The organism is Methanocaldococcus sp. FS406-22 (genome assembly GCF_000025525.1).
GTDB lineage: Archaea > AGJL01 > Methanococci > Methanococcales > Methanocaldococcaceae > Methanocaldococcus.
The window spans coordinates 1,665,496-1,760,939 of record NC_013887.1; the positions used below are offsets into that span (position 1 = coordinate 1,665,496).

The window sequence follows — 95,444 nt, forward strand, 5'->3', positions numbered from 1 at the left end:
ATTAAATAGCCAAGTTTTAATTGCAGATGCTTACCATCATAGGAGTGATGCCCTAAGTAGTGTTGTAGTTTTAGTTGGGTTGTTGTTGCAAAAATTCGGCATTTATTATGGGGATGCCATAGCTGGGATAATAGTGGCTTTGATGATAGCAAAAGTAGCTTTTGATATATGTTTAACAAACATTGATTATTTAACAGGAAGGTCCCCACCAAAAAAATTCTTTGAACTCGTTAAAAAAGAGGCATTGACTGTGGATAAAGTTATTGGAGTGCATGACATAAAAGCTCACTATGTAGGGCCAAGAATCCATGTTGAACTACATGTGGAGGTTCCATCAAATATTTCAGCAAAAGAGATGCACGATATTGAAGTTGCAGTTAAAAATAGATTAGAAAGTTTGGATAACGTTGAGAGAGCTTATGTTCATGTAGATATCGTGGATTAGTTATAATTTTATACTTTTTTAAAATATTTTAAATTATATTAAAGTTGAATATTCAAAATAATAGATTAATCTTTCCAAAAATAAAATATATGGTGGGCTCAGGAGATACAAACGAAACTTTTAGAAAAAGTTTCATCAACATAATTAGAATTAGGATAGTCTAGAATATATGGTGGGCTCGGGGAGATTCGAACTCCCGACCACCGCCGTGTCAGGGCGGCATCATAGCCATCTAGACCACGAGCCCTCAACCACAAGCGAAATTAAAGTATGCGTAACTTATATATAAAGTTTTCGGTTATAACTAACTAGTAATGTCAAATATATAAAAATATTTAAAGAAGTATGTAATAAAAATTTACTGAAATGTTGATTTTCAGTAACTCTATTATATACTAAGGTATAAATACATCAAGAGATTAAAATGATTAAAGAGTTAGAATCTAAGAAAGTGTTTTAAAATTTTTAAAAATCTAACATAAATTGGGGAATTACAATGGTGGGGGAGATTCCAGTCTTACTTATAATGAAAAAACCAATAGTGGTTAGTGGAGATGTTTCAGTATATGATGTTGCAAAACTGATGGTTGAACAAGATGTTCCTTGCGTTCTTGTAGTATGTGAAAGACCAAATCATGAGAGTATTGGAGTGGCTACAGATAAAGACATAATAAAAAGAGTACTGATTAAAAAGCTGTCTCCAGACAAAGTTAAGGTGGAGGATATCTCTTCAGGTAAGTTAGTTACTATTCCACCAAATACAACAATTGACGAAGCTTTGAAAATCATGAATAAATATAAAACCAACGAATTGTTTATTGTAGATGAAGGAAAAATTATTGGGGTAATAACACAGGAAGATTTAATAAAAATTGCTCCAGAGATTATTTCCACTTTAAAAGAGCTTGTAAATTATCTACTTCAGATTATTGACGAGGTTACTAGTGAAGAAAGTAGCGACAAATCTAAAGAAACACGAAAAATAGACCAAAGTAAGGGTGATAAAAAAGATAGCAAACCTAATGTGAAAAAAAAGAAGATAATGTTAATAAAATAGCGTAGGTGAAAAAATTGGTTAAGATAAAAATCTGTGGAATAACTAACGAGGAAGATATGGCATATATATCAAAAAGAGTCCATGCAGTTGGAGTTATAGTAGACGTTCCCGTAAAAACTCCAAGAAAAATTTCTTTGGATAAAGCCACTGAATTAAAAAGCCACGTTGCTCCTTTCACATCATTAGTTGCTGTATTGATGCCAAACAGTATAAAGGAGGTTTTAGAAGTTTATAATGCCTTAAAACCAAATGCTATACAACTACATGGATTTGAGAGCTTAGAATTTGTTAAAGAATTAAGAGATTTAAAAAATAATGGAAATCTAAACGCTGATATAATTAAAGTCATCCATATACCTAAAGATGAGGAAATTGATTTTAAAACTTTATTGAATACTGCAAAAGAGTATGAAAAGTATGCAGATGCAATCTTAGTTGATACAAAGATAGAGAACATAAAATTTGAAGGAAAAACTCATGATTGGGCGGTATCTAAGAAGTTGAGAGAATCTCTAAAAAAGCCATTAATCTTAGCTGGTGGCTTGAATAGAGATAATGTCTTAGAGGCAATAAAAACGGTTAAACCTTATGCTATTGACGTGTCATCTTCATTAGAGGCTTATGGTGGAAAGAAAGACTTTAAAAAAGTAGATGAGTTTTTGGAAGTTGTTAAAAGGGCTTAAAATATTTAAAGGTATAGGAAGATATTTAAAATTTGGGGGAATTATGGCTATTGCCTATGCTAAGTTGTATGAGTTAGTTTATAAGTATGTGCAAGATAAGGAAAAGGCAGAGATTATATCTAAAGCAATTGAAGAGTTTATAAAAGAGAATGAACAAAGAATTGATAAAAGATTCGAAGAGAGTAAAATTATTATAAAAAATGAGCTAAAAGATGAATTAAAAAATGAATTAGCTACAAAAGAGGATATCTTATTAACCAAAACAGAACTTAAAAATGAAATTGAGTTAGTTAGAGAAGAAATGAAGGCAATGAAAGAGGAAATATTAAGATACATTGATAATAAAATTAACCAAATAAAAATATTGATAATTATTGTCATATTTGCTATAATTTTAACAATCAAAATGCTATTGAGGTAATAAAACTTATATTCGGATTGAAATAAAAAAGAGTTTAAATAATATTTAAAATCTGTTTTATCCTATTTACAATAGGTATTGGGTTGTGAAATGCTCTTGCAGTATAAACCTCTATGCCACTATTTTTCAATGTCTCAACGTAATCATTATTTATCTGCCTTCCAAAGACAATTGCATAAGTGTCTTTACCATACTTAGCCTTATAGGTTGCAGTATAGCTAACTCCTCCGTCGTTATGGACAAAGGCAATTATTTTATCAATGCCTTCAATGCCTCTAAGCCCCTCATCTATATCAACAGCCCCAACACCTTTTAAATAATATTTGTCATCATCAGCAACCTCTAACAGCTTTAATGCGGCTGGATTTGCGGCTATAACTACACCAAATCCTCTTTTCTTTAGCTGATTTATTAGATATAAGACAGAGGGAATTAAGGCAGGAGGTTCTGGACATCCAACTATAACTAAGACATTCATCATTTCACCAGAATTTTAATCTTGATAATAGGCCTTTTTTACTTTTGTCTTTATCTTTCTTCTCCTCTTTCTTCTCTTTATTTATCTCGTCAAGATTTACTCTCAGAACAAACGTTCCATAGCATGGTTTTGTGTATGGGAAGATTACATAGTTGTCCTCATAGGCAACTGGTATTGGAGGGATTCCAATCAAAAAGATTCCCTCAAATATCTCATATCCAGCCTCCATTTCTTTGATATTTTTAAAATTTTTCCTTATATACTCTGCACACTCTTTATAACCTCCTTTATATAAAATCTCATAGTTTAGCTTATCAATGCATCCCATAATCTCTACCTAAAAAGCTTTAATATATCATCTTTATTTGGCTTTACAATGCCCTTTTCAGTTATAATGGCAGTTATCAAATCTGGAGGAGTTTTGTCAAAGGCATAGTTATAACAGCCAACTCCTTCAGGCACTATCCTAACTCCATTTATATAAGCTACCTCATCCTCACTCCTCTCCTCTATAATAACATCCTCCTCCCTACTTTTTAAATCAAACGTTGATAGAGGAGCTGCAACATAAAATGGAATTCCATGATATTTAGCTAAAACTGCCAAGCTGTAAGTTCCAATCTTGTTATAGACTGTCCCATCTGCTAATATTCTATCTGCTCCAACTATAATCTTATCTATCTCTCCCTTCTGCATTAAAAATCCAGCAGTGTTGTCTGTTATAACCTTAACTGGAATACCTTCATAGCTAAGCTCAAAGGCTGTTAATTTAGCCCCTTGCAACCTTGGTCTTGTCTCATCTGCTATAACTTTAATCTTTTTGCCGTTGTAGAAGGCAAATCTAATAACACTCAAAGCAGTTCCATAGGCAGAGGTTGCCAAAGCCCCAGCATTGCAGTGAGTTAATATTGTATCTCCATCATCTATAAGCTTCTCTCCAATCATCCCAATCTTTCTGCATGTCTCTATATCTTCCTCATGGATTTTTTTGGCCTCATCCAAGATTGATTTCCCTCCTTTATAAGCAGTTAAACATCTATCTAAAGCCCAGAATAGATTGACTGCAGTAGGTCTTGTATTTTTTAAAACTTCATAAGCTTTATAGATGTCATCTCCTCTAATTTCAGCTAAGGCTAAGCCGTAAGCTGCAGAGACACCAATAGCTGGAGCCCCTCTAACAACCATGTCTTTTATTGCATAGGCAACATCTTCATAGGTTTTGCAGATAAAATACTCTAATTTATTTGGAAGCTTTCTTTGGTCTATTAAAATTAACTCTTTCTTATCATCATCCCATATTATTGGTCTTAAGTCGTTTGTCATTATTCCCCCTCTAACAGTTTTTTAAGATAGTATTTAGTATAAATAGCCCCAGCTGTGTTGTGGGATAAAACCCTATCCTTAACAATAAACGTAGTTGTTGGAGCTTTTGAATACTTTTGAAATAAAATGTCATGCCCAATACACAATCCAACAATAATATTTAAATCAGTTCCAATCTCATTTAAAATTTCCGCTTGCCCTATTGGATTACACATAGCCTCTTTTTCGTTATTATTAATTTTATTTAGCTCAAAAACATCCTTATCAATTCCGCAAACCTTGCAGCACACAGAATAAACATCAAAATGCTTAGATAAGATTTTATCCAATATCTTAGCTTCATTCTCTAATCCTATGCAAAAGGCTATGCCAATTTTTTTATAATCCATGAGTTTGCAGAACTCTATTATCTCCTCCAATCTCGTTTTTTTCATATAGTAGGTTGCTTCAATATAGGCAGAGACCTTAGCAATCTTTAAGTTGTCTTCTTTCTTATATTCTTCTATTATTTTTTCTGTTATGTCCTTTCTGCAGTTTTTTCCAGCATAGCAAAGCTTTTTATTGCATTGGGAGCATTTCATAATTAATCACCATAGAGGGAAAGTATGAGAATTGATACATTTATATTCTTAATGTTTATTTGTATTGGGATGTTGCTTTTGCTATTTGGCATTATAAAGCCAATAGAGTTACTTCATATTGTCGAATGGAAAACAATTTTCTCCCTATTCTATTTAATGGTTATTGTAAATGTTATGAAAGATACGAAGTTTTTAGATTACATCTCATTAAAAATCTTAAAGAAATCAAAGAGGATTTTTATTGCTTTAATATTTTTAACTCTGTTTTTATCTCCTCTAATAACAAATGATGTCTCTCTATTTGTTATCATTCCGCTAACACTGATAATTAACCAATACACAAACATGCCTTTAGAAGATTTGGAAAAGCTTATTATTTTTGAGGGTATATCTGCAAATATTGGAAGTGCTTTAACACCAATAGGTAATCCTCAAAACCTCTTTTTGTATCATTTCTACAATATTGGAGCTTTGGAATTTATAATCAACATGCTTCCATTTGAAGTTTTTGGGATATTAGTTATTTTGCCATTTTTAGAATTTAAAAGGTATGATGCTAAGGTAGATATTGATATCGAGTTTAAAAAAGAGTGGATTATCTATACTGCCATTTTTATCTTGGTTTTGTTGTGTGTTTTTGGATTTTTGGAGTTTTTTTTATACATATTGCCTTTAATATTAGCAGTTATGATTTATAAAAGAGCTAAAGTGGATTACTTATTTTTATTAACTTTTATCTTCCTCTTTGTTGATATTGAGGGATTAAAGAGGATTGGAATTATTAATATGTTTTCAATAAAATGTAATGAAATTATGTTGATGATTTATTCATCTTTGCTATCTCAAATAATCTCAAATGTGCCAGCTACTGTATTGCTCTCAAATATATACAATGAATGGCTTCCTATTGCCTATGGAGTTAATGTTGGTGGAAATGGAACTTTAATTGCTTCATTCGCAAATTTAATAACGTTAAGGTTGTCTGATAAAAAAGTGGGTATCATAAGATTTTTATTAGTTGGGGGAGTAATATATCTAATGCACTTAACTGCTTTAGCTGTATATCTCACAATATTTTAAAGGTAAAAAAGGGAAGAAATAATTGAAATAATTTGAAGGAAGAAAAAAGGTTTAAAGGGCTAAATTAGTTCTTTGGGTTTTTTGGTTTTCTTGGAGCTACCATGGGCTTCACCCCCAGCAAATTTTACAATTAGTATACAATCACTTTGGGTTATATATAGGAATATTCAACAAAAATCTCAAGTGTTTTTGAATAATGCTTTTAATATTATCTATTATATGCACACCTAAAATTTTGGATGAAATTATGCCAAAAAAGTTGCATAATAAATTAGAATTAATGGAAGAGGTTATAAATCTTGGAATTAAGGGGGAAGAAATTACTATCTATAATATAACCAGAAAAATTAATCAAAAAATGAAATATAGTGAGTTATCTGAAAAACATTACGTTGGAGAACAGACGATAAGTGATATAATTAAAGAACTTGAAAAAATTGGATGTCTAAGATTAAAATCTAAAGAAAAAACAAAAATTGGAAAAGAAAAAAAGGTATATGAGTTAACTAAAGATTCATTAAAAATTTTTAAAATTTATAGGGGGTACTATCAAATAATACATAAGATAATTAGGATGTTGAATGAGCTAAACCTCTGTGATGAAGATAAAGAAGCATTTTTACAAATTCTATCAAACTGCATAAAATATAAGAGATGATAATCATGTTAAGAGAAGAAGCTATAAATTTAGAAAGTGATTTAATAAAAATCAATTCAGTCAATCCTTCTTTTGGAGGAAAAGGGGAGAAAGAAAAGGCAGAGTATGTTAAAAGCAAATTAATGGAATACGTTGAAAAGTATAAAATAAAGAACTATAGCTTAAAAGAATACAACGTTATAGATAAATGTGGTATTGAGAGACCAAATATTGTATTTAGAATAGATTTTGGTAAAGATAAAACGTTACATATCATCTCCCACTTAGACACAGTTCCAGAAGGGGATATTAGTTTATGGGAAACCAACCCCTATGAGCCAGTAGTTAAAGATGGAAAAATCTATGGAAGAGGGGCAGAAGACAATCATAAAGGGATTGTTTCTTCTTTACTGTTGTTAAAGATGATTTTTGAAAATAATATTGAGCCAAAATACAACTTATCATTAATTTTTGTCTCTGATGAAGAAGATGGAAGTGAATATGGCTTAAAATATCTATTGGATAACTTTGAAGATGAGATATTTAAAAAGGATGATTTAATCATAGTACCTGACTTTGGCACACCAACTGGAGAGTTTATAGAGATTGGAGAGAAGGGAATTTTGTGGATAAAATTTAACATTAAAGGAAAACAATGTCATGGTAGCACACCAGAGAATGGGCTAAATGCCGATATAGTTGCATTTAACTTTGCCTATGAGCTATATAACAGCTTATATGAAAAATTTGATGAGGTTAACCCAATATTCCTGCCAGAATACTCAACCTTTGAGCCAACAATATTGAAAAATAAAGTTGAGAATCCAAATACAATCCCTGGACATGTTGAGGTTGTCTTTGACTGCAGAATTTTGCCAACTTACAAAATAAAAGATGTTTTAAAGTTTATAGATGAGTTTATCAGAAACTTTGACTTTAAAAAGTATATTAAGCACTATGATAGTTTAATTGAAGCAGAGATAACTTATGAGATATTGAAGGCAGAGAATCCAAATTACACAGATGAAGATGCAGAAATTATTAAAGAGCTAAAAAAAGCTATAAAAAAGGTTTTAAATAGGGATGCTAAGCTTTGTGGAATGGGAGGAGGAACTGTTGCAGCATTTTTGAGATATAAAGGTTATAGTGTAGCAGTTTGGGGGATTGGTGAGGAAACTGCTCACCAACCAAATGAGCATATTGAGATAGAGGATTTGGTTAAGATGGCTGAAGTGTTTTATGAAATTTTGAGATAGTGAGAACATGCATCTAATAAAAATCGGTGGCTCACTAACTTATGATGCAAAACCATTATTAAAAGCTTTGAAAAACTATGCAAAAGAGAATAATAAAAAGATAGTTATTATTCCAGGTGGAGGAGAGTTTGCAAATGTCGTTAGAAAGATAGATAAAACTCTAAACATTTCAAACTCACTATCTCACAAACTTGCTATAAAATGTATGGATTTGATTGGAGAGGTTTATGCTGAAATTGGAAATATAAAAGCTTATGATACATTATTTGATTTAAAAAGAGAAATAGAAAAAGAAAAGATAGCTATATTATTACCTTCAAAAATTTTACTATCAACAGATATTGCCGAGCATTCTTGGGCTATAACATCAGATTCATTAAGTTTATATATAGGAAAGTTATTAGATGTTAGGGAAGTTATAATAGCAACTGATGTTGATGGCATATATGACAAATTCCCAGGAGGGAAACTATTAAATATCATTAATGCAAATGACATTAAAGGTTTAACCTCTGTAGATGAGACCTTTCCAATTCTTTTAAAACAATTTAAAATGAACGCTTACATTGTTAATGGCAAATATCCAGAGCGAGTTATAGATATTTTAGAGGGAAAACACAACATATATACGAGAGTTATTGGAGTAGAATAGTAAAATACACAAACTTTCTTAAAAGTTCCATAAAAATAAAAAAATAAAAAATTATAAAAATTTGTCAGGTGGGAGAGATGAAATACGTTTGCATAAGCTGTAATGCTGAGATAGCTCCAAGGGAAAAATCAACAAAATTCCCATGTCCAAACTGTGGAGAAGTAGAGATTGTAAGATGTGAAAGATGCAGAAAGTTGAATAACCCATACAAATGTCCAAAATGTGGGTTTGAAGGGCCATAAAGTAGTTGGCGTAATCAATAATTTAGGAGAGGCATTGATTAGCTTTAGCTAATCAATGCATCCTGGGTATACCCACAGGACTTTCACAGGAATAATTTTTTTAATTGAATATTGATGCCTTTGGCATCTAAATTCCTTAAATAATCCAAAACCGTGAAAGTCCTGTGCCAATAGGGTGTTAACCCTATGGATGTAGATTTGAAGGGCCATAACCTATTATACTAAAAACTTTGGAGGGAAAAAATGGCAGCTGTATTAGCAAAAATAAAAATTATGCCTACAAGCCCAGAAGTTGATAAGGAGAAATTAAAAGAGAAGATTAAAGAAGTATTAGAAAAGCAAGATGTTGCTATAAGAGGATTATTTGATGAGCCATTAGCTTTTGGTTTATACGCTATATATACAGTTATTGAAATGGAAGAAAGAGAGGGAGGAACAGAGCCAATAGAAAATGCTTTGGCTGAAATTGACGAGGTTGAGAGCGTTGAGACAGTAGAAGTTTCATTGGCATAAATTTTAATACTTTTTTTGAATATTGGGCTGAAAATTATTTTTGTTTTGTTGCTACCTATTTATTCGTAAATTATATATAACACTTTAAAAATTTTATATTCTTACATTCTAAAATCTCAACCGTCGCTGATGATAAATTCATAGTTTAAATTGCATAAACAGACTGCAAATAAATATGATAACATTTAAATAAAAAATAGAAACTCCCAGAATGCTCTACAATTTGATGTTGAAAAGCTGGCTATATCTATGAAACAATATATGTGGCATTCTGGGTTGTTATGAGTTGAACAATAATAAAAGTATATAAACTTCTACAGTTAAACCATTTTAAGCTTAAGGGTGATAATGATGGCTAAATTAAAATATAAGATACAAGTCAATCCTGAAAAAACAGCAAGGGCTATGGGAAGAAACATTCCAATATCAAGAAAACATGCGAGAGAAATCTGCAAATCAATAAATGGAATGAAGTTGGATGAAGCAATAAAGTTCTTAGAGGATGTTATTGCAATGAGAAGACCAGTTCTATTTAGAAGACACTGCAAGAAAGTAGGGCACAGAAAAGGTAAGCTTGGCTGGCATGCTGGTAGATACCCAGTTAAAGCAGCTAAAGCAATCTTAAAAATATTACAGCATGCAAAAGCAAATGCTGAATACAAAGGTTTAAACACTGAAAAGTTAAGAATAAAACATATCTCAACAAACAAAGGAATAACAATCAAAAGATACATGCCAAGAGCATTTGGTAGAGCTACACCTAAGTTCCAAGAAACAGTTCATATACAAGTTATCTTAGAAGAATACCACTAAAAAATGAGATATAAAGGTGGAAGTCCATGATAGAAAGAACATTTGTTAAAGAAAATGTTAAGAGATTGTTAATTGATGAGTACTTCAAGAAGGAGTTAAGCAGAGCAGGATACAGCCACTGCGATATAAGAAAAACCCCTATAGGAACAAAAATCATTATATATGCTGAAAAACCAGGTTTTGTTATTGGTAGGAGAGGAAGTAGAATTAGAGAATTAACAGAGAAATTAGCTAAAGAGTTTGGTGTTGAAAAACCACAAATCGATGTTAAACCAGTAGAAAACCCAGACTTAGATGCTCAAGTTGTTGCTCAAAAAGTAGCTCAGTCATTAGAGAGAGGATTGCACTTCAGAAGAGTTGGGCACACTGCAGTAAGAAGAGTTATGAATGCCGGAGCTAAGGGAGTTATAGTTATTATTTCAGGTAAATTAACTGGAGAGAGAGCAAGAACAGAGAAGTTCATGGCTGGATACATGAAACATTGTGGAGAGCCAGCTGAAGAGCTTGTTGATAAGGGAAGAGCAATAGCAAAAACAAAGCCAGGAATTATTGGAGTTACAGTAAAAATCATGAGACCAGATGTCTTATTACCAGATGAAATTATAATTAAAGATACAGAAGTTAAACACGTGGTTGAAGAAGAGCAGTAAGGTGAGAAAACATGGCTATATTAAGAGCAGATGAGTTAAGAGGCATGACAATGGAAGAATTAAAAGAAAAACTCGTAGAATTAAAAAGAGAATTGTTAAAAGAAAGAGCAAGCAAAGCTGTTGCTGGAGCTCCTTCAAATCCAGGTAGAATGAGAGAAATCAGAAGGACAATAGCGAGAATATTAACAATAATGAATGAAAAGAGGAGAATGGCATCACAATAATAACAAAAATCAAATTAAAATCTAAGGCAAAAATTTAAATACCTTATCCTAATATTATTTACTTATACTTAGTTACTTACTCAGATGGCATATAAAATACAGAGGTGCAGTGATGCCAGAAATTTGTCCAAGATGTGGATTACCAAAAGAACTATGTGTTTGTGAAGAAATAGCTAAAGAAGAACAAAAAATAAAAATATACGTTACAAAAAGAAGATTTGGTAAATTAATGACTATAATTGAAGGTTTTGATACAAGCGTTATTGACTTAAAAGAGCTTGCTAAAAAATTAAAAGATATTTGTGCCTGTGGAGGGACCGTTAAAGGAGATACTATTGAACTCCAGGGAGACCATAGAAAAAAGGTTGCTGAAGAACTCGTTAAAATGGGTTTCTCAAGAGATTCAATTGAAATTAGGTAAATTTGATATCTATTAAATTATTTTAAAAACTAATAAAAGGGGACGCGGATGCCCGAAAAGGGCACACCCCGTCCCCGTAAAACGGTTGGGGCATCATGATAACTCCTCACAACATATTGAGGCATGAACTTATAGGGCTTAGAGTAGAGATTGTCGAAGCAAAGAACAAAGCGATGGTAGGGATTAAAGGGAGAGTAGTGGATGAAACAAGAAATACATTAGTGATAGAAAAAGAGGATGGGAAAGAAGTGAGAATCCCAAAGGATGTTGCAGTGTTTGTTTTTCAATTAAAGGGATGTAAAGTAAAGGTTGATGGGAGATTGTTAATAGGAAGGCCAGAAGAGAGATTAAAGAGAAAAATAAAGACACTCTATCCATATTAGCTGTAAGTGTATTAAGTTTTGAAAAGCACTTATTTTTGCCCCAACCGTTAAAGTAATATATGGGTTTTTATTCATTTAGTAGCCACCTTCTCTATAAACAATATTTTAGCCTTAACTATCTATAACCCTATGTGTTATTGATAACAAAAACTAAAAACCTAAATTAGGAGGTAAAAACATGGCAGCAAGAAATATTGGAATTCCAGTTAAAGCTCCAGAAGTAGAATGTGACGATAAAAACTGTCCATTCCACGGAACTCTTCCAGTAAGAGGGCAGAGCTTTGTTGGAGTTGTAGTTAGTGATAAGCCACATAAAACAGTCATAATTAAGAGAGAGATTATAAAATACATCAAGAAGTATGAGAGATATGAAAGAAGAACATCAAAATTAGCAGCTCACAACCCACCATGCATAAACGCAAAGGTTGGAGATATTGTAAGAGTTATGGAGTGCAGACCAATAAGTAAAACAAAGGCATTCGTTGTAGTTGAGAAATTAGGAAGAGTTGATGAAATTAAAGGAGAAGAATAAAATCTAAAAAAAAGGTGAAAAACTATGAAAGCAATTGGCTCAAAACCTGTTAGGGCTTTACCTGTTGGAGCAAGATGCATTTGTGCTGACAACACCGGAGCTAAGGAAGTTGAAATTATAGCTGTGAAAAACTACAAAGGGGTTGCAAGAAGGTTACCAACAGCAAGAGTAGGAGATATGGTAATAGTTACAGTTAAAAAAGGAACTCCTGAAATGAGAAAACAGGTTTTGCCAGCAGTTGTTATTAGACAGAGAAAAGAAATTAGAAGACCAGATGGGACAAGAGTTAAGTTTGCAGACAATGCAGTTGTTATCGTAACACCAGATGGAAACCCAAAGGGTTCAGATATTAAGGGGCCGGTAGCTAAAGAAGCAGCTGAAAGATGGCCAGGTATTGCAAGAATTGCCAAGATAATTATCTAAATTTAAAAAATAATAAATAATTAAGGTGAAAATTATGGCTTTTACAAAGTCAAAACAACCAAGAAAACAAAGAAAAGCATTATTTAATGCTCCTCTCCACTTGAGAAGAAAAGTTATGAGTGCAATGTTATCAAAGGAGTTGAAGGAAAAGTTGGGTAAAAACGCCATCCCAGTTAGAAAGGGAGATGTTGTTAGAATAATGAGAGGAGACTTCAAAGGCTTAGAAGGAGAGGTTATCAAAGTTGATTTGAAAAGATACAGAATCTATGTTGAAGGAGCAAACAATAAAAAGCAGGATGGAAGGGAAGTTCCATACCCAATCCATCCATCAAATGTTATGATTATCAAGTTGTATGACAAAGATGAAAAAAGATTCAAACACATTAAAAATGAATAAGGTGAAAGGATGGCAAAAAAAGGACCAAAAAGACATTTAAAAAGATTGGCAGCTCCAGTTAGATGGGAGTTACCAAGAAAGATTCACAAATTTACAGTTAGACCATTACCAGGAGCACACCCAATGAGTGAGTCATTACCATTATTGCTGATTATTAGAGATGTTTTGAAGTATGCAGATAACGCAAGAGAAGCAAAGAAAATTATTAAGATGGGTAAAGTTTTAGTTGATGGAAGAGTCAGGAAGGAAGAAAAATTACCAGTTGGATTAATGGATGTTGTCTCATTACCAGAGGCAGACGAAAATTACAGAGTCCTCTTTGATAGAAAAGGAAGGATTAAATTAAAACCAACAGAAAACCCAGATGTAAAATTATGTAAAATTAAGAACAAGACTGTTATTAAAGGTGGGCATATACAGCTCAATTTACACGATGGAAGAAACATTGTTATCAAAGTTTCAGACCCTACAAAGGCAGAGGAAGATGTTTACAAAACAGGAGACACCTTATTAATCTCAATTCCAGAACAAGAAATTAAAGCACACATTCCATTTGAAGTTGGTAAATTAGCATACATTACAGGAGGAAAACACGTCGGTGATTTCGCTAAGATTGTTGAGATTGAGAGAAGAGGAATATATCCAGACATTGTCACATTAGAAAACATGGATGGAGAGAAGTTTAAGACAGTTAAAGACTATGTCTTCGTTGTTGGAGACGAAGAACCAATAATTAAATTATAAATTGAATAGATGAGGGAGAAACATGAGCTTTGAAGAGTTATGGCAAAAGAATCCGATGTTAAAACCAAGAATTGAAAAAGTTGTTGTTAATTTTGGAGTAGGAGAGAGTGGAGATAGATTAACAAAAGGAGCTCAAGTTATTGAGGAACTAACAGGACAAAAACCAATAAGAACAAGAGCTAAGCAAACAAACCCATCATTTGGAATTAGAAAGAAGTTACCAATTGGATTAAAAGTTACATTAAGAGGGAAAAAGGCAGAGGAATTTTTAAAGAATGCATTTGAAGCATTCCAAAAAGAAGGTAAAAAATTGTATGATTATTCATTTGATGATTATGGAAACTTCTCATTTGGTATTCATGAACACATTGACTTCCCTGGGCAAAAATACGACCCAATGATTGGTATCTTTGGAATGGACGTTTGTGTTACATTAGAGAGACCTGGATTTAGAGTTAAGAGAAGAAAGAGATGCAGAGCTAAGATTCCAAGAAGACACAGATTAACAAGAGAAGAAGCTATTGAATTTATAGAAAAAACATTTGGAGTTAAAGTTGAGAGAGTATTGTTAGAAGAGGAAGAAGAAACACAATAAAAAGGTGATGTAGATGGCAAAAAAACCATGGAAAAAGAAGTATGGTTATGGAATTAGACCATGTCAAAGATGTGGGCATGTAGGTCCAGGTTTAATTAGAAAGTATGGATTAAACCTTTGCAGACAGTGTTTTAGAGAAATTGCTCACAAATTAGGATTTAAAAAATTAGATTAAACCAAAACACTCTTTACTAAAAATTCTTAATGGAGGGAAAACATGAGTTTAATGGACCCACTAGCAAACGCATTAAACCATATCTCTAACTGTGAGAGAGTGGGTAAAAAGGTAGTGTATATAAAACCAGCGTCTAAATTAATTGGAAGGGTTTTAAAGGTTATGCAGGATAACGGCTACATAGGAGAGTTTGAATTTATAGAAGATGGTAGAGCTGGGATATTTAAGGTTGAGTTAATAGGGAAAATAAACAAGTGTGGAGCTATAAAACCAAGATTCCCAGTTAAAAAATTTGGATACGAGAAGTTTGAAAAGAGATACTTGCCAGCAAGAGACTTTGGTATATTAATTGTTTCAACAACACAGGGAGTTATGAGCCACGAAGAAGCTAAGAAAAGAGGATTAGGAGGAAGGTTGTTAGCTTATGTCTATTAAACACGTTCTAAATTAAATTTAAATTTTGAGGTGAGTTTATGCCAGTTGCCGCCTATATTGAGGAAAGGGTAAAAATCCCTGAAAATGTTCAAGTTGAGATAAACAACAATGAAGTTGTTGTAAAAAGTGAAGGAAAAGAGTTAAGAAGAAAATTTGAGCATCCAAAAATTGTAATTAAAAAAGAGGGAGATGAAGTAGTTATCTTCTGCGAATATCCAAGAAGAAAAGACAAAGCTATGGTTGGAACTATAAGAGCTCATATAAACAACATGATTAAAGGAGTTACCGAAGGATTTACATACAAATTAAAGATTAGATATGCACACTTCCCAATGAAGGTTAGCGTTAAAGGTAATGAGGTTATCATTGAAAACTTCTTAGGAGAGAAACACCCAAGAAGAGCAAGAATTATGGAAGGAGTTACCGTTAAGATTAGTGGAGAGGATGTTATAGTCACAGGAATTGACAAGGAAAAAGTTGGGCAGACAGCTGCTAACATAGAGCAGGCAACAAGAATTAAAGGAAGAGACCCAAGAGTCTTCCAGGATGGAATCTACATTGTAGAGAAAGCTGGAAAAGCTATCTAAAAAACAATAGCTGAGGGGAAATTATGAACAGGCTATTAAGATTAAGATTTAAATTAAAAATGAAAAAGCCTGACTTTATAAGACAGGAGGCTCATAGACATAAAAGACTAGGAGAGAAATGGAGAAGACCAAAAGGAAGACACAGTAAGATGAGATTAAAGTGGAAAGAGAAACCTCCAGTTGTTGAGATTGGTTACAGAAGTCCTAAGGCAGTTAGGGGCTTACACCCAAGCGGATTAGAGGATGTTTTAGTTTACAATGTAAAAGATTTAGAAAAGTTAAATCCAGAAACACAGGGAGCAAGAATAGCTTCAACAGTTGGTAAAAGAAAGAAAATTGAAATTATTAAAAGAGCAAGAGAGTTGGGAATAAGAATATTAAACATATCAGAAGAGAAACAGGAAGAGTTATTAAAATTAGCTGAAAAACAAAATGAAACTAACGAATAAATTATAATTCTCAATTACCTGTTCTTTGATATAAATTTGATTTTGTCATAGGTGATAGTTATGGATGTATCCGTTCAAAGGAGAATGGCAGCTGAGATATTGAAATGTGGTATAGACAGGGTTTGGATTGACCCAACTCAATTGGATAGAGTTAAAATGGCTATGTCAAAAGATGATATAAGAGTTTTAATTAAAGAGGGAGTTATTAAGAAGAAACAGAAAAAAGGAATCAGCAGTGCAAGAGTTAAAAAGTTGAAGGAGCAGAGAAAAAAAGGTAGAAGAAGAGGACCAGGTTCAAGAAGAGGAGCTGCTGGAGCAAGAACACCACCAAAAGAAAAGTGGATGGCTACAATTAGAGCTTTAAGAAAAACACTCAAACAATTAAGAGATACTGGAAAAATTGATAGAAAAGTCTATAGAAAACTTTACAGAATGGCTAAAGGAGGAGCATTTAGAAGTAGAAGCCACTTATTCCTTTACATGAGAGAACACGACCTCTTAAAACAATAAAACAATTTTTAGCAGGAAGGTGAGAAATTATGGCAACAGGTCCAACTTATAGAGTTAAATTTAGAAGAAGAAGAGAGGCAAAAACTGATTACAGAAAAAGATTAAGATTATTATTATCAAGAAAACCAAGATTGGTTGCGAGAAAAACTTTGAATCACTGCATTGCTCAAATTGTATTGTATGATGAAAAGGGAGATAAAACAGTTGTTTCAGCTCACTCAAGAGAGTTGATTAAGTTAGGTTATAAAGGACACACTGGAAACTTGCCATCAGCATACTTAACAGGTTACTTGTTAGGTAAGAAAGCTTTAGCTAAAGGCTACACTGAGGCAGTTTTAGATATTGGATTGCACAGAGCTACAAAAGGAGCTGCTGTATTTGCAATATTAAAAGGAGCTTTAGATGCTGGAATGGAAATTCCACATGGGGAAGATATATTGCCATCAGAGGAGAGAATAAGAGGAGAACACATAAAAGCCTACGCTGAAATGTTAAAAGAACAGGATGAAGAAAGATACAAGAAGCAGTTCTCAAAATATTTAGAGAAAGGATTAGAACCAGAAAAACTGCCAGAACACTTTGAAGAAATAAAGGCAAAAATAGACAGTATGTTTTAAGGTGAGATGATGAGATTCAACATAGACGAGTGGGAACCAAAAACCACTATTGGAAGAATGGTTAAAGAAGGGCAGATAACTGATATTGATTACATCTTAGATAACAACTTACCAATTTTAGAGCCAGAGATTGTCGACGCCTTATTACCAGATTTAGAAGAGAAGGTTTTAGATGTTAAGTTAGTTCAAAGAATGCACAAGTCAGGAAGAAGAGCAAGATTTAGAGCTACAGTTGTTGTAGGAAACAGAAATGGTTATGTAGGTGTTGGAAAAGGTAAAGCTAAGGAAGTAGGGCCTGCAATTAGAAAGGCAATAGCTCAAGCAAAGAAAAACATTATTAGAGTTAAGAGAGGTTGCGGTTCTTGGGAGTGTGGTTGTGGAACACCGCACTCAATTCCATACAAAGGATATGGAAAGTGTGGAAGTACTGCAATAGAGATATTGCCAGCTCCAAAGGGAGTTGGTTTAGTTGCTGGAGATGTTGCTAAGGCAGTTTTGGGCTTAGCAGGAATTAAAGATGTTTGGACAAAGACATTTGGAGAGACAAGAACAACATACAACTTTGCAATGGCTACATTTGAAGCATTAAAGAGCTTGAACTTTACAAGAGTTATGGAAAAACACAAAGAGAAATTGGGGATTGTTGAAGGAAGAGTTTTATAAGTTAATTTTCTCATTTTAAACTTTAAGCTATTTTAAAACTTTTATTTTGATAAGGTGATAGATATGGCTTATGCTGTCATTAGAATAAGAGGGAGAATCGGTGTAAGGAGAGATATAGCAGACACACTGAAAATGTTGAGATTGCACAAAGTAAATCACTGTGTAATAGTTCCAGAAACAGAAACATTTAAAGGGATGTTGCAGAAAGTTAAGGATTACGTAACATGGGGAGAAATTGATAAAGATACATTAGTTAAGTTAATTTTAAAGAGAGGAAGATTACCAGGAAACAAGAAAGTTAATCCAGAAATCATAAAGGAATTAACAGGAATGGATGTTGAAGAATTAGCAGAAAAGATTATAAAAGGAGAAATTAAATTAAAAGAGACTCCATTAAAACCTGTCTTTAGATTACACCCACCAAGAAAAGGATTTGAAAGAGGAGGAATCAAAAAACCATTCAGTGTTGGTGGAGCTTTAGGTTACAGAGGAGAGAAAATTAACGAGTTATTAGAAAAAATGATGTAAGGTGATGATTTATGATTAGAAAAAAGAAAAAAGTTAAAAAAATTAGAGGTTCAAGAACCTGTGGAGGAGGAAGCCATAAAAAGAGGAGAGGAGCTGGAAACAAGGGAGGAAGAGGAATGGCTGGTGGACATAAACACAAATGGACATGGATTATAAAATACATGCCTGACTACTTCGGAAAGTATGGATTCAAGAGACACCCAAGCTTAGTTAAACAGTTAGAAACAATAAATGTTGGAGAGCTTGAAGAGATTGTGTTGAAAAACCCAGACAAATTTGAAAAAGAAGAAGATAAATTTGTTGTTGATGTAATTGAGTTAGGTTATGAAAAGGTTTTAGGTAAAGGAAAAGTTACAATTCCAATGATTGTTAAAGCAGTAGAAGTTTCAGAGAAAGCAAGAGAGAAGATTGAGGCAGTAGGTGGAGAGGTTGTTGAACTATAAATTATTAATAATTTTCTTTTTATTTTTAATTTTTGATTTTGAAGTTAGGAGATTTTTAGATGAGAGGATAGTATCTCTTTTTTTACTAAAAAACAGAGATATTAAAAATTTAAAACTTGATTTAAAAAGAATTTACAAATTGTATTGGTGGGGTTTTTATATTCGTTTTTCTATGTTTTTCTATTTTCTCAACTTAATAAATTATAGGATTAAACTTCACTAAAAATTTATACTCCCACTTACAAAAATTTATTGATAAAAAGAAAATTATTAATACTTAAAAAAGGTGGTAGCTTGGAAAACATTATGAAAAAGTTAGTTCCGATATTGGAAAAGATTCCAGAGGTTGAATTGCCAGTTAGGGAGGTAACATTTAAAGAGAAACTTAAATGGACTGGAATAGTTCTGGTTCTTTATTTCATTATGGGGTGTATCGATATTTACACAGCAGGAGCTCAAATTCCAGCGATATTTGAGTTCTGGCAAACAATTACAGCATCAAAGATGGGGACTTTAATTACCTTAGGGATTGGGCCTATAGTTACAGCTGGAATTATCATGCAGTTATTGGTTGGTTCAGGAATCATTCAGATGGACTTATCAATTCCAGAAAACAGGGCTTTGTTCCAAGGATGTCAGAAGCTTTTATCTATAATAATGTGTTTTGTTGAAGCAGTTCTATTCGTTGGAGCAGGAGCATTTGGAGCTTTAACTCCAATGTTGGCATTTTTGATAGTTATTCAGATTGCCTTAGGTTCAATAATCTTAATTTATTTGGATGAAATTGTTTCAAAGTATGGTATTGGTTCAGGTATTGGGCTGTTTATTGCTGCTGGTGTTTCACAAACAATATTTGTTGGAACTTTTGGACCAGAAGGGTATTTATGGAAGTTTTTAAACTCATTGATTCAGGGAGTTCCAAATATAGAATACATTGCCCCAATACTTGGAACAATAATTGTCTTTCTTATAGTGGTGTATGCTGAATCAATGAGGGTTGAAATTCCATTAGCCCATGGAAGAATTAAAGGAGCTGTTGGGAAATATCCAATAAAATTCATCTATGTCTCAAACATACCCGTTATATTGGCAGCAGCATTACTTGCAAATGTTCAGCTTTGGGGTTTGGTATTGTATAGGATGGGGGTTCCAATACTTGGACATTATGAGGGAGGAAGACCAATAGATGGCATTGCCTATTATCTTTCAACTCCATATGGGTTATTGAATGTTATTTCAGACCCTCTCCATGCAATAGTTTATCTAATAACAATGATAATCTTAAGTGTAATCTTTGGTATATTTTGGGTTGAAACTACTGGCTTAGACCCAAAAAGTATGGCTAAGAGAATTGGCTCATTAAACATGGCAATTAAAGGATTTAGGAAGAGTGAGAAGGCAATTGAGCAGAGATTGAGAAGGTATATTCCACCATTAACAGTTATGAGTTCTGCATTTGTTGGATTCTTAGCGGCAGTTGCAAACTTCACTGGAGCTTTAGGAGGAGGAACCGGGGTTTTATTAACAGTCTCTATCGTATATAGAATGTATGAGCAACTCCTAAGAGAGAAGGTAAGTGAGTTACACCCAGTAATAGCAAAATTATTAAATAAGTAAAAGATTGACATTTATAGAGAGAGTCTTTCAAAACTTCTTATAATAACTAAGGCATAAATGAATGCCTTCCAAAGAAGGCGTTCAAACCTTCTTTAATAAATTTATTAATTTTATAAAGACCACTATAATCTCTTAAAATTTTGTGAGGTGAGGAGGATGAAAAACAAGGTTGTAGTGATTGTAGGAGTCCCAGGGGTTGGTTCAACAACAGTTACAAATAAGGCAATTGAAGAGTTAAAAAAAGAAGGAATTGAATACAAGATAGTTAATTTTGGGACTGTAATGTTTGAAATTGCTAAGGAGGAAGGATTAGTAGAGCATAGAGACCAGTTAAGAAAATTACCTCCAGAAGAGCAAAAAAGAATACAAAAATTGGCAGGAAAGAAGATTGCTGAAATGGCTAAGGAATCTAACATAGTTGTTGATACACACAGCACAATAAAGACACCTAAGGGTTATTTGCCAGGACTTCCAGCGTGGGTTTTAGAAGAATTAAATCCAGATATCATTGTTTTAGTTGAAGCAGAGAACGATGAAATATTGATGAGAAGATTAAAGGATGAAACAAGACAGAGAGATTTTGAATCAACAGAGGATATTGGAGAACACATCTTCATGAATAGATGTGCGGCTATGACCTATGCAGTTTTAACAGGAGCAACAGTTAAGATTATTAAAAATAGGGATTTCTTATTAGATAAGGCAGTTAAAGAACTTATCGAGGTTCTTAAATAATCCTTTATAGTTAATATTAAATTTTTAAATAACCAAATAAGGTGAGTTGATGTTTGAATCTATAACAAATATTTACTACACTACCTTGGATACAATTTTTATGCCCATAATAAAAGTTTTACATCCTGCCTTAGCAATTTTAATCATTGCAATAATTGTCTCTTCAATTATAAATATAGCTACAAAACTTTTAGTTGACCAGAAGAGAGTTGCTGAATTAAAAAAAGAGATTCAAGAGTTTCAGGTTAAATTTAAAAAAATGTCTAAAAATCCTGAAATGATGGAAAAACTCCAAGAAGAGCAGCAGAGAATTATGCAACTCAATGCCGAGCTAATGAAGATGAGTTTTAAGCCGATGATATACACATGGGTTCCAATAATTTTAATATTTATTTATTTAAGGCACGTTTATGGATTTGGTGGAGTTTATCAGGAACTAAATCCAGGTTGGAATGGAGTTGTTGTGTATCTGCCTATAATATTATCTAAGGTTTTATTTATTGATTTCTGGCACTGGCTTGGTTCAATACTTTATAAAGGAGGATTTAAAATAGTTTCTAATACGGCTTTAGGTTGGCTGGGTTGGTATATTCTCTGTTCATTTGCAACATCAACCGTTCTGAGAAAAATACTTGGAATAAAGTAACTATTTAAATTTATGATTTTATTAATTTTGAAAGACATTAATTTTTTCCTTTTCGTTACCTTTTTCTTTATCTTCTTCTTTATCTTTCTGCTTTTCTTCAACCTTTAAAAATTTGTTTTTCTTCTTTTTCTCTAGTTTTTCTCTATCTAATTGAAATTCCTCTCCAATTTTAATTACATAATCGGCAATATTCTGTAAAGCTGTAGAAAAACCTGGTTCAGCTCCTATGACTATAACTTTTTTTCCTCTCTCTTTTGCCTTTCTAATTGCTGGAAGAAAGTCGGCATCCCTCGTTACATAGGCAATAGTGTCAATGTTTGGATTAAAAACGAGCTCAGTGGCATCTACAGCCATTTCAACATCTACATCTCCAGCAGATATCTTTGGTTCAAAACCTTGATTTATAACTGCCTCTATTAATTTATCTGATGCATACTGGTTTAGATAGACCCTACCAATAACAATGTCACCAAATTCACTTAGAACCTCCCTAATTTTATCTAAATCAATGTTAAATTCTTTTCTAAGCATGTTTGGGCCGTCAATTAACAATGCAATTCTATGCTCTCCTTTCCTTTTCCATGCTTTTTCATAAATTTTGCTGGTTAAGCTTTCTAATTTCTTCCACATAATTTCACCAACATTGATATAATAAAAAATGATTAACTAACACTGTTAAACGAAATGGGAATATATTTATAAGATGGTAATTATACTATTTAGTGTTTAATCTTAATTTAATAGTTATATCTTATAGTATAAATTACATGGGTTATAATTAAAATAATCAATAATCAGGGTGATTCTATGTATATTTGCCCATACTGTGGAGGAGATTGTGTAAATGAAGATGCTGCAAATATGTATCTAAAAATGGTTGAAAAGTTCTTTAAATATCAAAATAAAGAGAGTGATATAACCTTTGAAAAATATCCTACTGTTGGAGAGGTTGGAGAGTGTAAAGAAACAGGAGAGAGAATATATCTCTGTCCTTACTGCAAAAAACCGTTTAAAGCATATTACGAGAAAGATAAGGTCGTTATAACATGTCCAAATTGTAATAAAACTTTATGCTTGCCAGCGACAAATAGGACATTTTGTTAAAAATCCTCTTCTTTAATTTCATCAAACTTATATTTAAAACTATTTTTCAAGAAAAGTTTAAATTCTTCTGGAGTGTAAATCGGTTTTTTATATAGTATATAGTCATCCAATACAATCCTTGGGCATGCAACTATGATATAGCAATCAACATCATAAAATAAGATATCTGGGGATATAGTATCGGCTAATATTGGGAGATAGTAGATATTATTTTTTTCTAATAATTTTGTAATTTCATCAAAAACCTTTTTTCTATACTGTCCCTTTTTTGTTGATAAAACAACTCCAACCTTTTTTGGTCTGTTTAGCATTAATTTAGATATAGCTAAAATTCTCTTCTTTATAAACTTATTAATTTCTTCTTTGGATATCTTATCAAAGCATTTAGAGATTGGGTTGTATATAAAAACCTCTCTTTGATATTTGTAGGTAAGCATTAAAGGATGGAATCTCCCAGTTCCAACAAATAAAATTATATCTCCCTCTTTAATCTCTCCTCTACAACCTAAAATTATACTTGGATTGAAATCCTTTAAAAGTTTTTTATATTGGATGGTTGTTGCTATAGCAACTTTTTTTCCTTCATTTTCATGTTTTTCTATAAAGTTTTTTATATTATCTAAAATTTTCTCCTCTTCATCTTTATCAAATACGTGATATGCTGGAATAAAGAGAGTTTTAATCTCTGGATTTGCATAACTAAGTTTTTCATGTCCATAGTGGATGATTAAATCAACATTTAAGTTTTTAACATGACTGTCTATTAAATCACAAGCCCCAAAACAGGTATTTCCCCATAAGTATATCTCAACATCTATATTTTTTTGTTTAAAGTATTGCTTAATTTTTTCAATTTCCTTCTCAACAGATAATTTTAAACCTTCTGGAGCTTGAAAAACTACTTTTGGATTGTTTTTGTTTAGATTTTCAATCTCTTTTATAACCCTTTCAGTTTCTAAGTCAAACAAATCATCACCTTTTTTGAAATTTTCAATAAAAATAGTTTTGTGAAATGATATAAATATGCAATATAATTTGATAATCTAAATGTATAAATATAGAATTTATAAGAAAAAAGCAAATTTTAATTTTTAACATTTTTATCCTTATTTTAATGGACTGGAGATTCAAACTGGCAGTAGAAATAATATTAACAGGAAAAGATGCTGAGTTTCCATCCTTGTTTTAATGGACTACCGACTCAAACAAAACAATTATGTGGGGTGATATTACATGTTTAAAAAATGTTTCCATCCTTATTTTAATGGACTACTAATTCAAACCCTTACCCTCTGCCTTTATAATATGCTTAAACTCTTATATATATCTTTCTATTTTTACCCCAATGTTCTTACTACTTAATTATTAAATCGTTTATAAGATTAAGAAAGGTTGTGCATATAGGTATATAAATTATAAGCACAACCATAAACAAAAATTTCGATAATTAACTAATTTTTACTATGAAATAAGTATTATCTAATACTAAAACCTATAAAACAAACTTAAACTACCAAAATCTAACAAAAACAAAACCTTAAAATTGAAAAAATCAGTATTACTCTCTATAAATTTTCTAATACAAAATTCCAACAGAGAGTATATAAAACCAAGAACATAAAATTAAAAACTCTAATATAGACATTAAAAATTTTAATAAGCTAAATTAAATATAACTAAGTTTCAAATAAACTATAAAAAATGCCGAGTTGATGGAAATGGCAGAGTTTATAATGGTTGTTGGAACATCATCAAACAGTGGGAAAACAACAATAACTGCTGGATTATGTAGAATTTTAGCAAATAAGGGCTATAAAGTAGCCCCATTCAAATCTCAAAATATGAGTTTGAATTCAAGGGTTGCAAAGGAAGATGGAGAGATAGCTATAGCCCAATACACTCAAAGCTTAGCTTGCAGGGTAGAGCCATCAGTGCATTTTAACCCAATTTTATTGAAGCCAAAAGGTAATTTCATCTCTCAAGTTATAGTCCATGGAAGGCCATACAAGGATATGAACTACAATGAATATAGAAAGAATAAAGATTTCTTTTTACAAAAAATTAAAGAGAGTTTGGAGATTTTGGATAAAGAGTATGATTATGTTGTTATGGAAGGAGCTGGGAGTTGTTGTGAGATAAATTTATTGAAGGATGATATAGCAAATTTAAGGATAGCTGAAATGGTTAATGCAAAAGCCATCTTAGTTGCAGATATTGATAGAGGGGGAGTTTTTGCCTCAATATATGGAACTATAAAGCTTCTTCCTGAAAATTGGAGGAAGCTTATTAAAGGAATTGTGATAAATAAATTTAGAGGAAATGCAGATGTTTTAAAAGAAGGGATTGAAAAAATTGAAGAGCTAACGGGAATTCCAGTTTTGGGCATAGTTCCTTATGATGAAAATCTTGTTCTACCAGAAGAGGATAGTCAAGTTTTGCAGAGCATGAGAAGTTTTGGAAATGCAAAAAGTGGAGTTGAGGTTAATGTAGTTAGGTTTTCAAAGATATCAAATTTTACTGACTTAGACCCATTAAGATACGATGCATTTATAAAGTTTATTGACTTTGATGATGACATAACAGGAGATATCTTAGTGCTTCCAGGGACAAGGAGTTCAACAAAAGAGGCATATTATTTAAAACAACATAACTTTGATGAAAAAGTTTTGGAGTTTTTGAAAGATGGGGGAATTGTTATTGGTATCTGTGGAGGTTATCAAGTTTTGGGGAAAGAGTTGATTGATAAAGAGAAGAAAGAATCAGATGTTGGAGATATTGAGGGCTTAAAAATCTTTGATGCAAAAACATACTTTGGAAATGATAAGGTAGTTAAAAACTCTTATGGATGCTTAGAAATAAATAACAAGATATTTAATGTTAAGGGCTATGAGATACACGAGGGAATAACGTATTCAAAAGAAAAACCACTTATAAAAATTGAGAGGGGCTTTGGAAACTGCGGAAATGGATTTGATGGCTCTATTAAGAAATTTAGTGATGGATTAGCTATAGGAACTTATTTCCATGGAATATTTGAAAATTATGAGTTTAGAAATTACATTATTAATTTAATTAGAAAAAGGAAAGGTTTAAATGAGATTGAGGGAGATTCATATAAAGATAGTATAGAAAAAAGTTTAAACTACTTTGCTGAAGTTGTAGAGAGAAATGTTAATTTAGAGCCGTTTGGTATTTAAATGAAATCAAAAGTTATATGAAAGTCACTACCTAAAAAGTTAAAAGTAACACAAAAAACAAGCTGGGATATTAATGGTAGAGATTAATTTAAGAGAATTGAAGAAATATGCAAATCCATTCTTTTTAACAATAAGAAAGGATAAGATTTTAGTTAATAACAAGAGAATGGCAAGATTATCAAGAACAAAGATGGATAAAATTGAAGAAGAGTTTGGAATTCCAGTAGTGTATTCAAAAACTTATGAATATGTATCAACAAAGGTTGGGAGGTTTATTAATAAGCATAAAATCATAGCTCCGAGGGATGTTGTTATAGTTGGATTGAGTGGAGGAAAGGATAGCTTGTTGTTGTTGCATTTATTAGAGGTTTATAGAAGAAAATATGGGATAAAATTGATAGCTGTCACTGTAGATGTGAATATTGGAGGAATTAGACCTTGGAGTGAGGATAAAGAGGGAGTTAAATTAATAAAACACCACTGTGAGATGTTGGATGTTCCTCACTTAATATTAAAAAATGATTTGGATGTTGTTGAATTATCTGAAATATTAACAAAAAATTCCAAAGGAATGGAGTTTTCTCCATGTTTCTCTTGCTCTGTAATTAAAAGGCATTTATTGGGGAAATTAGCTAAGGAAATTGCTGAGGAGGAAAATATTCCTTATGAAAAGGTTAAATTAGCTTATGGACATAATTTAGATGATAATTCAGACACAATCTTAGCAAACATCTTTAAAGGAGAGAGATTAAAGTTTATGAGGCCATTAACGAGGTTTAAATACAACGAGGTTGATTATCAGAGCTTTAAAATTCCGTTGGAGGAGTGTATAATCATTAGACCTATGCTTCCAGTATTGGAGAGGGATATAATAAAAGCCCTTGAGGAGTGTGGAATAGAATATTATAAAGATAAGGATATGTGTCCATACAGTAGAGATAGAGGAGATAGTGTAAGGAGGAGATGCCACGAAATTTTAGAGAAGTTGGAGGAGGAGATTCCAAATATTAGGGAGATGGTAGTTAGTTCTGCTTTAAAAACAGTTGAGTATTATAGCAAAAATCCTTATGATTTAGAAGAATGAGTTAAAAAGAGCACAAAATATTTATATGGGTTTTTTGATATTTTTATTTGTTTGATTTAGTTGTTTATTGTAGTGTTGTGGTTGTCTCGTTGGATGTGTTTGAAATTTAATAAGGTTGTTAATTAGATAGTATTTATCAATTTAGAGAATTTAAGTTCAATTTCTAAGGGTCTGTAAGTTTGATTATTTGGAATATTTATGTTTATTGAATTATTTAGATTTTTAAAAGTTAAGAGTGAATAGTAAGTAAAATGAGATTTCTCTAACTAATAAGTTAAATCTTCAAATTTAAAAGAATAAAAATCCTCTATTTTGTATATGAGAAAAAAACTTATATAGTGTTGGATTTATAAATGAAAGGGGTTATTTATACTTAGAAAAATATGGTTCCGAAAAGCTTAAATATTAGAAGAACTATTAAAATTATATTATCGATGATTGCCTTGTTAAAATAAGACCTCTTGGAGGATGGAAACCACTGCCCCCGAAGGGTTTATATTAGCATAGGTATGGCTGTAGTTAAAATAAGACCTCTTGGAGGATGGAAACTCAATTGCATCAAGGCATACAAATATGTCTAGTTTTTTCATAAGTTAAAATAAGACCTCTTGGAGGATGGAAACTCTGCATCTTTTACTTGTATTGCAGTAATTTTTGAAGTTAAAATAAGACCTCTTGGAGGATGGAAACATATTAACTAAACAACTGTATAAACATGCACGAAGTTGGTTAAAATAAGACCTCTTGGAGGATGGAAACTATTTTGGTTCAAACAATTCTGAGAGTCTGAGAATCACATTGTTAAAATAAGACCTCTTGGAGGATGGAAACCAACAGTTGGTTTTGGCAAGGCATTTTTCATGTGTAATATTGTTAAAATAAGACCTCTTGGAGGATGGAAACATTGGATGGATAGAGTGGGGAGGCAGAAGGATAATTGTGTTAAAATAAGACCTCTTGGAGGATGGAAACTCATCTGTATGTTGCATTTCTAAAATAGCAAAAGAGACTAGTTAAAATAAGACCTCTTGGAGGATGGAAACAGCCCAGTTTGCTCCATACTTGAGTATGTTTCCATGTTAAAATAAGACCTCTTGGAGGATGGAAACATAAGTTTTCTCCTAAATTCAAAAAATAATTTTTTCTTTTTGTTAAAATAAGACCTCTTGGAGGATGGAAACATGTGACGTTCATCAGGATTATTTCACATTACAGGCAACAAGTTAAAATAAGACCTCTTGGAGGATGGAAACACATAAAACCAAATCCACCACCACCAGCACTAAAACCTTTTGTTAAAATAAGACCTCTTGGAGGATGGAAATTATGTTATTTTTTCGGGAGTCAATAACGGAACTACTGTTAAAATCAGACCTCTTAGAGGTTTTATTCTCTTTTAAGGATTAAACCAAAAGTAAAAAAGCTATTTTTATCTCTTACTTAGTAATACTTATACATCTAAATATACAACAAACTATTTAAGTTAGTAATACTAAAAGAGAAAAAATCCCGAAAAAATTTTCCAACCAGTATTAAAAATTATTACAAATTTAGACTAAAAAATCCTGAACTCTTAGAGGATAAGGTTATTTAAAAAACCTTGCTCCCTGTTTAGTTCCTCTTTTTTTCAATATCTCACTCACTCTGTTCATAATCTTCAACCTACCAAGATACCATTCTGGAGATACCTTAATGTTTTCTGGAACTTTGTCTTTAGATACTCTTTGAATTAGCACATAGGGAGATAGATGCTCTAAAAAATCACAAACTAAGTTTATATATTGTTTTTCATCTAACGTTCTGTATTCTCCCTTCCAATACATCTCCTCTAATTTTGTATCTTTAACAACAACTAAGGGGTAGATTTTAACTGCTTCAATATCCAATAAAGATAAAATCTTTGCAGTTTCTATCATCTCTTTCCATGTTTCTCCGGGTAATCCTAAGATTATATGCCCACAAACTTTTATTCCCCTTTTATGACAGTCCTTTATTGCTTTTATAGTATCTGAAACATTATGCCCTCTATTTAAAATTTCAAGTGTTTTTTGATGCATACTTTGAATTCCTAAATCAATCCAAATATCATAGCCCCTCTCAACATATTCAGCCAATATATCAAGTTTTTCTTTTTCTAAGCAATCTGGTCTTGTTCCTATCGATAAACCAATGACATCTTCATAAGATAGAGAAAAATCCCAAATTTCTTTTAATTTCTCTGCTGGAGCATAGGTATTGGTTCCAGGATAAAAATAGATGTAAAATTTTTTAAATCCTTTTTTTCTTTGATTTTCCATCTGTTTTTCAATCTGTTCTTTTAGTGGAATGTTAGCTCTGCAGTATTTAACAGATATCGGTCTTCCCATTTCTGGGCAAAAGATACAACCACCATTTTTTTTATGAGGACAGCCAAAACCAGCATCAACAGGGATTTTAAAAACTTTCTGTTTAAATTTTTTCTTTACGTATATTCCATATTGAGCAAATAAATAACCTTCCTTATAAATTTCATCAATTATTTTAATGTCTTCATCATTAAGCATAATAACCCCCGAATTAGATATTAGCCTAACAACTAATACTAATGGAGTATATTAATATAGGACTTGGTCTTAAATAATTTCTTAGATTTTTAATAGGAGTTTCTCGTCTGTATATTTAATGAGTATTTAATGAGAGATTTTAATGCTAAGGGGAATATTTTACATCTATTAAAAGTTTTATCCCTACGAGGTTTTATTAAAGGTTGTCATTAGAATTTCCAATACCAAAAGTTTCTGTAAATAGATAAAAATGAGGTAGAATTCTTAAAATAGAAAATTAGTGTTTTTCAAAATATGCTACAATACTTAAGGCACTGATGAACACCTTCTTTAAGAAGGTGTCCAAATATTCCTTTATTAATTTAATAAGTTTTGAAAAACACTATAGATGAAATTAATGAATTAGTTAAAAACATAGATTTAAAACATAGTTATCTATTTATTAAGGAAATGCTATTATAAAGATAATTTAGCAGTTTTATGTGGTGAGGATTATGGAACTGCACATAGATGAGAAAAGACTGTTGAAGATTTTTCAAGATAATAATAGAGAGGAATTTGATTTAAATGAATTAGAGAAATTTATGCCAAAAGAAAAAATTTTGAGAGTTTCTTTATGGTTAAAAGGGAAAGGATTGGTAGAAACAGAGGAGAACGTAAAAAAGGTGGTAAAACTCATTAAAGAAGAAGAGTTTCCAGAGAGAAGGATAGCAAACTATTTAAAACAACACAATATAAAAGAAATTGAGATTAAAAACTTAAAGGATATCTTACCAAAAGAGGAGATTAATGCTGCCTTAGGTGCTATAAAAAGAAAAGGAATAGCTAAAATAGAAAAAGGAAAAATTATTTTCGATAATTTGGATTACAAGGATGTTGAAGAAGAATTATTGCAAAAACTCAAAGAAAATAAATACCTTAGTAACTTTAGTGAAGAAGAAAAAAAGGTTATTGAAATTTTAAAAAAGAGAGGGTATGTGGATTTTGATGAGGAGAAAGAGATAAAGATAAAACTAACAGATAAAGGGAAAGAATTATTAAAAGAACCAATTGAAATAGAGGAGGAAATAACTCAATTAACAAGAGACATCATAATAACCGGAAAGTGGAAAAAAGCTTATATAAGACCTTACGATGTAAGAGTTCCTACAAAGCCAATATATCCAGCTAAAATCCACCCATTAACAAGAATTATTAGAGAGGTTAAAGAGATTTTATTAGCTATGGGATTTAAAGAGGTTAAAAGCCCAATTGTAGAGACAGAGTTTTGGAACTTTGATATGCTCTTTGAGCCACAAGACCATCCAGCAAGGGAGATGCAAGATACCTTCTTTTTAAAGTATCCAACTGAAGGAGACATTCCAGAAGATTTGGTAGATAAGGTTAGAGAAGTCCATGAAAGATGCTGGAAATACAAATTTGATGAAAATATCTCAAGAAGATTAATTTTAAGAACCCATACAACTGCATCGTCTATAAGATATTTAGCCTCACTATCAGAGGAAGAAAAAAACAAGCCGCATAAAGTATTTTGCATTGATAGGGTTTTTAGGAATGAAGCAATTGATTATAAGCATCTGCCAGAGTTTTATCAGTGTGAAGGAATTATAATGGATGATAATGTTAATTTCAACAACTTAATTGGAGTATTAAAAGAATTCTTAAATAGGTTAGGATTTGAAAAGGTTAGATTTAGACCAGCTTATTTCCCATTCACTGAACCATCCTTAGAGGCAGAGGTTTATTTAGAAGGTAAGGGATGGTTAGAAATCTTAGGGGCTGGAATATTTAGACCTGAAGTTTTAGAGCCAATAGGTATTGAAAAGCCTGTCTTAGCATGGGGTATTGGATTTAGTAGATTAGCAATGCTTAGATATGGATTGACAGACATTAGAGATTTACATAAAAATGATTTAGATTGGCTTAAGAGGGTTTAAAATGGAAGAAATTATTAAAAATGCCTTTATTGAATCAATTAACAATGTTAGAAGAGGAGATAAAGAAGAGGAATTGAAAAAAATTCAAGAAAAAATAATCAATGCAAAAAAAATTGTTGTTGCCACAAACAATCAAAAGAAATTTAAAGTAATAAGAGATATTATTTTAAGGGTTTGTAATGCAGAAATAAAAATGCTCGATATAGATACGAGGTTTGCTGATTTGACAAGAATGCCAGCTATAACCAAAGGATTATTAGCTCTGGATATTGAAAAAGCCGACTTATATATTGCGAGGGGAAGATTGGGAGTTCCAGGCTCTGGTTCAATGCTCGTGATATTGGATGAGAAGGGGAGGATTTTAACTGCCTCTCTGTCGCCTTCATCAGTTGTTCATAAAGAAGATATAGAAAAAAGAATAGAAAAGGAAATGATTGAGGCATTAGGTAGAGTAGGGATAAAACTATAAGTGTCTTTCAAAATTAATAAATAAAAGAGCTTCGCTCCTTTGCGGATATTAGTATGTGTTTTCCATTTAGAAAAGGAAATTGCAAATATTTGCTTAGATATCCCATGGGATGCGAAGCCCCTATGAGGTGTGGAATTATGAAGTATGGCATAACTGAGATGGTAAAAACTATTGACACAAAAACAAGAGTTATTGATGTAACAAATGAGATAGCAAAGAAAAAATATCAAGCAATTAGAGATTTCTTAGAAGGAGAAGAGTTTAAAGAAGTTGTAATATTTGGTGTTTATTTATGGGGGAATTACACTGCTCAAATGCTTTCAAAATATGCTGAAAAGGTTTATTTAGTTGATATACATGAATTTATGAAGGGATTTGTCCCAAACAACAATAACATAAAATTCTTAAATTTAAATGAATTTAAACTAAAATTTATGAGGAATGAGGTAAATCCAGATTTAATTGTTGATTTAACTGGGTTGGGAGGAGTTGAGCCTGAATTTTTAGCTAAATTTAATCCAAAGGTTTTTATTGTTGAAGACCCTAAGGGAGTGTTTGATGTTGATATTTATGAAGCAGATAACACTTACAAAAGAATAGCTCCATTTATCGAAAAGGCAAAAGTAGGGGTTTTAAAAACTTATAGAAAGGCAAGGGTTTCAAAGACCTCTGGAACTATGACATTAACAATCGATACAATAGTTGATGCATCAAGAGAAATTGCATCCTTAGATGGGGTTTTATATGCTATTCCAAATCTAAGGTATTATGAAGGAATTATATTCCATGAAAATGATATTCACAAATTTTTATCAGAGATTTCACAGCCAGCAATTACTATAAGCACATTAAATGATGTATTAGAGGAAGCTGAGGAAATACTTTCAAATAATATCAACCTAATCTATTCTTTTGTTGAGAAGCTTTAAATTTTGTTCTATTAAACTCCTATTAAAATCTTTTTTGAGGGGAAATTATGAAAGTTACAATTATAGGAGCTTCTGGTAGAGTGGGGAGTGCAACAGCTTTATTATTAGCTAAAGAACCTTTTATGAAGGATTTAGTGTTAATTGGAAGAGAACACTCAATAAATAAATTAGAGGGGTTGAAGGAAGATATTTATGACGCCTTAGCTGGAACAAGGAGTGATGCAAACATATATGTTGGAAATGATGAAAATTTAAAGATTATTGATGAAAGTGATGTTGTCATAATAACAAGCGGAGTTCCAAGAAAAGAAGGAATGAGTAGGATGGATTTAGCAAAAACAAATGCAAAAATTGTTGGGAAGTATGCTAAAAAAATAGCTGAGATATGTGATACAAAGATATTTGTTATAACAAATCCAGTAGATGTAATGACCTATAAAGCTTTAGTGGATTCAAAATTTGAAAGAAATCAGGTTTTTGGATTAGGAACACACTTAGATTCTTTGAGGTTTAAGGTTGCTATTGCCAAGTTCTTTGGAGTTCATATTGATGAGGTTAGGACGAGGATTATTGGAGAACATGGAGACAGCATGGTTCCATTGTTAAGTGCTACTTCCATTGGAGGAATTCCAATTCAAAAATTTGAAAAATTTAAGGAATTGCCAATAGATGAAATTATAGAAGATGTTAAAACTAAAGGAGAGCAGATTATTAGATTAAAAGGTGGTTCTGAATTTGGCCCTGCAGCGGCTATTTTAAATGTCGTTAGATGCATTGTAAATAATGAGAAGAGACTGCTAACTCTATCTGCTTATGTGGATGGAGAGTTTGATGGAATTAGAGATGTTTGTATAGGAGTTCCAGTAAAGATTGGGAGAGATGGGATAGAGGAAGTTGTATCAATTGAGTTAGATAAGGATGAGATAATTGCCTTTAAAAAATCAGCTGAAATCATTAAAAAATACTGTGAGGAAGTTAAAAATCTATAAAATTGGTGTTATTATGTGGAAGGTTAATATAGGAAAATTGATGCACGCTTTAAATGCTTTTAAGGGTTCTAAGCCATTGTTTGAAACTGATGAAATGTTGATGGTTAAAGGAGTTTGTAGGGATGAAGAATTTGAGAAATATGATGATATTAAAAATTATTTAACTGAAAAATTGAAAAAAGAAGGTTTTGAGATTATAGAGGATGTCGAGGAAATAGATAAATTTGTCAGTAGAATAAACGAGATTTTAAATGAAAATCCTCTCTACCCTGACACTTTTGGTTTTGAAAGGATGAAAGAGAGTTTTGAAATGATTGGATGTGAGTGCGACTATATTATAGCCAAAAAAAGAAACATAATGGTAGGAGTTTGTATGTATTTTGATAAAAAAATGAAAAATCCAAAATTTATTGAAGTTGTTGGTGTTTTATTTAATAATCTTTCCTAAATTTGCTACAAATATCTGCTTCTGTAAAGTCATCTTTAAGGGCATTTTCTAAAAGTGTATTTCTACTATTCATTATATTTTTAATGATATCATCAGATGTTTTTGGGGATATGTCACCCTTTAAGCTTTTTAGCATTTTAATTTCATCATCTACTTTTTCCTTCTGAAGTTTTTTGTATTTCTTTATTGCCTGAGTTTTATCTCTGTTTAATATACAACATACTCCAACCAATCCAGCAGATGTTAATAACAGTATGATAATAATAATTTCGTTCATAATATGACCCAAATTTATGTTATTTATAATTTTTTATGATATAAATAATAATTATCATTATTTTTTATTTTTTATTATTTTTATCTACTTAGCTGAAAATGTTATGTCCAAACTCATATCGACACTTTTCACTGAATGTGTTAAAGCACCCATAGATATAACATCAACATTATATTTTGCGTATTCTAAAATATTATCCTCTTTTATTCCACCACTAACTTCAATTATTGGCCTAAAATTGGTTTTTCTTTCAAATTCATCAATTATCTTTAAAGCTTTCTCTATATCTTCTAGTTTGAAGTTGTCCAGCATTATTATATCAGCTCTCTCTTCTAAAGCTTCTTTCAACTCCTCTAAATTGCTAACCTCAATCTCAATCTTTTTTGTAAAGCTAACACTCTCCTTAGCTTTTTTTATAGCTTCCCTTACACCAACTATCGCTATGTGGTTGTCTTTGATTAAAACGCTATCGTCTAACCTAAATCTATGTGTATCTCCTCCACCAACATATACGGCATATTTTTGTAACGGAGATAATAGGGGAAGAGTTTTTCTTGTGCAGGCAATTCTAACATTTTTATTTACTGATTTAGCTTTTTTAACAACTCTATTTGTCATAGTGGCTATCCCAGAGAGGTGCATAAGTAGGTTTAAAGCAGTTCTTTCGACCATTAAGATAGTTCTCGCCTCTCCTTCAAACTCCAATATGTTTCCATAAGCTTCTTCCCCATCATTAAATAACTTTTTACATTTTATACCATATTCTTCAAAAAATGCAACAATAAAATCAATACCGCAAACTATACATGGCTCTTTAGCTTTAATAACTCCTTTAGCTTTTACTCCTTTAGGGATTATAGAGTTTGTTGTAATATCTCCAAATCCTACATCATACTCTAATGATTTTTTTAATATTTTGAGAGCATAATCTTTGAGCATAAAACATCCTCCTCATTAAAGTGTTTATAACTATCTAATTTAATAAACCTTAAATAATAAAAACTTTTGTTAAAAAATATGAGTATGATAAAAAATTTTGAAAAGTTTCTAAATACAATTTACTATTTGCTGAGTGATAGAAATGCTCAAAACACTGCCTCCAACTCTAAGAGAGAAAAAGAGATATATTGCCTTTAAAATATTATATGATGAAGAGTTAAAAGAGGGAGAGATTGTTAATTTAATTAGAAAAGCTGTTTTAGAATATTATGGCTTTTGGGGGACATCCAAGGCAAATCCATGGCTTGTATATTATGACTTCCCTTACGGAATTTTGAGATGTCAGAGAGAAAATGTTGATTATGTAAAAGCCTCTTTAATATTGGTTAAGGAATTTAAAGAAAAGCCAATAAATATTATCTGTTTAGGGGTTTCTGGAACAATAAGAAAGGCAAAAATCAAATTTTTAGGAATAAAGAAACCAAAAAGATGGTTTGTAGTTAGGAGAGAAAAGTTGAAGGCTAAAAAAACAAAATAGATAAATAATTAATAAATAATTGGTGGTCTTATGGAGATGAAAAATGTAAATGTTGGATTGTTTGGACATATCGACCATGGAAAAACACAATTAGCAAAACAGCTAACAGAAATAGCTTCAACTTCAGCCTTAGATAAACCAAAAGAATCCCAAAAGAGGGGAATAACTATTGATTTAGGATTTTCCTCTTTTATTTTAGGGGAGTATAGAATTACTTTAGTTGATGCCCCTGGGCATTCTGAGTTGATAAGAACAGCTATCGGAGCTGGAAATATTATAGATGCTGCCTTATTAGTTGTGGATGCTAAAGAAGGGCCAAAAACACAGACGGGAGAGCATCTATTAGTTTTAGATTTATTAAATATTCCCACAATTGTTGTTATAAATAAGATAGATATTGCAAGTGATGAGGAGATTAAAAGAACTGAGGGATTTATGAAGCAAATATTGAACTCAACAATGAATTTAAAGAACTCTAAGATTATTAAAATCTCAGCAAAAACTGGGGAAGGGATAGAGGAATTAAAAAAGGAGCTTAAAAATTTATTGGACAGCTTAGACATTAAAAGAGGGATAAATAGCTATCTAAAAATGCCTATTGACCATGCATTTAAAATAAAAGGGGTTGGGACTGTTGTAACGGGAACAATCCATAAAGGGAAGGTAGAGGTTGGAGATACTTTGAGAATTTTGCCTATAAATCATGAAGTTAAGGTTAAAAGCATACAGTGCTTTAAACAGGATGTTAATATTGCCTATGCAGGAGATAGAGTGGGAATATCTTTAATTGGAGTAGAGCCAGAGAGTTTGTTTAGAGGTTGTATATTAACTTCAGAAGATACAAAATTAAAGGTTGTAGATAAGTTTATAGCAAAGGTAAAGATTCTTGAGTTGTTTAAATACAACTTAGCTCCAAAGATGAAGGTTCATATAAATATAGGGCTTTTAACAGTTCCAGCCACGATAATTCCATATAAAATAGAGAGGATTAATGATAGAGAAGAACCAATAGTATTGGAAGAAATTAAAGGAGGAGATTCTTGTTACTGTATCTTTAAGTTAGAGGAGAAGGTTGTTGTTGATGAAAAAGATAAAGTTTTGATAATGAGGTTGGATTTGCCACCAACAACTTTGAGGATTTGTGGCTTTGGAGAAGTTGTTGATTTTGGAGATGTAGAGATTAAAAAGATTGTCGTAAAAGAGGGGAAGGTTGTTAAAAAGAAAGACAAAATCTATATTGAAGGGTTGGCATCTTCTAAAACAGCTGGAGAAAAACTTATTGGAGAAAAAGTTTATGTCCCTGATAAGAACATATGGGGCATTATAAAGGGAACATTTGGGACTAAAGGGGCTTTAATTGCTGAGTTTGATGGAGAGGTTAGTGGAGGAGAAAAAGTTGTATTAAAAAGAGTAAGGAAATGGGGATAAATCATCTGAATTTAAAACCGCATCTTTTATATACCCAAACACAACAAAAATAAATTTTACTGTTAAATTTATTTTAACTGTCTTGGTGAGAGTTGTGTATGTTGTGAATCTGCCATATAAAAAGTTGGGTGTAGAATGTGATGGAAAACAGTTAATTTTAAAGATGAAATCAAAGGATGTTGAGGATAGCATAAAAATGAATTTTGAATCAGCTGCTTTATTAAAAATCTTGATGGAACAGAGTGCAGTAATAGCTGAAAAAATAAATAAAGACTTTAAAAAAGATAAAATTAAAGTGCATAATATACATGATGTTGGGACAGTTTTTGGTGTTGATGGGAGGGTTTCAGTAGGAGTTCTGCCAGCTGATGAAAATAGAGTAGCTTCAATTCTCGTTGGATTTCATAAGGATGATAGGCATATATCAGTTGTAGTAAAACCAAAAAAGATTGCATTGTTAAGTGTTATGATAACAAAAATTATAAGTGAAAATCTAAAATTGGATTAAGTTGTCTATCTTTAACTGTCTTCCTCTACCAATAACTTCATAAAAATCAACAGCTACAGCTTTTATCTTTTCATCGATAACATAGTTTTTGCCATTGGTTGATAAGAGATAGGGGTTTATAAACAACATTTCTCCATTAAACTTTACTGCCAAATAAGGTTTTCCTCCAAATGTTTCAGAAAAGCTTATAAGTTTTTCAATATCTTCCTTATTTATATAAAATTTAGTTTTTGAGGAAGTTTTACACTCAAATATTAAAATTTCTCCTTTTTTCCCAGCTATTAAATCAACTCCTTTACTTCCAGCACTTCTGATTACAGCAAATCCCTCTTTCTCCAAAAGTTTTTTTAATTCTCTTTCAAAAGAGCTCCCTTTTCTATATTTATGCCTCATTTCTGCCCCCTAACACCCTCTCAATAATATTTTTAAACTCCTCTACAGGTATTTTGGTTTCTTTCTTTATTAACTCATTTTCTTTTGCTAAGATTTCCTCCATTGGTTTTACTCCCTCTCTGTCAATTTTATCCAAAGCTAAACCAATTTTATCCAACACTGACTGCTCAGCCTCTAACTGATGAAAACCTTCCCTCGGCCCTCCTCCTCTAAATGCCCTACACCTCCTTTTGTCCCATATTGGATAACCCCTATCCTTACAAAATATTCTATTTCTTTCATAGTTTCTAATCTCTTGGGCTAATTCATCTACTAGATCTTCCTCTCCTTCAATGTATGCACCAAAACATGTCTCCTTTACAATAATTGGCTGATTTAATGTATTTAAATATCTTACCAATTTACCTGGAGTTGTTAGGGCATTTTCAGCTAAGACAATAACCTTCGTCTTTTTCATCATTTCCACCAGAATTTTTTTGTAATATGTATTGTTTATTTGGATTTCATTTTTATTATTTTTTGTTAAACATTTGAATATATAAAATTAATAAATTACGGATTATACTTGGGTTTAAAGTAATTTAGTTTTGTAAATTATATTGCTACATCAAATTTAAAATAAAGAAAAAATGAAAATTAAATAGAAATATATATATATGTTCAAAAAACAATAAAATTATGGCAATTTTGAAAGTGATACTATGGATGCAGCAATAGGTGCATCATTATTTTTTATAATTCCTACAGTTGCAATTATTATATGTAAAGTATATTATTGTAATAAAAAATGTAAAAAATTAAATTGTAGAACTGATGTATTCGAATGTATAAAACAGTGTGCTAACTCTTCAATGTCTGATGAAATTATTAAAAAAATAATGGAAAGTGAAAATGATATGATTAAAAGTATATTAAATGAAGAGAAAATTAGAAGATGAAAGACATATTTTTTATTTTTATAAGTCCCTTGGGTCTACAAGCTCTCCCTTAACAGCACATGCAGCAGCAGTTATTGGTGAAGCAAGATAAATCTCTGCCTCCAATGAACCCTGCCTTCCTCTGAAGTTTCTGTTTGATGTTGAAACACAAACCTCTCCAGGGCCGAGAACTCCATATAATGAACCCATACAGGCAGAGCATGAAGGATTTGTAACTACACATCCATACTTCAAGAATTTCTCAATTATTCCTTCTTTTAGGGCTTTCAAATACTCTTCCCTTGAAGCTGGAGTTACAACAACCCTAACATTATCTGCTATTCCTCCATGTTTCTCAATAATCTCAATGGCCATTCTTAAATCTTCTACTCTCCCGTTTGTACAACTGCCTATAAATACTTGATCTATTGGTTTTCCAGCCACTTCTCTCGCCTGTTTAACATTATCTACATTGTGTGGGCATGCAAATACAGGCTCTATCTTATCTGCTTCAATCTCATAAACCTCTGCAAATTCAGCATCTTCATCTCCTTTTATAACTTCAAATGGCCTCTCAGTTCCATGTTTCTTCATGGCCTCTTTTACATATTGGATAGTTTTTTCATCTGGCTCGATAATTCCAGTTTTTCCACCCATCTCAATAGCCATGTTTGTCATGGTCATTCTTGAAGCTATAGACATCTTTTTAACTGTTTCTCCACCAAACTGGCAGGCTTTGTAAGTAGCTCCATCAACACCAACTTCTCCTATAATTGTTAAGATAACATCCTTTGAGGTAACGTAAGGTTGTAAATCTCCAGTGATGTTGAAATAAATTGTTTCTGGAACTTTAAACCATAGTTTTCCAGTTGCAAATACGTGAGCCATGTCTGTTGAGCCTATACCGGTAGCAAAAGCTCCAAAAGCTCCATGTGTGCATGTATGGCTGTCAGCACCAACAACAACCTCTCCAGGAGCTATATGTCCCTTCTCTGGCAATACTTGATGACAAACTCCCTCTCTAATATCGTAGAAATACTTTATACCTTGCTCTTTTACAAACTTCCTCATTAATATGTGGTTTTCAGCTGCTTTTATGCTGTCAGCTGGAACTTGGTGGTCGAATAGGATAACAATTTTCTCTGGATCCCAAACTTTCTCAATTCCATACTCTTTTAATGTATTGACAGTTAGAGGTCCGGTAATATCATGAACCATTGCTACATCTATGTTTGCCATCACTATATCGCCAGGGCTAACCTCCTTTTTTCCAGATGCCTTAGCTAATATCTTTTCTACAATTGTCATTCCCATAGTTTCACCATCACATTAAATTTTAAAAATGAGGTGGATTATATTTTACAGTATGGTTATATAAAAAAGTTAATCAAACAGTCCCTCGATGATGAGTAATAAAAGCTGATTATGTGATGAGCCCTTTCGGGGTAGCTGAGGGGAATTAATTTTTATTCTATCTCTATTGTGTATTTTCTTGAAGCTCCTTTAAATAACATTGATGAGGATGCAAATTTTAAATACAAAAGGGCTTTATCAACATCTACAATCTTTGTTGATGCAATATGAGTTATTCCAAATCCTTTGAATAAATCTGGCAGAGATTGAGCTGTAGGGCCGACTAAAATTTTTAGTTTGGCATTTTTAGCTCTCTCTAAAACAAAATCTAAGGTATCATTTAATAGGGTAGTTCCACTGATAAAGACGGCATCCATCTCTGGTAATAGCCTATATTCAAAACTATCACTTAAGACTCCATCCATCAATAGTGAGGGGCTTCTCTCAAACACATAGATATCAAAGCTACCAGATTTTTTAAGCATATTCACAACTGGCACCATATTTCCAACAAAGGCTATTTTTTTAATATCTTCTTTATTTAACACCAACTCAGCTGCATCTCTACCATTTGCCTCAAAATTAAAATAGTATTGAGATACTGCATTTATTGCCGCTAATCCAAGAGTTCTTTCAACAATATCAAAGCTGTCTACCATATTAATAAAGTCCTCAACATCTCTACCTATTTTTAAATCCTTTTTATTCCCATGCCCCCTATACTCCTCCAATAATGTCATTGCTACTCCTAGGGCTTTTTTGCCGTTGCTTTCAACTACCACATAGCTGTAAGGCAAAGCAAATGAGAAATCAACAACTTTAAAATCGTCTTCTTTTTCATTTAATAGATTTAAAGCTCTCTCTTTTATCTCCTCTATTATCATAATATCACCCAATCTAGAATTCATCTTTGTGTTATTTCTTTCTCATCAAAATTTTGGTGATAATTAATTTTAATTACTATTTAAGCGTTATGTTCATAAAAAACAATTATCACATCAAAAAATTTCAAAAAAGTGTTAGGTTGTATTTCTTTGAAAGAAACTCAGCTCTCTTTATATGTTCTGGATAAAACTCTTTTAATTTTTTAATGATTTCATTTCTTGTTGAATACTTTGCCCCAATTTTTAAGATTTTTAGAATCTCATCTTTAACATCATAAACCTTCCAACTTGGAATCTCGATAGTCATGCAAAAATCTTCTCTGCCAAATTTATTCCTTAAAATTGGAGATATTGATGCTATCAAAACATTATTCCCAATATCTATGAGTGGAGGGACTTTCTGCCTATTGTTGCTTGTTAATTTTTTATAATTCTCTTTTTTGTAGGCATGGAGTTCAAAATAGATGTTTGGATTGTAATTTTCAATGATATTAATTAGAGCTTTTCCTTCATCAGTTTCATAATACTTTTCTGACAGTGTAGAGATGTATCTGCTATTCTCAACCAACTTTGGTATAACTAATATATTTCCAGTGTAATTATCTTCCTTTAATAGATTTACAAAATCTTTAAGCACTATTTCTGTAAATTTTCCCTCATTTCCATGCAATCCTCCAATAAATAGCTTTTTTATTCCATTACCTTTAAATTCAAAGATTTCCATAATTTTCACACTTTTTGATTAAAATCCACAACCCAGAATCATCATCTATTATCTTATAATTCGGAATGCCAGCTCTGTTTAATATGTCTTCTAATAGTTCCTTATTATGATTTTTCATCCTTGATTTTACTTCATTATCCCAATTTGGATTTCTCCTTCTCATCTCTGCAAATATCTTCTCTCTCAACTCTTTATTTCCAAAACCTCCTCCAATATAAGCCATCCCATCTGGCTTTAGAACTCTGTAAATCTCTTTAAAAGCTTTTATTTTATCCTTCCAAAAGAACATTGAACCTCTGCTTATAATCAATTCAGCAAAGTTATCTTTAAATGGTAAGTTATGCACGTCTCCAAGAATTGGAATGATTTTACCTTCTAAGCCCTCTTCCTTAATATATTTCTCAGTAAGTTTGAGCATATCTTTAGATATATCTAAAGCATAAACCTTTAAATTGTTATCTTTGCAATAGCTCTCGCCAAAGCTCCAGTTCCAGTCCCTAAGTCAATGCAAATACCTTCTTTTATACCTGTCCTATCTACAATCTGTTTAGCAATAACCGGATAAACTGGAGCAAAGACATTTCTAACGATTTCATCAAAATCTTTATAATTATTCAACCTCCCACCATAAAATAACAGCCTTATTTTTTGTTATAAACTTTTCATTGTCTGATAGTTCTTTTAAATAGCTTTCTATCTTCTTTATAACCTCTTCATCTACCTCTTTAAACCTTCCAATAAAGCTTGCTACATATCTTATCTCTTCCTCTAAGTTCCTTTCAATTGTGTAATCGAAATATCTAACATTCACTATCCTTCCCCATTCTCTTAAGATAACATAGGCAAAGTAATCTGCATCTGGCTCAAACTCTCCCATATATGGTTTATTTAGGATTTTTTCATAGATTTTCTTTACAATGCTGTCTCTTCCACATGGTTGAATTATTGAGCAGTATCTTTTTGATAAGCTTTCCATCTTCTCTAAATGCTTTTCTAAGTCATCAACCATCCAAAGAAAGTGAGAGCAAACAACCAAATCAAATTTATCATCAATATCTATGCTATTCCAATCTGCATTAATGATTTCTACATTCTCTATGCCATTTTCTCTTAAATTCTCTTTTAAAAGCCTTATATTCATCTCTGATTTTTCAATAGCAATAACTTTTTTAACCTCCTTTGCTAATGGAATCGTTAATGTTCCAGCTCCAGTTCCAATCTCTAAAACAGTAAAATTGCTAAATCCTTCTAAATTTTCTTTTAAAATCTCAACAGCCTTTTTTCCATACCCATAGTTATTTCTTTTTATAATATTTGAGGAATCTATTGACAACTTCTTAAAAAACTCTTTGTCATAGGTTATTTTTGGCTTTCCTTTTCTTTCAGCTTTTATCTTATCCCAGGTGTCTTTTATATCTATCTTATATTTTAGTAGTCTCTTCATACTACTCACCAAATCAAAATAAAAAGAGGTATTTTTGCAATTTTCACATTACATCAAAATAAAAACTATATTTGGCTTATACTTATTTTGTAAGCATTATATGCCCAACAATCTAAAATTTCTCTTATATTACTTTCATTTTTGCATCCTTTCATTCTTGCCATTCTTTTCAAGAGTTTGACAGTATTTCTCATCTCTTCCTCGCTCATGAATGGAGCATTTAAAAGTATTTCTATGGCTTTTTTGTCGATTTCGTCCATAATATCCCCATAACTAAATATAGTTACTATTAATGTAATCTAATTACAGATATTATTAGAGCTTACTATTTAAGCATTATGTTAACCAAAAATATTATGCATTATTTGCTAAAATTCTAATAATAATGAGGATATTGACTTTATTAATGTATTTTTATACTTAACTGCTAAGAAACTCATTATCATTAATCCAATAAAGATTGGTAATAAGTAGATATCAAAGCTTGGAGTTGGTGATGGCATCAATATAGCTGTTTCTACGACTCCAAAGTTACACATCTTACTCACCTCCATCCGTATTTTTCAAATTCTCCTTTATGAGACAATAGATAATCAACATACTTCCTCACAGCATCGTTATCGTTTATTACAGCGATGTATAGCTGTAACTCATATCCTTTGATTGGAATTATTTTTATAGCATCATCTTTCTTAATAGTATCAAGCCAAACAATTGTAGCATCTGCCTTTCCTTCTTTAACCACCTTTATCAAATTCTTTGAAGATGTGAAGATTAGAGTTGCATTTATTTTCTCCCTTTTGATAATTTCTATACCTAAACATCCTCCTGGATGATGATATTTACTTTGATTTACTACAGCTATTCTTTTACCGTTTAAATCACTCAATGAGCTAATGTCACTACCTTTTCTGACAACAATCACTGGAATCCTTTTAATAAATGGCTTGCAGTCCTTTATTAGTCCTTTTTTCTCAAGAATCTCTATTGTGCTGACATTGAATAGCTCATACTCTTTTGGAGCTATAACAACGTCTGCATTGGTTTTATTCACAAGCTTTGCCATCTGATAATAGCCTACAAAGGAGAAGTTAATTTCGACATTCTCTTTCTCAGAGAAGTCTTTGGATACAGCAATTAAAGGTTCTTTAATACCTTTTCCAGTCCATACATGGATAGATTTACCTTCTTCAACACAACCACAGATTGCTATTATAGATGAAATTAATCCAAGTATAAGAATTTTTAATTTGTTCATATTTTTCCCTTCTGCGGGTTTCAGATATCTCTAAAGTATATTATGATATAAATATTTTTCGGAAGCCGGAAACTTATTTCTTTGTTATATATTTAAATAAAAAATAATGTTAATCAAATAACCAAACATCAATTATTTCACCTTCATGCTTCTCTAACTCATGCTCTTTTATTATAGCCAAACCATCAGCATCCAAAATTGAAGTTAGTATGTTAGAGCCTTTAAATATTGGATATGCAATACCATTTTTCAGCTTAACTGGCCTTAGATATAAAAACTCAGGCTCTGAAATGATTTTTTCTGATAATTCTGCTTTAATAATCCTCCTTTTATAAACTCTATGTGTCATTTTCATTAAAAAAGGTAGTAGAAATACATAACTGCAGATTAAGCATGAAACAACATTCCCCGGCATGCAAAATATGGGCTTATCATTCACCTTACCAAATAACATTGGCATTCCTGGTCTCATCTTAACCTTATGGAATAAAATCTCTCCCAAATCATCAACAACCCTTGGTAAAAAATCCCTTTTTCCAACGGAAACTCCTCCTGAAGTAACAATAATGTCACACTTCTCTGAGGCTTCAATAATTTTATTTTTTATATCATTAAACTCATCCTTTGCAATCCCTAAGAATTTTGGCACACATCCAGCTTTTTTAACAATTGATGAGATTGTCTTTGAGTTAATATCTTTAGTCATCTTAAATAACTCATTGCCAGTTGATACAATCCCGACCTTTGGGGTTTTATAGACTTTTATTTCCTCAATACCTAAACCAGCTAAAACTCCGATTGTTCTCTCATTTATTATACTTCCTTTCTTTAAAACTACCTCTCCCTTTTTTATATCACTGCCCTTTTTTGAGATTCCCTCAATCCTATCAAAGCTTATAACAACTATCTTATTCTTAACTCTTACAGTATTTTCGATAGGGATTACATACTTCGCATTTTTTGGAACTTTTCCACCAGTAGCAACTAAGACACATTCATTTTTGTTTATCTCCAAATCTCTATCATCTCCAGCAAAAATCTCATCAATTAAGATGTATTCCTCAAAAATCTCTGCAACTGCATAGCCGTCAATATCACTTCTATCAAACCTTGGTATATCTACGTCACTTATAACATCTTCAGCTAAGACCCTTCCATAAGCATCCTCTATTTTTATATATTCAGTTTTGTTGAAGCTAAATCTGTCTAAAATCTTTTCTGCCTCTCTAACTGAAATCATAATTTCACCGTAATTATAAATAGTTGATTTTCAACCAAAAATTAATTAAAATTAGTTACTAAGCTTTGTAAAAAAATAATATAATTGGATACGCCTCCCTTAACGGGTTCGGCGTATCTTTCTCCAACGTTTATGTGAGGCTGGACTTCCTGGCTTAAAGATTTAGTTTTTCTTTCCTTCTTTAATTTCTTTAACTTTTTTGAATATCTGTCTTAAAGTATCTTCATTACTCTTTGTGAATGGAAATGGAGATTTTGTGAATGGCTTTGCATACAAGGTTAAGCCGTCAAATCTATAGAACGTTGCTCCGCACTCCATCCCATCAATAACTCCTGGCAACACAACATCTGAAGCATAAGGTGTAGGGCCGGGAGCTATATCGATACAAACCATTGGAATCTCATTTAGATACTTTGCACAATCTTTTGGCGTATGCTCCACAATACCAGCTGCAACTACTAAGACGGCATCAATCTCCCTTTCTCTCAAGAGGTCGGCAAAGGTAAACTCTCCAGGATTGTATCTTGGATAGCCCCTTGCAAAGTCTATTCCATACGGATAACCATACATGTATGATGCCACTTGGTTAAAGCCGTTAACGTTACAGTGTCCTCTTAAAGCTCCAATGGCACATTTTGTGTATTTGTTTAACTCTCTAACTAAAGTTAAAACGCATTCGATATTTCTATGCCCTCCTCTTGATGCTGGCAACCCTAAACCTCCATAAATCTTTACAAACTTGGCATTCTTCATCCACTCAACCATCTCTTCCATTACTTCGATTGGAACGCCAGTTATCTTCTCAACACTGTGATGTGGCTTTTTGCCTCTTAGTATTGTGAGGAGGGCAGAGAACAACTCATAGTCTGTGTTTGGCTTTAACTGAACATGCAAATCAGCTAACTTTGCCGTGTCTGTCTTTCTTGGGTCAACAACTACAATTTTTCTATCCTTTCTTCCTCTTTCAGTCCAGTAACCTCTTGCAAAGACTGAGTATCTACTCATGTGTCTTGGGTGGGAGTGCATTGGGTTACAGCCCCAGAAGATGATTAAATCAGCTCTATTCTTTACCTCTCCAGCGGTGCAGCCAGGAAGTCCAGCCTCTTGAACCCCCATCAATGTAGGCCCGTGTCATATTGTCGAGTTTGAATCAACAACTCCCCCTAAGTATTCAGCCATATGCAATCCTACAATGTGGGCTTCGGCAGAAGTCTCAGCCCCCATAAAGAGGAGAGGTCTTTTGGCATTTGCTAAAATCTCTGCAGCCTTTTCTATAGCTTCTTCCCAGCTAACCTTAACAAATTCTCCATTCTTCTTAATCATTGGTTCTCTTATTCTGTGAGGGCTGACAATCTCCTTAAACTTTGGAGCTCCCTCTCTGCATGCGTTTTTTACAATTATCTCTTGCTTCTCCTCATCATACCAAACCTCTATGTCATCACACGCCATCCCACAGACAGGGCACGTAATGCCCCTAAAAACCTTCATAGCCATAAATCTCACCCATATATCTTTTTCATAATCTCTTCAGCAGTTAATATCTCAGCCTTTCCTTTAACTGGCTCAACATAAACATAGTTTCCTTTATAGAGTGGAGAACCCATGGACTCTGTGTATGAACCAATAACAACATTAGCCCAGATGGATCTTGGGATAAATACAGTTCCCTCTTGCAAAGCATCATCAGGAATCGCCCTTAAAGTTATGCATGATTTTTTATCTTCACTCATTACAGTGACATACTCTGGCTTTCCAAGATAGGCATAATCCTTTGGATGAATGTAACAGACGGCACACTCTTTAACATATTTTTCAGTAAATTTCTTACCTCCTTTGATAATCTCTCCTTGGATAACAGTACTTCCAGTGTTTAGGAGAGCTTTAATACCTCCATCGTATCTATAATCGTCATAGCATTCATACAACTCTGGCTCTATCAATCCAAGGTTTTTCTCTTTTAAAGCATACAAAACTCCTTTAGGTTTTCTGCTTATTGCATAATCTCCAGTGAATTTGAGGAATTCTCCATAAATTGGCATATCGTTGATGTTTAAATCCTTCTCCTCTCCAACAAACTCAAATCCAGGAGCAAAGAATCTTATCCTTCCACATACTGCTATTGTCCCTTTTGTCATCTCAACTCCAACTGCTCTTTCAGCGTTTCCTTCAATATATATAAATCCACCATTCTGCCTTATTCCGCAAAACTGCCTAACATTTCCTTTTATAATAATCTCTCCACCAGATATTGCAGCTCCAACGTTGTTTCCAGCATCTCCTTCAACTATAATCTTTCCTCCTTTCATTCCATGCCAGCTCCCTCTATAGGCAGAACCAACGTAATCTCCAGCGTTTCCATTGATTTTTATTAGTCCTCCAGTCATCTCTCTACCAACCCAGTGCTTGGCATTTCCATTAACAACTATCTCTCCTCCTTTCATTTCAGAGCCAAGCTGAATTCCAACGTTTCCATTGATTATGATTTTACCAGAACTCATCTGATAGCCAATATACTTAACTCTCTCAACATTCCCTTCAATGACGATTGTTACATCCTTTGAGTCATCATTGCTAACTTCTACATCAAAGAACTCTGAGAGAGGGAGTTTATTAGGTCCTTGCCAAACTAAGAGGGATTCAATTTCTTCCTTGCTCTTATTTGCAAATATATCTGGATTTATAACTTCTGCCTCTATTGGAATGTCTGGCTCTCCCTTTGGGGTTAAAATCACTTGCATACTTATTCACCCACATTTATTGGCGTTGGTTTTGTTAGATAATGCTCTGTTGTAGGGTAGTTGGTGAAGTCAAAGGTGTAGTATTTAAACCACTCTTTCACATCCTTAATCATCTCATTGTAGATTTCTTCATCTGGGAATTTAGCATTGCAATAGTATGTTTTTCCGTCAGGAGTTGATACAATCTCTCCTTTATGGGCAACAATTACTCCGCCGTTTATTGTGTATTCTGCGTAGGTAAAGGCTTTTTCTATAGCTTTGTAGTCGTTTGTGTTGAGGGTTTCTGGGTTTATGTCATAGATTGCTATGTCTGCATCAGCCCCAACACCCAAATGCCCCTTCATTGGTGCTAATCCAACGGCTTTAGCTGGTGTAGCCCTTGTAACTGTTGCTATCTCATATAGGGTGTATTCTCTATCCATATTTGGTAAATCTGTTCTCTCAGAAGCCCATTTGTGGCATTCTTTTAGCATATCCTCTCTTGCCTTTTTGCTCATCAACCATGAGATAACCTTTGGATAGTTTGTAAATGAACCTCCGTTAGGGCTGTCTGTTGTCATTATCACTTTCCAAGGGTCTTTAACTCCCAATAAAAGCTCTAACCCCATTGCCCATTGGACACTATGCACACCATTCTTCTTTTTGTATGCAAATGGCACGATACCAGAACCGCATTCTAATTCAACATCTGCGTTAGACCATTTTCCTCCAGTTAAAACAGCTAAATCGTATAAATTAGGACCATCTCCAGTCATACAGATTGCTGGGCCAAATATAACGCACCCGCTGTCTATAACAACGTGTTTTGATTTGTTTACATAATCTATAATCTCCTTTGTTCCAGATTCAAAATCCTTCCAAGAGGTTCCTCCAAAGGCATTAAACTGGACGTGAGTTAGATAGATGCTCTGCTCTCTCTCATAAGGGACTTTTGTTTTTATTTCTTCATCAACTTTAACTTTTGGATTTGCCTTTATATCTTCTGGAATTTTTAGAGTCTCTTTTGTTATCTCCCAATTTCCAGGATGTCCTAAGCCGTTGGCATGAACATGGATTGACATTGGGTAACCTAAAATCTCATTAACTTCAGCTAAACCTCTGATAATCTCTCTTGGTGTAACCTCAAAATGAATGCACGGCTCATCTAAAGAATAGATATTCAATCCCCAACCCCAATTTTCTACACCAGCTGGATTAACAATCTTAATCCCATAAGTTTTGTGAATTCTATTCATCCACGCCACATAAGCGGCGGCTTTTTCAATATCTCCTTCTTTTAGGTATTTTAAAATAAACCAGTTGTTTCCAAACATCAAATAAGCACATTTATTTACAACAGGAACATGTTTTAACTCCTCATGAGTGTGTTTTGCAAGCATTGGTGGTGTTGCTGCTTCGCAAATTGTTGTATAACCCATTAAAGCATATTTATAACCCATAACATAGCTTGAAGGCAAAACCTTTCCACTACCACTGTGAGTTATATCTGTCTTTTTTATCGGATGTTTGTATTGATACTCTGGACATAATAGCCTTCCATGTGTAACCTTAGGCCCAGCTACGTGGGTGTGGGAATCAACACCTCCAGGCATTACAGTTTTGTTAGATGCATCAATAACTTTAGCATCTTTCATCTCATTTGAGGACAGTTCTTCAACAATCTTTCCATCTTTAACAAAGATATCCATCTTTTCTCCATCTATCCCATTCATTGGGTCAAAGACATAGCCATTTTTTATTATAAGGTTCATAGTATCACCAAATCAGTTTTGGCATGAGAGGCAGATGGTTTCATTATCTTTTTGAATGAATGGCTCTTTGCAAATCTTGCAAAGCTTTATTGTCTTTTTTTGCTTAGTTGGAACAAGAATATCAACGAATTCGTAAGAATAGACGGCATCTCCAGCATTAATGATGTCTAAGATAACCTCATCGTGAGGAACTTTCTCAATATTCAGATACCAGGCATGAAGCTTTGGATATTTGGCAGTTTTTATATAATCAAGGATGATCCTAACTCCTTTGATGATTTCTCCTTCTCTACCCCATTTATTTACAGTAACTGCCATCTTTCCAGTGTCAATAACCTTTAGCCTCTTATTTCCAGTTGTGCATCTTCCAAGGATTTGAAATGCATCAGGAATGCAGTTATAGGTTTCACAAGTAACGTAGATTCTATCATTTTCATCAATGTTGAGGATTCTTTTAGCCAAATCAAACATAAAAATTCCAATTAAAACTCCAGGGCTTAAACAGCCATGAAATTCTATAACTCTCTCTACATCTTCTTTTTTGATGCTGTTGAGTTTGCTAACTATGGAGTCTATGATGTCCATGCAAAAACCACCATGTTCATTAAAATCAGTTACGTAATTATTTGTGATTACATAATTTACATACTTTAGTAACGTTCAAAGATTATATGATTGGATATTTTATATATATAAGTTACGACTTATGATTAAGACAAAAAATATTTATTTGTGATAGTATTTACAATCAAATAATTAGTAACTGAAACAAAAAACATATAAAGATATAAATGTTTTAATTATTAGTGTTTCCTTGAGGGGTGGTATCTTGCAGCAGATAAAAGAGGCTTATAATGGTGTTATCACAATTTTAAGGGATGGTGTTGAAAAAAGAGAATTAATGTGGAATGATTACCTATGTGTTGGTTGCGGTATCTGCTATGACATCTGCCCAACAAAAGCTATTACTATGGGGCCTTTAGGGGCAATAGCCAAGGGGATTGTTGATGCTCCAAAATTGGATATTGATGAAAATAAGTGCGTTTTATGTGGATTGTGTGCTGCATCTTGCCCATTTGATGCTATGGATTTAAAAATTAACGGAAAGTCAATAAAAGAGGATGAAAGATATCCAAAGATTAAGAGAAAGAGTATCAAAATCTATCAAGACAAATGCGTTTTATGTGAGCAGTGTGAAATGGTTTGTCCTCAAGGGGCTATAGAAGTTGAGAGGGACTTACCAGAAAGAAAGAAGTTTGTTATTGGAGAGATAAACATAAACAAAGAAAAATGTGTTCTCTGTGGAATCTGTGCTGAATACTGTCCAGCAGATGCTATAAACTTAAAATACAACTATCCAACACCAACAAATCCAAAACCAATAACCGATATTGAAGTTGATAAAGATGCATGTGTATTCTGTAAAGTTTGTGAATTCGTCTGTCCACACGATGCAATTGAAGTTATCTGTTACAAATGCCCATTCATAAAGAAGATTCCAACAGCTAAGTTGTATGATGACATTAAAGGGAAAGTTACCGTTAATGAAGAGCTATGCGTTGCTTGTGGATGGTGTGCTTATATCTGTCCGGCTGGAGCTATTGAAGTTGAGAAGCCATTCAAAGGAGAGGTTATTATTGATTTAGACGCATGCAACGGATGTGAGGCTTGCGTTGCTATCTGTCCGTGTAATGCCTTAGAATTCCCAAAATCAGAGAAAAAGGGAGAGAAAGTCCCAAGAATTATTGTTAATCAGAATTTGTGTGTGTTATGCGGAGCTTGTGCTAAAGCATGTCCAGTTAATGCCATAAAAGTTGTTAGAAGAGAGGTTAGCATAACAAAAACAAAACCAATAGCTTGGAAAAAGGCATTTGAAAACTTAGCAGCTGAGTAATGAGGTGGTTAGATGTATAAGTTGGTTGTTTATCCAGAGAGATGTCATGGTTGTGGGAATTGCGTTGTTTCTTGCCCAGTAAATGCAAAAGACCCAAGTGTTTGGGGAGGTAAGGGCCCAGAAACAGATAAAGTTGTTATGATTGTTGAGGAAGGTCTTGTTAAGGTAGTTAATCAAGAATTATGTGGTGGATGTGGAGCTTGCATAGAGGTGTGTCCAGTAAATGCTATAGAATTAACTATAGTGAAAAATTAAAATAAATAAATCTTTTTTAAATTTTACAGTTCTTTTTTTAGTCTTTTAGTAGGTGATATTTAGGATATAATTGAAAGAGCCTATGATTTTATTGACATCAAAATTATTGATTTCTCTTTTATTTAATTTAAAACACTGTCTTTTTTGGATTGTTTAAAAATGCTCAAAAAGCATGTTATTGGAGTTTAATTAAAAACTATTAACTCCAACAACATATTTGCAACTTTGTTCATCTATCTTAATTAACATAAAGGATAAATATAACTATTTTTAATTAATGCTATGGTTGGAGGTGATAATGTGAAAAATAGAATTTTAGGAAAATCTAAAATTATTTTAATTTCCTTTATTTCCATAATACTTATTTTTGGAGCTTTGTGTGGATGTTTAAATGAAAATAAAAATGTAAGCACTAAAAAACCCTATGAAGGAAAGACAATAACTGTTTTATGTGGAGCTGGGCTAATGAAGCCTATGAATGAGCTTATACAAAACTTTGAAAACAAAACTGGGGCAAAGGTAGAGGTTCATTATGGAGGAAGTGCTGAATTGTTTGGTATTTTAACAACAACTGGAGGAGATGTCTTTATTCCTGGAGCTTATAAATATACTGCCGATGCAATGAAGAAGGGACTTATATTAAACGATACAGTCAAAAACATAACCTACCACATCCCAGTTATTGCAGTTCCAAAAGGAAATCCTAAGAACATTAAAGGCTTAGAGGATTTGGCAAAGCCGGGAGTTAGAGTTGTTATAGGAGACCCAAAGGCATGTGCAATTGGAAAAGTGGCAAAGAAGATTTTAGAGAAAAATCATCTATGGGAAAATGTTAGCAAGAATATTGTTGTTGAGACTCCAACAGTCAACCAACTCCTCATCTACATAGCAACAAATCAAGCAGATGCGGCAATTATCTGGGGAGATATGGTTACTTGGGCAGAGAGTAAAGGAAAGATTGAGGTTGTTGAGATTCCAAAAGATAAAAACATTATAAAGACAATCCCAACTGCAGTAACTATCTACGCTAAAAAAGACAACAACTTAGAGGTTGCCAAGGCATTTAACGACTATATCTCAAGTGATGAGGCAAAGGAGATTTGGAAGAAGTGGGGCTTTATACCATGTAAATAGGTGAGATGATGAGAGTTAGTTTTAAATCTTTTTGCATCTTTTTATCATTTTTATTTACGTTTTTGTTGTTTTTAGCAATAGCATCGTTGTTTTTAGTCCCAAATCCTTCAGAGATTTTGAGTGCATTAAAAACAGAGGAGATGATATATTCTTTAAAGTTGTCTATCTTAACGTCATCAATCTCCACATTCCTTGTTATGCTGTTATCAATACCTATTGGCTATGCGTTATCAAGGCATTCATTTCCGGGGAAGAGTATTGTAAAATCAATCCTTGATTTACCAATGGCATTTCCAGAGTTGGTTTTGGGTTTAGCCCTACTTTTGTTGTTTGGACAGTCATTTATAGGTAAATCATTGGAGAGCTTTGGAATAAAAATTGTTTTTACAAAACTTGGGATTGTTGTTGCCCAGTTCTTCACAGCTCTACCTTATGCTGTTAGGGTTATATACTCAACATTTGAGGAGATAAATCCAAGATATGAGCTTGTTTCAAGGTCTTTGGGTTATGGAGAGTTAGAGACATTCTTTAATGTATCCCTACCATTGGCAAAGAATGGGTTGTTTGCCTCTACAATTATCACATTTGCAAGATGTATGGGAGCATTTGGAGCTGTGTTAATCCTTGCTGGAGGTTCTTATATGAATACAGAGATTTTGCCAATTACCTTGTATCTTAATATATCCTACGGAAATCTTGGAATGGCTATAACAAGTGGAATACTGCTTATAGTGATTTCATTTATAGCTATATTGGTATTTGAGAAGTTCGAGGGTAATAAAAGGTGAAAATAATGGATTTCTTAGAGATAGAGGATTTAAGCATAGATTTAGGAGAGTTTAAACTTGTTGATGTTAATTTAAAGGTAAAAAAAGGAGATTATTTGACCATTATAGGCCCTACTGGGAGTGGGAAGTCCATATTATTAGAGACAATTGCTGGTTTCTATAAACCAGAGAAGGGGAGAATTTATCTTGAGGGAGAGGATATAACTGACTTACCACCAGAAAAGAGAAACATGAGTATAGTTTATCAGGATTATGTCCTCTTCCCTCACAAAACAGTTTTTGATAACATTGCCTACGGCTTAAAGAAGAAGATTAAAGATAAGGATAAGATTAGGGAGGAGATAACTCAAATTACTGAGGTTTTAAATATATCCCATTTATTGCATAGAAAGCCAGACACTTTAAGTGGAGGAGAACAGCAAAGAGTGGCTTTAGCAAGAGCTTTAGTAGTTAAGCCAAAACTTTTATTGATGGATGAGCCATTCAGTGCCTTAGATGTAAAAACAAAAGAAAACTTAAGAAAGTTAGTTAAAAAGGCAATAAAGGAGTATGAAACAACTGTCTTGCATGTAACTCATGATTTTGATGATGTTTGGAGTTTGGCAAATAGAGTAGCTGTTATGAAAAATGGTAGGATTTTACAAGAGGGAGAGGTTAATGAGATATTTTACAAGCCTTCTATAAACTTTGTTGCTGAGTTTGTCGGAACTAATGTGTTAGAGGGAGAGGTTATTGATAAAGAGGATGGCTTAACAAAAATAAAGGTTGGAAGTTTGGAGTTGTTGAGTGTTGATGATGGAGATGGAGTAGTTAGATTATCTATAAGACCAGAGGATATAGTTATTTCAAAGCATCCAATAGAAACATCTGCAAGGAATGAATTCAGATGCAAAGTTGATAGGATTAAAAGAATGGGGAACTTGGTTTATTTAGCTCTAAGTGTTGATGATATAAGGTTGAGGTGTATTTTAACACCAAATGCATTGTATAGCTTAAATATAAAAGAGGGAGATGTTGTTTATGCAGTAATAAAAGCTACAAATGTGAGGATTATTAGCTGATTATTTCCTGCTCAATTTTCTTCTAACAGCTATATAGAGGTTACCTAATAAGATTAGAGATGTAACCCTTACAATTGGCTCTAATATCCATAGTGATTTATCATCAGTGCCTATTTGTAAAAATAATCTTATTACCTCTAAAAATGAGACAAACCAAAATTTTATTATCTCTATAATATCCCATTCCATTTCTTTAAATCTTAACATTGATGCTAAAATGGTAAATACTATTATGCTATAAAATATCCATTTTCCAGTCTTTTCTATTGATTCTCCATAGTCAGATATTTCTTTGTAGGCTCTTATAATAAATCTTTCAAATCTGCTATCTGAAAACTCTTTTATTAGCTCCATTTCCATTGTGTATAGGTTAGATGCTTCAATGTAGGTTCTGTTATTTTCAATGGATATTCTTAGGTTTCTGTATTCTGCGAGAATTGATTTATAATCTAAATGATTTTTTAGGATTTCATAAGCTTCTTTATATATTCCTTCAGCATTTTCTTTTAGTTTTAAAAGTTTGTGACTTAAAATTTCTTCTTTTTTGATGTCGCATAGTATCATCACTTCTCTAACATCTGTTTTTAAAAATGATGTTTTTGATAATGGAAAGTTTTCTATCTTTGTGTGTTTATTTAGAAATTGAGTGTTAAGGAATATTGCTAAGCATTTATCTTTAATCATATTAATTATTGTGTGTGTCCATTGTTTGTTTGGTTTCTTTAGGTTAATCCCATACTTTTCATACTTTTCAAACTTAATGCCTTTTCTAAATAATGCTAAATCTTCAAATGTGCTGTCAACAAATGATATTAGATTAAACCGGATATCTCTAAAATCTGCACGAAATTTAAAAGTTGAATTATGGAAATATATCTTATTGGCAGTTATATTTGAAAAATTGACCTCTCCATTAAATTCTGAATCAGTAAAATCTGCAAATTCTCTAAATTTTGAATATATAAATTTAATTTCTCCTACAAATATTGAACAAAATGTAACTCTATTGAATTCTGATTGTAAAAAATAAATTGCTCCATTAAATTCTGAAAATATAAAACCAACGAATTCATTAAATTTTGTGGCATGAAAATTAACATATCCAAAAAATTTTGTTTGCATAAAATTAACATCTCTATGAAATTCTGAGTTATAAAAACTAACATATCCGTTAAACAAAACATTACTAAAATCTGCACGTTTGAAAGTGCATTCAAAATAGCTTACCTTTTTATTAAATATTGAGTTTTTAAAATTAGTTTCTCTATTAAACTCCGACTTAATAAAATCGACATTTCCATTAAATACCATTTGTAATCTTTCTGCTTTACCTGTTTCGAAAATAAATCTCTCGTCATATATCTTAAAGTCATTATTAAATTCAACATTATAAATATATATGTTTATATTTACAGTTATGCTTTTTATTATCCATTTTAGTATGTTTTCGTCTTTCTCATCTTCACTAATTAACTTTTTTAACTTCTTATTGTCTTTAATCCTCTCATAAATATCTTTAATGCTAATTATCCCCTTAATAATACAATCTGTTAATTCAAAATCCTTCCCCTTCTCTAAACACTCAACAAACCTATCAATAAACTCCTCACTACTTATAACTCTCTTTCCCATAAAGCCCACCAATTATAACAACATTAATATATCACAAATTAAATTATACTTTGCTAATTAAAAGATTTATTAGTGGTGATATACCTTGCTAATTGTTAAAAAAACAGATAGATTGGAAGGGATTGTTAAAGCTCCTCCTTCAAAGTCTTATACGCATAGAGCAGTTATTGGAGCATCATTAGCAGAGGGAATAAGCAGAATCATAAATCCACTCTGGGGAGCTGACTGTTTATCATCAGTTCATGGATGTAAAATGCTTGGAGCTGATATAACTTTAGATAAAGAAAAAGATGAGTGGGTTGTTAAAGGAGGAGAGCTAAAAACACCAGATAACATTATAGATATTGGAAATAGTGGAACAACTCTAAGGATTCTAACATCTATTGCCTCACAGATACCAAAGGGCTATGCAATCTTAACTGGGGATGAGTCAATAAGGAAGAGACCAATGCAACCTTTATTAGATGCTCTAAAACAGCTAAATATAGAGGCATTTTCATCAAAATTAGATGGAACAGCTCCAATAATAGTTAAAAGTGGAAAAATTGATGGGAATGTTGTAAAGATTAGAGGAGATATTAGCTCTCAATTTATAACCTCTTTGATGATGCTTCTCCCATTTAATAAGGAAGATACTGAAATCATCTTAACCTCTCCACTAAAGTCAAAGCCATATATTGATATAACATTAGATATTTTAAACAACTTTGGCATAAAAATTGATAAAACAGACAATGGATTTTTAGTTTATGGAAATCAGAAGTATAAACCAATAGATTATATTGTTGAAGGAGATTATTCTTCAGCATCCTACTTAATAGCTGCTGGAGTTTTAATAAATTCAAATATAACCATTGAAAACCTATTTGCCAATTCAAAGCAAGGAGATAAGGCTATAATTAACATCGTCAAAGAAATGGGAGCAGATGTTAAAGTTAAAAAAGATAGAGTTATTATTGAAGGAGAATACAGCTTAGAGGGCATAGATGTTGATGTTAAAGACATTCCAGATTTAGTTCCAACAATTGCAGTTTTAGGATGCTTTGCAGAGGGAAAAACAGAGATTTACAATGGAGAGCATGTTAGATTAAAGGAGTGCGACAGATTAAGAGCCTGTGCTGTAGAACTAAAAAAGATGGGAGCAGATATTGAAGAGAAACCAGATGGTTTAATTATAAGAGGAGTTAAAAAGCTAAAAGGGGCTAAGCTAAATACCTATCACGACCATAGATTGGTTATGGCATTTACCATAGCTGGTTTAAAGGCAGAGGGAGAGACAATTATTGAAGGAGAGGAGGCAGTTAAAATATCCTTCCCAAACTTTGTTGATGTTATGAAGAGCTTAGGGGCTAATATAGTGGTTGGATAAAAATAATAAAATTTTTATAAAGATGGCATAAAATTCTACTCATGTAAATTTATAGTTTTTTGAAAAAGTTATTAAAATTAAAAAGGAAAGTTTGAACGCCTTCCAAAGAAAGGCGTTCATTATGTGCCTTATTCATCCAAGACATTTTTGCAAAAAACTATATGCTGGTGATGTTTATGGATTTCTTATTTGAGAATAGTTGGAAGGCAGTTTGTCCTTATAATCCAAAATTGGACTTAAAAGACATTTATATATATGACACAACCTTAAGAGACGGAGAACAAACTCCCGGAGTTTGCTTCACTAAAGAACAAAAATTAGAGATAGCAAGGAAGTTGGATGAACTCGGCTTAAAGCAGATTGAAGCTGGATTTCCTATAGTCTCTGAAAGAGAGGCAGATATTGTTAAAACTATAGCCAACGAAGGACTTAATGCCGATATATTAGCTTTGTGCAGAGCTTTAAAGAAAGACATTGATAAGGCAATAGAGTGCGATGTAGATGGGATTATTACCTTTATAGCAACCTCTCCTCTCCACTTAAAATATAAATTCAACAACAAAAGCTTAGATGAAATCTTAGAGATGGGAGTTGAGGCAGTTGAGTATGCAAAAGAACATGGGCTGTTTGTAGCTTTCTCTGCAGAGGATGCGACAAGAACACCAATAGAGGATTTGATTAAAGTGCATAAAGCCGCTGAAGAGGCTGGAGCAGATAGGGTTCATATAGCAGACACAACTGGATGTGCAACACCACAGAGCATGGAGTTTATATGCAGAACATTAAAAGAGAACTTAAAAAAAGCTCACATAGGAGTTCATTGCCACAACGACTTTGGATTTGCAGTTATAAACTCAATATATGGTTTAATTGGTGGAGCTAAGGCAGTTTCAACAACAGTTAATGGTATTGGAGAGAGGGCTGGAAATGCCGCATTAGAGGAGCTAATTATGGCTTTAACTGTATTGTATGATGTTGATTTAGGCTTAAATTTGGAGGTTCTGCCAGAGTTGTGTAGAATGGTTGAGGAGTTTTCTGGAATAAAAATGCCAAGAAATAAGCCGATAGTTGGAGAGCTTGTCTTTGCTCATGAGAGTGGAATTCATGTTGATGCTGTCATAGAAAACCCATTAACCTATGAACCATTCCTTCCAGAGAAGATAGGGCTTAGGAGGAACATTATATTAGGAAAGCATTCCGGATGTAGGGCTGTTGCCTATAAGCTAAAGCTCATGGGCATTGATTACGATAGAGATATGTTATGTGAGATAGTTAAAAAGGTTAAAGAGATTAGGGAGGAAGGAAAGTTCATAACTGATGAGGTATTTAAGGAGATTGTTGAAGAGGTTTTAAGAAAGAGAAAATAATAGTTTTTTGCAAAAAACTATAAACTCCATTTCCAGAATGGAATTACCTCTATTAAATACTCTTTATTATCAATGTTTAGCTTTTCTAATCCTTCATCGTTATAGGTAATGATTTTTAGTTTGACATCTTTAAGATTTAAATCCTTAATGGCTTTTTCAAAGGCTTTAATCTCCCTATCTTTATTAATCTCATTTAACTCATAACACACTTGGATTAACTCCTTATTTTTATCAAATATTAAAAAATCAACCTCATAGTTTTTTCCTTTGACATAAAATAGATTCTCATTCTCAACAAAGCCCTTTTTCCTTAACTCTAAAAATACAATATTCTCTAAGATTCTTCCTTTGTTTTTGCTAAAACTTAAGGAAAAATTCCACATTCCGTCAATAACATAGAGTTTTGAGTTAGAGACAGTTTTTGTTTTATATGAGAAGTTGTTTAATAAAAATATCAGATAGGCATCACCAAAATATTCTAAGTAATTATAAATGCATTCTCTACTTATTTTTGTGTTGAATTCTTTTAGTAAATTGGTAATCTTTTTTATAGAAACCTCATTAGCAAACAAATTTATTAAAACATTTCTTAAAACCTTAATTTCCTTTATATTTCTAATATTATGCCTTTCAACAACATCTCTATAGAATATGCTATCTAAATACTCTTTAAGAATGTCTTTTTTAATTTCTTCATCATCTACCAAAGCTATTTCTGGAAAACCACCAAATTTGATAAATTCATTTAGATATTTCAACAACTCTGCCTTTTCTATAGTTGAATATCCTTTTTTAATCTCAAAATTCTTAAATTTTAAAAATTCCTTAAAGTTTAATGGTAATACTTCTGTTTTTAAACTTCTCCCTCTTAGAGATGTGGCAATTTCCTTTGATAATAATTTAGAGGATGAACCAGTTATAAAGATGTTGAAACCACTATCATTTAACCTTCTAACAAACTTATCCCAGTTATCAACACCTTGAATCTCATCAAAAAATAGGTTTTTGGAATTTTTTATAGATAATGCAATCTTTAGGAGTTCATTTAATTCGTTGGCATTTATGTTTATTAATCTCTCATCCTCAAAATTTATATAGATGAAGTCATCCTTAAAATGCTTATTTATAATTTGAAATAAAAAATATGTCTTTCCTCCCCTCCTTACACCATAAATTACCTTTATTTTATTAGGGAGGAGTTTTATCTCTTTATCCCTATCAATAACCTTGGCTTTTTTTACTCTGTCTAAGTTGTCTAATACAACCTCCTCAAATAATATCTTTTTGTCTATCATACTTGACACTCTTAATAATTTTTTGTCTAATATATTAGACAAAGTATTTAAACCTTTGCAAAGAAAGAAATATATAAAGCAGTTTCATAAATATACCTAAAATTGCATAATTTAGAGGGATACGATGAAACTCTTTGAATATCCGGGAATCCAAAATACAGATGAAACATTAAAAATAGCTGTGGAGAGAGCTAAAAAGGGAGATATAAAAAGTATAGTTGTTGCCTCATCTACTGGGTACACTGCTAAGAAACTGCTTGATTTGTTAGAGGAAGAGGGATTAAAGCTAAATGTTGTTGTCGTTACCTATCACCAAGGCTTTCATGGAGAGGATATAATATCAATGGATAAAGAGGTTGAGGAAGAGTTAAAGAGAAGAGGGGCTAAGGTATTTAGGGGTAGTCATGCCTTAAGTGGAGTTGAGAGAGGGATATCCAATAAATTGGGCGGATATGGGCCGGTTCAAGTTATAGCCGAGACGTTGAGAACATTTGGGCAAGGAGTTAAAGTTTGTTATGAGATAACAATTATGGCATGTGATGCTGGTTTGATAAAAGCAAAAGAGGAGGTTATAGCTATTGGTGGGACCTCAAGAGGGGCAGATACTGCAATGGTCATAAAGCCAGCTAATATGAACACCTTCTTCAACATAGAGGCAAGAGAAATTTTATGCATGCCAAGAATTAAAAAGAAGAAAGATGAAGAGGATGAATAAAAAATATTATTTATTATTTTCATTTTTTGTATTTGCTGTATTTTCTTTCACACTTTTTATTAACAGTAATAGTAATCATGATGAGCAAAATAAACCAATAATATTGGTTCATGACGTCTCTCCAATATATTTCAAGGAGTTAAAAGAGATTGTAAAGGTTATAAATAAACATCACTACCAAAATAGAACTTACCTTTTTTTAATTGTTAATCATGCAAATAAGTATAATTTAAAGAATTATCCTGAATTTGTAAAATATCTTCATAAATTGGAGAAAGAAGGATATCACATAGAGTTTCATGCCTATAACCATATAGGGGATGAGTTCTACTGTAATAAAACTGTTGCAGAGGAAAAGTTAAATAAATCATTTAAAATTTTGGAAGAATGTGGATTTAATCCTAAAAATATCAGATATTTTATCCCACCAAGATACAAAATATCTAAAGATGCTGAAAAACTGTTTTTAGAAAGAAATATTACAATAATCCTTGAGAATAAAATGATAACAAACAAAAATGGAAAGATAGTTAAAATTGACATCACAAACAGGGAATATACATGGTATCTTCCAAAATCATTATTAAAAATAGCTGAAAATATAGCAATAGCTGATTATAAAATAAGCATAAAAGAAAATAGGCAATTTTTTCTTTCAATTCACCCTAAGGCAGTTAATTATGGTGGTGGGTTAGAGTTCTTAGATTATTTCTTAAACGAAACATTGAAAAATTAATTACAACAACTCAACAAAGTTCTCTATAAGCTTTAATCCAATTTTTCCACTCTTTTCTGGATGAAATTGAGTTGCAAAGACATTATCTTTATTTATAACACTTGGAAACTCTTTGCCATATTCAGTTTTTCCAACTATGCAATCCTCAGTTGGATTTACGTGGTATGAATGAACAAAATAAAAGTAACTATTATCTTTTATCCCTTCAAATAATGGGCAGTCTTTAACTATCTTCACGCTATTCCAGCCCATGTGTGGAAGTTTCTCAACATCTCTAAACTTAACTACATTGCCTTTTATTATCCCTAAACCTTTAACTCCTATCTTTTCCTCACTCTCTTCAAACAAAATCTGCATCCCTAAGCAGATTCCTAAGAAAGGAACCCCATCAGAAACAATTTTATATATGGTCTCTTTCAATGGGGCTAAATGCTCCATTGCACTACCAAAATTTCCCACTCCTGGTAGAATTACCTTATCACAAGCTAATAACTCCTCACTATCACTGGTTATTATTGCTTTATCATAAAGCTCTACTGCCTTTTGAATGCTCCTCAAATTCCCTGCATTGTAATCAATGATGCCAATCATTTTCATCCCTAAAATTTAGAGTTCTTGAACCTCTTTTATTGTATCTAAAATCTTTTTTAAAGCTCTTTTAGCATCTTCCTCACTCTTTAAACCAGTGATAACAACTTTACCACTACCAAAGATTAACACAACAACCTTTGGGTCATCTAACCTATAAACAAGCCCTGGGAATTGTTCTGGCTCATATTCAGTGCCTTCAACCATCAATGCAATGTCATCTAAGTTTGGCTCAATGCCTAAATCAGCTGTTGCAACCATGTTTTGTATCTTAATATCTGGATTTTCAATGACATCCATTCCTGCTTCTTTCAATTCTTTTATAACTTTTTTAATGGCTATCTCTGCCTCTTCTTTGCTCTTAGCTCCAGTACAATTTACTTTTCCACTTCTAAATATTAATAAGGCTACTTTAGGAACTGATAATCTGCAAACTAATCCTGGGAATTGTTCTGGCTCATATTCAGCATTTTCTAAAATCATAGCAACCTCTTCTAAATCAATGTTGTCTCCAATCTTTGTTGAAACTACTACATTAACAATCTTAATTTCTGGTTCCATAGTTTCACCATATTTTAGTAGGTAACTTATGTATTATATAAAAACCCCATATATAAATACTTTATATAATATACAAATATTTTTAAATGCTCTATAAAATTTATATATTTAATTTAATAAATATAATGTCCAAAAATAAAAAAAGAAAGTAGAGAATTTATCCGAATAAAGCTGCCAATCCTGCAACTGCAGCTGTGTCTTCTTCTTTCTTCTCTTCTTTTTTCTCTTCTTCTTTCTTCTCCTCAGCAGCAGCTGCTGGAGCTGCAGCAGCAGGAGCAGCTGCAACAGGCATTGCAGCGTTTGCGATAGCTTCTTCGATATCTACTCCCTCCAATCCAGCAACTAATGCTTTAACTCTTGCCTCATCAACTTCTACACCTGCAGCTGATAAAACTGCTTTAATTGCGTCTTCTGTAATCTCTTTACCTGCACTGTGCAATAATAAAGCTGCGTATATGTATTCCATAATCTACACCTCCAATTTTCTATTTTAGTTTTTGTGGGTTATATTGTGTTTGTTTTATTTATTTTTTGCTTATTTATTCATTGATGTCTAATCATTGCCAATATCCAAACAACAACAATTGAAATAGAGTTTGCAATTCACTATTTATAATTAGTTATTTATATTTTTCGGTTAGAACAATAGGGCTAATCCAGCTGCTCCTGTGTCTTCTTCTTTCTTCTCTTCCTCTTTTTTCTCTTCTTCTTTCTTCTCCTCAGCTACTGGAGCAGCTGAAACTTCTACTGAGGATAACTTAGCTTTAATGTCTTCATCTAATGCTTCGTCAGGTAATTTGGATGCAACAGCTAATGCCTGAGCTTGAGCTTTTGCTAATATATCTCCAGCTGTTTCTTTTGTTACGAATGCTGTCTCTACTGATAAAGCTCTTGCGTTTATGAATGCCTTCTGTATTAAGAATGGCAATACTTCCTTTGCTGGGTATGCTGTGTTGAATGCTAAGTTGAATGCGTTTTGGTAAGCAGCCTGTATGTCAGCTAATAACTTCTCTTCATCAACTTTTAAGACATCTGGTGTGTAGATGATACCATCTTCATAAACAGCTAAGATGTTTAAACCAACTTTTATTGGCTTAATCCCTAATCTATCTAAGACAGCTGCCAATTTTGGTGAAACAACTTCTCCTTTTTTAACAACAACTTTATCTTCTTTAATTGCAATTTTACCTTTTTCTATTGCAGCTGGGATACCAACACTCTTAAGTTCTCCTAAGAAAGGTCCTGGAGGCATTCCAGTTGAACCTTTCTCAACTTTAATGTCACAAGGAGCTATCTGTCCTCCTCTTACAGGAGCAGGACTTTTATTCTCTTCTAACATCTTGTATAACTTGAATGGATTCATGTCTGTAACTAATATCGCTGCCCCTCTCTCAACGTAGTTTGCTAACTCAGCTAATTTTGGATTGTTTAATTCTTCAGCAGCTTCTTTTAAAGCCCTTATAATTAAAGTGTTTCTTGACATTCTTAATTTAACTTTATCTCTAATTTTATCTCTAATTTCTTGCAATTGAGGGGCAGGAACATCCATCATATCTACAATAGCTACTACAGGCTTACTTTTGATAAGCCCCTTGAGTGTTTTAACTTCCTCAATTTTCCATGGGGCTACGTGAGCTTTCACTTTTGTTTCCATTTCTATCCCCTTCACTTATTATTTAATTTATTTTTTCTTAGTCTTCTCTTTCTTAACCTTTACAGCAGGACCCATGGTTAGTTTAACATAAGCGTCTTTTATGTGGTAAAGACCTTTTTCATACTTCTTAGCAACAACGTTTAAAACTGCCTCTATATTATCAACTATCTGTTCGTCTGTCATTTTTTCGTTTCCAACTAATACTTGGAAGTATGGCTTATCTCTTGTGTTTATAACAACGGTCTTTTTTAGTCTTTCAACTAATGGCTTTATATTTGCGTTAGCTGGGACTGGTTTTGGCATCTTTCCTCTTGGCCCTAATATGACCCCCATGTATCTACCAATCAATGGCATTAAGTCAGCTTGAGCTATAAAGAAGTCATGAGCATTAGCTATTTTTCTTAATTTTCTTTTATCTTTACCTAATTCTTCAATTTCTTCTTTTCTAATGACAGTTAATCCCATTTCCTCTGCCTGTTTAGCTAAGTCACCAGTTCCAATAACAGCTATTTTAGCTTCTTTCCCTCTTCCATGAGGAAGCACTACCTCTGTCTTTATCCTATTCTCTGGCTTCCTCATGTCAATCTCTTTGAGGGTTGCTATGAATTCAAATGACTGTGTGAAGTTTCTCGGCTTCGCGAGTTCGCGAGCCTCCTTCACCGCTTGCAACAGTGCTTCTCTTTCCATGCTATCCTCCTTTTCTTTTTTATATTTAGTAAAAAGCATCCATATTATATAGCATCCAATATAAATATTTTACTTAAAAAAGTAAGGTTATTTTACCTATGTGTCTTTAATAGCAGATTTCAGGAAATTTTTGGAAAATTTTATATTGCTAAGATATCTGAAACCATATATAAAATTTTCGGTTAATTGAAATAGGACTTTGTTGTTTAAAACTCTCTAATTCTGTATGTTTAGTGATGATTACTATATTCTTTGATATCTTCCTCTAAGCAAATAATTAATGATTAATAAATAAATTATTAAAAATAAGGGTTGAAAATTTATCCTAAAATCTCTAATATCTTAGCCTTAACCTTCCCTTTTCCTCCTCTTGGCTCAACTAAAACTTTCCCACATGTTAAACATTTAACAACAGTAGCTGGACTCCCAAATACAATCTGTTCGTTGTTGCACTCTGGACATTGAACCCTTAAGAACTTTGTCCTTGGTTGTGGGATTAACTCCATTGTCTCCCCTCTCTACAATTTTGTTTAAGTGTTTAAAATAGGTTTAAAAATTTTGAGATTTTAAATTTATTTTTCAACGAACTCAAATCTTCCTGACCTGAAGCAGCCATTTGCCTTTGTGTGCATTTTTCCACATTCAGTACATTTAAACCTCAAGTCAATTTTTTTAACTGGCTTTGACCTGTCTGGCAATGGTCTTGGGAAACCTCCGTAACCTGCTGTAACTCTTCTAAACTGCCTCTGACCCCAAGTCAATTCACTTGGTTTTCCTTTTTTTGCCTTCTCTACAATGTGGATTGTGTGTTTTTTACAGTATGGGCAGTATCTTCTAACTTTCTTCGGCATTTTCATAATTTTCACCTATTCTTGAGATAATTTTGTGTTTTTCTAAAATATGTGATATTTTTTTGTCTAAAGAGAGGACATCATTTTTGTTTAGGTTATATATAAAAGTGCCGTCTGTGAATGGTGGAAAGTTTCTATCAACCTTTACAACATCAATATCATTTATTGTATATATAGGTTTTGGTGTATCAATCTCAGTAGGTTTTTCAAATTCAGGGGATTTCTCAATTTTTAATGTGACAGAGCTTTCAATGGCATGTATAATATTTAACTCTTCTGGAAGGAGATTTTCCCTCTCATTATCTAAATATAGAGCTTTATATATTCTCAACTTTCTAAGCTCTTTAAAATAATATTTTGCTCTTTCAAGTTCAATTTCATCTTCAATATTTTTTATATAATTTCTAACATCATCATAAAAATTATCAGGCAATTTTAATAATTTATCACTTTTTATCTCTTCAAAAAAATAATTTTTTAAAGATTCGTACATGTATTATCCCTCAATCCTTGGAGCTAATAAAAAGGTTAAATTAACTCCCGCAATTGAATATTCTAATTTTAAAGGCATGTCATTTCCAAGATAGATTTTAATTATATCCCCTGAACTAACGCCCTTAACCATGTCCATAAGGTAGTCAAGATTAAAAGCACTTTTTGCTTCTTCTTTAACCTCTAAGCTAATAATTGCAGAGCTGTCTTTTTCAAATATTGCCTCGTTCTCGTTTAAATCCCCCTTAGCATGAATAACAAATTTCTCCTCATCAGCTTTTAAAATTACATAATCACTGAATAAATCAGCATCCTTCAATGCTTCTTTGAAAGCATCTCCCTTTATCATGATAATATTTGGATATTCTATTTCAGGAACTTTAACTGATGAAGCAGATAAATCTAATAAAGCTAAGCTGAACTTCCTCTTTCCAGTGTTTTCGAAGATAATGTTTAGCTTGTTTTTCTCTTCATCCAACTCTAATATTAATTTATCCTTTGATTTAGCCCTGTTCATTACCTTCTTAAATGCTTCTAAATCAATTCCAATATCATGAGAATCTGCTTCGTATTCTTCAAAAGCCAATCTTGGAATTTCTAAGCTCACCAAAGCAACATGACTTGGGTCCATTGCACTTGCTTTTATTCCTTCCTCATCAACTTCAAAGCAAATCTCATCTAAAAGTGTTGAGATTGTGTCAACAACTTTTTTAAACTCTTTTGCACTCTCCATAACCCCTCTGAACATGATATATCACCAGCCTAAAATATGGTCAGTTGTATAAATATTATTTAATAGTAGATTTCTGAAAGAATAAATATAAAACCTATTTGAGGTTTTATAAATACCTTTTTATGTCAAAACTTTGAGGTTATAAAAACATTTTTATACTAATCTTTCATATTTTAGGTATTGTCTATCTTTTGTCTTTATGTCTCTAAAATACACATAAAATATGGTGGATAACTTTATATATACTTTTGTTTTTAGTTATTTTTAAGTTTTAGTTAATAATAACATTCTGGGATTACAATGAGAGAGAAACTTACTGAAATTAGGAAGAAGATTGATGAGATTGACAATAAGATATTAAAGCTAATTGCCGAAAGAAATAGTTTAGCTAAGGATGTGGCTGAGGTAAAAAATCAGCTTGGTATTCCTATTGACGACCCAGAGAGAGAAAAATATATATACGATAGAATAAGAAAACTTTGTAAAGAACATAACGTTGATGAAAATATTGGTATTAAAATATTTCAGATACTTATAGAACACAATAAAGCTCTCCAAAAACAGTATCTTGAGGAAACACAAAATAAAAACAAATAATTAATAAAAAATAAAAATTAAGCAGGTGAGACGATGGGAAGAATTAGGCAAGCATTAATTAAAAGAACAGCTATGGAATTAATTAAAAAATACAGAGACTTATTTACAACTGACTTTGAAACAAACAAAAGAGTTTTAGAAGAAGTTGCTCAAATATCAACAAAAAGATTAAGAAATAGGATTGCAGGTTATATCACCCACAAAATGAGACAGCTCCAATAAAGGTGAAGCTATGTTTAAGGGGGTTTATCCCGCCATAATTACTCCTTTTAAAAATAAAGAAGTCGATTTTGATGGATTGGAAGAGAACATAAACTTTTTAATTGAAAATGGAGTTAGTGGAGTTGTAGCTGTTGGAACTACTGGAGAAAGTCCCACTCTATCCCATGAAGAGCATAAAAAAGTTATTGAAAAGGTTGTAGAGATTGTTGATGGAAGAGTTCAAGTTATTGCAGGAGCAGGTTCAAACTGCACAGATGAGGCAATAGAGCTTTCTGTTTTTGCTGAAGATGTAGGGGCAGATGCCATTTTGTCAATAACTCCCTATTACAACAAACCTACACAAGAAGGTTTAAGAAGGCATTTTGGAAAGATTGCCGAATCAGTAAATCTTCCAATTGTCTTATACAATGTTCCTTCAAGAACTTCTGTTAATTTAGAACCAAAGACAGTAAAGCTTTTAGCTGAAGAATACAGCAACATTTCAGCAGTTAAAGAGGCAAATCCTAATTTATCCCAAGTTTCTGAGCTAATACATGATGCTAAGATAACAGTTCTTTCAGGAAATGATGAGCTAACCCTCCCAATAATCGCCTTAGGAGGAAAAGGAGTTATCAGTGTTGTTGCCAATATAGTTCCAAAAGAGTTCGTTGAAATGGTTGATTATGCTTTAAATGGAGATTTTGAAAAAGCAAGAGAACTCCACTATAGATTATTCCCATTAATGAAGGCAATGTTTATTGAAACCAATCCAATCCCTGTTAAAACTGCCCTAAATATGATGGGAAGACCTGCTGGGGAGTTAAGATTGCCATTATGTGAGATGAGTGAAGAGCATAAAAAGATTTTGGAAAATGTTTTAAGAGAACTTGGTTTAATCTAACCTTTACGGTGAGTTTAATGGATGAAAAAACCATTGAAAAAATAAAAAAAGAGGCTGAAGAGATTATCAATAAATTCAGCGAGGTTTTAGAGAAGTTCAACTTAGAGATGGAAGAGAGTTACTATATTATAGACAGCAGAAATGTTCTTAGGGAAGATGAAGCAGTTGAAAGTAATCCAGAATTTAGGGAGAAGTTTCTAAAAATTGCTCCTAAGGTAAATAAAGAGGGCTATGTTGTTGTAGAAAAGGGTAGCTGGTTAAAATAACAAAACCAAAAAGTTTAAGTAAGGGTTTCATATTATTTAGGTAAAAATTTAAAAAATAAGATAAGAGGGTGATACCATAAAGAGGAGTTCAAGAAGATGGAAAAAGAAAGGAAGAATGAGATGGAAATGGTACAAGAAAAGATTGAGAAGATTGAAAAGAGAGAGAAAGAGAGCTAGGTCATAAATTTATTTTACTTTTCTTATTTTTATAGAAGAATTAATCAATTAATTTAAATAAATTGTGAGATTATGAAAGTTGAGGGCATAACTAAAAAGATTATGGAACATTTAAAAGAGCCAATAACAATTAGAGAGCTTGCCAAAAAACTCAACATTCACCCAAAAAACTTGGATGTGAAAATTAGAGTTTTGAGGGATTTGGGATTAGTAGAAACTAAAAAAGGTAGGAATGGAGGGGTTAGATTAACAAAAGAGGGGTTGTATTTATTAGAAAAGGGAGAAATCACCTTAGGAGCTTTAAAATTACAGATTGTGGCTAAGGATAGGATTGGGTTATTGGCTGATATAACTTCAAGAATATCAAAAATTGGAGGGAATATAACATCAACAGTCCTTGAAAGGGAGGGAGATAAGGTAATTATTTACTTGGTTGTAGAAAATGTAGATAGGGATGAAATAAAAAATACTTTAAAGGAAGTGGTTGAAAAAATTTCTATTATTTGGTGAGTTGTTATGATAGAGGTTGAAATTAAAGTGAAAATTGATGATAAAGATAAAGTTGTAGAGCAATTAAAAAATCTTGGCTTTAAATTTATCAAAAAGAAATTTCAAGAGGATATTTATTTCAATGGAATTGATAGGGATTTTAGGGAAACCGATGAAGCTTTGAGGATTAGAGATGAAGATGGAAATTTCTTTGTTACATATAAAGGTCCAAAAATAGATAAAATATCAAAAACACGTGAAGAAATTGAAGTAAGAATTGAGGATAAAGAAAAGATGAGGCAGATATTTAAAAGACTTGGATTTAAAGAAGTTAAGCCCATTAGAAAGATTAGGGAGATTTACAAAAAGGGAGATATTGAGGCAAGTATTGATGATGTCGAGGGTCTCGGTTTGTTTTTAGAATTAGAAAAGTCAATCTCAGATATTACTGAAAAAGATAAGGTTTTGGAAGAACTTATGGAGATACTGAAAACTTTAAATATTAGTAAAGACAATATAATTAGAAAATCATACTTGGAGCTAAGGGGGTTGTAATGAAAAACACAAAAATAGGTAAGAGGCAAATATTGGCAATATTTGTAGCATTGCTTATGATGTTATCCATAATTCCAGTATTTTTAATGGGCTTTTAAAGGTTTTAAATTTTTAGGATTATTTAAAATAATTTCTAATCTTTCCAACCAAATCTCTTAAATCGTTTATGTTAGATGCTCTAATGTCCTTCTTTTGTGGAAATTTTAATATTATTTCATCAAATATATTTGTATTTTGTGGTTTTTTCATCATGTAGTAGTATCTTGCTATACAGTTGATTCTTGCGGTTATAAGCTCACTTAAATAAGTTAGACACATATCTTCTGTAACAAGTCCCATGTAATTACTTCCTTCCTCTGGCTTTAATAAAGCAATGCCTACTAAAATCTCTATTATATCACATTTAATAAGCTCCTTAGAGTTTTGCTGTTTCTTTTTTAGTTCATACAAATAGATAGCTAAATCTCTAATAGAAGTCCATGGTAAATCTAAGTTAGCTTTTTCTAAATCCTCTTTTTTTAATTTCCATAGTGGAACTTCTTTATCATCCAACAATACCTTATATTCTAAGCAAAGTTGGTATAGTGTTTCATAAACATCCATATTTTTCACTTAAAAATATTTTTTGCTATCAATATTCATTCTCAACAAAATTCTTAATAAGCTTTAACCCTAAATCTGGGAACTTCAATTTATTTGATTCGGTTAATATACTTTCTGGATGGAATTGAACTCCTTCAATTGGCAACTTTTTATGTCTAACTCCCATAACATAGTTATCGTCTAAGCTCTTAGCAGTTATTTTTAACTCTTTTGGAACTTCCTTAGCTATTAGGGAATGATACCTCCCTCCATAGAATGGGTTAGGAATGTCTTTAAAAATTCCCTCACCATCATGCTCTATTAAACTTGCCTTTCCATGCATAACTCTATCTGCTCTCCCAACCTCTCCACCAAATGCCTCAACGATACACTGATGCCCTAAGCAAACCCCTAATATTGGAATTTCTACCTCTTGAATAATCTTTATGCAGTTACCAGCCTCTTTTGGAGTTTTCGGCCCTGGGCTTATAATTATTCTATCTGGGTCTATTTTCTTTATCTCCTCTAATGTAATTTTGTTATCTACTAACTTAACTTTATAGCCCAAAGTCCCTACATATTGAACTAAATTCCAAACGAATGAGTCAATATTATCAATAACTAAAACTTTTTTAGTTCCCATTTTAATCAATCCCCCAAATTGTCCAATTTATATTAACAAAAATTAGTGGGAAAATAATAGATGATAATAAAAGATAATTTGGCATTTTACTATAAAAATTTTAAAAATAATAATTTACATCCTTCCTGGGCATCTTATACCCAACAATCCTAAACCTATCTCTAATACAGTTTTAGTGCTTTTAACTAATTTTAATCTTGATTTTTTGACATTGTCATCAACTTTTGTCATTAAAATTGGACAATTTGCATAGAATCTATTAAATACCTTAGCAAGCTCTAATAAGTAGTTTGCTAATACATGCACCTTTCTATTTTCAGCACTTTCTTTAATTATATCCTTAAATTCGTCCAACATCTTAATTAATTCTTTCTCCTCATTTGTTAATTCATAGTTGAATACTGCCTCATCTTTAACTCCTTTATTTTCTGCCTCTTTTAAAATACTACAACATCTTGCATGGGCATACTGTATAAATGGACATCCAACCTTTTCAAAGTCCAAGGCTTCTTCCCATTTAAATACCATTGGCTTCTCTGGGGAAATTCTTGCTATGTTATATCTTACAGCCCCCAATCCAATATCGTAGGCAATATTTTCCTCTACTCCTCTCTTATTGCATTCTTCCTTAGCCCTCTTTATAGCCTCTTCCAATAGCTCATCAGCACTTATAAATCTCCCTCTTCTTGTGCTCATTGAACCCTCTGGAAGAGAGATGAACTCATAAAATATAACCTCTGGCACTTTGCTTCCAAGTAATTTTAAGGCAGCTTTAACCATCTCAGCTGTTAATTTGTGGTCTGCTCCTAAAACATCTATTCCAATATCACATTTTGATAGCTTATCTAAATGATAGGCAATATCTCTTGTTGAATACAAGCTTGTTCCGTTTGCCCTTGCTAAAACCATCTTCTTTTGAATACCAAATTCAGAAAGGTCAAGCATGTAGGTTTCTTCTTTAATTACCTTTCCAGTTTCCATTAATTTTTTTATAACTTCCTTAACTAATCCATTTCTTACATAGGAACTTTCCCAAACAAAGGTATCGTGCTTAATATTTAAATTATTTAATGTTTCTTTTATCCCATCCAATGCATAATTAACGGCAAACTCAAATTTTTTAGTTATCTCATTATTTTCATTCTTTTCTAAGGCATCTTCATACTCTCTCATTAATTCAAGGATTTTTTCTTCTTCTTCGGGATGCTCCTCCAAGTATTTATTAATTTTTACATAAGTTTCAGCAATTGCATGGTCTTTCTTTTTGTTTTCATCTAAACCAAATAAATCAATTCCATAAACAACCAAAGCCATCTGCCTACCCATATCATTTACATAGTAGTGGGTTTCAACATCGTAGCCATAGAACTCCAGTATTCTCTTTAAACAGTCTCCAATAATGGCATTTCTTAAATGTCCAATATGTAAAGGGCCGTTAGGGTTTGCTGATGTGTGCTCTAAGATAATTTTTATTCCTTTTTTGTCTCCTTTACCATAATCATTTCCTTTTTTATCAATATCCCCCAATAGATGTTTAGCAAATTTGTTATAATCGATGTAGAAGTTTATATATCCATTAACTGCCTTTATTTCTTTAACTCCTTCGATGTTCATAGCTTTTAACTTATCTACTAACTCCTCGGCAATGATTTTTGGATTTTTCTTTAACTCTTTAGCTAATCTAAAGCAGATATTTACAGAGTAGTCTCCCAACTCTAAGTTTGGTGTTTTATCCAATTTTATGTCAAGCTCTTTGCCTATCTCTTTGCTAATCACTTCTTTTAATGCGTTGATAATATTGCTTTTGATGTCCATAGTTTTCCCTCATCCTTTTTTATTTAATTTTAAAATTAGCCAATTTGTTTAAATACTTTCTTTTTAATTTGTTAATTTAAATGTATAATAGAAAAGTTTATATATGAGGACGCTATATAAAAGCAGTGCTATTTTGTGGGCTGGTAGCTCAGACTGGGAGAGCGCCGCATTGGCTGTGCGGAGGCCGCGGGTTCAAATCCCGCCCAGTCCACCATTTTTTCTGGTTTCTAAGAAACTTTAGTTTCATAATTTTATAAAATTTAATTAAAATATTTGGATATTCACATTAATGAGTTATATATCTTTTGAATAACTTCAACTTTTTTAACAACCTCTATAGCATCTCTACCTAAAACCCTAATCATCGGCTCTTTTCCTTCTCCTCCTCTATCGTAGATAATGTCTGGAACTCCACTAAATTTTTCACAAGCTGTTTTTGTTCCCCATTCCATAGTTGAGACATTTGGTGGCTCATCCTTCCTATCAAATGAAGAAACTGTAAATTTATCCTTTAATAATTTTATCAACTCTTCATCATACTTTATATTCATGCAGGCCCTTATCTCTGGATTGAACTTATTTGCAGTTAGAATTATCTTTGCTATATGCTCTGAAGCTCCAAACTCAATATCTCCAACAATATAAAATCCTCCGAGCTTATTTTTTATTATCCTTCCAGTTAATGCCGCAACATCTTTAAAATCTCTTGGATATGGAAGGGACTCTGCTATATTACTCCCAACTTCTGGAATTAGGGTAAAGTTTATCTTTTTTAATAAATATAGGGCATAACTAAGGTTTTTTATTACTTGCTCTCTATTGATATAAGTAGGATTAGAGTTATAACCAAACTTTGATTTTTTTGCATAGATAACTGAAGATAAGACAAATTTCTTTGCCTCTCTAATGGCATCTTCTAAACTATAACCCTTAGATAAAAATGCAGTTATGGCTGTTGAATAAACACAGCCAGTCCCATGAACCTCTCTATCGACCTTAAATCCTTTAAATACTTTTATATTTTCAGAACCAATCTTTAAAACATCATCAATACCAGTAACTAAGATGTGTAGATCATCTCTAAGCTTTAGATTATTGTTCTTCACAAAATTCATTATCTTCTCATATTCATCTCTGTTAGGAGTTATTAAAAAGCTTTTATTGAAAAGCTCAACATATCTTTTCATTAATTCCTCATCAACAAACGAAAACTTTGTTGTAGAAGCAAGAACTGGGTCACATATAACCTTTAAATCATATTTATCAATGTATTTTAGCAAAATATCAATACTCTGCAAAGTTAAAACTCCAGTTTTTACATATTCTATATTAAATTCTTCAAAAATTGCTTTAAATTGATTTTTTATATTCTCTTCTGGTAAATCAAGCTTTTCATAAACTATTTTATTATTTTGAGGAATTACTGAGGTTATTATCGTTGGACAATAAACTCCCAAGGTATGGGCAGTTTTTACGTCTGCAGAGATACCAGCCCCTCCTGTAGGGTCATAACCACCAACAGCCAAGATAATCATTAAAACCACCAAATTGTTAATTTTACGAAAGAAAAAGTTGCTATAGGGATTTTACATTTATCTCTCTCAAACACTTCATAACTCTTTCTATGTTCTCCTCTAAAAATTCAATCCTTTCTAAGTCATCTTTAATATCATCTTCTTTAATTTTTCCTTCAGAGAGTTTCCTTTTAAGTTCATCTTTATTTTTAACATTGTATTTTTTAAAGATTTGATTTAATTCATTTTCAAGTTCCTCTAATTCCTCTAAAAATACTTTTTTCATTGAGTTTATTATTATCTTTTCCATATTTAACCCTCTTTGTTCTATATAAATTATAATTCACCCTAATCCAAAATCTGGGAGGTATATTTTTTATCTTCTTTTTTACTAACTTTTCTATCCATTTCTTTTATAGCAAGATATTCAAGAATGTCTTTTAAGCCTTTTTTGTTATCGTAGGTTATTGAGTTTAGCTTATCAATTATCTCATCTGCTAATTTTTTAGCTCTATCAGCATTTTGATAAGTTATTCTCATTTCAGTGTTGTAATCAGCCAGTTTTCTAAGATAATGCAACTTCTTAATTTTCTTAGACAATTTATCAAAATCCAAATTTCCAGTAATATCTGCAAGTTCTTCTAAATATGTCCTTAAATAAGAATGACTTCGAGGAGAATTTAATAAATCTTGTATTAACGGCCTTTTATCAACATTTAAAATCAAATCTCTAATCGTTAGAAAGATAAAATAGTAGTATCTCCCTATTGCAGTCCTACATCTATCCTCTGATTTATAACTTTTATCGTCCTTTATTTTCTCTGCAACATCATAAAATCCTTTTGGATTATAATAAAACTTCTTTTTCATAATCTCTACCTAAATACTAACGACATATATCTTTTTTCTTTCATCTCTATTGAAGTTTTTAATTATAGCTTCATCAATTTCATTAAGGATTTTAATCCATTCATCACTTGACAATTTACTTTTAAAGATAATTCTAACGTTTATCTCATCCTCAAAGTCATCATACTCCAATCTTATTTTAAACTTAATCTTTGGATAGTGCTTTTTTAAGTAATTTTCAACAAATTCAGCTATCTTTAAAGCCCTCCTCTTATCATAATCATTGAGTAAATTAAAGCCCCTATCTACTTCATATTTTTTCAATCTAATTAGATTTTTAATCTCTTTTAGTATCTCTTCCTTTGAAACTCCTTCTGGAAGTTCAATAGTTATCTTTGCATCTGTTGGCATAATTCCACCAAAATTTTATAATCTGTAGAATTCAATTAAGTCCTCCAACTTCTTTAATGCCTTTCCACTATCAATGGATTTTTCAGCTAATTTAATTCCTTCTTCAACATCTTTAGCCTCTTCAGCAATGTATAAGGCATAGGCAGCATTTAAAACAACAATATCCCTCTTAGCTCCTACCTCCTCTCCTTCAAATATATTTCTAATTATCTTAGCATTTTCTTCAGCATTTCCTCCTTTAATATCTTCTAACTTAGCTCTCTTAATGCCAAAATCCTCTGGTTCGATGTAGTAGCTCTTTACCTCTCCATTTCTTAGTTCAGATATCTTTGTCTTTCCAATTGTTGTTATCTCATCCATTCCACTACCATGCACTACCAAAGCCCCTCTCAATCCCAAATTCTTTAAAACATTTGCTAACTTCTCTGTCAATGCCTCATCATAAACTCCCATTAGTTGATAGTTGGCATTTGCTGGGTTTGTTAAAGGTCCCAATACATTAAAAACTGTCCTAATTCCCAACTCTCTCCTAACTGGCGTTGCATACTTCATTGCTGGGTGGAAATTGGGAGCAAACAAAAATCCTATGCCTATCTTCTCTATAGACTCCTTAACTCTCTCAATAGGAACATTTAAATTAACTCCCAAAGCCTCTAAGACATCAGCACTTCCACTTTTGCTACTAACTGCCTTATTCCCATGCTTTGCAACTGGAACATAAACAGAGACAACAAAAGCAGTTGCTGTGCTTATATTGAAGGTGTTTAAGTTATCTCCACCAGTTCCACATGTGTCTAATAATTTTGGAACGTCTGGATTTATCTTTAATGAGAATTCTCTCATAATCTTTGCAAATGCTGTTATCTCATCTATTGTCTCTCCTTTCATTCTCAAAGCTGTTAAGATAGCGGCTATCTGTGTTGGCTTTGCATTTCCACTCATTATTTCTTTCATAACAGCCTCTGCCTCTCTTTCATCTAAATCTTTAAATTCAATAACCTTTTTTAATGCTTCAGTTATCATGCTATCCCTCATTTTTATAGTGTCTTTCAAAATTAATAAAATTTATTCAAGGAAAAATTGAACGCCTTCCAAAGGAAGGCGTTCATCTATGCCTCAGTTATTTCAGAAGTTTTGAAAGACACTATATCTTTATAATATAATGCAACTGCTCTTATTGAAAATATCCCTAAATAGAAATCAATAAATGCTGATAATGCGTAGGAGAGTATCTTTATCACCATATAAACAACTGCAATGTTTTTGTTGTTGTATGCCAAAATTTCTAAGAATACTCCGATTATATCAAGTGGTATTACAATTATTAAGCTTATAACAATTCCAATAATTGCAATAACAATTAGCAAAATAACATATTTTAAACTTATCATTTTAAATATTTCCCTAAATTCAAAGAATCCAAAAAATCCTTTAACTGAATAATTAACCTCTGCCAACTTAGAATAAAACCAAAGGGCAAAACTAAACAAAATTATCAATAGCACACTAAACAACATAACAGCCACTCCAAGCATGTTGTTGAAATGCATCATAAACATTCCAAGCACAAAAACTATAGCTGGGATTAGTAAAAAAGCTATTACCAGTATAAAATTACCAATGAGATATAAAATCCCCTTAACAAGCAAGTCTCCAATATTGTCCCAATTAGGAGCTTCATCAAGTCCTTCAACAGTTGTTCTCATAACTCTAACGTAATAACCAGATATAAGCATTGATACGACCAATCCAATAAGAAGAACTATGGCTATATAAATCATAAATAACATTATAAAATAAAAAGAATCTGTATTTGTTTTTTCTATGAACAGTTGCATAAATCCAACCAATGCCCCACCCATAGCACCAACTATTGCACTTATTAACCCTCCAACACATAACTTTTTAAAGTTAAAAATGATATAGTTGTATGTATCTTTTAAATAACTTTCAATAGTTCCCATAACCTCACCCCTAAGTTTATTATAAAAATTTATCTATAAAATTATTTAAAATCTTTACTGGGTGATAACTTGTTATACAACATGGATGAGAGATTTGAGATTAAAGATATTGTTGCGAGAGAGGTTATTGACTCAAGAGGAAACCCAACGGTTGAAGTAGAGGTTATAACAAAAGGAAACGGCTATGGTTCAGCAATTGTTCCAAGTGGTGCATCAACTGGAACTCATGAGGCATTGGAGTTGAGAGATAAAGAGCAGAGATTTGGAGGAAAAGGAGTTTTAATGGCAGTTGAGAATGTAAATTCAATAATTAGGCCAGAGATTTTAGGATATGATGCAAGGATGCAGAGAGAAATAGATAATATAATGATTCAATTAGATGGAACTCCAAACAAATCTAAGCTTGGAGCTAATGCAATATTGGCTGTTTCTTTGGCAGTAGCAAAGGCAGCAGCAGCAACGGCAAAAATCCCCCTCTACAAGTATTTGGGAGGATTTAACTCCTATGTTATGCCAGTTCCAATGATGAACGTTATAAACGGAGGAAAACATGCTGGAAATGATTTAGATTTGCAAGAGTTTATGATAATGCCAGTTGGAGCTACTTCAATATCAGAGGCAGTAAGGATGGGTTCTGAAGTATATCACGTATTAAAAAATGTTATATTGGAAAAATATGGTAAGAATGCTGTGAATGTTGGAGATGAGGGAGGTTTTGCCCCTCCATTAAAAACATCAAGAGAGGCTTTAGATTTACTAACTGAAAGTGTTAAAAAAGCTGGATATGGGGATGAAATTGTCTTTGCCTTAGATGCTGCCGCCTCAGAGTTTTATAAAGATGGCTACTATTACGTTGAGGGCAGAAAATTAACAAGAGAAGAGCTTTTAGATTATTATAAGGCATTGGTTGAAGAATATCCAATCGTCTCAATCGAAGACCCATTCCATGAAGAGGACTTTGAGGGCTTTGCAATGATGACTAAAGAGTTGGATATTCAAATAGTTGGAGATGATTTGTTTGTTACAAACGTTGAGAGATTAAGAAAAGGTATTGAGATGAAAGCCGCAAATGCGTTATTGTTGAAGGTTAATCAGATTGGAACTTTGAGTGAGGCAGTTGATGCCGCTCAATTGGCATTTAGAAATGGGTATGGAGTTGTTGTCTCACACAGAAGTGGAGAGACAGAGGATACAACAATAGCTGATTTGGCAGTTGCCTTAAACTCTGGGCAAATAAAGACAGGAGCTCCAGCAAGAGGGGAAAGAACAGCTAAATACAACCAGTTAATTAGAATTGAGCAAGAGTTGGGATTGAGTAAGTATGCTGGTAAAAACTTCAGATGCCCATTTTAAATTCTCTCATTTTTTCTTTTCAATAGATATTATATTTTTAAGATTCTTGTATGATTCAGATATAATTTCTTTAACTATTTTTAAGTGATGCAAAAATCCTAAATATTCAATTGTTGATGAAAATGGTGGAAAATCAACTAATATTGGGTTATGGACTGCATTACTGAGTTTATGATATTCAATGTATGCTTTATACGATGGATTATTTAGTTTTTCTTCTTTTTTATCTGGTAAAGTAATATTCTGTTCGATAGCATCGAATACAAACAATTTATGGATTCTAAGAATATCTATTGTTTCCATAAATAACGTATCTTTAAAGTCAATATCCTCTTTTTCTTCTTTTAGCCATTTAATAAAGTTTCTATTTTTGTATGTTCCTTTTAATACTTTGTAATTAGTTATATTATGGTTGGTTTTTTTATCTTCTTTATCATAACGGAGAGGAGCTAAGATTACCACTCCTCTTTCATCATAAAATGGTCTAAACCATATATTTTCAAAGTTTTCAATGTAATATTTAATTCCAACATAAAATAGTTTATTCTTTTCTTCTTCTGAAAGAAAATTTAATTCTACAATTTTCGGGTATTCTCTACTTAATGAATACATAAAAAGTATTGCTCCAATATCAACAAGCAATTTTCTAAGCAATAGATATCCAGAAAAATATTGGCCATTATTTGCTATATGACGTAGTTGGTATAGTAGGTTAAGCATATCTGCAAAAGTAGAATCAACAAATACTTTTAATTCAAACAACTCTATACTTTCAGTAGGAATAACGATAATTTTCTTTAATTTTTCTATAAGTTTTTGGATTTCAGTTAATTCTTTAGATAAGCTCAATCCACAATTTTCAAGAACTTCAAATATCTCTGGAGGCTTTACATCTAAATCTAATCTTTCATATCTTGGTGTGAGCTCACTTGCCATTTCGTAAATTTGGTGAGGATAATCATAACCATTATTTAACTTTTCAATAAAATTTTTAATTTTCTCTGGCCAAAATTCTTTATAATAACGTTTTGCGTCGATTATTATAACCGGTGTTTTATAATATGGTTCATATCGAATCCTCCATTTAATACCAATTTCTTCAAGATTCTTTGAAATAAAACCAATTTGAGTATTTTCATCAGTTTTTTCTTTATTTATATCATCAATGGTTGATTTTATTTTGTTAATTTTGTGATTAAGTTCATTTATTGTTTTTGGTGCTATATTTACAGCATCTTTAAATTTTTCATTGCAAATATGTCTTATTTCCACATATAGACACTCATTTGCTATTCTTGGAAAATCGGCAAAAACATGTCTTGTTCCAAATCTTATATTGGAGTTCCTTCCACTGTATATGGACAAGTATGGAATACTAAACAATTTAGAGGGATTTTTAGAAGATTGAACAAAAGAAATAAATGAGTTAATTTCTTTATTGGATATCATATCCGCCCCCCACTAATTTTCTGAGATAATAATAATTTATGTTCTAAATTTTATTTTAGAGTAGTTAATCTTGTTTTCTCTTACGAGCTATGGAAATCCAGAACTCTGGGTCTGTTTCTTTGCCAAGATATTCTTGTCCAGTTCCATTATCACTTGGTTTTACCAGTTTAACTGTTTTTATTTTACCTGTCCATCCTGACGTTTTTATTAACCATTTAGCTCCACAATCTTGACAAACTACTTCGTGAGTATCGTTAATAGAAAATCCCCATGATAATTTTACAAGTATGTTAGGACTTTCACAAATAGGACATGCACTAAAATACTCAATTATATTATTCTTAGTATTGGTGTAAATATACCCAAACCAGAGTAAATAAAGTAATAACATCCATACACTTATTTGAGTTAGATGTCCTCCAAGTATTATTACTTCAACATCCCAGCCAAATAATAAAAGCCAAATACCTAATACAATTAAAAAACAAAATACTACTACAATCACAATAACACTAGTCCAATTTACAATAATTTTCATTATATTTCCCCCCACAGTTTTAGATAAGTTTTATCGTGTATGATTTTACTCAATTGTGCCTACAATTTTTATTTTAACTGTTGATGATTCATAGTTATTTTGTTCCATATATACTATCCCTTAGTATTTTAAATATTTATTAAAATATTTATATTTTACTGTCTATTATAACCTACTTAACAAAAATTGACGAGATAATTTTTAAAATACACAGGTGAAATAATGGATATGGATTTAGAGAAATTAATAAAAATTGGTGAAAATGAAGGATTTGAAACAGAGGTTTTCTTTGTTAAATCTTATGAAGTCAGCGTTGATTTGGATGGAAAGAGTGTGGATAGCTTTCAAACAGGAATCTCCTATGGTATTGGAGTTAGAGTTATAAAGGATGGGAAGGTTGGCTTTGCATACACAAATAGATTTGATGAAAATATCGTCTATAAGGCAATGAAAAACTTGGTTGAAGATAGGTATACAGAATTTGCCGAACCTCAAAAATACAAAGAGCCAAAGGGGATGTTCTATAAAGAGATTTTGGATTTGGATGAAAAGGAATTGTTAGAGGACTTAATAACTATGAGAGATATTGCCTTAGATAACAATGCCATTGTTTTAAGTGGAGGGGTTAGCAAAGATGTTGGATATGCGAGGTTGATAAACTCAAACGGTGTGGATGTTGAAGAACAAGATACCTATTTTTCAGCATCAATATCTATAATGTATGAGGGAGAAACCTCTTATGAATGCAGAACAAGGCATAACATCTTTGATGTTGAGGAAATTAGCTATAAGGCATTGGATTTAGCTAAGAAGTCAGCAAATGGAGAAGCTATATCTTATAAAGGGAATATAGTTCTATCTCCAAGGGCATTGTATGATTTGTTGGCTTATACGTTAATGCCAGCATTCAGTGCTGAAAATGTGCAGAGAGATAGGAGTATTTTAAAAGGAAAAATTGGGGAGCAGATTTTTGGGGAGAATATAACAATAGTTGATGATGGGACTTTGGATTATGCTTTATATTCCTCAAAATGTGATGGTGAAGGAACTGCTATGCAGAGAACCGTCTTAGTTGAGAATGGAGTTTTGAAGAACTACCTATATGATATAAAGAGGGCTAATAAAGAAGGAAAAAGCTCTACTGGAAATTGTTCAAGAAGTTATAGGTCTTTACCTTATGTTTCACCAACAAACTTTATCATTAAAGAGACAAAAAACAGCTTAGATGATTTTGATGAGTATGTTTATATCAATGGGGTCATTGGTTCTCACACATCAAATCCAATAACTGGAGATTTTGCTGTAGAGATACAAAACTCCTATCTGTATAAAAATGGAGAGATAATTCCAATTAAGAGAGGGATGTTTGGAGGCAATATATTTGAGATGTTTAAAGATGCTATTCCATTAAATGATGTTGAGCAGAGGGGTAAGTTAATATCTCCTTCAATAGTGTTTAAGGGAGATATAGTCAATTAAATGCTATTATTTTATAAATACTTTTTTTGAATGGACTTTCCGCAGTTTATACTTCCTAGCAGATGAATTCTCCAATACTTAATTAGGCATTAATATGCAATGAGAACATTTATTCCTGTGAAAATTCCACTACCCTATTGCTTTTTTATGAAGTATCATTTGTTATCTATCAAATAAAAATTGAAAAATTTCCTTCTCCTCGAGAAATCAACAAATATTCGAAAAATATTTATAATCAAAGTAATAAAATAATAAAATGAAAAAATAAAAATGTTAAGGGGTGAAATTTTGCATATAGACCCATTAAAAGTAGGTGTTGGAATTAGCAAAGACCCAACAACGGCAATAAATAACGCTTTAGATACAACAAAAAACCCAACTCTCGTTATTGTTTTTGCTTCTTCAAATTTAAATCCAAATGAGGTTTATGAAGCAATTAAAAATGAAGTTAATTGCCCAATAGTTGGATGTACTACAGCTGGGGAAATCTGCTCATCTGCAGAGAAAGAAACTACCGGGACGGTTGCAGTAATGACATTGGAGAGTAAATATTTATCTGTTGGAGTGGGAGTGGGAAAAAATTTAAAAGAAAATCCATTTAAGGCTGGTTTAGAAGCAGTTGAAAATGCTTACAAAAGCATAAAATTTAATCCCTTCATAACTTTTTTAGGGGCTATGAGGAAAGGAGCTTATGATATAGCTAATATGAAGACATTTATGAATATTGTTTTACCAGATGGATTACAGGGAGTTGAAGAGGAGTTTTTAAGAGGAGTTATTAGCAAATTGGGAAAATCTGCCCATATAATTGGTGGCAGTACTGGAGATGATTTAAAATTCCAGCAAACATATCAATTTGCAAATGGTGTTTATACAAATTCAGCAGTTCTTTGCGTTTTAAGTGGAGGCTTGAAGATGGGAACAGCCATAGGGCATCCTTATTATCCAACAGACATTGGGGCTACTGTAACAAGAGGTTCCGCTCTCACCAAACCCAAGAATCTAAGCGTATTATCCAACAGACATTGGGGCTACTGTAACTAAATCAGAGGGGAGAGTTGTTTATGAGTTAGATGGAAAGCCAGCAGCAGAGAGAATGAAAGAAATACTTAATGTTGATGAGCTAACTCCTGAACTATTTGCAGAGAAAACATTCGGCTTCAGAACAATAGATGTTAGTGGGGAGTATGTTGTAAGAAGTGCAATTAAAGAAGAAAATGGAGCAGTCCCATTCTACGCAGAGATTCCAATGGGGGTTCATTTCTCAGTTATGGATACAAATAGAGAATATGCCATTAAAAAATTTGAAGAAACTTTAGATAAAGCCATTGCAGATGCAGGACATCCAAAGAAAATTGGGGCTGTAATTATATTCAACTGTATTTTAAGGAGATTGGCTAAAGAGAGGTTAGGGTTTAGTGATTTAGATATCATCAAAGAAAAATTAGGGGATGTTCCAGTTAATTGGATTTGATACTTATGGAGAGCAAGGTTCAACAGCAGGAGGGGCAATAGGGCATCATAACCAAACTTCCGCCATCTTAATTATTGGAAATGAGCTGGTATCTCAATAAATTTTTATATTTTAAATTTTACATTTACTTGGTTTTTATAAAACATAAAAATAAATCACTTTTTAGTTTCATTAAATTTTTATATTTTGTGAGGTTATAAATTTTTAAAATTAAAATATTTAATGTTGGTGAAAGTATGCCAATGGGTTTCGGAATGCACTATGTAGGTAGTGAAGTCGCTTCAACAGACCCATTTTATGGTATTGTTTGGATGATAATTTGGATTGTTATAATTGCTGTGATTATTGCTATAATAGTATATGTATTGATTTCTCCACTAAAAAAACAGCAAACCCAAAATATAGACAGTGAGAAACTTGTAAAAATAGAAAAAGACATTGAAGAGATAAAGGAGATTGTTAGAGAGTTAAAGAAGAAATGGGAAGAAATTGAGTGATTTTATGAGGTTGATAGATGTAGTAAAAATGGGGGATGCATTGTCTAATCCAATAAGGGTGAAAATATTATACATTCTAAATAAACAGCCAAAAAATATTTACGAGTTAGCTAAAGAGTTAGAACTATCGAGACCTGTTGTTTATGCTCATTTAAGAAAATTAGAAGAAGCAGGTTTAGTCGAAAGTGATTTGGTCTTAGAAGGAAGTAGAGCAAAGAGAATTTATAAAGCAAAAGAATTCAAATTTTATATTGACAATGAGATTATAAAAAAGTTGTTTGAGGATTAATCTTTTAATTTCTCTTTTAGATAATCAACTAACTCATCTATTTTAACTCTAACTTGCTCTCTTGTGTTTCTCTCTCTAACTGTTACAGTTTTATCTTTTAATGTCTGTCCGTCCACTGTTATACAGAACGGAACACCAATCTCATCAGCTCTCATGTATCTCCTTCCTATAGCTCCACTATCATCATATTCAGCAATAATGCCATTCTCTCTTAGCATTTTCTCAATTTCCTTGGCTATTTTTGGCATATCTTCCTTATTAACTAATGGCAAGACATAAGCTTTTATAGGTGCAATTGATGGCTTTAAATCTAAATAAACTCTATCCTCTTCCTCTCTGTATGAATGTTCTAGTAAACAGTAAGTAATTCTATCAATTCCATAGGATGGCTCTATGACATGTGGGATAACTTTCTCTCCTTTGATAACCTTTTTAACCTTTTTAATTTCAACGTAGTCCTTTAAAATCTCGAATTCCTTTCCATCAATGTTTATTGTTATTTTACCATCTTTTTCAAGGGTTTTAACAAACTCTTCTAATGCCCTTTCATCTAAGTTGTTTATATATGCCTCGATTGCTTTTGTGTCTTTTTTAAATATCCTTCCAACAACCTTGTAGTTTAGATTTATCTCATAGGTCTCTATCTCCTTTGGTTCATCAAATTCAACAAAGACAGATAACTCAACTCCACTATGTGCGGAGTGGCTTCTTAAGTCGTAATCTGTCCTATCAGCAATTCCAACGCACTCAATCCATCCAAATCTTTCTGTATATATTTCAGCATCCCAACAGTCAATAGCATAGTGTGCCATTTCGTTTGGGAGGTGTTGCCTAAATCTTATTTTGTCCTTATCAATTCCTATTGCCTCTAAAAACCCCTTTGTTAAAGCTATAAAGTAGGCAATTGTCTGATGCCTTATAATTCCCTTCTCAACAGCCTCTCCAATACTTATTTTAATTACTTTTTCATCCTCACTTAAGTTTTCATCCATCTGCCTTTCAGCTGGCAGTAATGGAACTACTTCATCCTTAACTAAATCAAATTTTTCATGCTCCTTTCTCTCTGGATGAACAAAGTATTCAATCTCTGCCTGTGTGAATTCTCTCAACCTAATAACTCCCTGTCTTGGGGAAATTTCATTCCTATAACTTTTACCAATTTGAACAACACCAAACGGCAGTTTATTTCTAAAGAATTGAGCTAATCTTCTAAACTGTATAAATATCCCCTGTGCTGTTTCTGGTCTCATGTATCCAGTTCTCTTTCCTCCCGGTCCTATAGATGTTACAAACATTAAGTTGAATTTCTTAACCTCTCCAAGCTCTCCTCCACACTTTGGACATCTTATATTGTGTTTTCTAATAAGCTCTTCCAATTCTTTTAATGTTTTTCCTTCAGTATCTACATCTACAAACTCTTCAATTAAGTGGTCTGCCCTAAAAGATTCTAAACAGTTTTTACACTCAACAATTGGGTCTGTAAAGTTATCAACGTGCCCAGAAGCTTTTAGAACTTCATAAGGTGTTACTGTTGGGCTTTCAATCTCATAAAATCCTTCTTTAACAATATACTGCTCTCTAAACTTTGATATGATGTTATTTTTTAGTAGGCATCCTAAAGGCCCATAATCAACAAATCCAGCAATTCCACCATAGATTTCAAATGAACTCCATAGATAACCTCTTCTTTTTGCTAAATCCATAATCTTTTCATAGATATCTTTTTCCATTCTCTCACCATAATACTGTTTCTCCCTTATCTATCCTATCTAATATAAATATCATCAATGATGAAGCAATTAAATCAGCCGTTGTTCCAGGATTTAGTTTGTTTCCTTCTTTTGATAAATATTTGTCAAATTCTTTAACTTTCTCTTCAGTAAAGTTATTTAACACATCTTCAGCCATTTTAGAAACTTTTAAAGCTGTTTCAAAACCTCTCTTTCTCGCGATTAATGTATCAGGATATTTAGCCAATAGGTTTAAAAATGTTTTTGTTACAGCTAAGTTTATGTTGTTGAGTTCATCATAATACTTTTTTAATAAATTGTATCCTTCAAATGAGATTTTAAAGTTATCAACCCATTCTTTACTTATATTATCCCATTCTGCAGATATTTTATAAACATCCAAAAGAGTTAAGCCCTTTTCAATAAGTTCTTTTTTTGCATCCTCTGAAGTAACGTCAGGCCCTTTCTTTGGTTTATTGACATAAGCCATGGCTATATTTATTGCGTCATAGACATTTAAAGCATCTTCTACAGTTGTGTTTTCAGCAATTTTCTTTAAATTATCTTTTAATTTATTTTCATCAAAACTATCTAATTTTCCAGCAGCCATGGCTATGGGGATGTGTAGCATTATAATGCCTAAGTTGGCATTTGTAGGGCTCCATTTTTTGCTCTCAATTACTGCCTTTTTTATGTATAAGCCAACATCCTTATCTTTTTGAGCCGCTTCATAAACCACGTTTCCAAATGCAATTCCAGAGTTTATAAAGTGATGATATTTGATGTCTCTATAATCTCTATTTCTATGAACATTTCCAGGTTTGAAAGAGCTAACTTCTAAACAACAGGCAATTTGTGATGCTTTCATTATATCAAAAGGATTCATGTTTTCACCAAATTTTTATATATTTGGTATTAAACAAATACAGTTATATCAGTAAGGTGGAAATATGAATGGGATTGGAATGGCTATTTATCTTTATGCTGGCTTTTTATCATTTATTTTTGCATTTATTAAGCTTTATGCCTTTTTAAGATACTCAAAATTAGAAAGAAAAAATAAAAAAATTGTTTATACTTATTCTGATAGCTTGAAAAATACAATTCCTTATTCGTTTTATGGGGCATTATTGCCATTTACTGTAGTATTTGTTGTTTTTGCGATATTTTCCATATTTTACTTTTGGACTTGATGTATATTCATGTTTAGTTATAATGTTGTGCTACTTTTTTATCATATATCTCATCTGCTTTAAGAAATACAGAGTTGAAGTATATAAAGATGGCTTTTATTTTAATCAATTTTATACCTGGAAAGGATTCAACGGCTATGAAAAAATTAATGGAAAAATAAAGTTAATTGGAAAGAAAGGAATTACTGCTGATATATATTTAAAAGATAAAGATGGAAGGATTGAAGAAACACTTAAAGAATATTTTAAGCATTAATTGGAGGAATATTATGGATATCGAGTTATTATTGTGTAGTATGTTCTTATTGTTCTTATTTGGAAGCGAGGGAGTTTTATACTACTATTCACATAAAAAATACAAAAAAGCAAAAAAAGAATGGCATTATATAACTTCAACAAAGATTGGAATTGGAAGAAATAGGATGGCTTTTGAATTTTTTAGAATAATGGCCCTTTTAGCATTTTCAATTTATGTTTTGATTAACATACATCATATAAGTTTAAATATAATAATACTTTTACTTGCTTTCTTAGTTATTGTTAATATATATGATAAGATTAATCCCGCCTCTGGAGACATTGAAATCTATAAAGATGGGGTTATAATTTTAAAATCATTTTTAAACTACCACCTTGCTTTACCTTGGAAATTTTTTAAAGGATACAAAGTAAAATTTAAAAATAAGACAAAATATGTTATTTTAGTTCCAAAATCAAAATTGTTTTTTAATATTTACTTAAAAGACATGGATGGGAAAGTTGAAGAAACTATTAAAAACCATTTAAATCCTCTCCAATAAAAACTTTTTAAATTCTTCAAAAGCTCTTTTTCTATGAGATATTTGGCTTTTCTCTTCTGTAGTCATCTCTGCAAAAGTTCTCTCCTCTCCCTCTGGAATAAAGATGCTGTCATAAGCAAATCCATATCCTTTACTTCTTATCTCATTGCTAACTCTTCCTTTAACAATCCCTTTAAATAATCTAACACCATTTTCATCACAATAGCCAATAACTGTTTTAAAATAGGCGTTTCTATTATCTTTATCTTCCAATAATTTTAAAATTCCTTCATTTCCTACTGTTTCCTGAACAAACCTTGAATAAGTTCCTGGAAAGCCATTTAAAGCTTCAACAAAAAATCCGCTATCTTCAACAATAACTGGTTTTTTTATTTTTTCATAAACCCACTTTGCCCCAAATTCAGCAACCTCTTCCAAAGTTCCTTGAATTTCAGGATATTCAATCTTTATCTGTTCAATCTCTACATCTTTTAAATCTTTTAAAATAATATTTGCTTCTTTAATTTTATTTGGATTTCCAGTAGCAAAATAGATTTTCATACTCTCACCAAAATTTTATAAAGATGATGTCTCCCCAGTTTAACACCCTCTATCATCCTTTAGCTCCGCTACGTCAAGAGGGCTAACCCACTGGGGAGTATCATCTATTTAAGCATTTTTTGATATATAATTTTTTCTTATAGCCATTCATCTAAAATAGCTGTTTTTTTAGATTTCATATTCTGTTTTAAGTCTTTTTTACTACCCTTTGGTGGATTGAGCTTTTTAAATTCTAAGTTCTCTTCCTTCAACAATCTTTCAGCTCCAACAGTTAAAGAAGGGGCAACTAAAATTCCTCTAACTCTATCTCTTCCATATTTGCTTTTAAAATACTCAACATATCTCTTTAGTTGAGAAACTGCCTGTAAATCTGCTCTCCTCCTCTTTAACTCTAAGATAACCCATCTTTCATCTTTATCTTTTCCTAAGATATCAATGATTCCAGTAGGGATTTGATATTCTCTTGATAGAGGTTTAAATCCTTCTTCAATTAAATTTGGATTTCTGAAAATCATCTCTGCCATTTCTGATTCGCTACCAGTTAGATTTAATTCTTCATAATCTTCACAGTTAAAAGCACACGTATGATAGACCTCTGAAATTACTACCTTTAATTCCTCTTTTGGCTTTCTCCTAATGCTCTTTAAAATAAAGTAGTTATCTTCAACCTTCCAGATTATATTACTCCCTGGAGGTTGCCAGTTTACTGGCTCTCTTTTTTTATCTTTATGGATTAAAAATGTTCCATCTGGTTTTATTATAATGACCCTATCTCCTTCCTCTAATTGGCTCTTAGCTCTACCTTCATAAAAAACTCTACATCTAGCTAACAATATTAAAATATGGTTAAATAGATACGCATCCATAAAATTTTCCAGATCTTTGGTAGTGGGGCTGGTTAAGTGAAAAACTTTTTCCAACTCCACCACCAACAATTGAATTCATAATTTCAAATCTTTGAATTTAGAGGATGAAAATAAAAAAAATGGTGCAGGGGAGGGGATTTGAACCCCCGAACCCCTACGGGACCGGATCTTAAGTCCGGCGCCTTTGGCCAGGCTTGGCGACCCCTGCACCGCAAGCGAATTATAGAATGGATGAACTCATATATATATTTTTCGGTTCTATGTTAAAGATAAAGGTATATTAATAAGTTTCACTATAATAACAAAAACCTATTTAAATAGGAAGCATATTTCCTCCCGAGGTAAAGTATGAAGAAGTTGAAAAGGATGACGTTAATTTTATACAACTCCTATGATAAAACAAGATGGCATGAAGCACATAAAAGAGCAATAGCAAGAGCTGCTCCAATATGTTATGCGTTTGATTGTAACTTAGCGATTATGGACTTTCCCTGTAAAGATGTGGAAGATATCTTAAACATAAAAACCACTATTGGCAATTCTGGAGAATACTTAGAAAAATTAATTGAAAAAAATAGATTTTTCATTGTTGATAAATTTTTGCCACAATTTGGGATTCCAATTGCTTCAACATCCAAACCTGATGAAAAAAAGGCTATAACTCCGTTAGATACTGCCCATTTATTAAAGAAAAAGCCAGTTGGAATATATGTTGGATTGGGTAGGCATGGTCTGCCAAAGGATATAATGGAATCGTCTCTTTATCATTTGGATATAACCGAAAAAAAAGTATCTTTAGAAACTTGTACGGCCATTGGGTGTATTCCGGCTGTGGTATATTGCTATACTAAATACATTTGATATTAAAAATATTTGATAGAGTCAGGGATAAAAAATTTTATATACCATCCTATTTTAAAATATTACCAATAACTGCAGGTGGAAGTATGAGCGTTAGTGTTATGGAGGCAATAAAAGAGGTAAAATTAGCTGAAGAACAGGCAGTTAATGAAATAGAAGAAGCAAAAAAGAAAGCTGAGCAGATAAAGGCAGAGGCTATTGAAGAGGCAAAAAAACTCATTGCTGAAGCTGAAGAAGAGGCAAAAAAACTTGTTGAGGAGATGATTAAAAAGGCAGAGGAAGAAGCAAAAAAAGAAGCTGAAAAGATTCTTGAAGAGACGGAAAAAGAGATAAAAGAAATAATATCCATTGCTAAAGTTAAAATCCTCTCGTTGAAATTATCTGAGATTCTTGAAATTTAAATAAAAAGGTGATTTTAGTGAGACCCGTAAGGATGAAGAAGTTGAAAGCGGTGATATTGGATGAAAAAATTGATAATGTTGTAAGAAGCTTACATGAAGAAGGGATTGTTGAACTTTGTGATTTATCTGAAAAATTGGAAGATTTGGAATGGAAGACATTGTTATCACCATCATCATCAGCTGATTATGTTAGAAATGTTACATCATTGATGATAAAGGCAGGTAGAATTTTAGATATGTTTTCAAGTGTTAGTCAGAAGAAGACAAGTATAAAAGATATCCTAAATCCAAAACCTGTTGAAAAGAAGAAGGTTTCATTCAGTTCATATCAGGAAGTTATCGAGTATGCTGAAAAGATATTAAATGAGATTAGTAAAGAGGTTGATGAACCAGCTGAGAGATTATCAGAGTTGGATAACAAAAAATCTAAGTTATTGCAATTAAAAGAGCAAATATCTTACTTAAAAGGTTTAGAGTTTGATCTAAAATACCTTGGCTCTGGGGAGTATGTGTTTATTGGAGCAGGAAGTGTTCCTAAGGAAAAACTTGGGGAATTGAAAGCAGACCTTGACAAAATAACAGACGGATACATTGAAATATTTGCTGGAAGTGAATTTGAAAAGGATAAGAAAATTAGAGTCCCAATAGTATTTGTTACATTAAAAGAGAAGCTTGAGAGCGTTTTATCAGAGATTAGGAAATTTGAATTTGAGAGATATGACATAAGTGATGTAGAAGGAACACCAAGTGAAGCCCTCTCAAAAATAGAGAGTGAATTAAAAGCAATAGAATCAGAGAGAAACAGCTTAACAGAAAAGTTGAAAGCATTAGCACAAAAATGGGAAAAGGAATTGTTGGCTGTCTATGAATTATTATCAATAGAGAAGGCAAGAGGAGATGCTTATTCCCAATTTGGTAAAACAAATAGAACTTACTACATAGAGGCATGGGTTCCTGCAAGAGATGCTGAAAAAGCTAAAAGCTTAATTGAAAACTCAGCTGAAGGTTTTGCATTTGTCGAAATAACTGAGCCAGATGAACCAGAGGAGAAAATACCTGTCCTACTTGACAATCCAAAGGTTATTAAACCATTTGAAATGCTTACAGAGATGTATGCTCTACCAAAATACAACGAAGTTGATCCAACAATTCTCTTAGTCCCTGGTTTCTTATTGTTCTATGGAATTATGCTAACAGATGCAGTTTATGGTTTGCTACTAACCATAATTGGATTCTGGATTTGGAAAAAGATGGGTAAAGTTAGTGAAGGAGCTAATAAATTGGGATACATCCTAACATTGGCAGGGATTTCAACAATCATAATGGGTATTATAACTGGTGGCTATTTAGGAGATTTCTTCTATGAATTCTTTGGATTTGATATAACAAAGACACCATTAGCTTTAGTAAATCCATTGGGAGAAAGCTACTATATAAATGTAAAACATCCGCTATTTACACTTGGTAATATAAGTGTAACCAACGGACCGATGACTATATTGGTGTTCTCTATATTTGTTGGATTATTACACCTGTTAATTGGGCTATTTGTTGGATTCAAAGAGAATATACAAAGAGGAAATGTTGGAGATGCTTTCATCAACCAGGGAGTTTGGATACTGCTAATACTGTCAATATTCGTTGGAGTTGGATTAATGTTTGTTGGAGCAAATATGATGATAGCTGGTGGAATAATAGGAGTCGCTGCTTTACTGGCAATTCTGGCTTCAATGTATAAAGGTTATAAGAGCGGAGGAGTGATGGAAGCAGTTCTTGGAGGTATGGACATTACTGGATTTTTAGGAAATGTCTTATCATATGCAAGATTGTTAGCTTTGTGTTTGGCAACTGGAGGTTTAGCAATGGCAGTAAATATCATGGCTAAGCTTGTTGGTGAATCTATTCCAGTAGTTGGAATAATCATAGCTATACTTGTATTGCTGGTAGGGCATACATTCAACTTCGTGATGAATGGTTTAGGTGCATTTATTCACTCACTAAGATTGCACTATGTAGAGTTCTTTAGTCAGTTCTATGAAGGAGGAGGTAAGAAATTCAATCCATTTAAGGCAAATAGAGAATACACAACTGCTTAACTTCTTTCAAGATTATTTAAATCTTTCCAATACTCAATATAACAATAAAATATAA

At 32.3% G+C, this 95,444-nt stretch carries 124 protein-coding genes, 3 tRNA genes and 1 CRISPR repeat array (1 of these 128 running past the window's edge); of the genes, 74 read left to right on the forward strand and 53 right to left on the reverse strand.

Features of this window, described 5'->3' with window-relative positions; all coding sequences use genetic code 11:
* Positions 1–445, forward strand: the 3' portion of a protein-coding gene (locus tag MFS40622_RS08610) for a cation diffusion facilitator family transporter (protein ID WP_012981289.1). 407 nt of this gene lie to the left of the window's left edge; only the last 445 of its 852 coding nucleotides appear in the window; its start codon lies beyond the left edge, outside the window; its stop codon occupies positions 443–445.
* Positions 446–615: 170 nt separating this feature from the next.
* On the opposite strand, the gene MFS40622_RS08615 is transcribed toward MFS40622_RS08610, so the two are convergent.
* A tRNA-Val gene (locus tag MFS40622_RS08615) sits at positions 616–692 on the reverse strand.
* A 249-nt stretch (positions 693–941) separates the two neighbouring features.
* Here MFS40622_RS08615 and MFS40622_RS08620 point away from each other — a divergent pair.
* Genes MFS40622_RS08620 through MFS40622_RS08630 form a run of 3 tightly spaced genes read left to right on the forward strand, consistent with a single transcriptional unit; the run spans position 942 to position 2,606 of the window.
* Positions 942–1,502, forward strand: coding sequence for a cyclic nucleotide-binding/CBS domain-containing protein (locus MFS40622_RS08620; RefSeq protein WP_012981290.1), 561 nt, complete (start codon positions 942–944; stop codon positions 1,500–1,502).
* A 14-nt stretch (positions 1,503–1,516) separates the two neighbouring features.
* On the forward strand, positions 1,517–2,185 hold the full coding sequence (locus tag MFS40622_RS08625; RefSeq protein ID WP_012981291.1) for a phosphoribosylanthranilate isomerase: 669 nt from the start codon (positions 1,517–1,519) through the stop codon (positions 2,183–2,185).
* Between the two features lie 43 nt (positions 2,186–2,228).
* A complete protein-coding gene (locus MFS40622_RS08630) occupies positions 2,229–2,606 on the forward strand; it encodes a hypothetical protein (protein WP_012981292.1) in 378 nt (125 codons plus the stop codon).
* A gap of 34 nt (positions 2,607–2,640) precedes the next feature.
* Here MFS40622_RS08630 and MFS40622_RS08635 read toward each other — a convergent pair whose 3' ends face one another.
* The 4 genes from MFS40622_RS08635 to MFS40622_RS08650 are packed head-to-tail and all read right to left on the reverse strand — an operon-like array spanning position 2,641 to position 4,988.
* The gene (locus MFS40622_RS08635) at positions 2,641–3,087 is read right to left on the reverse strand and encodes a DUF1890 family protein (protein ID WP_083771420.1); all 447 of its coding nucleotides are present in this window, start codon (positions 3,085–3,087) and stop codon (positions 2,641–2,643) included.
* Position 3,088: 1 nt separating this feature from the next.
* A complete protein-coding gene (locus MFS40622_RS08640) occupies positions 3,089–3,412 on the reverse strand; it encodes a DUF1894 domain-containing protein (RefSeq protein WP_012981294.1) in 324 nt (107 codons plus the stop codon).
* 5 nt (positions 3,413–3,417) lie between these two features.
* Complete coding sequence (gene mtnA, locus MFS40622_RS08645) at positions 3,418–4,407, reverse strand: S-methyl-5-thioribose-1-phosphate isomerase (protein ID WP_012981295.1); 990 nt, start codon at positions 4,405–4,407, stop codon at positions 3,418–3,420.
* On the reverse strand, positions 4,407–4,988 hold the full coding sequence (locus MFS40622_RS08650; protein ID WP_012981296.1) for a DUF1847 domain-containing protein: 582 nt from the start codon (positions 4,986–4,988) through the stop codon (positions 4,407–4,409). The genes mtnA and MFS40622_RS08650 overlap by 1 nt, the downstream gene beginning before the upstream one ends.
* A gap of 24 nt (positions 4,989–5,012) precedes the next feature.
* On the opposite strand from MFS40622_RS08650, the gene MFS40622_RS08655 reads away from it, so the two are divergent.
* The 28 genes from MFS40622_RS08655 to MFS40622_RS08795 all read left to right on the forward strand — a co-directional run bounded on the left by MFS40622_RS08655 (position 5,013) and on the right by MFS40622_RS08795 (position 21,955).
* Positions 5,013–6,068 (forward strand): SLC13 family permease, encoded by a 1,056-nt coding sequence (locus tag MFS40622_RS08655; RefSeq protein ID WP_012981297.1) that lies wholly within the window; start codon positions 5,013–5,015, stop codon positions 6,066–6,068.
* 247 nt (positions 6,069–6,315) lie between these two features.
* A complete protein-coding gene (locus tag MFS40622_RS08660; RefSeq protein WP_048197525.1) occupies positions 6,316–6,726 on the forward strand; it encodes a hypothetical protein in 411 nt (136 codons plus the stop codon).
* A 5-nt stretch (positions 6,727–6,731) separates the two neighbouring features.
* The gene (locus MFS40622_RS08665; RefSeq protein WP_012981299.1) at positions 6,732–7,961 is read left to right on the forward strand and encodes a M20 family metallo-hydrolase; all 1,230 of its coding nucleotides are present in this window, start codon (positions 6,732–6,734) and stop codon (positions 7,959–7,961) included.
* A 7-nt stretch (positions 7,962–7,968) separates the two neighbouring features.
* Positions 7,969–8,613, forward strand: a complete 645-nt coding sequence (mfnE, locus tag MFS40622_RS08670) for a [5-(aminomethyl)furan-3-yl]methyl phosphate kinase (protein WP_012981300.1) — start codon at positions 7,969–7,971, stop codon at positions 8,611–8,613.
* A 77-nt stretch (positions 8,614–8,690) separates the two neighbouring features.
* Entirely contained in the window at positions 8,691–8,855 is a 165-nt protein-coding gene (locus MFS40622_RS08675; RefSeq protein WP_012981301.1) for a zinc finger domain-containing protein, read from the forward strand.
* 243 nt (positions 8,856–9,098) lie between these two features.
* The gene (locus tag MFS40622_RS08680) at positions 9,099–9,368 is read left to right on the forward strand and encodes an elongation factor 1-beta (RefSeq protein WP_012981302.1); all 270 of its coding nucleotides are present in this window, start codon (positions 9,099–9,101) and stop codon (positions 9,366–9,368) included.
* A 351-nt stretch (positions 9,369–9,719) separates the two neighbouring features.
* Positions 9,720–10,181: a 50S ribosomal protein L22 gene (rplV, locus tag MFS40622_RS08685; protein WP_048197526.1), complete on the forward strand. Its 462-nt coding sequence runs from the start codon at positions 9,720–9,722 to the stop codon at positions 10,179–10,181.
* 26 nt (positions 10,182–10,207) lie between these two features.
* Positions 10,208–10,831, forward strand: a complete 624-nt coding sequence (locus MFS40622_RS08690) for a 30S ribosomal protein S3 (RefSeq protein ID WP_012981304.1) — start codon at positions 10,208–10,210, stop codon at positions 10,829–10,831.
* 11 nt (positions 10,832–10,842) lie between these two features.
* Positions 10,843–11,055: a 50S ribosomal protein L29 gene (gene rpmC / locus MFS40622_RS08695; RefSeq protein ID WP_012981305.1), complete on the forward strand. Its 213-nt coding sequence runs from the start codon at positions 10,843–10,845 to the stop codon at positions 11,053–11,055.
* Positions 11,056–11,167: 112 nt separating this feature from the next.
* Positions 11,168–11,476 (forward strand): stress response translation initiation inhibitor YciH, encoded by a 309-nt coding sequence (gene yciH, locus MFS40622_RS08700; RefSeq protein WP_012981306.1) that lies wholly within the window; start codon positions 11,168–11,170, stop codon positions 11,474–11,476.
* A gap of 95 nt (positions 11,477–11,571) precedes the next feature.
* Positions 11,572–11,859, forward strand: coding sequence for a ribonuclease P protein component 1 (gene rnp1 / locus MFS40622_RS08705; RefSeq protein ID WP_012981307.1), 288 nt, complete (start codon positions 11,572–11,574; stop codon positions 11,857–11,859).
* A gap of 178 nt (positions 11,860–12,037) precedes the next feature.
* The gene (locus tag MFS40622_RS08710) at positions 12,038–12,391 is read left to right on the forward strand and encodes a 30S ribosomal protein S17 (protein WP_012981308.1); all 354 of its coding nucleotides are present in this window, start codon (positions 12,038–12,040) and stop codon (positions 12,389–12,391) included.
* Between the two features lie 24 nt (positions 12,392–12,415).
* Positions 12,416–12,814 carry a 50S ribosomal protein L14 gene (locus MFS40622_RS08715; RefSeq protein WP_012981309.1) on the forward strand — a complete coding sequence of 133 codons (399 nt, stop codon included), beginning with the start codon at positions 12,416–12,418 and terminating at the stop codon, positions 12,812–12,814.
* A 34-nt stretch (positions 12,815–12,848) separates the two neighbouring features.
* Positions 12,849–13,211, forward strand: coding sequence for a 50S ribosomal protein L24 (gene rplX, locus MFS40622_RS08720; protein ID WP_012981310.1), 363 nt, complete (start codon positions 12,849–12,851; stop codon positions 13,209–13,211).
* A gap of 9 nt (positions 13,212–13,220) precedes the next feature.
* A complete protein-coding gene (locus MFS40622_RS08725) occupies positions 13,221–13,955 on the forward strand; it encodes a 30S ribosomal protein S4e (protein WP_012981311.1) in 735 nt (244 codons plus the stop codon).
* Between the two features lie 22 nt (positions 13,956–13,977).
* Positions 13,978–14,550 carry a 50S ribosomal protein L5 gene (locus tag MFS40622_RS08730; protein WP_010869969.1) on the forward strand — a complete coding sequence of 191 codons (573 nt, stop codon included), beginning with the start codon at positions 13,978–13,980 and terminating at the stop codon, positions 14,548–14,550.
* Between the two features lie 13 nt (positions 14,551–14,563).
* The gene (locus MFS40622_RS08735) at positions 14,564–14,725 is read left to right on the forward strand and encodes a 30S ribosomal protein S14 (RefSeq protein WP_010869970.1); all 162 of its coding nucleotides are present in this window, start codon (positions 14,564–14,566) and stop codon (positions 14,723–14,725) included.
* A gap of 42 nt (positions 14,726–14,767) precedes the next feature.
* A complete protein-coding gene (locus MFS40622_RS08740; RefSeq protein WP_010869971.1) occupies positions 14,768–15,160 on the forward strand; it encodes a 30S ribosomal protein S8 in 393 nt (130 codons plus the stop codon).
* 38 nt (positions 15,161–15,198) lie between these two features.
* A complete protein-coding gene (locus MFS40622_RS08745) occupies positions 15,199–15,747 on the forward strand; it encodes a 50S ribosomal protein L6 (RefSeq protein WP_012981312.1) in 549 nt (182 codons plus the stop codon).
* A gap of 23 nt (positions 15,748–15,770) precedes the next feature.
* Positions 15,771–16,196, forward strand: a complete 426-nt coding sequence (locus MFS40622_RS08750; RefSeq protein WP_012981313.1) for a 50S ribosomal protein L32e — start codon at positions 15,771–15,773, stop codon at positions 16,194–16,196.
* Positions 16,197–16,256: 60 nt separating this feature from the next.
* Positions 16,257–16,706 (forward strand): 50S ribosomal protein L19e, encoded by a 450-nt coding sequence (locus tag MFS40622_RS08755; RefSeq protein WP_012981314.1) that lies wholly within the window; start codon positions 16,257–16,259, stop codon positions 16,704–16,706.
* A 29-nt stretch (positions 16,707–16,735) separates the two neighbouring features.
* On the forward strand, positions 16,736–17,323 hold the full coding sequence (locus tag MFS40622_RS08760) for a 50S ribosomal protein L18 (RefSeq protein ID WP_012981315.1): 588 nt from the start codon (positions 16,736–16,738) through the stop codon (positions 17,321–17,323).
* A gap of 9 nt (positions 17,324–17,332) precedes the next feature.
* Positions 17,333–17,986, forward strand: a complete 654-nt coding sequence (gene rpsE, locus MFS40622_RS08765; RefSeq protein WP_012981316.1) for a 30S ribosomal protein S5 — start codon at positions 17,333–17,335, stop codon at positions 17,984–17,986.
* A gap of 63 nt (positions 17,987–18,049) precedes the next feature.
* On the forward strand, positions 18,050–18,514 hold the full coding sequence (rpmD, locus tag MFS40622_RS08770; protein WP_012981317.1) for a 50S ribosomal protein L30: 465 nt from the start codon (positions 18,050–18,052) through the stop codon (positions 18,512–18,514).
* Between the two features lie 11 nt (positions 18,515–18,525).
* Positions 18,526–18,957 carry an uL15 family ribosomal protein gene (locus MFS40622_RS08775; RefSeq protein WP_012981318.1) on the forward strand — a complete coding sequence of 144 codons (432 nt, stop codon included), beginning with the start codon at positions 18,526–18,528 and terminating at the stop codon, positions 18,955–18,957.
* A 306-nt stretch (positions 18,958–19,263) separates the two neighbouring features.
* Positions 19,264–20,574: a preprotein translocase subunit SecY gene (gene secY, locus MFS40622_RS08785; protein ID WP_012981319.1), complete on the forward strand. Its 1,311-nt coding sequence runs from the start codon at positions 19,264–19,266 to the stop codon at positions 20,572–20,574.
* Positions 20,575–20,730: 156 nt separating this feature from the next.
* Positions 20,731–21,309, forward strand: coding sequence for an adenylate kinase (locus tag MFS40622_RS08790; RefSeq protein WP_012981320.1), 579 nt, complete (start codon positions 20,731–20,733; stop codon positions 21,307–21,309).
* A 49-nt stretch (positions 21,310–21,358) separates the two neighbouring features.
* Positions 21,359–21,955: an EMC3/TMCO1 family protein gene (locus MFS40622_RS08795; protein WP_012981321.1), complete on the forward strand. Its 597-nt coding sequence runs from the start codon at positions 21,359–21,361 to the stop codon at positions 21,953–21,955.
* A gap of 21 nt (positions 21,956–21,976) precedes the next feature.
* Here the strand turns inward: MFS40622_RS08795 and MFS40622_RS08800 are convergent, their stop codons facing one another.
* Positions 21,977–22,585, reverse strand: a complete 609-nt coding sequence (locus tag MFS40622_RS08800) for a TIGR00288 family NYN domain-containing protein (RefSeq protein WP_012981322.1) — start codon at positions 22,583–22,585, stop codon at positions 21,977–21,979.
* Positions 22,586–22,762: 177 nt separating this feature from the next.
* Between MFS40622_RS08800 and MFS40622_RS08805 the strand changes: the two genes are divergently transcribed.
* Positions 22,763–23,059 (forward strand): hypothetical protein, encoded by a 297-nt coding sequence (locus tag MFS40622_RS08805; protein ID WP_012981323.1) that lies wholly within the window; start codon positions 22,763–22,765, stop codon positions 23,057–23,059.
* Here MFS40622_RS08805 and dph2 read toward each other — a convergent pair.
* A complete protein-coding gene (dph2, locus tag MFS40622_RS08810; protein ID WP_012981324.1) occupies positions 23,056–24,027 on the reverse strand; it encodes a diphthamide biosynthesis enzyme Dph2 in 972 nt (323 codons plus the stop codon). The two genes, MFS40622_RS08805 and dph2, sit on opposite strands and share 4 nt — an antisense overlap.
* 750 nt (positions 24,028–24,777) lie before the next feature.
* On the opposite strand from dph2, the gene cobQ reads away from it, so the two are divergent.
* Together cobQ and MFS40622_RS08820 are read left to right on the forward strand one after the other, a co-directional pair.
* A complete protein-coding gene (gene cobQ, locus MFS40622_RS08815) occupies positions 24,778–26,256 on the forward strand; it encodes a cobyric acid synthase CobQ (RefSeq protein WP_012981325.1) in 1,479 nt (492 codons plus the stop codon).
* A gap of 73 nt (positions 26,257–26,329) precedes the next feature.
* Positions 26,330–27,340, forward strand: a complete 1,011-nt coding sequence (locus MFS40622_RS08820; RefSeq protein ID WP_012981326.1) for an ATP-binding protein — start codon at positions 26,330–26,332, stop codon at positions 27,338–27,340.
* A 445-nt stretch (positions 27,341–27,785) separates the two neighbouring features.
* Positions 27,786–28,732: a CRISPR direct-repeat array (repeat unit 31 nt; unit sequence GTTAAAATAAGACCTCTTGGAGGATGGAAAC).
* Between the two features lie 194 nt (positions 28,733–28,926).
* Here MFS40622_RS08820 and MFS40622_RS08825 read toward each other — a convergent pair.
* A complete protein-coding gene (locus MFS40622_RS08825; RefSeq protein ID WP_012981327.1) occupies positions 28,927–29,883 on the reverse strand; it encodes a TIGR01212 family radical SAM protein in 957 nt (318 codons plus the stop codon).
* A gap of 494 nt (positions 29,884–30,377) precedes the next feature.
* On the opposite strand from MFS40622_RS08825, the gene MFS40622_RS08830 reads away from it, so the two are divergent.
* The 5 genes from MFS40622_RS08830 to MFS40622_RS08850 all read left to right on the forward strand — a co-directional run bounded on the left by MFS40622_RS08830 (position 30,378) and on the right by MFS40622_RS08850 (position 34,655).
* Positions 30,378–31,820 carry a phenylalanine--tRNA ligase subunit alpha gene (locus MFS40622_RS08830; RefSeq protein WP_012981328.1) on the forward strand — a complete coding sequence of 481 codons (1,443 nt, stop codon included), beginning with the start codon at positions 30,378–30,380 and terminating at the stop codon, positions 31,818–31,820.
* Position 31,821: 1 nt separating this feature from the next.
* Positions 31,822–32,289: a DUF3236 domain-containing protein gene (locus MFS40622_RS08835; protein ID WP_012981329.1), complete on the forward strand. Its 468-nt coding sequence runs from the start codon at positions 31,822–31,824 to the stop codon at positions 32,287–32,289.
* A 137-nt stretch (positions 32,290–32,426) separates the two neighbouring features.
* Complete coding sequence (locus tag MFS40622_RS08840; RefSeq protein WP_012981330.1) at positions 32,427–33,218, forward strand: SAM-dependent methyltransferase HcgC family protein; 792 nt, start codon at positions 32,427–32,429, stop codon at positions 33,216–33,218.
* Between the two features lie 47 nt (positions 33,219–33,265).
* Entirely contained in the window at positions 33,266–34,207 is a 942-nt protein-coding gene (gene mdhB / locus MFS40622_RS08845; protein WP_012981331.1) for an L-2-hydroxycarboxylate dehydrogenase, read from the forward strand.
* Between the two features lie 13 nt (positions 34,208–34,220).
* Complete coding sequence (locus MFS40622_RS08850; RefSeq protein ID WP_012981332.1) at positions 34,221–34,655, forward strand: DUF2120 family protein; 435 nt, start codon at positions 34,221–34,223, stop codon at positions 34,653–34,655.
* Here the strand turns inward: MFS40622_RS08850 and MFS40622_RS08855 are convergent.
* Positions 34,639–34,932 (reverse strand): hypothetical protein, encoded by a 294-nt coding sequence (locus tag MFS40622_RS08855; protein WP_012981333.1) that lies wholly within the window; start codon positions 34,930–34,932, stop codon positions 34,639–34,641. The two genes, MFS40622_RS08850 and MFS40622_RS08855, sit on opposite strands and share 17 nt — an antisense overlap.
* 84 nt (positions 34,933–35,016) lie before the next feature.
* Complete coding sequence (gene nadC, locus MFS40622_RS08860; protein WP_012981334.1) at positions 35,017–35,871, reverse strand: carboxylating nicotinate-nucleotide diphosphorylase; 855 nt, start codon at positions 35,869–35,871, stop codon at positions 35,017–35,019.
* Between the two features lie 142 nt (positions 35,872–36,013).
* On the opposite strand from nadC, the gene MFS40622_RS08865 reads away from it, so the two are divergent.
* The 3 genes from MFS40622_RS08865 (at position 36,014) to MFS40622_RS08875 (ending at position 38,345) form a co-directional block, all read left to right on the forward strand.
* Entirely contained in the window at positions 36,014–36,409 is a 396-nt protein-coding gene (locus MFS40622_RS08865) for an Rpp14/Pop5 family protein (RefSeq protein WP_012981335.1), read from the forward strand.
* Positions 36,410–36,439: 30 nt separating this feature from the next.
* Positions 36,440–37,837 (forward strand): selenocysteine-specific translation elongation factor, encoded by a 1,398-nt coding sequence (selB, locus tag MFS40622_RS08870; RefSeq protein ID WP_012981336.1) that lies wholly within the window; start codon positions 36,440–36,442, stop codon positions 37,835–37,837.
* 94 nt (positions 37,838–37,931) lie between these two features.
* Positions 37,932–38,345 (forward strand): hypothetical protein, encoded by a 414-nt coding sequence (locus tag MFS40622_RS08875; protein WP_012981337.1) that lies wholly within the window; start codon positions 37,932–37,934, stop codon positions 38,343–38,345.
* Here the strand turns inward: MFS40622_RS08875 and hjc are convergent.
* Together hjc and MFS40622_RS08885 are read right to left on the reverse strand one after the other, a co-directional pair.
* Positions 38,331–38,738 (reverse strand): Holliday junction resolvase Hjc, encoded by a 408-nt coding sequence (hjc, locus tag MFS40622_RS08880; RefSeq protein ID WP_012981338.1) that lies wholly within the window; start codon positions 38,736–38,738, stop codon positions 38,331–38,333. The two genes, MFS40622_RS08875 and hjc, sit on opposite strands and share 15 nt — an antisense overlap.
* Entirely contained in the window at positions 38,728–39,195 is a 468-nt protein-coding gene (locus MFS40622_RS08885; RefSeq protein WP_012981339.1) for a methanogenesis marker 6 protein, read from the reverse strand. The genes hjc and MFS40622_RS08885 overlap by 11 nt, the downstream gene beginning before the upstream one ends.
* Before the next feature lie 244 nt (positions 39,196–39,439).
* On the opposite strand from MFS40622_RS08885, the gene MFS40622_RS08890 reads away from it, so the two are divergent.
* Positions 39,440–39,676: a hypothetical protein gene (locus tag MFS40622_RS08890; RefSeq protein WP_012981340.1), complete on the forward strand. Its 237-nt coding sequence runs from the start codon at positions 39,440–39,442 to the stop codon at positions 39,674–39,676.
* 18 nt (positions 39,677–39,694) lie between these two features.
* On the opposite strand, the gene leuC is transcribed toward MFS40622_RS08890, so the two are convergent.
* The 14 genes from leuC to MFS40622_RS08950 all read right to left on the reverse strand — a co-directional run bounded on the left by leuC (position 39,695) and on the right by MFS40622_RS08950 (position 51,632).
* Positions 39,695–40,969, reverse strand: coding sequence for an isopropylmalate/citramalate isomerase large subunit (gene leuC / locus MFS40622_RS08895; RefSeq protein WP_012981341.1), 1,275 nt, complete (start codon positions 40,967–40,969; stop codon positions 39,695–39,697).
* Between the two features lie 152 nt (positions 40,970–41,121).
* Positions 41,122–41,892 (reverse strand): Rossmann-like domain-containing protein, encoded by a 771-nt coding sequence (locus tag MFS40622_RS08900; protein ID WP_156770013.1) that lies wholly within the window; start codon positions 41,890–41,892, stop codon positions 41,122–41,124.
* 124 nt (positions 41,893–42,016) lie between these two features.
* Complete coding sequence (locus MFS40622_RS08905; protein ID WP_012981343.1) at positions 42,017–42,616, reverse strand: DUF2119 domain-containing protein; 600 nt, start codon at positions 42,614–42,616, stop codon at positions 42,017–42,019.
* Positions 42,603–43,034 (reverse strand): class I SAM-dependent methyltransferase, encoded by a 432-nt coding sequence (locus MFS40622_RS08910; protein ID WP_198003838.1) that lies wholly within the window; start codon positions 43,032–43,034, stop codon positions 42,603–42,605. Before MFS40622_RS08910 ends, MFS40622_RS08905 begins: the two co-directional genes overlap by 14 nt.
* Positions 43,035–43,063: 29 nt before the next feature.
* The gene (locus tag MFS40622_RS09635; RefSeq protein WP_198003839.1) at positions 43,064–43,234 is read right to left on the reverse strand and encodes a hypothetical protein; all 171 of its coding nucleotides are present in this window, start codon (positions 43,232–43,234) and stop codon (positions 43,064–43,066) included.
* Positions 43,227–44,060: a class I SAM-dependent methyltransferase gene (locus tag MFS40622_RS08915; RefSeq protein ID WP_012981344.1), complete on the reverse strand. Its 834-nt coding sequence runs from the start codon at positions 44,058–44,060 to the stop codon at positions 43,227–43,229. The genes MFS40622_RS09635 and MFS40622_RS08915 overlap by 8 nt, the downstream gene beginning before the upstream one ends.
* 65 nt (positions 44,061–44,125) lie before the next feature.
* Positions 44,126–44,320, reverse strand: coding sequence for a hypothetical protein (locus tag MFS40622_RS08920; protein WP_012981345.1), 195 nt, complete (start codon positions 44,318–44,320; stop codon positions 44,126–44,128).
* Between the two features lie 108 nt (positions 44,321–44,428).
* Positions 44,429–44,599 (reverse strand): hypothetical protein, encoded by a 171-nt coding sequence (locus MFS40622_RS09640; protein ID WP_012981346.1) that lies wholly within the window; start codon positions 44,597–44,599, stop codon positions 44,429–44,431.
* 5 nt (positions 44,600–44,604) lie between these two features.
* Entirely contained in the window at positions 44,605–45,318 is a 714-nt protein-coding gene (locus MFS40622_RS08925; protein ID WP_012981347.1) for a substrate-binding domain-containing protein, read from the reverse strand.
* A 109-nt stretch (positions 45,319–45,427) separates the two neighbouring features.
* Positions 45,428–46,558 carry a molybdopterin molybdotransferase MoeA gene (locus MFS40622_RS08930; protein ID WP_012981348.1) on the reverse strand — a complete coding sequence of 377 codons (1,131 nt, stop codon included), beginning with the start codon at positions 46,556–46,558 and terminating at the stop codon, positions 45,428–45,430.
* Between the two features lie 162 nt (positions 46,559–46,720).
* A complete protein-coding gene (locus tag MFS40622_RS08935) occupies positions 46,721–48,052 on the reverse strand; it encodes a formylmethanofuran dehydrogenase subunit B (protein ID WP_012981349.1) in 1,332 nt (443 codons plus the stop codon).
* A 5-nt stretch (positions 48,053–48,057) separates the two neighbouring features.
* On the reverse strand, positions 48,058–49,296 hold the full coding sequence (locus MFS40622_RS08940; protein ID WP_012981350.1) for a formylmethanofuran dehydrogenase subunit C: 1,239 nt from the start codon (positions 49,294–49,296) through the stop codon (positions 48,058–48,060).
* 2 nt (positions 49,297–49,298) lie between these two features.
* Entirely contained in the window at positions 49,299–51,047 is a 1,749-nt protein-coding gene (locus MFS40622_RS08945) for a formylmethanofuran dehydrogenase subunit A (RefSeq protein WP_012981351.1), read from the reverse strand.
* Between the two features lie 12 nt (positions 51,048–51,059).
* Positions 51,060–51,632 (reverse strand): FmdE family protein, encoded by a 573-nt coding sequence (locus MFS40622_RS08950; RefSeq protein WP_012981352.1) that lies wholly within the window; start codon positions 51,630–51,632, stop codon positions 51,060–51,062.
* Positions 51,633–51,873: 241 nt separating this feature from the next.
* Between MFS40622_RS08950 and fwdF the strand changes: the two genes are divergently transcribed.
* The 5 genes from fwdF (at position 51,874) to MFS40622_RS08975 (ending at position 56,179) form a co-directional block, all read left to right on the forward strand.
* On the forward strand, positions 51,874–52,941 hold the full coding sequence (gene fwdF / locus MFS40622_RS08955; RefSeq protein WP_048197618.1) for a tungsten-dependent formylmethanofuran dehydrogenase subunit FwdF: 1,068 nt from the start codon (positions 51,874–51,876) through the stop codon (positions 52,939–52,941).
* Positions 52,942–52,953: 12 nt separating this feature from the next.
* Positions 52,954–53,196: an ATP-binding protein gene (locus MFS40622_RS08960; protein WP_012981354.1), complete on the forward strand. Its 243-nt coding sequence runs from the start codon at positions 52,954–52,956 to the stop codon at positions 53,194–53,196.
* 282 nt (positions 53,197–53,478) lie between these two features.
* Positions 53,479–54,330 carry a molybdate ABC transporter substrate-binding protein gene (modA, locus tag MFS40622_RS08965; RefSeq protein ID WP_012981355.1) on the forward strand — a complete coding sequence of 284 codons (852 nt, stop codon included), beginning with the start codon at positions 53,479–53,481 and terminating at the stop codon, positions 54,328–54,330.
* 5 nt (positions 54,331–54,335) lie between these two features.
* Positions 54,336–55,118: an ABC transporter permease gene (locus MFS40622_RS08970; protein ID WP_048197529.1), complete on the forward strand. Its 783-nt coding sequence runs from the start codon at positions 54,336–54,338 to the stop codon at positions 55,116–55,118.
* Between the two features lie 5 nt (positions 55,119–55,123).
* A complete protein-coding gene (locus tag MFS40622_RS08975; protein WP_012981357.1) occupies positions 55,124–56,179 on the forward strand; it encodes an ATP-binding cassette domain-containing protein in 1,056 nt (351 codons plus the stop codon).
* Here the strand turns inward: MFS40622_RS08975 and MFS40622_RS08980 are convergent, their stop codons facing one another.
* A complete protein-coding gene (locus tag MFS40622_RS08980; protein WP_012981358.1) occupies positions 56,180–57,811 on the reverse strand; it encodes a pentapeptide repeat-containing protein in 1,632 nt (543 codons plus the stop codon).
* Positions 57,812–57,896: 85 nt separating this feature from the next.
* Here MFS40622_RS08980 and aroA point away from each other — a divergent pair, with 85 nt between their 5' ends.
* Together aroA and MFS40622_RS08990 are read left to right on the forward strand one after the other, a co-directional pair.
* Positions 57,897–59,180 (forward strand): 3-phosphoshikimate 1-carboxyvinyltransferase, encoded by a 1,284-nt coding sequence (gene aroA / locus MFS40622_RS08985; protein WP_012981359.1) that lies wholly within the window; start codon positions 57,897–57,899, stop codon positions 59,178–59,180.
* A gap of 176 nt (positions 59,181–59,356) precedes the next feature.
* Positions 59,357–60,547 (forward strand): homocitrate synthase family protein, encoded by a 1,191-nt coding sequence (locus MFS40622_RS08990; protein ID WP_012981360.1) that lies wholly within the window; start codon positions 59,357–59,359, stop codon positions 60,545–60,547.
* A gap of 17 nt (positions 60,548–60,564) precedes the next feature.
* Here the strand turns inward: MFS40622_RS08990 and MFS40622_RS08995 are convergent, their stop codons facing one another.
* The gene (locus MFS40622_RS08995) at positions 60,565–61,842 is read right to left on the reverse strand and encodes an ATP-binding protein (RefSeq protein WP_012981361.1); all 1,278 of its coding nucleotides are present in this window, start codon (positions 61,840–61,842) and stop codon (positions 60,565–60,567) included.
* 124 nt (positions 61,843–61,966) lie between these two features.
* Here MFS40622_RS08995 and MFS40622_RS09000 point away from each other — a divergent pair, with 124 nt between their 5' ends.
* Positions 61,967–62,557, forward strand: a complete 591-nt coding sequence (locus MFS40622_RS09000) for a pyruvate kinase alpha/beta domain-containing protein (protein ID WP_012981362.1) — start codon at positions 61,967–61,969, stop codon at positions 62,555–62,557.
* Positions 62,550–63,293: a DUF2334 domain-containing protein gene (locus MFS40622_RS09005; RefSeq protein ID WP_012981363.1), complete on the forward strand. Its 744-nt coding sequence runs from the start codon at positions 62,550–62,552 to the stop codon at positions 63,291–63,293. Before MFS40622_RS09000 ends, MFS40622_RS09005 begins: the two co-directional genes overlap by 8 nt.
* Here MFS40622_RS09005 and hisH read toward each other — a convergent pair whose 3' ends face one another.
* The 9 genes from hisH to MFS40622_RS09050 all read right to left on the reverse strand — a co-directional run bounded on the left by hisH (position 63,294) and on the right by MFS40622_RS09050 (position 68,874).
* Positions 63,294–63,884, reverse strand: a complete 591-nt coding sequence (hisH, locus tag MFS40622_RS09010; protein ID WP_012981364.1) for an imidazole glycerol phosphate synthase subunit HisH — start codon at positions 63,882–63,884, stop codon at positions 63,294–63,296.
* Positions 63,885–63,899: 15 nt separating this feature from the next.
* Positions 63,900–64,442, reverse strand: coding sequence for a TATA-box-binding protein (locus MFS40622_RS09015; protein ID WP_012981365.1), 543 nt, complete (start codon positions 64,440–64,442; stop codon positions 63,900–63,902).
* 157 nt (positions 64,443–64,599) lie between these two features.
* Complete coding sequence (gene rpl12p / locus MFS40622_RS09020) at positions 64,600–64,908, reverse strand: 50S ribosomal protein P1 (protein ID WP_012981366.1); 309 nt, start codon at positions 64,906–64,908, stop codon at positions 64,600–64,602.
* Positions 64,909–65,079: 171 nt separating this feature from the next.
* A complete protein-coding gene (locus tag MFS40622_RS09025; RefSeq protein WP_012981367.1) occupies positions 65,080–66,096 on the reverse strand; it encodes a 50S ribosomal protein L10 in 1,017 nt (338 codons plus the stop codon).
* 27 nt (positions 66,097–66,123) lie between these two features.
* Positions 66,124–66,783, reverse strand: a complete 660-nt coding sequence (locus MFS40622_RS09030; protein WP_012981368.1) for a 50S ribosomal protein L1 — start codon at positions 66,781–66,783, stop codon at positions 66,124–66,126.
* A 320-nt stretch (positions 66,784–67,103) separates the two neighbouring features.
* Positions 67,104–67,289 (reverse strand): 30S ribosomal protein S27e, encoded by a 186-nt coding sequence (locus tag MFS40622_RS09035; RefSeq protein ID WP_012981369.1) that lies wholly within the window; start codon positions 67,287–67,289, stop codon positions 67,104–67,106.
* A gap of 66 nt (positions 67,290–67,355) precedes the next feature.
* Positions 67,356–67,640, reverse strand: coding sequence for a 50S ribosomal protein L44e (locus tag MFS40622_RS09040; RefSeq protein WP_012981370.1), 285 nt, complete (start codon positions 67,638–67,640; stop codon positions 67,356–67,358).
* Entirely contained in the window at positions 67,618–68,127 is a 510-nt protein-coding gene (locus tag MFS40622_RS09045) for a hypothetical protein (RefSeq protein ID WP_012981371.1), read from the reverse strand. The genes MFS40622_RS09040 and MFS40622_RS09045 overlap by 23 nt, the downstream gene beginning before the upstream one ends.
* Positions 68,128–68,130: 3 nt before the next feature.
* Positions 68,131–68,874 carry a DNA polymerase sliding clamp gene (locus MFS40622_RS09050; RefSeq protein ID WP_198003841.1) on the reverse strand — a complete coding sequence of 248 codons (744 nt, stop codon included), beginning with the start codon at positions 68,872–68,874 and terminating at the stop codon, positions 68,131–68,133.
* A gap of 285 nt (positions 68,875–69,159) precedes the next feature.
* Here MFS40622_RS09050 and MFS40622_RS09055 point away from each other — a divergent pair, with 285 nt between their 5' ends.
* From MFS40622_RS09055 to cyaB, 7 genes are all read left to right on the forward strand, one after another.
* On the forward strand, positions 69,160–69,456 hold the full coding sequence (locus tag MFS40622_RS09055; RefSeq protein ID WP_012981373.1) for a chorismate mutase: 297 nt from the start codon (positions 69,160–69,162) through the stop codon (positions 69,454–69,456).
* Between the two features lie 33 nt (positions 69,457–69,489).
* Positions 69,490–69,678, forward strand: coding sequence for a 30S ribosomal protein S17e (locus tag MFS40622_RS09060; RefSeq protein WP_012981374.1), 189 nt, complete (start codon positions 69,490–69,492; stop codon positions 69,676–69,678).
* A gap of 10 nt (positions 69,679–69,688) precedes the next feature.
* Positions 69,689–70,558, forward strand: coding sequence for a 4-hydroxy-tetrahydrodipicolinate synthase (dapA, locus tag MFS40622_RS09065; protein ID WP_012981375.1), 870 nt, complete (start codon positions 69,689–69,691; stop codon positions 70,556–70,558).
* 17 nt (positions 70,559–70,575) lie between these two features.
* Positions 70,576–70,824, forward strand: a complete 249-nt coding sequence (gatC, locus tag MFS40622_RS09070; RefSeq protein ID WP_012981376.1) for an Asp-tRNA(Asn) amidotransferase subunit GatC — start codon at positions 70,576–70,578, stop codon at positions 70,822–70,824.
* Between the two features lie 76 nt (positions 70,825–70,900).
* Positions 70,901–71,008 (forward strand): 50S ribosomal protein L41e, encoded by a 108-nt coding sequence (locus tag MFS40622_RS09825; protein ID WP_081874506.1) that lies wholly within the window; start codon positions 70,901–70,903, stop codon positions 71,006–71,008.
* A gap of 65 nt (positions 71,009–71,073) precedes the next feature.
* Positions 71,074–71,511, forward strand: a complete 438-nt coding sequence (locus tag MFS40622_RS09075; RefSeq protein ID WP_012981377.1) for an Rrf2 family transcriptional regulator — start codon at positions 71,074–71,076, stop codon at positions 71,509–71,511.
* A 6-nt stretch (positions 71,512–71,517) separates the two neighbouring features.
* On the forward strand, positions 71,518–72,045 hold the full coding sequence (gene cyaB, locus MFS40622_RS09080) for a class IV adenylate cyclase (RefSeq protein WP_012981378.1): 528 nt from the start codon (positions 71,518–71,520) through the stop codon (positions 72,043–72,045).
* Between the two features lie 117 nt (positions 72,046–72,162).
* Here cyaB and MFS40622_RS09085 read toward each other — a convergent pair whose 3' ends face one another.
* The 3 genes from MFS40622_RS09085 to argS all read right to left on the reverse strand — a co-directional run bounded on the left by MFS40622_RS09085 (position 72,163) and on the right by argS (position 75,085).
* Positions 72,163–72,648: a hypothetical protein gene (locus MFS40622_RS09085; protein WP_012981380.1), complete on the reverse strand. Its 486-nt coding sequence runs from the start codon at positions 72,646–72,648 to the stop codon at positions 72,163–72,165.
* A 28-nt stretch (positions 72,649–72,676) separates the two neighbouring features.
* Positions 72,677–73,270 (reverse strand): aminodeoxychorismate/anthranilate synthase component II, encoded by a 594-nt coding sequence (locus tag MFS40622_RS09090; RefSeq protein ID WP_012981381.1) that lies wholly within the window; start codon positions 73,268–73,270, stop codon positions 72,677–72,679.
* Between the two features lie 114 nt (positions 73,271–73,384).
* On the reverse strand, positions 73,385–75,085 hold the full coding sequence (gene argS, locus MFS40622_RS09095; protein ID WP_012981382.1) for an arginine--tRNA ligase: 1,701 nt from the start codon (positions 75,083–75,085) through the stop codon (positions 73,385–73,387).
* 137 nt (positions 75,086–75,222) lie between these two features.
* On the opposite strand from argS, the gene MFS40622_RS09100 reads away from it, so the two are divergent.
* Positions 75,223–75,299, forward strand: a tRNA-Ala gene (locus tag MFS40622_RS09100).
* Between the two features lie 67 nt (positions 75,300–75,366).
* On the opposite strand, the gene MFS40622_RS09105 is transcribed toward MFS40622_RS09100, so the two are convergent.
* The 6 genes from MFS40622_RS09105 to MFS40622_RS09130 form a co-directional block, all read right to left on the reverse strand.
* Positions 75,367–76,620, reverse strand: a complete 1,254-nt coding sequence (locus tag MFS40622_RS09105) for a thiamine-phosphate synthase family protein (protein WP_012981383.1) — start codon at positions 76,618–76,620, stop codon at positions 75,367–75,369.
* Between the two features lie 40 nt (positions 76,621–76,660).
* Entirely contained in the window at positions 76,661–76,909 is a 249-nt protein-coding gene (locus MFS40622_RS09110) for a hypothetical protein (RefSeq protein WP_012981384.1), read from the reverse strand.
* 38 nt (positions 76,910–76,947) lie between these two features.
* Positions 76,948–77,469 carry a HEPN domain-containing protein gene (locus MFS40622_RS09115; RefSeq protein WP_012981385.1) on the reverse strand — a complete coding sequence of 174 codons (522 nt, stop codon included), beginning with the start codon at positions 77,467–77,469 and terminating at the stop codon, positions 76,948–76,950.
* Between the two features lie 9 nt (positions 77,470–77,478).
* Positions 77,479–77,859: a hypothetical protein gene (locus MFS40622_RS09120; protein ID WP_012981386.1), complete on the reverse strand. Its 381-nt coding sequence runs from the start codon at positions 77,857–77,859 to the stop codon at positions 77,479–77,481.
* 15 nt (positions 77,860–77,874) lie between these two features.
* Positions 77,875–78,882, reverse strand: coding sequence for an anthranilate phosphoribosyltransferase (gene trpD, locus MFS40622_RS09125; protein ID WP_012981387.1), 1,008 nt, complete (start codon positions 78,880–78,882; stop codon positions 77,875–77,877).
* Positions 78,883–78,968: 86 nt separating this feature from the next.
* A complete protein-coding gene (locus MFS40622_RS09130) occupies positions 78,969–79,823 on the reverse strand; it encodes a DUF4013 domain-containing protein (RefSeq protein WP_012981388.1) in 855 nt (284 codons plus the stop codon).
* Between the two features lie 81 nt (positions 79,824–79,904).
* Between MFS40622_RS09130 and eno the strand changes: the two genes are divergently transcribed.
* Complete coding sequence (eno, locus tag MFS40622_RS09135; protein ID WP_012981389.1) at positions 79,905–81,176, forward strand: phosphopyruvate hydratase; 1,272 nt, start codon at positions 79,905–79,907, stop codon at positions 81,174–81,176.
* A 6-nt stretch (positions 81,177–81,182) separates the two neighbouring features.
* On the opposite strand, the gene MFS40622_RS09140 is transcribed toward eno, so the two are convergent.
* Entirely contained in the window at positions 81,183–82,625 is a 1,443-nt protein-coding gene (locus MFS40622_RS09140; protein WP_012981390.1) for a hypothetical protein, read from the reverse strand.
* A 64-nt stretch (positions 82,626–82,689) separates the two neighbouring features.
* Positions 82,690–83,163 carry a hypothetical protein gene (locus MFS40622_RS09745; protein ID WP_012981391.1) on the reverse strand — a complete coding sequence of 158 codons (474 nt, stop codon included), beginning with the start codon at positions 83,161–83,163 and terminating at the stop codon, positions 82,690–82,692.
* Between the two features lie 228 nt (positions 83,164–83,391).
* On the opposite strand from MFS40622_RS09745, the gene MFS40622_RS09150 reads away from it, so the two are divergent.
* The 6 genes from MFS40622_RS09150 to MFS40622_RS09165 all read left to right on the forward strand — a co-directional run bounded on the left by MFS40622_RS09150 (position 83,392) and on the right by MFS40622_RS09165 (position 86,902).
* The gene (locus MFS40622_RS09150; RefSeq protein WP_198003868.1) at positions 83,392–84,642 is read left to right on the forward strand and encodes a TldD/PmbA family protein; all 1,251 of its coding nucleotides are present in this window, start codon (positions 83,392–83,394) and stop codon (positions 84,640–84,642) included.
* Positions 84,643–84,930: 288 nt separating this feature from the next.
* Positions 84,931–85,686 carry an FIST signal transduction protein gene (locus tag MFS40622_RS09645; RefSeq protein WP_198003842.1) on the forward strand — a complete coding sequence of 252 codons (756 nt, stop codon included), beginning with the start codon at positions 84,931–84,933 and terminating at the stop codon, positions 85,684–85,686.
* 52 nt (positions 85,687–85,738) lie between these two features.
* Positions 85,739–86,116, forward strand: coding sequence for an FIST C-terminal domain-containing protein (locus tag MFS40622_RS09650; protein WP_198003843.1), 378 nt, complete (start codon positions 85,739–85,741; stop codon positions 86,114–86,116).
* Positions 86,094–86,216: a hypothetical protein gene (locus tag MFS40622_RS09775; RefSeq protein WP_255348618.1), complete on the forward strand. Its 123-nt coding sequence runs from the start codon at positions 86,094–86,096 to the stop codon at positions 86,214–86,216. Before MFS40622_RS09650 ends, MFS40622_RS09775 begins: the two co-directional genes overlap by 23 nt.
* Before the next feature lie 136 nt (positions 86,217–86,352).
* Positions 86,353–86,613: a hypothetical protein gene (locus MFS40622_RS09160; protein ID WP_012981393.1), complete on the forward strand. Its 261-nt coding sequence runs from the start codon at positions 86,353–86,355 to the stop codon at positions 86,611–86,613.
* A 4-nt stretch (positions 86,614–86,617) separates the two neighbouring features.
* Complete coding sequence (locus tag MFS40622_RS09165; protein ID WP_012981394.1) at positions 86,618–86,902, forward strand: winged helix-turn-helix domain-containing protein; 285 nt, start codon at positions 86,618–86,620, stop codon at positions 86,900–86,902.
* On the opposite strand, the gene glyS is transcribed toward MFS40622_RS09165, so the two are convergent.
* Complete coding sequence (glyS, locus tag MFS40622_RS09170) at positions 86,899–88,632, reverse strand: glycine--tRNA ligase (protein WP_012981395.1); 1,734 nt, start codon at positions 88,630–88,632, stop codon at positions 86,899–86,901. The two genes, MFS40622_RS09165 and glyS, sit on opposite strands and share 4 nt — an antisense overlap.
* Positions 88,633–88,636: 4 nt before the next feature.
* Positions 88,637–89,518, reverse strand: a complete 882-nt coding sequence (locus MFS40622_RS09175; protein WP_012981396.1) for a triphosphoribosyl-dephospho-CoA synthase — start codon at positions 89,516–89,518, stop codon at positions 88,637–88,639.
* Between the two features lie 64 nt (positions 89,519–89,582).
* Between MFS40622_RS09175 and MFS40622_RS09180 the strand changes: the two genes are divergently transcribed.
* The 3 genes from MFS40622_RS09180 to MFS40622_RS09190 are packed head-to-tail and all read left to right on the forward strand — an operon-like array spanning position 89,583 to position 90,625.
* Entirely contained in the window at positions 89,583–89,825 is a 243-nt protein-coding gene (locus tag MFS40622_RS09180) for a hypothetical protein (RefSeq protein ID WP_012981397.1), read from the forward strand.
* Between the two features lie 25 nt (positions 89,826–89,850).
* Positions 89,851–90,081: a hypothetical protein gene (locus MFS40622_RS09185; RefSeq protein ID WP_048197530.1), complete on the forward strand. Its 231-nt coding sequence runs from the start codon at positions 89,851–89,853 to the stop codon at positions 90,079–90,081.
* A 13-nt stretch (positions 90,082–90,094) separates the two neighbouring features.
* The gene (locus tag MFS40622_RS09190) at positions 90,095–90,625 is read left to right on the forward strand and encodes a hypothetical protein (protein ID WP_012981399.1); all 531 of its coding nucleotides are present in this window, start codon (positions 90,095–90,097) and stop codon (positions 90,623–90,625) included.
* Here MFS40622_RS09190 and MFS40622_RS09195 read toward each other — a convergent pair.
* The 3 genes from MFS40622_RS09195 to MFS40622_RS09205 all read right to left on the reverse strand — a co-directional run bounded on the left by MFS40622_RS09195 (position 90,608) and on the right by MFS40622_RS09205 (position 92,239).
* A complete protein-coding gene (locus MFS40622_RS09195; protein ID WP_012981400.1) occupies positions 90,608–91,165 on the reverse strand; it encodes an XTP/dITP diphosphatase in 558 nt (185 codons plus the stop codon). The two genes, MFS40622_RS09190 and MFS40622_RS09195, sit on opposite strands and share 18 nt — an antisense overlap.
* A 137-nt stretch (positions 91,166–91,302) precedes the next feature.
* A complete protein-coding gene (nucS, locus tag MFS40622_RS09200; protein WP_369750821.1) occupies positions 91,303–92,091 on the reverse strand; it encodes an endonuclease NucS in 789 nt (262 codons plus the stop codon).
* A gap of 60 nt (positions 92,092–92,151) precedes the next feature.
* Positions 92,152–92,239, reverse strand: a tRNA-Leu gene (locus MFS40622_RS09205).
* Positions 92,240–92,379: 140 nt separating this feature from the next.
* On the opposite strand from MFS40622_RS09205, the gene MFS40622_RS09210 reads away from it, so the two are divergent.
* The 3 genes from MFS40622_RS09210 (at position 92,380) to MFS40622_RS09220 (ending at position 95,389) form a co-directional block, all read left to right on the forward strand.
* Positions 92,380–92,892, forward strand: coding sequence for a DUF531 domain-containing protein (locus tag MFS40622_RS09210; protein ID WP_012981402.1), 513 nt, complete (start codon positions 92,380–92,382; stop codon positions 92,890–92,892).
* An 86-nt stretch (positions 92,893–92,978) separates the two neighbouring features.
* Positions 92,979–93,293 carry an ATP synthase archaeal subunit H gene (gene ahaH, locus MFS40622_RS09215; protein ID WP_012981403.1) on the forward strand — a complete coding sequence of 105 codons (315 nt, stop codon included), beginning with the start codon at positions 92,979–92,981 and terminating at the stop codon, positions 93,291–93,293.
* Between the two features lie 32 nt (positions 93,294–93,325).
* Positions 93,326–95,389 carry a V-type ATP synthase subunit I gene (locus tag MFS40622_RS09220; protein ID WP_012981404.1) on the forward strand — a complete coding sequence of 688 codons (2,064 nt, stop codon included), beginning with the start codon at positions 93,326–93,328 and terminating at the stop codon, positions 95,387–95,389.
* The last annotated feature ends 55 nt before the right edge of the window (positions 95,390–95,444 follow it).

Bases quoted from the DNA above. Each gene is read 5' to 3' on its own strand.
- MFS40622_RS08620 (WP_012981290.1), top strand. From the start codon at position 942: ATGGTGGGGGAGATTCCAGTCTTACTTATAATGAAAAAACCAATAGTG.
- MFS40622_RS08630 (WP_012981292.1), top strand. From the start codon at position 2,229: ATGGCTATTGCCTATGCTAAGTTGTATGAGTTAGTTTATAAGTATGTG.
- MFS40622_RS08635 (WP_083771420.1), bottom strand. From the start codon at position 3,087: ATGATGAATGTCTTAGTTATAGTTGGATGTCCAGAACCTCCTGCCTTA.
- MFS40622_RS08640 (WP_012981294.1), bottom strand. From the start codon at position 3,412: ATGGGATGCATTGATAAGCTAAACTATGAGATTTTATATAAAGGAGGT.
- mtnA (WP_012981295.1), bottom strand. From the start codon at position 4,407: ATGACAAACGACTTAAGACCAATAATATGGGATGATGATAAGAAAGAG.
- MFS40622_RS08650 (WP_012981296.1), bottom strand. From the start codon at position 4,988: ATGAAATGCTCCCAATGCAATAAAAAGCTTTGCTATGCTGGAAAAAAC.
- MFS40622_RS08655 (WP_012981297.1), top strand. From the start codon at position 5,013: ATGAGAATTGATACATTTATATTCTTAATGTTTATTTGTATTGGGATG.
- MFS40622_RS08660 (WP_048197525.1), top strand. From the start codon at position 6,316: ATGCCAAAAAAGTTGCATAATAAATTAGAATTAATGGAAGAGGTTATA.
- MFS40622_RS08665 (WP_012981299.1), top strand. From the start codon at position 6,732: ATGTTAAGAGAAGAAGCTATAAATTTAGAAAGTGATTTAATAAAAATC.
- mfnE (WP_012981300.1), top strand. From the start codon at position 7,969: ATGCATCTAATAAAAATCGGTGGCTCACTAACTTATGATGCAAAACCA.
- MFS40622_RS08675 (WP_012981301.1), top strand. From the start codon at position 8,691: ATGAAATACGTTTGCATAAGCTGTAATGCTGAGATAGCTCCAAGGGAA.
- MFS40622_RS08680 (WP_012981302.1), top strand. From the start codon at position 9,099: ATGGCAGCTGTATTAGCAAAAATAAAAATTATGCCTACAAGCCCAGAA.
- rplV (WP_048197526.1), top strand. From the start codon at position 9,720: ATGGCTAAATTAAAATATAAGATACAAGTCAATCCTGAAAAAACAGCA.
- MFS40622_RS08690 (WP_012981304.1), top strand. From the start codon at position 10,208: ATGATAGAAAGAACATTTGTTAAAGAAAATGTTAAGAGATTGTTAATT.
- rpmC (WP_012981305.1), top strand. From the start codon at position 10,843: ATGGCTATATTAAGAGCAGATGAGTTAAGAGGCATGACAATGGAAGAA.
- yciH (WP_012981306.1), top strand. From the start codon at position 11,168: ATGCCAGAAATTTGTCCAAGATGTGGATTACCAAAAGAACTATGTGTT.
- rnp1 (WP_012981307.1), top strand. From the start codon at position 11,572: ATGATAACTCCTCACAACATATTGAGGCATGAACTTATAGGGCTTAGA.
- MFS40622_RS08710 (WP_012981308.1), top strand. From the start codon at position 12,038: ATGGCAGCAAGAAATATTGGAATTCCAGTTAAAGCTCCAGAAGTAGAA.
- MFS40622_RS08715 (WP_012981309.1), top strand. From the start codon at position 12,416: ATGAAAGCAATTGGCTCAAAACCTGTTAGGGCTTTACCTGTTGGAGCA.
- rplX (WP_012981310.1), top strand. From the start codon at position 12,849: ATGGCTTTTACAAAGTCAAAACAACCAAGAAAACAAAGAAAAGCATTA.
- MFS40622_RS08725 (WP_012981311.1), top strand. From the start codon at position 13,221: ATGGCAAAAAAAGGACCAAAAAGACATTTAAAAAGATTGGCAGCTCCA.
- MFS40622_RS08730 (WP_010869969.1), top strand. From the start codon at position 13,978: ATGAGCTTTGAAGAGTTATGGCAAAAGAATCCGATGTTAAAACCAAGA.
- MFS40622_RS08735 (WP_010869970.1), top strand. From the start codon at position 14,564: ATGGCAAAAAAACCATGGAAAAAGAAGTATGGTTATGGAATTAGACCA.
- MFS40622_RS08740 (WP_010869971.1), top strand. From the start codon at position 14,768: ATGAGTTTAATGGACCCACTAGCAAACGCATTAAACCATATCTCTAAC.
- MFS40622_RS08745 (WP_012981312.1), top strand. From the start codon at position 15,199: ATGCCAGTTGCCGCCTATATTGAGGAAAGGGTAAAAATCCCTGAAAAT.
- MFS40622_RS08750 (WP_012981313.1), top strand. From the start codon at position 15,771: ATGAACAGGCTATTAAGATTAAGATTTAAATTAAAAATGAAAAAGCCT.
- MFS40622_RS08755 (WP_012981314.1), top strand. From the start codon at position 16,257: ATGGATGTATCCGTTCAAAGGAGAATGGCAGCTGAGATATTGAAATGT.
- MFS40622_RS08760 (WP_012981315.1), top strand. From the start codon at position 16,736: ATGGCAACAGGTCCAACTTATAGAGTTAAATTTAGAAGAAGAAGAGAG.
- rpsE (WP_012981316.1), top strand. From the start codon at position 17,333: ATGAGATTCAACATAGACGAGTGGGAACCAAAAACCACTATTGGAAGA.
- rpmD (WP_012981317.1), top strand. From the start codon at position 18,050: ATGGCTTATGCTGTCATTAGAATAAGAGGGAGAATCGGTGTAAGGAGA.
- MFS40622_RS08775 (WP_012981318.1), top strand. From the start codon at position 18,526: ATGATTAGAAAAAAGAAAAAAGTTAAAAAAATTAGAGGTTCAAGAACC.
- secY (WP_012981319.1), top strand. From the start codon at position 19,264: ATGAAAAAGTTAGTTCCGATATTGGAAAAGATTCCAGAGGTTGAATTG.
- MFS40622_RS08790 (WP_012981320.1), top strand. From the start codon at position 20,731: ATGAAAAACAAGGTTGTAGTGATTGTAGGAGTCCCAGGGGTTGGTTCA.
- MFS40622_RS08795 (WP_012981321.1), top strand. From the start codon at position 21,359: ATGTTTGAATCTATAACAAATATTTACTACACTACCTTGGATACAATT.
- MFS40622_RS08800 (WP_012981322.1), bottom strand. From the start codon at position 22,585: ATGTGGAAGAAATTAGAAAGCTTAACCAGCAAAATTTATGAAAAAGCA.
- MFS40622_RS08805 (WP_012981323.1), top strand. From the start codon at position 22,763: ATGTATATTTGCCCATACTGTGGAGGAGATTGTGTAAATGAAGATGCT.
- cobQ (WP_012981325.1), top strand. From the start codon at position 24,778: ATGGCAGAGTTTATAATGGTTGTTGGAACATCATCAAACAGTGGGAAA.
- MFS40622_RS08820 (WP_012981326.1), top strand. From the start codon at position 26,330: ATGGTAGAGATTAATTTAAGAGAATTGAAGAAATATGCAAATCCATTC.
- MFS40622_RS08825 (WP_012981327.1), bottom strand. From the start codon at position 29,883: ATGCTTAATGATGAAGACATTAAAATAATTGATGAAATTTATAAGGAA.
- MFS40622_RS08830 (WP_012981328.1), top strand. From the start codon at position 30,378: ATGGAACTGCACATAGATGAGAAAAGACTGTTGAAGATTTTTCAAGAT.
- MFS40622_RS08835 (WP_012981329.1), top strand. From the start codon at position 31,822: ATGGAAGAAATTATTAAAAATGCCTTTATTGAATCAATTAACAATGTT.
- MFS40622_RS08840 (WP_012981330.1), top strand. From the start codon at position 32,427: ATGAAGTATGGCATAACTGAGATGGTAAAAACTATTGACACAAAAACA.
- mdhB (WP_012981331.1), top strand. From the start codon at position 33,266: ATGAAAGTTACAATTATAGGAGCTTCTGGTAGAGTGGGGAGTGCAACA.
- MFS40622_RS08850 (WP_012981332.1), top strand. From the start codon at position 34,221: ATGTGGAAGGTTAATATAGGAAAATTGATGCACGCTTTAAATGCTTTT.
- MFS40622_RS08855 (WP_012981333.1), bottom strand. From the start codon at position 34,932: ATGAACGAAATTATTATTATCATACTGTTATTAACATCTGCTGGATTG.
- nadC (WP_012981334.1), bottom strand. From the start codon at position 35,871: ATGCTCAAAGATTATGCTCTCAAAATATTAAAAAAATCATTAGAGTAT.
- MFS40622_RS08865 (WP_012981335.1), top strand. From the start codon at position 36,014: ATGCTCAAAACACTGCCTCCAACTCTAAGAGAGAAAAAGAGATATATT.
- selB (WP_012981336.1), top strand. From the start codon at position 36,440: ATGGAGATGAAAAATGTAAATGTTGGATTGTTTGGACATATCGACCAT.
- hjc (WP_012981338.1), bottom strand. From the start codon at position 38,738: ATGAGGCATAAATATAGAAAAGGGAGCTCTTTTGAAAGAGAATTAAAA.
- MFS40622_RS08885 (WP_012981339.1), bottom strand. From the start codon at position 39,195: ATGAAAAAGACGAAGGTTATTGTCTTAGCTGAAAATGCCCTAACAACT.
- MFS40622_RS08890 (WP_012981340.1), top strand. From the start codon at position 39,440: ATGGATGCAGCAATAGGTGCATCATTATTTTTTATAATTCCTACAGTT.
- leuC (WP_012981341.1), bottom strand. From the start codon at position 40,969: ATGGGAATGACAATTGTAGAAAAGATATTAGCTAAGGCATCTGGAAAA.
- MFS40622_RS08900 (WP_156770013.1), bottom strand. From the start codon at position 41,892: ATGATAATAGAGGAGATAAAAGAGAGAGCTTTAAATCTATTAAATGAA.
- MFS40622_RS08905 (WP_012981343.1), bottom strand. From the start codon at position 42,616: ATGGAAATCTTTGAATTTAAAGGTAATGGAATAAAAAAGCTATTTATT.
- MFS40622_RS08910 (WP_198003838.1), bottom strand. From the start codon at position 43,034: ATGCTCAAACTTACTGAGAAATATATTAAGGAAGAGGGCTTAGAAGGT.
- MFS40622_RS08915 (WP_012981344.1), bottom strand. From the start codon at position 44,060: ATGAAGAGACTACTAAAATATAAGATAGATATAAAAGACACCTGGGAT.
- MFS40622_RS08920 (WP_012981345.1), bottom strand. From the start codon at position 44,320: ATGGACGAAATCGACAAAAAAGCCATAGAAATACTTTTAAATGCTCCA.
- MFS40622_RS09640 (WP_012981346.1), bottom strand. From the start codon at position 44,599: ATGTGTAACTTTGGAGTCGTAGAAACAGCTATATTGATGCCATCACCA.
- MFS40622_RS08925 (WP_012981347.1), bottom strand. From the start codon at position 45,318: ATGAACAAATTAAAAATTCTTATACTTGGATTAATTTCATCTATAATA.
- MFS40622_RS08930 (WP_012981348.1), bottom strand. From the start codon at position 46,558: ATGATTTCAGTTAGAGAGGCAGAAAAGATTTTAGACAGATTTAGCTTC.
- MFS40622_RS08940 (WP_012981350.1), bottom strand. From the start codon at position 49,296: ATGCAAGTGATTTTAACCCCAAAGGGAGAGCCAGACATTCCAATAGAG.
- MFS40622_RS08945 (WP_012981351.1), bottom strand. From the start codon at position 51,047: ATGAACCTTATAATAAAAAATGGCTATGTCTTTGACCCAATGAATGGG.
- MFS40622_RS08950 (WP_012981352.1), bottom strand. From the start codon at position 51,632: ATGGACATCATAGACTCCATAGTTAGCAAACTCAACAGCATCAAAAAA.
- MFS40622_RS08960 (WP_012981354.1), top strand. From the start codon at position 52,954: ATGTATAAGTTGGTTGTTTATCCAGAGAGATGTCATGGTTGTGGGAAT.
- modA (WP_012981355.1), top strand. From the start codon at position 53,479: ATGGTTGGAGGTGATAATGTGAAAAATAGAATTTTAGGAAAATCTAAA.
- MFS40622_RS08970 (WP_048197529.1), top strand. From the start codon at position 54,336: ATGATGAGAGTTAGTTTTAAATCTTTTTGCATCTTTTTATCATTTTTA.
- MFS40622_RS08975 (WP_012981357.1), top strand. From the start codon at position 55,124: ATGGATTTCTTAGAGATAGAGGATTTAAGCATAGATTTAGGAGAGTTT.
- MFS40622_RS08980 (WP_012981358.1), bottom strand. From the start codon at position 57,811: ATGGGAAAGAGAGTTATAAGTAGTGAGGAGTTTATTGATAGGTTTGTT.
- MFS40622_RS08990 (WP_012981360.1), top strand. From the start codon at position 59,357: ATGGATTTCTTATTTGAGAATAGTTGGAAGGCAGTTTGTCCTTATAAT.
- MFS40622_RS08995 (WP_012981361.1), bottom strand. From the start codon at position 61,842: ATGATAGACAAAAAGATATTATTTGAGGAGGTTGTATTAGACAACTTA.
- MFS40622_RS09000 (WP_012981362.1), top strand. From the start codon at position 61,967: ATGAAACTCTTTGAATATCCGGGAATCCAAAATACAGATGAAACATTA.
- MFS40622_RS09005 (WP_012981363.1), top strand. From the start codon at position 62,550: ATGAATAAAAAATATTATTTATTATTTTCATTTTTTGTATTTGCTGTA.
- hisH (WP_012981364.1), bottom strand. From the start codon at position 63,884: ATGATTGGCATCATTGATTACAATGCAGGGAATTTGAGGAGCATTCAA.
- MFS40622_RS09015 (WP_012981365.1), bottom strand. From the start codon at position 64,442: ATGGAACCAGAAATTAAGATTGTTAATGTAGTAGTTTCAACAAAGATT.
- rpl12p (WP_012981366.1), bottom strand. From the start codon at position 64,908: ATGGAATACATATACGCAGCTTTATTATTGCACAGTGCAGGTAAAGAG.
- MFS40622_RS09025 (WP_012981367.1), bottom strand. From the start codon at position 66,096: ATGGAAACAAAAGTGAAAGCTCACGTAGCCCCATGGAAAATTGAGGAA.
- MFS40622_RS09030 (WP_012981368.1), bottom strand. From the start codon at position 66,783: ATGGAAAGAGAAGCACTGTTGCAAGCGGTGAAGGAGGCTCGCGAACTC.
- MFS40622_RS09035 (WP_012981369.1), bottom strand. From the start codon at position 67,289: ATGGAGTTAATCCCACAACCAAGGACAAAGTTCTTAAGGGTTCAATGT.
- MFS40622_RS09040 (WP_012981370.1), bottom strand. From the start codon at position 67,640: ATGAAAATGCCGAAGAAAGTTAGAAGATACTGCCCATACTGTAAAAAA.
- MFS40622_RS09045 (WP_012981371.1), bottom strand. From the start codon at position 68,127: ATGTACGAATCTTTAAAAAATTATTTTTTTGAAGAGATAAAAAGTGAT.
- MFS40622_RS09050 (WP_198003841.1), bottom strand. From the start codon at position 68,874: ATGTTCAGAGGGGTTATGGAGAGTGCAAAAGAGTTTAAAAAAGTTGTT.
- MFS40622_RS09055 (WP_012981373.1), top strand. From the start codon at position 69,160: ATGAGAGAGAAACTTACTGAAATTAGGAAGAAGATTGATGAGATTGAC.
- MFS40622_RS09060 (WP_012981374.1), top strand. From the start codon at position 69,490: ATGGGAAGAATTAGGCAAGCATTAATTAAAAGAACAGCTATGGAATTA.
- dapA (WP_012981375.1), top strand. From the start codon at position 69,689: ATGTTTAAGGGGGTTTATCCCGCCATAATTACTCCTTTTAAAAATAAA.
- gatC (WP_012981376.1), top strand. From the start codon at position 70,576: ATGGATGAAAAAACCATTGAAAAAATAAAAAAAGAGGCTGAAGAGATT.
- MFS40622_RS09075 (WP_012981377.1), top strand. From the start codon at position 71,074: ATGAAAGTTGAGGGCATAACTAAAAAGATTATGGAACATTTAAAAGAG.
- cyaB (WP_012981378.1), top strand. From the start codon at position 71,518: ATGATAGAGGTTGAAATTAAAGTGAAAATTGATGATAAAGATAAAGTT.
- MFS40622_RS09085 (WP_012981380.1), bottom strand. From the start codon at position 72,648: ATGGATGTTTATGAAACACTATACCAACTTTGCTTAGAATATAAGGTA.
- MFS40622_RS09090 (WP_012981381.1), bottom strand. From the start codon at position 73,270: ATGGGAACTAAAAAAGTTTTAGTTATTGATAATATTGACTCATTCGTT.
- argS (WP_012981382.1), bottom strand. From the start codon at position 75,085: ATGGACATCAAAAGCAATATTATCAACGCATTAAAAGAAGTGATTAGC.
- MFS40622_RS09105 (WP_012981383.1), bottom strand. From the start codon at position 76,620: ATGATTATCTTGGCTGTTGGTGGTTATGACCCTACAGGAGGGGCTGGT.
- MFS40622_RS09110 (WP_012981384.1), bottom strand. From the start codon at position 76,909: ATGGAAAAGATAATAATAAACTCAATGAAAAAAGTATTTTTAGAGGAA.
- MFS40622_RS09115 (WP_012981385.1), bottom strand. From the start codon at position 77,469: ATGAAAAAGAAGTTTTATTATAATCCAAAAGGATTTTATGATGTTGCA.
- MFS40622_RS09120 (WP_012981386.1), bottom strand. From the start codon at position 77,859: ATGCCAACAGATGCAAAGATAACTATTGAACTTCCAGAAGGAGTTTCA.
- trpD (WP_012981387.1), bottom strand. From the start codon at position 78,882: ATGATAACTGAAGCATTAAAAAAGGTTATTGAATTTAAAGATTTAGAT.
- MFS40622_RS09130 (WP_012981388.1), bottom strand. From the start codon at position 79,823: ATGGGAACTATTGAAAGTTATTTAAAAGATACATACAACTATATCATT.
- eno (WP_012981389.1), top strand. From the start codon at position 79,905: ATGGATGAGAGATTTGAGATTAAAGATATTGTTGCGAGAGAGGTTATT.
- MFS40622_RS09140 (WP_012981390.1), bottom strand. From the start codon at position 82,625: ATGATATCCAATAAAGAAATTAACTCATTTATTTCTTTTGTTCAATCT.
- MFS40622_RS09745 (WP_012981391.1), bottom strand. From the start codon at position 83,163: ATGAAAATTATTGTAAATTGGACTAGTGTTATTGTGATTGTAGTAGTA.
- MFS40622_RS09150 (WP_198003868.1), top strand. From the start codon at position 83,392: ATGGATTTAGAGAAATTAATAAAAATTGGTGAAAATGAAGGATTTGAA.
- MFS40622_RS09650 (WP_198003843.1), top strand. From the start codon at position 85,739: ATGAAAGAAATACTTAATGTTGATGAGCTAACTCCTGAACTATTTGCA.
- MFS40622_RS09775 (WP_255348618.1), top strand. From the start codon at position 86,094: ATGTTCCAGTTAATTGGATTTGATACTTATGGAGAGCAAGGTTCAACA.
- MFS40622_RS09160 (WP_012981393.1), top strand. From the start codon at position 86,353: ATGCCAATGGGTTTCGGAATGCACTATGTAGGTAGTGAAGTCGCTTCA.
- MFS40622_RS09165 (WP_012981394.1), top strand. From the start codon at position 86,618: ATGAGGTTGATAGATGTAGTAAAAATGGGGGATGCATTGTCTAATCCA.
- glyS (WP_012981395.1), bottom strand. From the start codon at position 88,632: ATGGAAAAAGATATCTATGAAAAGATTATGGATTTAGCAAAAAGAAGA.
- MFS40622_RS09175 (WP_012981396.1), bottom strand. From the start codon at position 89,518: ATGAATCCTTTTGATATAATGAAAGCATCACAAATTGCCTGTTGTTTA.
- MFS40622_RS09180 (WP_012981397.1), top strand. From the start codon at position 89,583: ATGAATGGGATTGGAATGGCTATTTATCTTTATGCTGGCTTTTTATCA.
- MFS40622_RS09190 (WP_012981399.1), top strand. From the start codon at position 90,095: ATGGATATCGAGTTATTATTGTGTAGTATGTTCTTATTGTTCTTATTT.
- MFS40622_RS09195 (WP_012981400.1), bottom strand. From the start codon at position 91,165: ATGAAAATCTATTTTGCTACTGGAAATCCAAATAAAATTAAAGAAGCA.
- MFS40622_RS09210 (WP_012981402.1), top strand. From the start codon at position 92,380: ATGAAGAAGTTGAAAAGGATGACGTTAATTTTATACAACTCCTATGAT.
- ahaH (WP_012981403.1), top strand. From the start codon at position 92,979: ATGAGCGTTAGTGTTATGGAGGCAATAAAAGAGGTAAAATTAGCTGAA.
- MFS40622_RS09220 (WP_012981404.1), top strand. From the start codon at position 93,326: ATGAAGAAGTTGAAAGCGGTGATATTGGATGAAAAAATTGATAATGTT.